This is a genomic window from Rhizobium sp. CBN3 (assembly GCF_030518245.1).
Classification (GTDB): Bacteria; Pseudomonadota; Alphaproteobacteria; order Rhizobiales; family Rhizobiaceae; genus Rhizobium; species Rhizobium aethiopicum_A.
On sequence record NZ_JAULSE010000018.1, the window covers coordinates 1 to 114,329 of the forward strand.

The window sequence follows — 114,329 nt, forward strand, 5'->3', positions numbered from 1 at the left end:
GAAGGGCGTGCTGCACACGACCGGCGGTTACCTCGTCTATGCGGCGATGACGCATGAATATGTCTTCGACTATCATCACGGCGACGTCTACTGGTGCACGGCCGATGTCGGCTGGGTCACCGGCCATTCCTATATCGTCTATGGGCCGCTGGCGAACTGTGCGACGACGCTGATGTTCGAGGGCGTGCCGAATTTCCCGGATCAGGGCCGTTTCTGGGAAGTGATCGACAAGCACAAGGTCAACATCTTCTATACGGCGCCGACGGCAATCCGCTCGCTGATGGGCGCCGGCGACGAATTCGTCACGCGCTCCTCCCGCTCTTCGCTGCGGCTGCTCGGCACGGTCGGCGAACCGATCAACCCGGAAGCCTGGGAATGGTATTACAATGTCGTCGGCGACAAGCGCTGCCCGGTGATCGATACGTGGTGGCAGACGGAAACCGGCGGCCACATGATCACGCCGCTGCCGGGCGCCACCGAACTGAAGCCGGGTTCGGCGACTGTGCCGTTCTTCGGCGTCAAACCGCAGTTGGTCGACAATGAGGGCAAGGTGCTGGAAGGCCCGGCCGACGGCAATCTCTGCATCGCCGACAGCTGGCCGGGCCAGATGCGCACGGTCTACGGCGATCACGAGCGCTTCATCCAGACCTATTTCTCCACCTACAAGGGCAAGTATTTCACCGGTGACGGCTGCCGGCGCGATGCCGACGGCTATTATTGGATCACCGGCCGTGTCGACGACGTGCTCAACGTCTCCGGCCACCGACTGGGAACGGCGGAGGTTGAGTCCGCCCTCGTCTCGCACAATCTGGTCTCGGAAGCGGCCGTCGTTGGCTATCCGCATTCGATCAAGGGTCAGGGCATCTATTGCTACGTGACGCTGATGGCCGGCCACGAAGGCACCGACACGCTTCGCCAGGAACTGGTGAAACATGTGCGCGCCGAAATCGGGCCGATCGCCGCGCCCGACAAGATCCAGTTTGCGCCCGGCCTGCCGAAGACCCGCTCCGGCAAGATCATGCGCCGCATTCTGCGCAAGATTGCCGAGGACGATTTCGGCGCTCTCGGCGATACCTCGACGCTCGCCGATCCCGCCGTCGTCGACGATCTGATCGCCAACCGGCAGAACAAGGCGACCGCCTGATATACAGAGCCGCTCCGACCATCCGAGTCCGGGCGGCTCACTTTGTTTTGGCTGGCTGAATTTGGATGGCCTGCACGAGGCCCGGATTTCGGGCCCGACAATCCGTGCTTAAAAATCGATTGCCCTACCGTTGATCTCATAATCGCCGAAGCGCGCGGGCTCGGCTCCGCCGCGGCCGCCGATCTCGGGTGGCAAATCTAGCGGTTTGTGGTTTTTCCGTCGTTCCTCAGCCTCGGTAAGCGCACCTCGGGCCGCATTACGATCTCCAATATTTCGTGCTGCAAGAACGCGGGCGTCCGTCGTGCTCGAACTAGAGCTTTGGTATTTCGACGCGATCCTCTGGTCTAGCTCAAGGCATGGCCCGCAAGGCCATATACCGCCGGTTCGTTCGCCTTTCGGTTCAGGAACGGGCCGCCTTTGGACATGGTCGTAACGGTCTCGGAGATAGCCAGCCGGCTCTGTTGAAGGAAGTGGGCAAACGGTCCTTTTTCTCGCGTATCGACGCGGGCGAATTGGCCAGTCAGGTCTTTCAGATGCACGGCCGCGAGATGGATCGCGTCACGATCATTGCTTGCGACGACGGGCCCGACGACATGACCGCGCCCGAACTCGCGGCACATCGAATAGCCTACCATTGCACCGTCACGCCGGAGCACACAAATAGATGCGCCTTCTGAAAGGAGTGTAAGCAGTCGACTCCTATCCGTTCCGAAGGCAAACGTGTCCAAGGCGAAGATCTCTTCAATCTTATCAGGCGGCAGTTCACTTAATTCACCGTCCAAAGGTGGCAGTGCGGGAAGCGCCGCAGCGACGTCTCCCTGATGCTGGTAGACCGTTGCTTCCGCTGTGAAACCGAGTGACACATAGAGCTTATGGGCGGCGATAGACGAGTTCAGCGCCAGCCTGCGCTCGCCGCACTGCTCGAACACTTGCTGCATTAACCAGCGGCCGGTTCCCTGCGCCTGTGTGCGGGGTGATGTGATCACCAAACCGATGGTGGCAAAATCGTCTCCGTGGGGAAACCACATTGCACTTCCGAAGACGCGTCCAATTCCATCGACGGCCGCGATACCGCGGCCGGCGCGGCGCAGGAACTCCCAATCCTTGAAGCGGTGCGGCCAGCCGACACCCGTCGACAGGGCATGAAGCAAGCTTAGGTCAACACTATTGATATCCTGCGCGATTAATTCGAACGATTTGAGGCGCACCGACTTTTGCATTTTCGCTTATTCCGCTCCCTTCTCCCCATCGTCTACGTCAGCTCAACGCGGCACCGCGGCTGCTTCCGATCCTTGGATCAGCCTGTCATCCTACTGCAATATTTACATGCGGAGAGCGGCAGGTTCGGCTTACTCTTAGCGATTTTTCGAAATTTTCAGCCAAAACGGACGGCCGTTCAACAGGAACGACTTACCTCTCCCCTGATGTCATCCAGATCAGCCCAAGGTATATTGTGATCCCACAGGAACCGCTTAGGCCGCAAGCGTGGCTTTCGAAGCAGCCCGTGCCGGGGCAGAACGGACTGTCAATGGTAACTTGGGGCCCTGGGCAAAAGACCCGTGGAGACGAGAAGTCCGCAGCGGCCCGGAAGCGATGACGAGCACCATTGAGGAGTACGCCAAAGTTCGGCGATTTCAACTCGACGTCATTCAGATCGACGAAGAGACAAGGAACCCCGCCGATGACACAGCGTCGTGATGGATCGGCGTCTCGCCCAAGATCCGCGTGAGTGACCGCTGGCGATGAGCGACGGCGGCACACCACTGGAACATCGCTTCTATGATCTTACGGGCGCAACGCTGGAGGCCGAAAAATTCTGAAGCGCTGCGTAGCTTTAGCGTTAACAGAATATCCTTTGGTTTGCGGCTTACAATACAGGCGATCATTGTGAAACGCGTTCACTTGTGCCGCACTCCTCCGGCACAAGCAGGCATATACTCGATGAATTCCGATCGGATGAGCATAAGGGCTTGCTGCGATGAAATTTGCTTCCTATTGGCATGATACTTCCACTCCATTTGCAGGAGGCATCGCGGGTCCGGTTTCTGGGGATTTCGAGGTTGCGGTGATCGGTGCGGGCTTCACGGGCCTGAATGCTGCGCGCAAATTGGCGCAATCCGGCAAGAAAGTTGCTCTGCTGGAAGCCGAGCACGTTGGGTATGGTGCGTCCGGGCGCAATGGCGGGCACCTGAACAGCGGTCATTTCGCAAGCTTCGGCGCCGCCAGGCAGCATCTCGGGGAAGACCGGGCGCGCCGCTTGTGGCGGGCCTATGACGACTCGATCGACATGATCGAATGTATCATCGAGGAAGAAAAGATCGCCTGCGACTTCCGCAGGGGCGGCAAGCTCAAGTTAGCTTCGAAGCCGTCTCACGTCAGTAAGCTGCAGGCGATGTCGGAAGAAATCCGTCGCGAAGTCGACCCATCAGTCGAGTGGCTGACACGCGAGGACCTCCGCAGGGAAGTTATATCGGACGCCTTTCATGGTGGAGTTCTCTACCCGAAATCCGCAATGATGCACATGGGACGCTACGCCAACGGCGTGGCGGAGGCGGCCTGCCGCCACGGTGCGGCGATCTGGGAGCGGAACCCGGTCACCGCCCGGGAGCGCGCGGCGAATGGTTGGCGGCTGACCACACCGACCGGCTCACTCACAGCCCGCCAGATCATCCTGGCGACCGACGCCTATACGCCAGGCGTGTTTAATTATTTCCGCCGAAGACTGATGCCAATCGCTTCCTTCATCATTACGACACGCCGGCTCACCCCACAGGAGGTCGCCGCGACAGTTCCGGGTAACCGCAATTTCACCAATTCTCTCAACATCTCCAACTATTTCCGCCTCACGCCGGACAACCGCATGCTGTTCGGAGGGAGAGCGAGATTTTCGGCCGTGTCCAATCAGAAAACCGACGTCAGCTCGGGCCAGCTTCTGCGCCAACAGATGGTGAGCATCTTTCCGCAGCTCGCTGACGTCGAGATCGACTATTGCTGGGGCGGCCTCGTCGGGTGCACCCAAGACCGTTTTCCTCGGGCGGGCAGTGCCGACGGGGTGTTTTACAGCATGGGTTATTCCGGTCATGGAGCCCAGTTGTCGACTTACATGGGTAGTGTGCTAGCGGATTTAGTCATGGGCCGTAAAGATGGCAACCCGCTAGAGGGTTTCGATTGGCCCGCCGTTCCGTTTCATAGCGGAAATCCGTGGTTCCTGCCTATCGTGGGCACCTACTACCGCGCAAAGGACCTGCTGTTTTGATCGATCTCCGCGATTCTATCATCGCCCTGAAAACGACTACTGTCTGGGATCGTGTCGTGGCCGGCGATCACTCCACTCGAGAGCCAATTACCACAGTGATCGCTTCAAGTTTGTCGAGGATGGCTTGAGCTTCTTTGTGGGTTGAAGGCAATCATCAATGGCGCCTCGGCATCCGCGGCCGGCGCAGTTATCCTGCGTTATGAGTTGGTCAAGGCGTGACCTTCACCGGCCGCAGCAATGCCGCGGCCATCAGGTGCCGTGGCTGGAAGGATTTGCGAGAAGTAGACCGGTCAGGATTGGCGATCTCGAACAGAAGATCTTTTGCGGCTTGACGCCAAATCAAAGTTACTTAATCTAAGCGTCGACAGGATCCCGCTGGGAGGAGGGGCCGGCATTCGCGATACCTATCGCATCATCTTCATCTCCCAAAGCCATGATTCCCGATCGCGCGCCGCCGATTTTCAACAGGATAAGCCATGCCGCTCACCATTGCCCAACGCCTCGACAGTCTGAAGGTCCGTATCGCCGAGCTCGCGCATTGGCGGGACCGGCATAGCAGCCGGATCGATGGCTGGACCTTCGAGGGCGAGCCGATCGCCCATCAGCAGGACTGGCCGCATCGTCAGGGCGTGGTGCATTTTGCTGCGAGTGCTGAAGCGCCGCAGAGCTGGCCGCTCGAAGATATTCGCTTGCAGCTCGATCTCGGCGGTGAGAGCCTGATTACGCTCAGCTATCCCGACACTGAAAACGAAACATTCGGCCTCGATCCCTATCACCAGGAATTCCCGGTGAAGGGCCGACGCTTTTCGATCGCGGCGGAAAGCGTCGCCCGCTTTCCTTTCGGCGAGCCGAACCGGGCGCCGCGGCTCAACAAAGCCCGTCTGATCTGGCTCGACGGTCCCGTTCACCGCCTGCATCTTCTCCTGAAGCAGATCGCCGAGGCGATCGGCGTGCTCGGCGAGCATGAGGTCGTGCCGCATCTGGTCGGCGCCGCGGAGCAGGCCTTGCGCAGCCTCGACTGGCCGTCGGATACAGCGGCCTACATCTCCCGCACGTCGGGCGCCGTCATGCAGCAGAAGATCTGGGAACTGCCGGAGCTTGTTTCCGATCCGGCCGGCCTCACCGACGAGCAGAGCGCTTCGGCCGCCGCTGCCTTCGAGGTCCTGACGGTGCGGTTGACGGAGCTGCAGCAGCGCTTCCCCCCGAATGGGGAACTGGTGCTGACCGGCCACGCGCACATCGATCTCGCCTGGCTCTGGCCCTATCGCGAGACGCGGCGGAAAATGCGGCGCACCTTCAACACAGCGCTCTCTCTAATGGAGCGCTCCGCCGAATTCCGCTTCAACCAGTCGACCGCCCATTATTACGCGCAGATGGAAGAGGAGGATCCCGAGCTTCTAGAGCGCATCAAGACGAAGGTCGCGGAGGGGAAATGGGAAACCGTCGGCGGCATGTGGGTCGAGCCCGATACCAACATGCCGACCGGCGAAAGCCTTGTGCGCCAGGTGCTCTACGGTCAGCGTTATTTCGAAAAAACCTTCGGCGCCCGCCACACGGTCTGCTGGCTGCCGGATTGCTTCGGCTTCTCCGGCGCGCTGCCGCAGATCTTGAGGCAGGGCGGCATCGACAGCTTCTTCACCATCAAGGTCAATTGGAGCGAGACCAACCACATCCCCTCCGATCTCTTCTGGTGGAAGGGACTCGACGGCAGCCAGGTGCTGACCCACACCTTCGACAATCCGATGCAGGGCTACAACGGCTTCGTGCAGCCCGATTGCTACCTGCCGACCTGGAAGAATTTCCGCGGCAAGGCGCAGCATCACGCCTCGCTTCTCGCCGTAGGCTATGGCGACGGCGGCGGCGGCGTGACGCCTGAAATGGTTGAGCGCGAAGTGCAGCTGCGCGATTTTCCCGCCATTCCGCAAGCGCGCTGGGGCACGGTCAAGGGCTTCTACGAGCAGGCGCATCGCAGCGCATCGGAGAAGAAGCTCCCCGTCTGGGACGGCGAAATCTATCTCGAACTGCATCGCGCGACGCTGACGACGCAAAGCGGCGTCAAGCGCAAGCACCGCCAGGCCGAACGCGCGCTGATCACCGCCGAGACCCTCGCTTCGCTCGCCCATATGCTCGGGGCAGAAAAGCCGAAAAGCCTAGAGGCGGATTGGCGCGTGGTGCTGAAGAACGAGTTCCACGACATCCTGCCGGGTTCGAGCGTCCGCGAAGTCTATCAGGATGCGGAGCAGGAACTCGGCGGCGTCATCGACCACGCCAAGGCCGAGCAGTCCAAGGCTTTGCAGGCCCTTTCGGCCAATTTGCCGAAGGGCGGGGTCGCTGATGCCCTCATTGTCGTCAATCCCTCGCTTGCGCCGCGGCCGGTGAGCGCCACGCTTGCTGACGGCACGGTACTTTCGGCCGCCGATATCGTCGCTCCCTTATCGGTCGCAGTCTTCGACAGGCAGGCGCTGAAGCCGGCGGGCGGGCTGAAGGCCGGCTCCGATCGCCTGGAAAACGATCATCTCTCGGTGGTCATCGGCAACGATGGATCCGTTGCCAGCCTCATCCACAAGGCGAGCGGCCGCGAAGTGGTCGATGGCTCCGCCAACCAGCTCTGGGTCTACCCGGCCGATAAGCCGCGCAACTGGGATGCCTGGGATGTCGACGCCGATTATGCCGAAAAGGGCGTCCGGCTCGAAGCGCCCGAAAGCATCGGCCTCGTCGAAAGCGGCCCGCACCGCGCGGCGATCCGCGTCGTCCACCGCTACCGCAATTCCAGCGTCACGCAAACCTATGTGCTGACGGCCAATTCGAAGCGCCTCGATATCGAGACGACCATCGACTGGCACGACCGCCGCACCCTGCTGCGCACGCTGAACCCGGTCGACGTGCAGGCCCGCAAGGCGACCTTCGAATGCGCCTTCGGCGTGGTCGAGCGGGCGACACACACGAATACCTCCTGGGAGCAGGCGATGTTCGAGGCCGCCGCCCATCGCTTCGTCGATCTCAGCGAGCCCGGCTTCGGCGTCGCGCTCCTGAACAATGCCAAATACGGCCACAGCGCCCGCGGCAATGTGATCGGCATGAGCCTGGTGCGTGGCCCGATCTATCCCGATCCGCTGGCCGACGAAGGCGAGCAGAGCTTCACCTATGCCCTGATGCCGCATGAGGGCGCGTGGCATGAAGGCGGCGTCCTCGACGAGGCGCTCGATCTCAACCAGCCGCTGGTGACGGCCGAGGCAAAAGGCCTTTCCGCCGGCATTTTCGCGCCGCTTGGCGTCGAGGGCACTCCGGTCGCACTTTCGGGCCTGAAGCCGGCGGAGGAGGGCGAAGGCCTGATCCTGCGCCTTTATGAACCGGCCGGCCGGCGTGGCCGACTTTCCCTCGCCCTGCCTTCCGGATGGGCGGCGTCGCAGCCGCTCAACATTCTCGAAGAGCCGATGGAGCGTAAAGGCCCCGCCGACATCATGCCCTTCGAAATCAGGACTTGGAGGCTGCGAAAGGGCTGATCAACCATCCGCGACGCGCTGTATGTGCGGGACAAACGTCATTTGATACTATTTCCGTTCATCTAAGAATGGAGATAGTCTCATGGCTGGTTCTGAGGTCCGGCTGCATCGTGCCCGTCAGGCAAGGGTCGCCGACCGCGTCGCCGCCAAAGTTGCCGACGCGCTGAAAGCCGACGCCGCATTCGAGTCCGGCTCGGTGGCCCTGTCTGCCAGTATTGCGGGCGCGGCGGCTGCAGCCATCGTCGATCTTCCCGTCGGCGTAAAGCGCGAGCTTAGCAAGCGCCAGGGCGAACTTGCCCGCCGAATTCGTGGCCTGGTGGAGACGTTCGGCGATGCGCCTGCCGGCGGCAAGATCGTGCTCGAGATTCCGAAAACCGTGGAGCCTTCCGCCGGCGAAGGACTGGGGAAGATCGTTACGGCCGAGGAGGGCGCGCGGTTGCTGGGCGAGCTTGCGGTCGCCCGCAGGCTTGAGGATTGGGCCGGGCCGGTTGCCGGTGCCAGCGAACTCCAGCGCGATTTTCGAATTGCGCGCTCCACGCTCAATCGCTGGCAGCATGCCGGCGAGGTGATCGCACTGTTGAAGGGAACGAGAAAGCACGTCTATCCGATCGAACAATTCATCGACGGGCGTCCCGCAAGGGGCATAGCAACGGTCGCCGCTCTCGTGTCCAATCAGCGGGTGGCATGGCTGTGGCTTTGCCAGCCGAACCCCATGTTGGGCCGGCGCAGGCCCATCGACCTCCTGAAACAGGATCGCGCTGACGAGGTCATCGACGCGGCTCAGACCTATTTCGCCGTGCAATGAGACTCGACAAAACTATCCTTCAGCGCCTCGCCGTCCGGGCTGATGTCACCGACTATGTCAGGATCATCGCGCGCGCCCATGCCGGAACGCCGCTCGGCATGGGTTTCGTCAAGTCGCGGTTTTCGAGCCCCAAGGACAAGTTCCGGCTGCTCTACCTCGCTCAGGACCCCATGACCGCGGTCGCGGAAACGATTGTTCGCGACCGCTTGAGCCAGCTGTCATATCCACATCCTGCGCTAGCTATCCCATCGAAGGTGCGGACTCGGCCAAGGCGAGGGCGACGAAGGCTGAGGAAGAGGCCGATGCCTCCGCTGCCCTCGTCTTATACGTCACTCGGTGTCGGTCTGTTGACCATTATCACGGTTATCGGCGCCGCTGTTTTTGGCGCCCGCGTGATCGTAAAGCCGATCGGCGAGATCACCGCAAGCATGAGCGGTCTAGCAGAAGGCAATCTCGATGCCGACATCCCATTCGCCAACCGGCGTGACGAAATCGGCCGGATGGCCCGCGCCGTCTAAGTCTTCAAGCAGAACGACGCCGCCGCGCGAAGGTCATTGAAATGCAGAGGAACGTCGATGTGGTCATCACCGCAGCGGTCGCCGGCGACTTCACGCGACGCGCCGCCGCGGAATACGGCTACGAGGATCTCGATCAGTTCGCATTGGGCGTTAATGAACTCGCCGCCGCCGAATCTGGCATTCACCGGCTTACGGTCTTTGGGCGCCGGTCGTTGCAACGTAGACCGAATAAAGCGAGCGCGTTGCGGCTATGAACAGACGGTTGCGTCCGGGGCCGCCGAAGGTGAGGTTGGCGACGGTCTGAGGGATGCGGATCTTGCCGATCAGTTTGCCTGCCGGATCGAAGCAGTGCACGCCGTCACCGGCGCTCGACCAGAGATTCCCATTGACGTCGGTCCGGATGCCGTCCGGAATGCCGTTGTCGATGTGGCAGAAGACGCGGCCGTTTTCGAGCCGGCTGCCATCGATCACATCGAAGGCGCGGATGTGACGTGGCAGGCTTTCGTCGTGGCTTGCTGCCGAATCCGCGATGTAGAGGATCGTCTCGTCAGGCGAGAAAGCGAGACCGTTCGGCTGGATGAAATCCGTGATGACGGCGGTTAGCTGGCCGGTCGCCGGGTCGAGCCGGTAGACGTTGCGCGTCGCCTGCTCGGGCTCAGCCTGATAGCCTTCATAGTTCGACATGATGCCGTAGGTTGGATCGGTGAACCAGATCGTGCCGTCAGATTTCACCACCACGTCGTTCGGCGAGTTGAGCAGCGCGCCCTCGAAACGGTCGGCGAGCACGGTGATCGAGCCGTCGATCTCGGTGCGCGTGACGCGGCGCCCGCCATGTTCGCAGGAGACGAGCCGGCCCTGGCGATCGCGCGTGTGGCCGTTGGTGAAGTTGGATGGCTGCCGGTAGATGGACACGCCGCCCTCGGGCGTCCATCGCAGCATGCGATGGTTTGGAATGTCGCTCCACAGAAGCTGGTTCGCATCGTTGAACCAGACAGGACCCTCCGCCCAGCGGCAGCCTGAATAGAGTTCGTCGAGGCCGGCGCTCGCCACGATCAACTGCCGGAAGCGCGGGTCATGGATTTCGTAGATGCTGGCCTCGGCCATGGTGATCTTCCTGATTATCGCATGCCGGCCCGGCGACCGCCGGCGAGCATGATCACGCTGATGATGATGAGGCCGGTCATGATGAGGCGGATGCCCGCGCCGAGCCCATAGGTGTTGAGCATGGAGACGACCAGGAACATGAAGAGCGACGCGCCCCAGATGCCTGGCACGTTGGAATCGCCGCCGGCAACCGCTGTGCCGCCGATCACGACGACGGCGATCGAGGTCAGCAGATATTCCGAGCCCATATTGAGTGCTGCGCCGCCGGAGAAGCAGGCGAGCAGATAGCCCGCGACGGATGCGAGCACGGCGCAAAAGAGGTAGGTGACGAAGCGCGTGCCGTCGACCGGAATGCCGGCCATGCGTGAGGCGGGCATGCTCTGGCCGATCGCCGAGATCCAGCGCCCGTAGATCGTCTTCTCGAGCAGGAACCAGGCGAGCAGCGAGATGAGTAACGCGACGATCGCCACGTTCGGTACGCCAAGCGTGTTCGTGGTGGTGAATTCGGCAAGCACGCTGGGCGGCTTGATGCGCAAGCCACGGTTCGTCCAGATCGCCGCGGACTGCACGATGAAGCTCATGGAAAGCGTGGCGATGATCGGCGGAATGCGCAGCGCCTTGATGAGCGCGTAATTGCCGAGGCCGACGACGAGGCCGATGAGGATGGCGACAAGAAGCCCGGGCAGGATCAAGCCGTTTTCGACATTCATCAGTTTCAGCGCCACCGTACCGGCAAGTGTCATGGTGGCCGGAACCGACAGATCGATATTGCCGGGGCCGAGCGTGATGACGAACATCTGGCCGATGCCGACGATCACCGAGAAGGCGGCGAAGGTGAGTGCTGCCTGCGACAGGCCGAGCGCGCTGGCGCCGAGGGTCACCATGATCGTCAGGAGCCAGACCACGAAGGCGGCAAGCCATGACCAGATCCAGGGTTTGCCGAAAAGGCTGAGGAGGGGCGTCATCGGCGGCGTTTCTCCCGTTTTTCCAGCCGGTTCAGCATGAGGCGAAGCGCGAGCACGATGATCAGGATCGCGCCCTGGGCTCCGATCTGCCAATCGGGCGAGATGCGCAGGAAGGAGAGGAACGAGCCGGCGAGCGTAAGCGTCAGCGCGCCGATGACGGCGCCGACAGGGGAGACGCGGCCGCCGATGAACTCGCCGCCGCCGAGGATCACGCCGGCGATCGACAGCAGCGTATAACGCAGCGCGATATTGGCATCGGCCGAGGTGGTGAGGCCGACGAGGGCGATGCCGGCAAGCACCGCGAAGAAGCCGGCAAGTCCATAGGCGATGGCCCGCGCCCCGACAATCGACCAGCCGGCCCGCTCGACCGAGCGCTGGTTGCCGCCGATGCCGCGGATCAGCACGCCGAGCGAAGACCGCATGACCAGAAGATGGGCGACGGCGGCTATGATGATGCTGGCGACGATCGCCATCGGCGCCAGCGGCGGCTTGACAGTCATCAGAAAGCGCACCCAATCCGGCGCCTGCCCGCCCGGCGCCGGCAGCAGCAATACGGCAAGTCCGCCCCAGACGAAGCTCATGCCGAGCGTGACGACAATGGACGGCAGGTCGCGCAGGTATATGACGACGCCGAGGGTCGCATAGGCCGCGATCGCTCCCGCAAGGATCAGGATGCCGGTCGCCGGGTCGTCGCGCAGAAAGGTCGCGCTCACACAGGCGACGAAGCTGACGAAGGTGCCCATCGACAGATCGAGATCGTTCACCGTCATCACAAGCATCTGAGCGATCGTCGCAAGCGCGATCGGCACAGCGAGATTGAACAGCAGGTTGAGGCCGACATAGCTCATGGCGCGCGGCTGCAGCCAGAATACGGCGGCGAGCAGCAGGGTCAGCGAAAGGGCGGGAATGGCAAGACGCAAGGCGTCGGATGACAGCCGGACCATCATGCGGCGACCCCCTCGAAGGATGCGGCGATGATGTTCGTCTCGTTGACGGCGTCGCCGGCAAGTTCGGCAGTGATGCGGCCTTCGCGAAAGACGTAGACGCGGTCGCAGAGACGCACTTCGTCCATTTCAGTCGAATACCAGATGAAGGTGCGGCCGCGCGAAGCTTCGTCGCGGATGATGGCGTAGACCTCCTGCTTAGTTCCGACATCGACGCCACGCATCGGATCATCCATGAGGACGACCGGCGCGTGCGTAGCAAGGGCGCGGGCAAAGAGCACCTTCTGCTGATTGCCGCCGGAAAGCGACAAAATGCGGTTGGCCATGTCGGGCGTACGGATTTCGATCCGCCGCCTCCAGTCGGCGCCCTTGGCATCCTCTTTATCAGCGGCAATGAGGCCACGCCGCGACAGGTCACTGAGCGAGGCGACGGAAAAGTTGCGCAGGATGCTCCAGAGTTCGAAGATGCCGTTGAGGCGTCGGTCGCCGGCGACGAAGGTGACGAGCGGATCGCGCTCGGGCAGCCAGTTGCCGGACTTGGCGGCGTGCAGGGCAAGCAGAAGCTCGGTCTGCCCGTGGCCGGCAAGACCTGCCAATCCGATGATCTCGCCCTTGCGGGCCGAAAAGGGACGGCCCGCCGTCTGATGGGAGAGAACGAGCGGAGCGGCGGATTGCTGGTGCGCCGGGCGCTGCCCCGTCTCCTCCTTCGCAACGCTGCCCATGGCCTCCACCAGACCATGATGGTCGAAGCCGTGGGCGGGGCGTTCGGCAACGACGCGGCCGTCCTTCATGACAACGATGCGGTCGGAGGTTTCGAGGACCTCGTGGAGGATATGCGAGATAAAAATGACGGAGCCACCGGCCGCGACGAAGCGGCGGACATGGTCGAGCATCTGGCGGGCGAGGCTCGCGTCGAGCGAGGAGGTCGGTTCATCGAGGATCACCAGCCGCGGCGGGGTGCCGGCGTCGGAAAAGGCCATCGCGATCTCGACCATCTGTCGCTCGGCGATCGAAAGGTCTCCCACTGCCCGGCCGCTGTCGATGCCGTGGCCGGGGAAGACCGCATCGAGGCTCTTTTCGATGATTTCTGCGGCGCGCCTGCGCCAGCCGAAGCCGCCGAGATCGCGGTGCATGATGCGCGTGTTCTCGACGACGGAGAGGTTGGGGCAGAGCGAAAGCTCCTGGAAAACGCAGCGCACGCCGCGGGCTCGTGCCGCGTTGATGCCGTAACGCTCCAGCCGCTCGCCATCGCTGGACACACTTCCTTCATGGGGGGCGAGGCCGCCATTGATCACGCTGACGATGGTGGACTTGCCGGCTCCATTGTGCCCGACCAGCCCGACGCACTCGCCCGACATGACGCGGAGCGTGACGCCGTCAAGCGCCCTGACCGCGCCGAAACTCACCTTGGCGCCATCGACGGCGATCACCGCCTTCAAAACCTCATCCATGCTGCCCGCCACATCTGCTCGGAAGGACTGCCGCGCGGCCATTTTCGGCGCGCGCGGCAATCGCCGGGAGAGTTACTTTGCCGACTCGATGACCTTGATCGCGTCTGCCTGCGTGTATTCCACATTGGCGACGCCGCCGGCCTGGGTATTGGCGAGGTTCGTTTCGAGATTGTCCTGGTCGATGCGCAGGAACGGCACGACGAGATCCTTCTTGACCTGCTTGCCGTCGAGGATCTGCTGGGCAACCCAGAAGGCGAGGGTGGAGACGCCAGGCGCGATGGACACCGACATCGTCTCGTAGCCCTTGGCGTCCTTCTGTTCCTTCCACCACTTCAGCTCGTCTTCGCGGTTGCCCATGATGATGATCGGCATCTTCCGGTCGGTCGCGGCGATCGCTTGTGCGGCCCCATAACCGTCGCCGCCCTGCGTCACAACGCCGACGATGTCAGGCAGGCTCGGCAGGATGCCGGCGACGGCCTTCTGCGCCACGTCCTGCGCCCAGTCGCCGTGAACGGAGCCGACGATCTTGAACTGCGGGAACTGCTTGACGCCTTCGTGGATGCCGGCCGAGATCTCGTCATCGACGAAAACGCCGGCAAGGCCGCGGATCTCGAGCAGATTGCCGCCCTGCGGGAGTTTCTTCGACAGATATTCCACCTCGCTGCGGCCCATTTCCTTGAAATTGACAGCGATGCGCCAGGCGCACGGTTCGGTCACGATGCCGTCGAAGGAAACGACGGTGATGCCTGCGTCGCAGGCTTCCTTGACCGCGCCGTTCAGCGCCGTCGGCGAGGCGGCGTTCAGCACGATCGCGTCATAGCCCTGCAGGATCATGTTTTGGATCTGCGCCGCCTGTTCCGTCGCCTGGTTCTCGGCAGTGGTGAAAGGATCGGCCGCGGCAACGACGCCTGATTTTACGGCTTCGCCCGTCACCTTGCTCCAGCTCGTCAGCATGGCCTGGCGCCAGGAGTTCCCGGCATAATTGTCGGCAAAGGCGGATACGGGCATGGCGGCGCAAGCAATAGCGGCCGATGCCAGAAGCATCTTACGGATTGTCATGTCTTCCTCCCTCATGATCGCGCCGGTCGGCGGATCGCTTCACTCCTGCCGGCTCAAAGCGGGCCCCGAGTGAAAATTGTTCTTGCACTGAGCTTCCTCCTCTCAGTAAGGGCAGGATGCGGGAGATCGGCCTGCCTGTACAGGGGCAAGGCGGCAACTCGTTTGCGGGTTTTGCGCAACAAGCTGCGGGTTTACGCAAGACGGCGGCCCATTTGCGGGCGCTTACTGGGAAACGATCACGCCGGGTTGAGGAGCCTGTCGTGACGGGGGAGGAACTGACAATGCTGCATCTCGCACCGGCAGCCCTGTTCGACCACTATCTCGGCATTTCCCGGCTGCTCGCGGGCCAGCTCGACTTCCGCTCGGCGATCCGATCGGTCGCTGCCGAGGTCGCCCACATCATCCCCCACGACCATCTCGACGTCTGCGTGCTGCTCGAAGGCGGCAACTATCACACGGCCTATGAGACGGGCATCGAGACCGCCTGGGGCGAAATTGCCGGCGCGCCCGTCGTCAACAGCCCCATCCGCTCGCTCCTGCGGGGTGAGGTCGATTTTCTGCTCTCGGACGACGCCATGAAAGATCCGCGCTTCCACTTCGAGGGGGCGTTCAAGCGGCCGATCGTCGAACAATCGCTGAGGAGCCGGCTGCATGTGCCGATGAAGGTGCAGGGCACGATTATAGCAGCACTTTCCTGTTCGTCTCACACGGCGGGCGCCTATACGATGGAAGACGTCGAACGCGCCCGCATCATCGCCGATCTGCTGACGCCCTACTTCTTTGCGCTGCAGGCGGCCGAGCAGGCGCAACGCTCGGCGATCGTGGAGGCGGAGGCACGCGCCCGCGAGGAGGGGCTGCGTCAGGGCGCGCTGAAGCTGACCGAAGCTCTGGAGCAGGAACGCCAGCGAATCGGCATGGACCTTCACGACCAGACGCTTGCCGACCTGACGCGGCTTGCCCGGCGAATCGACCGGCTGTCGCGCAACGGCGAGGTGACGCCCGAGGCGCTCGAGCCTGTTTCGCGGTCCCTGCAGCATTGCATGCAGGATCTGCGGCAGATCATCGAGCAGGCAAAACCCTCCGTGCTCCAGCTCTTCGGCCTCGCCCAGGCGATCGAGCATCACCTCGACCGATCGACCCGCGACACCGGATCGGGCATCGAATGGGGCCTTGTCGACGAGACGAACGGCGCGCTGGAAAGGCTGGAACCGACCGTCAGCGTCGCCTTGTTCCGCATCGCGCAGGAGGCGATCAACAATGCCGTGCGCCATGCCGCGCCGTTGGCGATCATGGTGCGGCTCGAAGCCGACGACGAACAGCTTTCGATCGAAATCTCCGACGACGGGACCGGCCTTGCCAAGACGCGGGGACGGATCGGCGGCGGCATCGACAATATGAAGACCCGCGCGCGGCTGATCTCGGCGCGCTTCACGACGGGCCCCGGCCATAATAACCGCGGGACCGCGGTGCGCGTCGTGCTGCCGCTGGCACCGAACGGCCCGGCGGGCGAGCCAGACTGAGGAGAAAGACACGATGAAGGTTCTGATCGTCGAGGACGACCCGCTGCACCGGTCCTATCTACACGAGGCTGTTAACGCCGCCCTGCCGGAATGCGACACGGTGATCGAGGCGGAGAACGGAACCGCCGGCGAGAAACTCGCCCGCGACCACAAGTCGGCGCATATCGTCATGGACCTGCAGATGGCGAACCGCAACGGCATCGAGGCGGCGCGGACGATCTGGAAGGAGCGGCCGGAGACCCGCATCCTGTTCTGGTCGAATTATTCGGACGAGGCTTACGTGCGCGGCGTCTCGCGCATCGTGCCGGATGGCGCCGCCTATGGCTATGTGCTGAAATCCGCCTCTGACGAGCGGTTGAAGCTTGCGTTGCGCTCGATCTTCATCGAGAGCCAGTGTGTCATCGACCGCGAGGTGCGTGGTCTGCAGCAGAAGAGCCTCGGCCAGACCAACGGCTTCACCGATTCCGAATACGAGATCCTCGTCGACATAGCCCTCGGTCTAACCGACCGGGCCATCGCCAAACGCCGGAGCCTGTCGCTGCGCAGCGTGCAGAACCGCCTGCAGCAGCTCTACGACAAGCTCGACGTCTATCAGACGGCTGGCGACGACCACGATGACGGCCGCTTTAATCTCCGCGCCCGCGCCGTCACGATTGCTTTCCTGCGTAAACTTCTGAATTACAGCGCTCTGGAACGCGCTGAGGCGGAGCTGCAGGAATGGCTTGATGGAAAGTAATTTCCCGAAGAGATCGGCGACATAGGCGAGCTTTTCTTTTGAGGCGCAGCCGTTTCAAGGCTCCTGCTTGACGCTGAATACACTCGACATCAAAATCGCGGTATCGAAGGTGAGCCGGCTGTAGCGCTTTCACATCGTTGCTTGCCTCAAAGGATTGGCACGGGATTGACCAGGCGCCGACCCACACCGCTGGTCGCAAGCTCGCGAGGCAACGCAGTGAATAAATTGTTCTCAGCAGCCGGTTCTTCTAGCGACAGCCCATACCAGGGCTGGAAGTTCCCGTTGCTGAGCAACCGCCGCTCGTTACGTGGGCCAGCGCTATCGGTACTCGCCCTGCTTGTTGCAACTATCGCAGTTTCTTACCTTGACATCCGCCGAGCCGAAGCTCCGACCGAAGATTTTGAAAAGCGAGCGCCCAACAAGGCTGCCCCTTCCTCACGCCTAATCGTCCGCCCTGATCCGGCTGCGTCGTCTCCTCGTCCGACGATATCGATATCGCGGCATCTGATCGAGCTGCCGAAGCTCGACTTGGCAAGTCAGTTTCTGCGGACGTGGCTGGTCTCAGGCGCCAATATATGCGGCGCGCTTCGGGAGGCGGGCATCGAGGTCAGTGAATGGAAAGCCGCATCGATGCGCAATCGCGATTATGAATGTTATTTTCAGCGCATCTATGAACGGGACGAGGCGCGGCCGCTCAGCTCGACCTTCCTCAGGGTTCGTGGAGATGAGACGGGTAATATTGTTGAGATCCGTGCCAAGATCGTCGGACCGAAGATTGATCCTGAGGGACTTCTTGCCCCTGAAGTGCTGCGCATTTTCGAGATCATTGTGAAGCAGGCGTGCTGGCGAGATTTTGAAGATGCGCTTGCGTCGATCCGAAACCTTCGCCATGTCGAAACCGAACGATTCGGCTCTTACCTCAGCTTCACGCGCGAAGCCGGCCGCGAAAACAGCTATAATTTCGCTCTTGGCCTCAAGGCGGCTCCAGGTTCGCAGGCAAAAACCAGGGCGTATTTTTCGGCAGACCGCTGGCTGGAGACGGCAGATTCACGCATCCCGCAAACGTCATCATCATCGACCGCATCGGCAGGTCCAAGATCAAGCTGGAACTGTGGCTGAGCATCAAAGCCTCCAGCGTGATGAGCAAGATCAGCGCGCCAGGCTGGCCGCCGGCCGAAAAGCGTCGGGTCGGGCGGCACAGTTTTCGACGACGAAATCCACGAAAGCGCGGACCTTCCGCGAAAGCTGGCGGTTCGACGGCCAGACGAGCGAGAGTGAGCCGAAGGGCACCATGAAGGAGGTGAGGGCGGGGGTGAGCGTCCCCGCCCGAAGGGCTGACTGCGCGACATAGACGGGCACATGCGCGAGGCCCAAACCATCCTGTGCTGCCCGCAGCCCTGCATCCGTGTTGTTGAATGTCAGGCTTTTCGGCAGAAGCAGCCGCTCGTACGGCGTGCTGAATGCCCAGGGCGCGACGCGGCCGCTGGACGGGTATTTGAAGTGAATGCAGGCATGCCTGAAAAGATCGCCCGGCGTCTCAGGCCGTCCATGGCGCTCGAAATAATCGGGGCTGCCGCACACGACGAAGTGCTGATCGCCGAGAGGGCGGGCGATCAGCCGCGCATCGGCAAGCTCGCCGCTGCGCACCACGACATCAAGACCCTCCGTAATCAGGTCTACGACCCTGTCTTCGAAATCCACATCCAGCTCGATCTCCGGGAAGCGCTCGGCAAAGGCCGTCAGCATCGGCATCAGCAGATGATGCCCGACGATATGCGGGACGCTGACGCGCAGGCGCCCCCTCGGGCTTTCCCGGCTTTTCGACAGGGTTGCCTCCGCGTCCTGCATATCGTCGATGATGCGCTTGTAGCGCTCGTAAAGGACAGACCCTTCCTCGGTCAGGCTGGTGCTGCGGGTCGTCCGGTTGAAGAGCCGCACGCCGAGCCGGCTTTCCAGACGCGCCACCGCCTTTCCAATCGCGGACGGCGAGACGCCGGCAATGCGCGCGGCTGCGACATAACTCTGCTGTTCGGCCGCATGAACGAAGGCGAAGACGCTCGCGAAACTATCCATAGCAAAATCCGATTGGAGACATTTTGTCCTTTATGTAAGTCCACGCGCGGGAATTGATCAACATTGCGTAACAAATATCCTTTGTCTCGATAGCCGGAAGGATGGGTCGGGATGAAGGAGTGGATGGCATGCGGGACTATGCAAGAGAATTGCCGGAGCACATGGGCAGATATGTCGGAGAGAACGACCTGTTTCTGGAAATCTTTCCTGGGAACTGTCGCCCGGATGAGACCGGGCGACCGCCCCTGCTCTTTGTCCATGGCGCCTTCACCGGCAGCTGGATGTGGAGCAAATATATTCCGCACTTCATGGCGGCGGGATGGGACTCCTACTGCATCAATCTGCGCGGCCACTACAAAAGCAGATCGGTGGATTTTACGACGGTCGAATTCGAGCACTATCTGGACGACATTCGTGAGGCTATTTCCGCAATCGCTGGGGAATGTGCCGCCGCTCCTATTGTGATCGGATTCAGCATGGGCGGAATCCTCAGCCAGAAGCTAGCCGAAAACGTCGGGATTGCGGGGCTGGTGCTGATCGATTCCAGCATCTCCAGGCAGGTGCATGACGAGGTGCCATATCAGGATCTTGCGCCCGAGATACCCGGCCTCGTCGTTCCCGCGCCGGTGCGCGACGAGCAATCCAGCGCCGATGAAACACCCGAGGATATCGCCTTTCAGCGGAAGTACCTCTCCATGGAATCCGGCAGAGCCTTCGGCGCCTTTTCCTTTCATTTCGGTGCAGAGGGGATTTCCATCGACGGCGGCAAGATCGCCTGCCCCAGCCTTGTCATCTCGGCCGTCAGTGATGAAACCGGCGACCGGCGAGGCCGAGCAACGGCCCGGCATATCGGCGGCGAGTATCTCGGTCTCTGGGGCACAACGCATACGGGCTTGCTGGTCGGGCAACGATACCACGAAGCTGTCAGCCGCATCATGATCTGGCTGACGCGCTTCGATTAAGAGCGAGTTCAGTCCTCCAGGCCGAGGCTTGCCAGCAACCGACCGACATAGGCTTCCAGACCGCCAACCATATCGAAGCGATCGGGATCGCGCAGCCAGAGCATCTGCAGGCCGTCCATCACGGCGATCAGCTCGGCCGCCATGGCCTTGCTGTCGATCCCTTTGTCGATCGCGCAATCGGCGATCGCCCGCTCGAAGGTGGCAGCGATATCCTTCTGCATCTCCGTGGCGCGATCCAGAAACCACGCCTTGGCGGGGTGGTCCTTCATCAGGCTTTCGGCATTTAAGATTGCGAAGGCCCTGACAACCTCGATCATTCCGGCGTTGCGGCGGAAGATTTCGACCATGCCTTTCAGCAGGCCGCTAAGATCGGAGCGATAGTGTCCGACGAAATCGGCGCTATCGAGATCGCGCTTGGCGAGGATCGCGAGCAGCAAATCGACCTTGGTCGGAAAATGGTGCAACAGGCCGGGCAGCGACAGGCCGACATCCTGAGCGATATCGCCGATTGCGGCATTCTGATAGCCGTCTTCGGCAAAGCGCCGCATCGCCGCCGCCAGGATCTCTGCGCGGCGCTCTTCTCCCTTGCGCGAACGGCGCCGTCGCTTCTCGTCCTGTTCCACCTTCTGCTCTGCCATCGTTTCTCCCATCGGCCTCTTTTAAATACAATGCGCCGATCCGCAATGCTCCGGCCGATATCTCCTCTGCTTCCTTCTTACATCAGGTCCGTCAGCTTGACATCTTAAAAATACCGAGTAATCGGTAGGTTTAACAGGTGCGATGCTCGCGGTCTTTTTGGGAGGTTTGCATGATCGATTCCATTCTCGACAGGATGACGCTCGAAGAGCAGGTCTCCCTGCTGTCAGGCGCCGATTTCTGGACGACCGTGCCCGTCGAGCGACTTGGCGTGCCGAAGATCAAGGTGACGGATGGGCCGAATGGCGCGCGCGGCGCGGGCTCGCTGGTCGCCGGTGTCAAGGCGACCTGCTTTCCCGTCGCTATCGCGCTCGGCGCCAGCTGGAATCCCGATCTCGTCAGGCAGATGGGGGTTGCTCTTGCGCGCCAGGCCAAGAGCAAGGGAGCGGCCGTGCTGCTCGCGCCGACGGTCAATATCCACCGCTCCGGCCTCAACGGCCGCAATTTCGAATGTTATTCCGAAGATCCGATGCTGACATCGGAACTCGCCGTCGCCTATATCGAGGGCGTTCAGGGCGAGGGGATCGCGGCCACCATAAAACACTTCGCCGGCAATGAATCCGAGATCGAGCGGCAGACCATGTCGTCCGATATTGACGAGCGGACGCTGCGCGAAATCTATCTCCCGCCCTTCGAGCAGGCGGTGCGCCGCGCCGGCGTCATGGCCGTCATGTCCTCCTATAACCGGCTCAACGGCACCTATACGAGCGAACATCACTGGCTGCTGACCAAGGTCCTGCGCGAGGAATGGGGCTTCGACGGCATCGTCATGTCTGACTGGTTCGGTTCGCATTCGACGGCCGAGACGATCAATGCCGGCCTCGATCTCGAAATGCCAGGCCCGGCGCGCGATCGCGGCGAGAAATTGCTTGCGGCCGTGCGCGAGGGCAAGGTGGAAGCAGCGACCGTGCGGGCGGCGGCACGGCGCATGTTGCTGCTGCTCGAGCGGGTCGGGGCATTTAAGAGCAAACCCGATCTTACGGAGCGGGCGGTTGACTTGCCGGAAGACCGGGCGTTGATCCGCCGTCTCGGCGCCGAAGGCGCGGTGCTCCTCAAGAATGACGGCATCCTGCCACTCGCCAAGACCTCGCTCGACCGGATCGCCGTCATCGGACCGAATGCGGCGAGCGCCCGCGTCATGGGCGGAGGCAGCGCGCAGATCGCCGCGCATTACACGGTGAGCCCGCTCGAAGGCATTCGCGCCGCCCTTTCCAATGCCAACAGCATCAGCCACGCCGTCGGCTGCCGCCACAACCGGTTGATCGACGTGTTCAAGGGGAAGATCACCGTCGAATATTTCAAGGGACGCGGCTGCAAGGGCGATCCGCTTCATGTCGAGACCGTCGACAAGGGCGAATTCTTCTGGTTCGAGCTGCCGTCGGGCGAACTCGATCCCGCCGATTTTTCGGCCCGGATGGTGATGCAGTATGCGCCGGAGGAGAGCGGCGAACATGTCTTCGGCATGACCAATGCCGGGCTGGCGCGGCTCTTCGTCGATGGTGAGCTCACGGTCGATGGCCATGACGGCTGGACGCGCGGCGAGAATTATTTCGGCACAGCCAATGACGAACAGCGCGGCACCGTGACGCTCGAAGCGGGCCGGTCTTACGAAATCACCGTCGAATACGAGCCGTCCAAGGCGAGCGAGGAGGGCATCAACCTCATCGCCGTCCGCTTCGGCGTCGAAAAGCCGCTCGGCGCGGCCGATATCGAAGTCGCCGTCGAAACGGCCCGCAATGCCGATGTCGCGCTGCTCTTCGTCGGTCGCGACGGCGAGTGGGACACGGAAGGGCTGGATCTGCCCGACATGCGGCTGCCGGGGCGGCAGGAGGAGCTGATCGAGAAGGTTGCCGCCGCCAACGCCAACACCGTCGTCGTGCTGCAGACCGGCGGTCCCATTGAGATGCCCTGGCTCGGCAAGGTCCGCGCCGTGCTGCAGATGTGGTATCCCGGACAGGAACTCGGCAATGCCGTCGCCGACGTGTTGTTCGGCGAAGCCGAGCCGGGCGGCCGCCTGCCGCAGACCTTCCCGAAGGCGCTTGCCGACAATTCCGCCATCACAGGCGATCCTGCCGTTTATCCCGGCAAGAATGGGCATGTGCACTATGCCGAAGGCGTCTTCGTCGGCTACCGCCATCACGATATTAGCGCCGTCGAACCGCTCTTCCCCTTCGGCTTCGGCCTTAGCTATAGCCGCTTCCGTTGGGGCGAACCGCGACTCTCCGCAGGAGAAATGGATCCTGAAGGCATAACCGTCAGCATTGACGTCACCAATACAGGCGACCGGCCAGGCTCGGAACTGGTCCAGCTCTATGTACGCTCGCCGTTAGCCAAAGTGGAACGGCCGGACAAGGAACTGCGCGCCTTCACAAAGCTCTCGCTGCAACCCGGCGAAACAGGCACAGCCGTTATGAAGGTTCTGCCGCGCGATCTGGCCTATTTCGATATCGAGGCCGGCGCCTTCCGCGCCGAACCGGGTGGTTATCAGCTGGTCCTGGCAGCGAATGCCGCGGACACAAGATCCGTGATCGACCTGCCGTCGCCAGCCGGCTACGTGCTGCCGCCGTCGAGCGCATGATCCCGATGTCGAACGGCCAGGCACCTATCGATTTAGTTGAATGAAAACAGTGCTCAGGAGGCGTTCGGGCCTGCCGGATAAAGCAGGCTGAAAATTTTTAGATTCTCCTCTTGAATCGAAAATCGTGCGAAACCAGATCACCGTAGTCGGCAGCGCAAAAGCGGGCCGATGATCAGAGCGGAGACGCAGGTTTCCGACGCGTCTCCAACCCATGTTGCTTTACGGAGGATATGGCTATGAGAAACGAACTTGACTTCGCCCCCCTTTATCGGTCCAGCATCGGCTTCGACCGTGTCTTCAATCTCCTGAACAATGCGCAGCGCCTGCAGGCGATTGATGCCTGGCCGCCCTATGACATCGTCAAGACGGGCGAAGACGATTATCGCATCGAGATGGCAGTGGCAGGCTTCGCCGAAGGCGATCTTGACATCACGCAGGAGCGGAATCTCCTTCTGGTGAAGGGGCAAAAGACCGAAGCGAAGGACGGCGAATATCTGCATCGCGGCATCGCCGGGCGCGCATTTGAACGCCGCTTCGAACTCGCCGATCACGTCAGGGTCGAGAATGCCTCGCTGACGAATGGTATTCTCTCGATTGCGCTGAAGCGTGAAGTGCCCGAAGCCATGAAACCGCGCAAGATCGCCATCGGGGACGGCTCCTTTCAGCAGGCGCCTCTTCAGATCGAATCCGAGCGTCAGGTGGCTTAAGGAGAGCTTCTCGATGACGTCCCAGATAAAACCATTTATCGTGCAGATCAGGAAACGTCGCAGAAGCAGCGCGAAATACGCGGCGAAGCCTCTATTTTCAAAGTCGTCAGGCAAGCTCCGCGACGAAGCCGCGGTTTCTGAGGCGCGATCCTGAACAGGGCTTCCATGTCAACCGGGGCCGGCGCCATGTGGCCGGCCCTTGTGTACGAATGATGCGGACCGAGTTTGCTCTTCCTCGAACTCTCACCCGCGACGAGATCGTTGCGTTTCGCGCCCGCTCTATCCATCAGCATTCGCCACTCACGGTCCGTCTCCGCAGTGACTTGTGAAGACCTTCGGAAGCCCCGTGCTTCGACCGAGATTGCCCGACATGCATCGGACACCCAGCGACTACAATTTCGTGTTCCTCGCAAAGGCCAGGAATCATGGCTCCGAAGTGCCGTTACATACTACAGTTGATGAACTGCCCCTGATCCCCCGGCGCTGTTCGATCGCAGCTCACATTGTCCATAGAAGTGATAGCGGGGCGGCTTGTAGCTTTTCTCCGAATGGGGTCACTCGGTCGTGGTCGTGTAAGACGAGCCCTCGCACGAAACGATCGCCGACCGCGTCTTGTAACTGGCGCAACCCGCGAAAATCGTCAGACTTCACCGTTGCCGACGCCTTTACTTCTATCCCAACAACCCGGCCGCGCCGATCCTCTATGATGACATCGATTTCATCTTGGTCTCTCGTCCGGTAGTGGGAGAAGGACACGCGCCGGTCTGACCATGACGCCAGCTTCAGCAGTTCTGAAACCACGAAGCTTTCAAGCAGAGCGCCAAAGCGACCTTTGTTGTCGCGTAACGTATCCGCTTCATCCTCTCGCAAAGTGGCAAGCAGGCCCGTGTCCAGAAAGTGAAGCTTTGGTGTCTTGATGAGCCGGCTCAAGCGGTTGTTGGACCACGGAACAAGTGTCCTGATCAGAAAGAGGCGCTCAAGGATAGCAACATATTTCTGTGCGGTGATGCTCGACAATCCGAGCGCTGCACCGAAACTGCTGTGATTGACCAATTGTCCGGCGTGCTCCGCCAGGACCTCGAGCAGCCGCGGAAGCCGGTCCAACTGATCGATGTTGGCGATATCACGCACGTCGCGATCGAGGATCAATTTCACATAATCTTCCAGCCAAGCAGTCCGTCGGCCGGCCGTCGGCCGACGCAAGGCTTCGGGATAGCCGCCCCGTAGCACCGTCAACAACAGATCGTCACCAATGACGGTGTCCTCCCCGGCGGAAGGCTCCTCGCCGGCGAACAGCCTATCCAGCAGACGACCCGGGGTGGATCGGATTTCAGATTGGGCAAATGGCAATAATGGGACGACGGCCATTCGGCCGGCGAGCGAATCTGCAATCGCCGGAACGGTGGCCAGATTGGCTGAACCCGTGAGCAAGAAACGCCCGGGCTCGTCATCGCGATCGACGCTTTCCTTGATCGCAAGTATCAGTTCGGGCGCCCGTTGCACCTCGTCGATAACGGCCCGTTTGATGCCTCGGATAAAGCCGATCGGATCAGTCCTTGCTGCATTCAGCGTACCGACATCGTCGAGGGTGATAAACGGGCGATCGGAGCCAGAGACCTGTCGCGCAAGGGTCGTCTTTCCGGCTTGTCGCGGACCGGCAATGAGCACGACTCGTGTGTCAGCCAGCGCGGTTTCGACGATCGGTCGGGCTTTGCGTTCAATCAGCTTTTTCGGCGGCGAATCTGTCATCGGCTATCATTAACCGAGTTCTCGGCTAAGTTAAAGTCTATGCCCGACGGCTTTTAATTGCTGTCACGGCTATTTTAAAGCTGAGCCGGTCTCATTCCAATCGCACGACCGTCAAATTACAGGTGTTTCCGGCGCGGATGAAGATCGAGATACGCCGGGTGTTCAATGAGAACTTCCAGGTCTCTGGCATGCGCAAGGTCTGGCGGCAGTTTGGCAAGCCGGACCGCCCATGCGGGTTTCGTCCTCGATGCCTCGGACTACGCGCTTCGTGCGGCCCGTCCATCGCGGCCTCATCCACCATTCCGACGGGCGCGTGCAATACATGTACTAATCAGCCTTTGTTCGGCCCCTCCCGGAAAGTTCATCTGCGATCAGACGGCATCCGGCTGGGTGCGCAGATTGGTGACGACGCGCCGGTTCTGCACCTTGCAGGAGCGCTCTGTGCAGTCGCGGACTTCGCGGTCGTTGCCGTAGCCCTTTGCCCACATGCGCTTGGGGTCTACGCCCTTCGATACCAGATAGGCCATCGCCGCATCGGCGCGTTTCTGCGAGAGCGTCTGCATTTTGGAAGCGGAGCCGGAATCATCGGCAAATCCCTGCAGCTTGAGCAGCCAGGTCGGATTCCTGTTGAGCCAGGCGGCCTGGTTGTCCAAGGTGGCCATGGCGACGGAATCGAGCGCGGCGGAGTCCTGCTTGAAATAGATGCGTCGGCCGACATTGAGAATAAAATCCTCTTCGCTGCCCAGCGCGACGTTCTCGAAACCGGGGGCGGGGTCGTTGGTCTGGCCGGTCATTGGCGCCGCCGTCGGTTCTTCCAGGGAGGCGACCTCGGTGGTGGAGCAGGCGGCGAGCGCCAAGAGCATGGCTGCGCCAGCGAGGCGCTTGATGTATCCGATCATCGCAGACATAGGGGTGATATTCCTCATTCGACCGGAGTTGTTTCGCTAACCTGAGTGGCGCCCTCAGCCTGGTCGGCAATATGCGGCAGAACCTGTACAGCAGTGCCAATGGGGCAGCGCTGATAAAGATCGATGGCGTCTTCATTGAACATGCGGATACAGCCGCTGGAGGCGTCCTTGCCGATGCTCCATGGCTCCAGCGTGCCGTGGAACCGATAGCCGGTATCGACGCCGTCGCGATGCAGATACATGGCGCGGGGGCCAAGCGGGTTCTTCGGTGAGCCACCCGAGACGAATTGCGGCAGTTCGGGATGGCGCTTGCGCATCTCCGGCGGCGGCGTCCAGCGCGGCCAGAGCGATTTAGCGTCGATGGTGGCGCGACCGAACCATTTGAAGCCCTCGCGGCCGACCCCGACGCCATAGCGGATGGCGGTCTTGTTCTCCATGATCACGTAAAGAAAATGGTGCCTGGTATCGACGACAACGGTGCCGATCGGCTCGCTGCTGAAATATTTAACGACCTGGCGATGCCAGCGCTTGTCGATTTTGGCGAAATTGGTGCTGCGAAAGGTCACGCCGTTGTCGACGGCTGTGCCGTCGAAATAAGAAGCTGCCGCGGCGCCTGCCGGTTTGCCGACGGCGCCGGTCCCCCACAACGCCAATCCACCGATCATAATACTCCTGCGGGTCCACACCATCGGCTAAATCCCCCCTGAAAGCCAACAAGCGAAGTGGCAGTAAACCAGATTTTTTATTTGTCTCAATAGGAAACTCCTCTCCCTATCAGGATCGCTAGAGAATCTAGGGTCGCCTGATGCTGTATTGCTTCGGTCGTTACTCCGGGCGGGAGAATGTTATGCCGACTGAGTACGGATCCGGAAATGGACAGGAGGCGCGGCCGGAGCCTGCATCGAAGATGTTTCGTGTGAGCATTTCCAACTCGATGCTGCGTGCAACCTCTTCGCGAATGGCCGTGATAGGCAGATCATCGAATAAAAGGTGACTAAAATAATCATCTTATGTTGACAAGCTCCACTTCGCTCCATAGGTTCCGCCCGCATCCGTGACGTAGGGACCAAGCAATGGCGCGTGTTTTTTTGAATGTTTCTAATAATGTATCGCGAATTTACAGAGATAGCCTTTGTGCGACGACTGCAATCATCCTGATCGGCATTGCAGCATCGCCGGCTGCTGCCCAGAGCGCCTCCGCAGGTGACACCGCGACGACACTGGAGCCAATCGTCATTCAAGGTGCAGCCTCTGATAGCAAGACCGACCGGACGTCGGTCACCGCCAAGAACAGCGCGGGCGCGACCAAGATCTACACGCCGCTTGTCGAGACGCCGCGTTCGATCTCGGTGACGACGGAGAAGGAAATCGAGCAGCGCGGTGCCCAGTCGGTCATCGAGGCGGTGCGTTATACGGCCGGCGTGACCACCGGGCCGAACGGCTTCGATCCGCGTTTCGACCAGATCTACATTCGCGGCTACAATGCCACGACAGTCGGCGATTATCGTGACGGATTGCGCCAGCCCTATATCAATTACGGGATGTTCCGCACCGATCCCTATCAGCTGCAGCGCGTCGAGGTGATCAAGGGGCCGGTATCCGTTCTCTACGGCTCCGGATCGCCAGGCGGCCTCGTCAACAAGATCTCGAAGCTTCCGACCGAAGAGCCGATCCGTGAAGTCGGCATTACCTACGGCACCAAAGACCGGGTGCAGGGGATGTTCGATTTCGGCGGGCCGATCAGCGAAGGCAGGGACGATTTCCTCTATCGTATCGTCGGCGTCGCCCGCCGCGGCGACACCAATTTCGATATTGCCGACGACCGCTATTTCCTGGCGCCGTCGTTTACCTGGAAGCCTGACGAGGGCACGACCTTCACGCTATACGGCCTGGCGCAGTCTGACGAAACCGACGCCAATGTCGGCGCGATCACCACTATGGACGGCAGGATTCTGGATCTGAGGGCGAGCGATCCCGACTATGACCACCAGAAAATCAAGCAGCAGCAGGTCGGCTACCAGTTCGAGCATGAATTCGACAACGGCCTGACCTTCCGGCAGAACCTGCGTTATTCGCATCTCGATCTGGAGGCCCGTTACCTCGGCGTTACCAGCTGGACCGGGACCGTCGCGCATCGCGGCACGAACGCGATCCGCGACGAAATGAACGTCTTTCAGGTCGACAATCAACTCGAGGCGAAGTTCGATACAGGCTCGCTTGCGCATACAATGCTGTTTGGGTTCGACTACACCAATCTCCAGTCGAGCTTTGGCTATGGCTTCGGAGCCGCCGATCCGGCATTCGACTTCGATGTCGCCAATCCGACTTATGGAGTCTCAGGCACCACGCCGGACTATAATTTCTTGGCTTCCGATGCCGACATGCGGCAGCTTGGCATATACGTCATGGACCAGATCGAGGTCGGAAACTGGCGCTTTAACCTCGGCGGCCGACAGACCTGGGTGAACCAGACGCGAGATTCGACCTTGCCCTCGGTTAGCTCGGAGGATGTCGACAAGAACGCCTTCTCGGTACAGGCCGGCGCGCTTTACCTCTTCGACAACGGCATCGCGCCGTTCGTTTCCTACGCGACCTCCTTCGATCCGGTCACCAACCGATCGGCAACCAACACGATTCTTCCGCCGACGAAGGGCGAGCAATACGAGGTCGGCGTTAAGTACCAGCCTCCCGGCTCCGATATCCTGCTCTCGGCCGTCGCCTATCACATCGTCGAGCAGAATAAGCCGAGGCTCGCCGACCCGCTGACCTTCGCCTATGACTCCCAGGGCGAGGTGACCGGAAAGGGTATCGAGCTTGAAGCCCGCGCGGCGATCGCCGACGGTCTCGATATCATTGCTGCCTACACCTACAACGACTCCGAAGTGACCGGGGGCAACAACGTCGGAAACACTCCGGCCATCACCCCGACCCATGTTGCGAGCCTGTGGGCGAACTACACTTTCCAGGAAAGCAATCCGTTCAACGGTCTGTCGGTTGGCGCCGGCGTGCGCTACATCAGTGAGACATGGACGGATGTCGCCAATACCTCGAAGAATCCCGCAACTTTCTATGTCGATGCATCCGCCTCCTATGATTTTGGCGCGGTCGACAAGAAATATGAGGGCCTGACAGCCGCCTTCAACATCCGCAACATCGTCGATGAGCGCGAGACGGTTTGCGAAGAGGGTTTTTGCTATCTCGGCCAAGGCCGCAACATGACCGGCACCCTGAAGTATCGGTGGTAGGCATGGCGGTGAAGATGAACGGGGCGTCAGAGCGTCCTTTGATCGCCGATCATTCTATCGCCCGCCAGGCCATTGACCTCGATGGCCTGGTCGGCGATGGCCCGTTCTCCTATTGCCGCGGCAAGCTGCTCAGTGCTCACTCACGGCCGGGCCTGTTCGTTCCCTGCAGCGATCTCGGTGAGCGCGACGTCTTTGACGAGATCATCGCCCGCTATGGCCAGAAGTTCCCCGGCAGTGATCGCCGCGCGATCGTGTCCATGTGGACGCTCTATTATTTCAGCATGCTGACGATCGCGCCGAGCGTCCATATGTTCGTCAACCGCATCGCGCTGCCGATGGAGATCGGCCGGCTCTCGCTCGTCTGCAACGAACTGACAGGCGAGCCGGAAGCGTTCGTGATGTTCGGCAGTCCCGAGCCGACGACCGATCCGGCCGGCGAGCTTCATCGGCTGATGCTCGGCCACGCCGAGCCCGTCATCGCCGCGATCGCCGCCAATGCAGGTGTCGCGCCGAAGCTTCTCTGGAACAATGTCGCGACCTATCTCTCTTGGATTCTGAAAGAGATCGCCCATCGCCAGGAGCCCGCACTCGTCGAAGGCGGCATGGCGCTGCTCGAAGAGCCGAACTGGCCGGGCGGCGCGCGCAATCCGATGTTCGGCATGATCCGCATTGCGCGTCAGCAATGCGGACTCGAATTCGCCCGCCGCAAAGTCTGTTGCCTGCGCTATAATCTGCCCGGCGTCGGCGGTTGCGGTGAAGCCTGCCCGTTGCCGGACGGGCGGCATTGAATCAGACGGTTCTTGCCTGCTCGGCATATCGAGACGGCGGCAATCCGACAAAGCGGGTAAATGCCGTGCTAAACGCACTTGCGGAGCCATAGCCGACGCGCTCGGCGATTTCCTGAATTCCGATCTCGTCGTGCCTCAGCAGATTTTTGGCCAGCGCCATGCGCCACGATATCAGATATTCCATCGGCGCCAGGCCCACAGCACGGCGGAAGCGATTGAAAAACGCAGACCGCGATAGCGCCGCCTCGCCGGCAAGCTGCTCCACCGTCCATTCCCGGGCGGGGTTTTCATGCAGCCGACGAATGGCGAGCGAGAGGCGTGCATCGCTCAAGCCCCGCAGGATTCCGAGCGGCGCTTTGTCCCCCGCATTCGAGCGCAGCGCCTCGACAAGCAGCACTTCCAACAATCGAGCCAGGATCATGTTCTTTCCCGGCCGCTCGGCGCGGGCTTCGTCCGTGACGAGCTGAACGATCGCCGAAAGTCTGCTGTCGCCGCGGATATGGATGATCCGCGGCAGCAGAGAGACCAGCAAGGCCGCATCGGGCGAGCCGAAGGCGAAATGGCCGACAAGCAATCGTGCACTGGGGACGCTTTCGGGGTCGCCGTGCCGGGTTTCGTCGGCGAGCATCGTGACGGTGAGAGGATCGATGCCGGGCGATAATCCGTCGTCGAGGCTCGACATCGTGAAGGAATGGGCCGCCGGGATCAGGATGAAGTCACCTTCGCGCAGAATGATCTGAACGTCCTCGGCGCTCAGCCGCGAAGAACCCTCCACGACGACGCAGTAGAAAGGCTGGCCTGTCTCCTGGCGCTTAACGCGCCACGTCCCTGCTCCGCTGACGAGTTTTGAATGGCGCGCAACTGGCTGAAGCAGCGTGACCATATCCGCCAAAGGGTCGCTCATCGATACTCCTGATAATGAAACAAGGACTACGCATGATATTCAGTAGCGGTATCGCCGTCTACATCTATAGCCGTCAGCATAGATAGGAGACAGATATGAAGACCGTTCTCGTTACAGGATGCTCATCAGGCTTTGGATTGGAAATTGCCAGGTTCTTTCTCGCGCAGGGCTGGAAGGTGATCGCCACCATGCGCACGCCGCGCCAAGACCTTCTGCCGCCTTCGGACAATCTTGCGATCGTTGCTTTGGATGTCACCAGTCCTGGAAGCATCCGCGCTGCGGTTGACGCCGCAGGTCCTGTCGATGTGCTGGTAAACAACGCCGGCATCGGCTGGCTCAACGCGGTTGAGGGAACGCCGATGGAGATCGCTCGCGATATTTTTGAGACGAACACGCTTGGAACGATCGCGATGACGCAGGCGGTTCTGCCGCAGATGCGGGAGCGCCAGGAAGGGGTCGTCGTCAACGTCACGTCAACCGTGACGCTCAAGCCGCTTCCGCTCCTCTCGGTCTATACGGCCAGCAAAGCCGCGGTGAACGCTTTTACCGAATCTGCCGCGCTCGAGCTCGAGCCCTTCAATGTGCGTGTGAGAATCGTTCTCCCGGGGCGGGCGCCGGAGACGCGGTTCGGCGATACGGCGCGCTCACGGATTCAACAACAGGGCGGTTTCCCGGAAGCCTATTCGTCGGTCGTCGCTGACGTGTTCGCGTCCTGGGAGCAGCAGTCGGAAACTGCCTTGACACAGGTCGTCGACGTGGCCGAGGCGGTATGGCGTGCGGCGACCGACCCTTCCTCTCCGTTGCGCATCCCGGCAGGAGCAGATGCCGTGGCATTGGCGGGATAGGAGGCGGCGGCTTCTTAAGGCCGCCGGCGCAGAACGATCAGCAGCATCGGGGCTCCGACCAGAGCCGAGATCAAGCCGGCTGGCACCTGATAGGGGAAGGCGACCATGCGGCCGGCCCAGTCGGCGATGACGAGCAGGGCCGCGCCGATGAGGGTGGCGGCGAGGAGCTGGGTGGAGGGGCGGCGAAGGCCGAGGCCTTGGGCGAGGTGCGGCGCCATCAGGCCGATGAAGCTCAAGGGGCCGACGACCAGTGTCGCGGCTGCCGTCATGATCGCAGAGAGCCCGAACAGCGCCGCGCGGGTGGGGACGATCCTGAGGCCGAGTTCGCTCGCTGCCTCCGGCCCGAGTTGCAGCAGCGCAAGCCACCGGCTGGCGAGAAAGGCCGCGATGAGGCACGCAAGCGCAATCGAGAGGGCGCTTGCGGCAACGGCATTGTCGACGAGATAGGTCGAGCCCGCCATCCAGCGGATGAGCGCGAGGCCACGGGGATCGCCGCTTGCGGCAAGGACGCCGATCCCGGCATCGAGCATCGCGCCGAAGGCGATGCCGGCGAGCAGCACGCGGTTCGGGCCGAAGCCGGAACGGACGCTCAACAGGAAGATCAGCAGCAGCACGGCAAGCGCTCCGCCGCCGGCAAAGGCAAGCTGGACGGTGAGTCCCGGCGCCGCAAAGGCGAACATGGCAGCCGCGACACCGAGCGTTGCTCCGGCCGATACGCCGAGCACCTCGGGGCTTGCCATTTCGTTTCCGGTCAGTCGCTGCAGGATCAGCCCTGTCACGCCGAGCACGGTTCCGGCGCCGAACGCCGCGGCGACCCGCGGCAGGCGAAGGGGGAGGATGTCGTCCCATGAGGCGGCCGGCAGCCAGGCCCAGGCGCCGTCGGGTGCGCGGCCGAAGAAGATCGCGGTTATTGCCAATGCGACGACCGAGGCGAGCAGCAGGACAAGCGATGCCGTTTTGCTGCTGACCGCGAGCCCTGGCGAGGCCATGGCGGGCAACGTGCGCGAGGCTGTCGCAAGGCGTGGCAGAAGCGCAATCAGAATCGGCCCGCCGAGCAGTGCCGTCACCGCGCCCGTCGGCACGAAATCGCCGGGAGCAAGAAGCTTGATGGCCTCGTCCGTCAGGAGGAGAAGGCCGGCGCCGGCGATGGGCGACCAGATCAATTGGCTGAGGATGCGCCTGGCGCCGGCCAGCCGGACGATCTGCGGGGCGACCAGCCCGATGAAGCCGATGACGCCGACGGCGCTGGTGACGAGGGCGCTCAGCGCAATCGCGATCGCCAGGATGAAGCCCCGCGCCCATTTGATCGGCAGGCCGAGGCTGGTTGCGCCGGCATCGCCGAGCTGGCTCAGCGCCAGCGGCCGCGTGGCGAGAAGGGCAAGGGCGGCGAGCAGCGCCACCTTCGGCAGCAGCGACAGCGGGATCGCCCAGCTTTGCTGCGAGAGCGAGCCGGCGCCCCAGATGAAGATCCCTGAGAGATATTGATCGTTCATCAGAATGAGGATCGCCGCCGCCGCGCCGCACCAGAGGCCGATGATCATGCCCGACAGGATGAGGGAAAAGGGCGAAAAGCCGTGCCGGGCGCTGATCGAAAAGATGGCGAAGGCAGCAGCGGCACTTCCCGTCAGCGCGACCGCGTCTCGGCCCCATCCCGCCAGTGAGGGAAAGGTGAGCATGGCGGAAACCAGCGCCAGATTGGCGCCCGCCGAGACGCCGAGCGTCGTCGGCGACACCAGCGGATTGCGTAACACCTGCTGCAGGATAGTTCCCGACAGCGCGAGGGCGGCACCCGTGATCAGCGCCGTCGCCATGCGCGGCAGCGTGGAATAGAGAAGCAGAAGGTGCTGAGCGTCGTAACCGCCGGTCGCCTCCAGATGCGGCAGCGCCGGCAGGAGATCGAGGACGGCGAGGCTCAGGCCTGAAAACAGCAGCAGCGCCGCAAGTGCCGGCGCGCCGAAGCGGGAATATTGAGGCTTCATCAGGCCGCAGTCTCCAGAACATCGACCATCAGGGTCGAAAAGCGTAGCGCCTCCTGGACCATTCCGAACATCAGGACGCCTGGAACGACCGAGATTCGCTGCCGCCGGACGAAGGGGAGGCTGGTCCAGAGCGGGCTTTCTGAAAGCCGGGTCAGGACATCGGGCGGAAGCAGCGGCGACACGACGACGAGGTGCGCCTCTTCGTCGAGTTCGGCGAGCTGCTCCAGGCCGATCGTCTGAAATCCCCAGTAGCTGGCCTCGCCCTTCCAGGCATTCTCCAGGCCGATGCGTCTCATCGCGCCGCCGTAAAGTCCGGGGCCGCCATAGATGCGCGCATGCCTCTGGTCGATGAAGTTGATGACGGCGACAGGCGGTGCGGACAGGATTTTCACCCGCTCGCGCAACCGGTCGAACGTCTCATTGGCGCGGGCGAAAAATGCTTCCGCTTGCCGCTGTCGCCCGATCATGGCGCCGAGACGCCGCGTTTCGGCATAGGAGCGGTCGAGCGCATCGCCGTTCTCGGCATAGACGGTGAAGGTCGCGACAGGCGCGATGCGGGACAGCTTTTCATCCAGCGCGGCCAGGAAAGGCGTGCTGAGGATGAGCGATGGCCGGAGGCTGGTGAGGACCTCGAGATTGATCTCCGACGTGGTGCCGACATCGACGACGCCTGGCGGCATGGACGGCTCGACAACCCATTCCGGCCAGTTCCGCAGCGAGGCGATCGCACGCGGCACGCTGCCGAGAGCCAGCATCGTCGATGCCAATCCATAATCGAGCGAAACGACACCGCTGTCGCCCGCGCGCGCAATTGTGGGCGCGCCCGCCATCGCCAGCGCGCCCAGAAGAAAGTCCCGTCGTCTCAAAGCGCGGTCTCGCTCGGCTGTTGCCCGGCGAGCGGCTTGACCATGAAGAGGCACGGATGATCCTCATGCCAGAGCTTGGCAAACACCTCCGCTCTGACGAAGCCGTTCCGGTCATAGAAGCGCCGCGTCGCCTCGAATTGCGGTTCGTCGCGGCCGCGCGGCGCGAGCGTCTTGACCGTCAGCAGCCGGGCGCCCGATTGATGGGCGAAACGTTCGGCCGCATCAACGAGATGCCGTCCGGCGCCGTGGCCGTGATATTCGGGGCGGGTCGCGATCAGCGCGATCTCGACGGCGCCGGGCAAATGTGGCTTCAGCGCGATCATGGCGGTGACGACATCCGCTTCGACGTAGCCGAACACCGGCAGATCTTCGACCGCCTCTGCGCTCGCCTCGATGACCTCGGGTTCCGAAAACCAGTCAGGCAAGGCCCCCATGATCGATCGGCAGAGCTCCGCCTTGCCCGTCAGGATCTCAACTGTCCGTCCCATTTTTTTCTCGTCTCCGGTCGGCCGATTTAAACTTGACTCTTGTTATCACCTTAAATTAGACACTGCAATCACATCGTGTACCTTTGTTCAAAAAGGAGCACCGAGGCCGAACCGACCAGCAACGACAGAGCCTGATTTTCCATTTGTAAAAAAGGTACAGGGCAATGCGAGCATCGCATCGTGATGTGAACGGAAATGCGGTTGTCAACGCGATGATCGAAAACAAGGACAAACTCCTGAAAACGATCGAAAGCGTTGTCAAATCAAGGTCATATTCTGAGGATATATTTCAGGATGGTGTCATCAAGGCTTACGGGGTGAACGTCGAAGGCATTCGTTGCCCGATCGGTTACGCCTTCCGGATGGTTTATAACCTCGCGCTTGACGAGAGCCGCCGGAGGCGTCAGCAGATGAACAACTATAGGTCGATAGATCAGGTGCAGGAGATCACGGCGCCGATCCCCACGGTGCTCGATCAGCTCGTAGCGGCCGAGACGCTGCGCGACGTACTTGCCTCGCTCGAGAGGTTACCGAAGCGGACCAATGACGCCTTCATCCGCCACCGCCTGAACGGCGTGCCGCAGAAGGATATTGCGGCCGAACTCGGCGTCTCGAGGACGCTCGTCAATTTCATGATCAAGGCGGCGGAGCAGCATTGCCATTCGGCGGTCACCGAACCCGCCAGCCCCGATCATGAATCTCGTCGGGATCCTACCGTCTCGCGGCGTGCAGCGCCTGCTGCAAATCGTTCCACAGCAGTTCCGGTTCTTCCAGCCCAACGGCGAAACGTATCGTCTGTTCGCTCACGCCGAACCGGATGAAGGTGGTCATCCGGTCGGGGATCTGCAGCGCGACCTTGGCGGGAACCACAAGGGTTTCCGGGCCTCCCCAGCTGACGCCGAGGCGGATCTCGCGCAGCGCGTTGACGAACCGCGCGACATCGATGTCGGGCGTGAGGTCGAAGGCGAAGAGCCCGGCATAACCCGACAGCGTCGCCCGGCCCGGATGGTCCTGAAAGGCCGGGTGGCGAACGCGGGCGATGTCGGGATGCTGTTTCAGCCGGTCGGCGAGCAGAAGCCCGCTGCGCTCGTGCTCCTTCAGCCGGACGCGCAGCGTGCGCATGCCGCGGAGCAGGAGCCACGCCTCGAACGGCGAGAGCTTGGCGCCGACATAGGGATAGGAGGTCGCGTTGATCTTGGCGATCGCCTCCTTCGTACCGACGACGACGCCGGCGACCGTATCGCTGTGGCCGCCAAGATATTTCGAGGCGGCGTGAATGACGATATCGACGCCGTGCTGGATCGGCTTCTGGAAGAGCGGTGTCGCCCAGCTATTGTCGATGATCGTCATGACACCGGCCTCTTTCGCCATGGCCGCGAGCGCCACGATGTCCTGAAGCTCGAAGATGAAGGACGACGGGTTTTCGAGATAGAGCAGCTTGGCGCCCGGCAGCGCCTTGCGCACCTCGTCATGATCGGAGGGATCGACGAAATCCACGGTGACGCCGAGCCTGCCGAGCAGCTTCACGAGAAGGCGGTAGACGTCATTATAGAGGTGGCGGACGGCGACGACACGGTCGCCCGCTTCCACGAGGCTGAGAATGGTCGAGGTAATGGCGGCCGTTCCGCTCGAAAAGGCGCGTCCATCTTCGGCCCCCTCAAGACGGGCGACCAGCAGCTCGAATTCGCGGACGGTGGGATTGTCGCCGCGTGAATAGATGAAGTTGCGCGTCCGGCCGGCGAAGACATCCTCCATTGCCTCGTAGCTGTCATAGGTGAAGAGCGAGGTCTGGAAGATCGGCGGCGAGACGGCGTTGAAGGCCGTGGGATCGACGGGCGTGAAGAGATCGTCGGCGGCCGCATGGGCGCCAAGGTCGCGGGGGCTGAACGACTGGTTCATGATAATCCTCTCATGGGCAAAAGCTGGGATGGGGACGGAGGGCGGTCAGATCGCTAACCGAGCGCTGCCGGAGCGCGGCGAGCGATCTTGCCAGGCAGACGCATGACAGCAGGCCGGTGAGCGCCGAGGCCAGGAACATGGCGGCGAGCAGGCCGGAGAATCCGAAGAAGGGCGGCAGCAGCGCAAGCAGCGGAAACAGAAGATACCCGTTCTGCGCCAGGCCGACGGCAAGCGCGGCTTTCGGCTTGCCCTGCGCCTGGAAGAGGATCAGCACGGTTTGCCGGAGGCCGAACAGCAGGAAGGGAAGATGGGTTGCGACGATCGCCTGGCCGGCGATCGTAAGCACGGCGGCTTCGTCGGTGAAGAACGCGGCGAGGCGCTCGGAAAAAACGATCGCTGCCAGCCCGTAGACGCCGCCGACCGCGCTCGTGACCACGGAAAGCATGCGGGCTGCCGCCAGCACTCGCGATATATCCCCGCGGCCCCAGGCAAAGCTCAGGATGGACTGCGCCCCGAGCGAAATGCCGATGACCGGCAATGCACTGACCGCAAGCAGCCGCAAGGCGATGCCGACGCCGGCGATGCCGTCCTCACCGTGATAGGTGCCGGCGACCGACAGCATTGCTGCAATCGCGCCCGCCGTCGCAAGGCTCGTCAGCGTCGTCGGGGCGCCCACAGCAAGCACCGACTTGAGATGCCTGATATCGGCGAACCGCCAGGAGAATGTCAGCCGGATCGTCCCGAGCCGTCTTGCGTGATAGGCGCCGTAGATCGAGAGCGCCACGAGCTGCGAGAGGATGGTTGCCATGGCCACGCCCTGCAGGCCGAGACCGAAGCCGAAGATCATGATCGGGTCGAGGATGATGTTCAGCGCGAAGCAGGCGACCAGCGTCCACATGCTGAAGCGGGCATTGCCCTCGGCGATCGCCAGGAAATCGAAAATGATCTGCGCCATCGTCAGCGGTATCGAGACCGCGATGATGAGGAGATAATGCTGCGCGAGCGGCTCGATCGCTGATGTGGCGCCAAACAGCAGCACCGAGGGAAAGGCGACGATCGCAGCCGCGCTCGCCGCGCCGAAGACGATGCCGGCGGCAAGGCTGACCGAGGCAAGGATGCTCGCTCTCGACCGGTTGCCGGCGCCGAGCGCGCGCCCGACCTCCGTCGCGACACCGACGCCGATGCCTTCGCCGAAAGCGGCGACGAGCATGAGGACCGGCAGCACGATCATGATCGCGGCGATCTGATCTTCGCCGATCATGCCGACGAAGATCATGTTGATCGTGTGATGCGCGGCGTTGATCGACAGGCCGAACATGGCGGGCAGGCCGAGCCGCAGCAGCAGCCGGAACAGCTGCGGGCTGGCAAGATCCTCCGGTGCGAGCCGCCGCTTCCGCAGGCTGCCGCTGATCTCGCTCATGTCGTTCATGATGCGGGCACCCAGAGATGATCGCCGAAGAAGCGCTCGCGGCTCAGCATGACGAGCAGCGCCCGCTTATGCGGAAAATCGAAATGCTTGACCTTGGCGAAGCCCGAGCGGTCGAGATTGCGGATCTGCTGCTCGTGGCTGGCGCGCGGCTCGCCGACGATGCGCTGCGTGCGGGGATCGTCGAGGAAGATGAAATGCATCAGCGAGGGAAGCCAGGCGCTGATCCATTTCTTGCCGCGATAATCCGGCTCGCCGATCGCCACATGCCAGCCGCGATCGTAATCGTCGGCATCGTAGAACGGACCGAGCCGGTTCTCCTTGGCCCAGTAGACCTCGAAATAGCCGAAGGGGATATCGGCGAAACTGCCGATCAGCGGCAGCACATGCGGATCGGCGATCCTCTCCTCCAGGATCTGCCGGTGCTTGTCGATCGAGCCCGCATCCTCCCAGATCGTGTTGACCTGCTCGTCGTTCATCCAGCGGTGAAAGGCCGCAAGATCGGTCTCGGGATCGGCCATCCTGAAGCTGATGTCCCGCTCCAGCCAGGGGATGAAGCGCTGGTAGACCGTGCCCTTCGGCTTTGCCGGCCGGCGCGGATGATAACTGCCCGCAGTCATCTGCTGCACCGGCGGGAGCGGATAGGTTAGCTGCGGCAGCCACAGCGACGGCCATTGCCACAGAATCGCGGAATCGAGCTTTCCTGCGCTTAAAATATGTCTTGGAAGACTTGCCTGATGGCCTTCGAAAGCGACCGATTTGATCGAACGATCCTGCGCCGTCACCGCTTCGGCGGCCGCCATGAGAAGCTCTGCCGATTGCACGGGATTTCCCTCGTAGAAGGTCAGCGAAGCGATGCCGGCTTCGACTTCGAGGGCGACTTCGTGATTCCCGTGCACGGTGTTGAGATGGACGATATTGGGAGCAAGCCTGACATAGCTGCGCGCCTGCAGAACCCGCCTTTGTTTGGCGGCGTCGAAATCCATGATGTTCTCCTTGATCGGCAGGGCTTGATGCTGCGAGCATGAAGTCTGCTCCTGCGCTGATTTGGTAGAATGACGATCCATCCCTGGGCGGATTTAGGGGTAAACGAAGAAAAAAATTCTCAGCAATTTTCTAAACTCCAGCAGGGGGGATCCGTCATTTGCGCATGACGTCAATCTCTGCAGGAGCTTCGAATGGACAATCTTGAGCCCCGCGACGATCTCTGGATCGTCGTCCACGACACCGAGCATCACTACTCGGTCTGGCCGCAGGACAAGCGGATTCCGGTGAGCTGGCAGGCGGCGGGCTTTGCCGGTTCGCGCCAGGAATGCCTCGCCCATATCCGCGCCGTCTGGGCCGATCCGCGCCCGCTCTCCCTACGCTTGGCCATGTCAGCCGATGCGCGTCTCTGAAAACGTCTGGATGGCAAGATGAACAAGCAGATTACCAATTTCGCCGATGCCCGCCCGACCGATGCGGCTATGGATACCGTGTTCGAGAGTTTTCCGCTGACGATCGCGCAGAAGCGCATCTGGTCGCTGGAGCAGATCGGCAATTACACCGTCTTTCCCGATCAGGTTATCGGGCTGCGGTTGAGTGCCGCGATCGACGTCGAGACGATTGCCGGCGCCTGCCGGGCGCTCGTGGCGCAGAATCCCTCACTCGCCTCCCGTTTCCGCCGGCTGGCGGGCGGCCGGATCGAGCAATATCGCGGCGCATCGAACGCGGTGCCGATCGAGATTCTCGGCAAGGACGGCGCGGCCGTTTTCGAGCCGGATGCCTTGGCCGCACGGAAAGCCTTCCGCGACAAGCGCTTCGATCTCCTGCAAGGCCCCGGTGCGCGCTTCCAGATCATCCGGCTTGCCGACGGGCAATCGCTGCTGACGCTCGTGCTGCATCCGATCATCTGCGACGACCGCGAAAAATCCGTTCTCGCCGGCTCGCTGGCCCGCATTCTCGATGGTGAACCCGCCGGCGACATGCAGCCAGTGGAAATCGCCGCCGGAACACGGGAGGCCGATTGGCTGGAGACGGATGAGGCGCGCGAAGCACTTGCCTATTGGCGCGACGCGATCGGCCTCGACTATGTGGCCACGACCTTCCCCACCCGCTTCAACAGCGGCGGGCTGGCAGGCGTGGCGCGCGCCGAGCATCGGTTTTCGATCGAGCCCGATCTCTGGGGCAGAATCGAACGGCATGCGAGGGGGAAGGGCGTTCAGATCGAGCGCGTGCTTCATGCCGCCTTCTGCGCTCTGCTGGCACGCTACAGCGGCAACTATGCCCTGCTGACCGGCCTTCTCGTCGCGCGGCCGCGCAGCGAACATCTCGCCGGCCGCGGCCGCGCCGAACAGGTTCTTCCCCTCGTGCTTTCGCTGACATCCAGGCATTCTCTCGATGATGTCGTCGCGGCGATCTCGTCGATGACGCAGGAGGGGCTTGCCCGCCTCGTGCCGCTGGAGCGCATCACGCAGGAACTGGTCGTCGACGAGGCCGCCGCCCAGGAGGCCGTGGTCAAGGCCTTGTTCGAATTCCGCGAGCCTTATCCGGTCCCGAGGCAGGCGGCGAACCAGGAGCCGTCAGGCGCACGTGCCGACAGCGAGCTTTCCCTGGTGATCGAGGCGCGTGCCGATGGTGCCGCATACGGGCTGATCGACTATGTCGGGGATCTCTATGATGGCGCCTTGATCGCGCGTGTCTCCAGGCATTTTTGCCTGGTGCTTGAGCAGATCGTCGCGAAGCCGGATCTCAGGATCAAGGATATCGAGCTCATGGGCAGCGACGAGCTCGACTGGCTGTCGGCGCCCTATGAGGATGACGTCGTCAACGACGACAGGCCGGTGCATGAGCTGATCTCGGCCCATTCGCGCCGCACGCCCGACAAAACAGCGATCGTTTATGGCGACGAGGAGTGGAGCCATGGCTGGCTGGAGGCGAGCACCAACCGCCTCGGCCATCGGCTGCGGCAGCTCGGCGTTCGCGCCGAAGTGACGGTCGCGATCTTCATCAAGCGCTCGCCGGAGGCGATCGTCGGCATCCTCGCGACCCTGAAGGCCGGCGGCGCCTATATTCCGGTTGAGCCCGACCATCCTCCAGTGCGCAACCATCACATCCTGCGCGATGGCGGCGTCAAGATCGTGCTCACCCATAGCTGGCTGCGCCACCGCCTGCCGGAAGAGCTCGACGCGACCGTCCTCGAACTCGACAAGCTCGATCTCGACGGCGAGCCGGATACGCCGCTCTATGTTCCCACGCACAAGGACCAGCTCGCCTATGTCATGTACACCTCGGGCTCGACGGGATTGCCGAAGGGTGTCGCCGTCGAGCACGGGCCGCTGACGCACCATCTGCAGAATACCTCGCGCGTCTATGGCATGAGCTCGGAATCCCGCGAGCTGCCCTTCCTGCCCTTCAGTTCGGATGGCGGCCATGAGCGCTGGATGAACCCGTTGATGGAAGGCGGCAGCATCATCCTTCCCGACCAGCCGCTGTGGACGCCGGAGGAGACGCTGACGGCGATGCGCAAGCATGGCGCCAACAATGCGAGCATTCCCACAACCTATCTGCAGCAGCTGGCGGAATGGGCCGATATCACCGACGGCGCACCGCCGATGCGCCTCTATTCCTTCGGCGGCGAAGGGTTGGCGCAATCGACCTTCGATCTTCTGTCGCGGGCGCTGAAATCGGAGTGGCTCATCAACGGCTATGGTCCCACGGAAACGATCATGACGCCGATGGTCTGGAAGGTGAGGGCCGGCACCAAGTTCCAGGGCGTCTATGCGCCGCTCGGCCGCGCTGTCGGGCTCAGGCGCGTCTATGTGCTCGATCCCGACCTCAATCTGTGCCCGATCGGCGTAACCGGCGAGCTCTATATCGGCGGCGAGGGCATTGCGCGCGGCTATCTCCGCAAAGCAGATACGACCGCCGACCGTTTCATTCCCGACCCGTTCTCGAAGAACGGCGGCCGGCTCTATCGCTCCGGCGACCTGACGCGTTGGCGCGAGGACGGCACCGTCGAATTCGTCGGCCGCGTCGACCATCAGGTCAAGCTGCGCGGATACCGCATCGAGCTCGGCGAGATCGAGGCAGCGCTGCTCCAGCAGCCCTGTGTCGGCGAAGCCCTGGTCGTGCTGCGCGATGACGATGCCGGCGGCGAAAAGGCGCTGGTCGCCTATGTCGTGCCGAAGAAGGACGAGAGGCTTGATGTCGAGACGGTGCGCGCCGGCCTCGAACGCAGCCTGCCATCCTACATGGTGCCGGCCGCTGTCGTCGAACTCGAGAAGATGCCGACCAATCCGAACAGCAAGCTCGACCGCTTCGCGCTGCCCGCACCTCAGCCGGTCAAACGCGCCATCGTCGAGCCGGCGACCGCGCTGGAAGAAGAAGTGCTGGATGTCTGGCGCCAGGTTCTCAAGCTGGAAGCGATCAGCGTCGAGGATAATTTCTTCGCCATCGGCGGCAATTCGCTGGGCGCGATCCGCATCCTCACGCAGCTCAGGCAGCGCCGGCCGAAGGTTCCGCTGACTGTCGCCGATATCTTCAACAACCCGACCATCCGCGCCTTTGCCGGCGTGATGGAGCAGGGGGAGGAGCGCGATCTCTCCGAGGTGATCGTGCTGCGCGCCTCCGGCGCCAAGCCGCGGCTCTATTGCTTCCCGGGGCTTCTCGTCAGCACCCGCGAATATGTGAAGCTCGTCGATTATCTCGGCGCCGACCAGCCGGCGACCGGCTTCATTTGCCACTCGCTGTCCGAGAAGAAGGAGGTCGGCGCGCTGGTCGAAGAGATCATCGAGAGCTATGTCGATTATATCAGGAAACACAGCAGCGGCGCGCCCTGCACTTTCCTCGGCTGGTCCTGGGGCGGGCTTCTGGCTTACGAGGCTGCCCGCACGCTTGCCAACGAGGTCGACGTCCGGATGATGGCGATGGTCGATGTCTGCGACCTCGGATCGGAATTCGCGATCGGCGCCGCGCCGCGCTTCCGGCCGGGCGAGCGCGACGCGCTTCACCGGGACGTGCAGGCATGGCTGCAAAAGACGGCGATGCGCCCCGAATGGGACCGGCTGCTGTCGACGATGGACGCCGATACCTATGAGCAGTTCCTGCGCTTCGTCGGCGACGAGAAGGATCCGCTTCCGACCGATGGGCCCGATATTAGCAGCCGCGAACATACGTTCTGGGTGCTGATCGACAATGCCCTGATCTTCCGCAAGCATCGGCTTGTTCCCCACGATGTGCCGATCTATCCCTGGGCGGCCGACGACAGCCTCAACCGCGGCCTCAACCTGATCGATTGGCGCCGCCTGTCGCCGCGGGCGCATGCGGCCGAAATCATCACCGGCACCAACCATCTGCACATGATCGGGTCTCCCGCCTTCCATTCAAGGCTTGCCCTGCGTCTCAAGGAAACAGAGAAGGATAACGCATGACCGTCGCTTTTACCCGCAGGGATGCCTTCGACGAGCCGCTCGATCTTGCCGGCATCGGCATCGGTCCCTCCAATCTGAGCCTTGCCTGCCTGCTGGAATCCGTGCCCGAGGTCCGCAGCCGCTTCTTCGAGCGGCGCGGCGCGTTCGACTGGCATCCCGGCATGATGATGCCCGGCGTCGAGCTGCAATCATCCTTCCTGAAGGACCTCGTCACGCCGGTTCTGCCGACGAGCCGCTGGTCCTTCGTCTCCTATCTGGTGGCGCACAAGAGGCTCTACGCCTTCCTGAACGCGAACTACGACGCCGTTCCCCGCAAGGAATTCGCGCGCTATCTCGCCTGGGTCGCCAACGGCGTCGACGGCTTGCGCTACGCAACTGACATCCGCGACGTGGAGCACCGCGACGACCATTTCGTCCTGCGCTTCGACAACGGCCAGGAAGAAGCGAAGAACCTGGTGATCGGCACGGGGTCTTCGCCCTTCGTGCCGGATTGGGCGAAACCCTTCCTTGGGCCAGATTGCTTCCACAACAGCGAGGCCAAGTCGCGCCTCAACGATCTTCGCGCCGCCCGCATCGTCGTGGTCGGCGGCGGCCAGAGCGGCGGCGAGGTGGTCGAAGCGCTGCTTGGGGATGCCAGCTCGATGAAGGAGCTGACCTGGATCAGCCGGCGCCACAATTTCGAGCCGATCAACGACACGCCGTTTTCGAACCAGGTCTTCTCGCCGGAATATGTGCAGGCCTATCTGAAGCTCAGCGGCGAGCAGAAGCAGGCGGCGCTGAAGAACTCGATCCTGACCAGCGACGGCCTGTCGATCTCGACGATCCACTCGATCTACCGCCGCCTCTACGCGCTGCGCTACCTCGATCAGAGCACGCTGAACGCATCCCTGTCGCCGAACCGCGATGTGATCCAGATGGAGCGGAACGGCAATGCCTATCGGCTGATCGTCCGCAACCATTTCGACGGCGGGATCGAGGTGCTGCATGCCGATGCGGTGGTGCTGGCAACCGGCTACAGGTTCCGTTTGCCGGATGCGCTCGGCTCGCTCAGCGAAAGGATCAGCCTCGACAGAAACGGCTATCCCACCCTGAACGACGACTACACGATGCAGTGGACAGGGCCGAGGACCAACCGGCTGTTTGCCCAGAATGCCGGCCGATACTCGCACGGCATCGCCGATTCTCAGCTCAGCCTCATGGCCTGGCGCAGCGCCGCCATCGTCAACACGCTTCTTGGCCGGCAGCATTTCGATGCCGAGCCCGACAATGCGCAACTGGTCTGGGCGACGGAGGCCGCTTCCGCCATGCCGCATCAGCTCCGGGCCGGCTATGGGGACGGCATGCTCTCGTCCTGAAACGTCAGGACACGAATGCCGGGCGCGACGGATCGGCAGCGGACGGCCAGCGCGACGACGTGCTGGCTGCCGCTTTCGAGCAGACGGTGATGCCATTGCCGCTCGGGTTCCCCGCTCTGAACCAGGACCGGGATGCCGTCCTGCCAGGAAAAGGCGACGCTGCGGGGATCCCGGCGCAAGCCCACCCCGAGCGCCTTGAGATGGCTCTCCTTGACCGTCCAAAGGGCAACGGCCGCACGCGGCCGTTCGCCCGCAGGCATTTGATCGAGCCAGCGCCGTTCGTCCAGACTGCAATAGCTCTCCAGCGCCGCCGCTTCGATTTCGGCATCGGCGCGTTCGCAGTCGGTCCCGAGGCGCTCGCATTCTGAAGTGATCGCGACCGCCACCAGCCCGTCGGCATTGGAAAGGTTGAACTGCAGCCTGTCGCGGCCCTCGACCGTCAGCTTGCCGTACGCATCCGCCAGCAATACGATCTTGTCAGGCTGCGTTTCGGTATGCGCACTCAGCAGTTGCCGCAGCAGATAGCGGCCGGCAATGAACGAGGTCCGGTCGCGTTCGAAGCGATAGGTCGCGGCGCGCTCCCGCTCATTCGGTGAAAGCGCCCGCAGCCAGCGCTCCCCATCGCTCCCGTTCTTCGGATATTGCCAGAGCACGACATCGATGGCGGCCGGCTGGTTGTCTGATTGCTGCATGCGGCCAGTATGCGTACCGCTGCCCGATTGGCAATCGGGCAGCGGGTTATGTCCGCAATCGCCGCGGGTCTATTCCGCGGCTTCGATGAAGCGGTGGCGTTCGTAGAGGAACTTCAGCACGGCTTCGCGGCATTTGAGATATGTCCTGTCGGAGGCGAGTTCGATGCGGTTGCGGGGGCGCGGCATGGTCACATCGAGCACTTCGCCGATGCGGGCCGCCGGGCCGTTGGTCATCATCACGATGCGGTCGGAGAGCAGCACCGCTTCATCGACATCATGGGTAATCATCACCATCGTGTTGCCGAGCCGGGCGTGGATTTCCATCACCGCATCCTGAAGATGGGCGCGCGTCAGCGCGTCGAGCGCGCCGAAGGGCTCATCGAGCAGCAGGATCTTCGGCTCCATGGCAAGCGCGCGGGCAATGCCGACGCGCTGCTTCATGCCGCCCGATATTTCCGCGGGCCGCTTGTCCCTGGCATGCGCCATCTGCACGAGGTCGAGATTGGCCATGACCCAGTCGTCCCGCTCGGCCTTGGTCTTCGTTCGGCCGAAAACCTTGGAGACGGCGAGGTTCACATTCTCATAGACCGTCAGCCAGGGCAGAAGCGAATGGTTCTGAAAGACGACGGCGCGTTCCGGACCCGGTTCGTTGACCTCGCGATTTTCCAGGAGCACGGCGCCTGAAGACACCGGGGTCAGGCCGGCGATGAGATTGAGCAATGTGGACTTGCCGCAGCCGGAATGGCCGATGATCGAGACGAATTCGCCCTCGGATATCGTCAGGTTGATATCCTTCAGGACTTCGGCGCGCACGCCGCCGCGATCGAAATGCTTGTCGATATGATCGAGCTTGAGATAGGCGTTCATCAGGATGGTCCTCAATTGGCCATGGCGCCGCGGGTGACGAGTTTGCCGAGCGCGGCCACCAGCTTGTCGAGAACGAAACCGACGATGCCGATATAGGCGAGCGCGACGATGATGTCGGGAAGGCGCGAGGAGTTCCATGCGTCCCAGATGAAGAAGCCGATGCCGACGCCGCCGGTCAGCATTTCGGCCGCGACGATGGCGAGCCAGGACAGGCCGACGCCGATCCTGAGGCCGGTGAAGATGTAAGGGGCTGCCGACGGCAGCATGATCTTCCAGAAAAATTCGAGCTGGTTGAGCCGCAGCACCTCGGCGACGTTGCGATAATCCTGCGGAATATTGCGGACGCCGACGGCAGTATTGATGATCACAGGCCAGATCGAGGTGATGAAGATGACGAAGATCGCCGAAGGATTGGAATCCTGGAAGGCAGCCAGCGACAGCGGCAGCCAGGCGAGCGGCGGCACCGTGCGCAGCACCTGGAAGATCGGATCGAGGCCGCGCATCGCCCAGACCGACTGGCCGATGATCGCTCCGATAATGATGCCGGCGACGGCGGCAAGGCCGAAGCCGTAAGCGACGCGCTGCAGCGAGACCAGCACCCGCCAGCCGAGCCCGATATCCTGGGAGCCGTAGTTGAAGAACGGGTAGGCGATGAGATCGTAGCTATCCTGCCAGACCTGGTGCGGCGAAGGCAGAGAAGCGTCCGCCGATGAACAGAGCGCCTGCCAGAGGAGGAGGACGAGCGCCAGCACGACGGCCGGTGGAACGACATTTTGGAGTGCGGTCAGCGCCGCACGGCGAAGATCGATCCGCGAGCCTTGCTTGCCGGAGAATGACAGAACCTTCGCCGCCGGCTTGGCGGAGGCCACGATCGAGGGAGTTTCTTTATTTGCCAGGGCGGACATCAGCGCGCTCCTCACGGGAATGGAAGGCCGGCGCGCCGCGCGCGCCGGAGGCGGGATCAGGAGACGGCCTTGATCGACAGGCTGTCGAGATAGGCGGAGGGATTTTCAGGATCGAAGACCTTGCCGTCGAAGAAGGTCTCCTTGCCGCGCGACGAGGAAGCGGGAATGTCGGCTGCGGCGACACCCAGATCCTTGGCGGCCTCGCGCCAGATGTCCTCGCGGTTCACCTGGTTGACCAGCGCCTTGATGTCGGTTGTACCGGGCAGATTTCCCCAGCGGACATTTTCCGTCATGAACCAGGTGTCGTGGCTCTTGAACGGGTAGGAGGCGCCGTCCTTCCAGAATTTCATATAGAGGTCGGTGGCCTTGGCCTCGCGGCCGTTGCCGTAGTTGATGTCGCCCCTGAGGCGGCCGAGCACGTCCTTGGTCGGAACGTTGAACCATTGGCGCTTGCCGAGGATCTCGGCCATCTCGGCCTTGTTATCCATGCTTTCGCACCATTGCTGCGCCTCCATGACGGCCATCAGCAGGGCCTTGGCGGCATTCGGGTTCTTTTCGATCCAGTCGGCGCGCATCCCAAGCGCCTTTTCGGGATGCCCCTTCCAGAGCTCGCCGGTGGTCGCCGCGGTGAAGCCGATGCCCTGGTTGACGAGCTGCTCGTTCCACGGCTCGCCGACACAGAAGACGTCCATATTGCCGACCTTCATGTTGGCGACCATCTGCGGCGGCGGCACGACGATGGTCGAAACGTCCTTGTTCGGATCGATACCGCCGGCGGCGAGCCAGTAGCGGATCCAGAGGTCGTGGGTGCCGCCCGGGAAGGTCATGGCGGCCTTGACCTCCTTGCCCTCCGCCTTCTTTCTCTCGAAGGCGGCTTTCAGTTTGGAAGCATCGAGCTGCACGCCGGTTTCGGCATATTCCTTGGCGACCGAGATGCCCTGGCTGTCGAGATTGAGCCGGGCAAGGATCGCCATCGGCACCGGCTTGTTGTTCTGCGTCACCTTGCCTGTCTGCATGAGGTAGGGAAGCGGCGAGAGGATGTGGGCACCATCGATGCCGTTGGCTGCGCCGCCGAGCACCAGATTGTCGCGCGTCGCGCCCCAGGAGGCCTGCTTGGCGACATCGGTTTCCGGCAGGCCATGCTTGTCGAAAAGGCCTTTTTCCTTGGCGATGATCAACGGCGCGGAGTCTGTCAGGGCAATAAAGCCGAGCTTGACGCCCTTCACTTCAGGACCCGTCCCGGCTGCAAAGGCGCCGGAGGGAAAGGCAGTCTTGACGGCGCCGATCAGGGCGGCTGCCGCAGTCGTCTTGAGCATGCTGCGGCGGGTGATGCCGGTTGTCGAAATGCCAGTCGTCGAAATCTTTTTCATCTGCAGGTTCCCCTCTGCTTGCTGAGTTCGGACGCAAAAAAACGCCGCCGGCATCTGCGTTCGGAATGGGAGATCCCGCACAGCAGAAACCTTGCGACGTCGGTGTCGAAGTCGGCGCCTATGCCGCGCCTCTCTGCTCAGTCGCCGTTGACTGGGCGTTTGGGGACTTGCAACCAGCGTGCCAATTCTAAGGAAGGCGAGTAACTGCAGGCAGCAAAACAAGAAAATCGGAAATTTGGGAGATGATGATTTATTGGGCACTTGTAGAATATGGTCATGATTTGTGCGAGTGCGAATGCGGAGCGCACGTGCGAAGCGCCATATTTGTGCAGTGCACATAACTTGGCCACACCTAATTAGGTGGTTCGACCCCATGGGAGGCTGCACGCTCACTTTTATCGGCCGAAGGCATCAAACGGGGCGGTTGCGTTCCAATGCTCTCAATCTGACGAATCGCGACGCAGTGGGAGCCTGAAGGCGTCCCATTGCGCTGATTTTCGCGCCCGGAAAAGTCGTAATTCTTGTTATTTTCCAGTAACTTTTAGTGGAGCTGGCTTGAGATTGATCGCGGAAGTAATTGCCGTCACCGGAGATTTCGAAACCCGAACGAATCTCTTGGTTTAGTTAACACTAAATTGTCGAATCCGATGGGAGATTTTGCCTTAACCGGCAGCGACCGTCCCAAGAGGAGACCCGCATGAAACGCCCGAGCATCAAGCAAGCACTCATCCTAAAGCTATCCATCATCAGCATGTTCATACTTGGTCTGTCCTACGTCTCGCTGGACACCATTTCCTCGCTTCGCGCAAATGCTGAGCAGGTCGGTACCTTCTGGGTGCATCGGCTGGTGACAGCGCGTGAAATCAAAGCCAACTTTCTCGATCTGAAACTTGCCCACGCCCGGTATTTGCTCGAAGACGCCGCGGGGAACGACCAAACCGAAAAGCAGGCGATCGCCGCGGCCGCCGCTGGGCTGGAGACGGTTGTCGGCGAATACGAGAAGGGCGTGCGCACAGAGCGCGGGCGCCAGCTGATCAATCAGATAAAGCCCGAACTCGACAAATATCGCGCGTTGGCGGAGCAAATGATCACGCTCGAAGACAGCGGCAAGACAGCTGAGGCAGTCCGGCTTTTCAAGGAGAAGATGGAGCCGCAGGCCGAGCTGGTGAACAACGGGGTAGCGGATCTGGTGGCATTCATTCTTAGCCAGACCGAAGGCTTCGTGGCGGCAAGTGATGCTTCCGCGAAGTCCGCTTTCATGCTGACCGCTGCGATCGCCTCGCTGGCCTTGCTTGTGGCCATCGCGGGTATCGTCTTTGCGATTTCCGGCATTGCCAATCCGATCCGCGATACGGCGTCCGCCATGAAGCGGTTGTCGGCTGGCGATCTCGACAGCGATATTCCTTATGCCGGCCGTGCCGACGAAATCGGCGAAATGGCCGGCGCAGTTGAAGTGTTTCGTCAGAATGCTCTCAACGTTGTCAGGCTCGAGAAGGAGGCTGCCGAATCCCGCAGCGAGAGCGAGGTGGCGCGCGCCGCAGCCCAGCAGCGTGCCGAACGCGAAGCCGAGCAGTTGCGCTTTGCGACCACGACCTTGGGCGAAGGTCTCCGGCGCCTTGCCGCGGGCGATATATCCTTCCAACTCTCGGAACGATTTGCCGCTGAATACGAAGCATTGCGCGACGATTTCAATACTTCGCTGCGGCAATTGGGCACGACGATCGGCGCGGTACTTCAGACGGTGCACAGCATAGACAACGGCACCGGTGAAATAGCATCCGGGGCCCAGGACCTGTCGAAGCGCACGGAACAACAGGCCGCTTCGCTCGAGGAGACAGCAGCCGCGCTGGACGAGATTACCTCGAATGTCGCGATGGCGACGAAACGCACCGAGGAGGCGCGCAACATCTCCGTGGAAGCGAATGTCAGCGCCCAGCGCTCGGCAAGCATTGTGTCGGAGGCAGAGCAGGCTATGCGACGCATCGAGGACAGTTCGCAGCAGATTTCCAACATCATTGGCGTCATCGACGAAATTGCTTTCCAGACGAACCTGCTGGCGCTCAACGCCGGCGTCGAGGCGGCGCGCGCAGGTGAGGCAGGAAAGGGTTTTGCGGTCGTCGCACAGGAAGTCCGCGAGCTCGCCCAGCGTGCCGCGCAGGCGGCCAAGGAAATCAAAGGTCTCATTCAGAAGTCATCGACCGAAGTCGAGCACGGGGTCAAACTTGTTCTCGAAACCGGGACGTCACTGAAATCGATCGGCGAACGCGTTGCCGAGATTAACCGAGCCATGGAGGCGATCGCCACCTCGGCGCGCGAGCAGGCGACCGGGCTTTCCGAAATCAACACCGCCATCAATCACATGGATCAGGCAACTCAGCAGAATGCGGCGATGGTCGAGCAGTCCACGGCCGCCGCCTCTTCACTAGCCTCAGAAGCAAGCCGCCTGCGCGAACTGGTCAATCAGTTCCAGTTGGATGGTGACAGAGGTCCAGTGAATGCCCAGTCCAATACTCGCTCGTTGGAAAGCCGCATGCCGTCGCAAGTGGTCGCTCTGCGGCCCGCGATGCGAAGGTAAACTTGCCGCCGTGGTCAGTCTTGTCAGTTTGAAGGGAAGACTCCCTGATGAGAATAACGGGGCCGCAGCTTCAGGCTGTGCTGCTGTGGACAAAGAGGTTCCGGAGGAAGCTCTTTGACCGCAGCCTGCCCTGGTCCGACGCCGGACATTGCCCGGCATTCGGCGAATTTGGGATCTGCAGCGGTCGGATCACGCCGGCGGGTTGCTCTCGATTAGCACTCTTTAAAATGTTCGATGCGACATTCGGGCGAACGAAACAGCGAGATCGCCTTGAGCAACAAACGATCCAGGACAAATGTCGAGCTTGAGAACCTGCTTCGCCAGCTTGGACTGGCCCTTGAAGCCTCCGGGATTGGGATTTGGCAGCACAACATCCCCAAAAACCAGACGCGATGGGATGAACAGCTCAAATTGATCTATGGCGTTCCGAAAGCGCCGCTCGATGTCATCTGGCTCGACAGTATCCACCCCGACGACCTGGTGCCGACAAACGAGATATTTCTGCGCGCGATCGAAAGCAAATCGGATTATGCGTCCGAGTTTCGCATCATTCGGCCGGATGGAGCGACCCGCTATCTGCGTTCGCGTGCTCGTTATTTCGTCGATGCCGCCGGCGACCCATGCTTTGTGGGCGCCGAATGGGATGTGACGGACGACGTACTTCTCAACAAGGAGCTGGAGAGGAGCCGGGCGGAGGCGCGGTTCGCGGCCGATCACGATCACCTCACCGGTCTGTTGAACCGGCGCAGCTTCGATTTCGCCCTGTCCGAACTTGCCGGGCAGGAGAGCGTCAAGGTTGCGCTTCTTCATATCGACGTGGACCATTTCAAGGAGATCAACGACCGCTTCGGGCATGCGGTCGGCGACCTCGTTCTCTGTCACGTCAGTAAAATTCTGCTGGAGGCCATTTCAGCCGGTGACGTCGCGGCACGGCTCGGCGGCGACGAATTCGCTGTCGTCATCACCGAGGACGAGTGCGACAAGACGATCGCTGTGCTCGATCATATTCAGAGACGTCTGGAAAGCCCACTTCCTGTCGGCGATCAGACGCTCATCGTGCAGTGCTCGATTGGCGTTGCCAGCGCCATGAGCGCCGATTTCGCCAAGCTGCTCTCCCAATCCGATCTGGCGCTGTACCATGCCAAACGCAACGGCCGGAATCGGGCCGAGATTTTTTCCGACGAAATGGCGTCGACGCTGGCGAACGAAAGGCAGCTGGCCCAGGATCTGCGGTCCGGGCTGGCGCTCGGCCAGATCCGTCCATTCTACCAGGTGCAGGTCGATGCCAAATCTTGCCGCGTGAATGGTGTCGAAGCGCTGGCGCGGTGGCATCATCCCACTCGAGGAATTCTCGCCCCGGCGCATTTCCTGTCCATCGCCTCGTCTAATGGACTGGTTGCAGAGCTTGACGACGTCGTTCTGAAGGCTGTCCTGTCGGACATGAAATCATCCGCGCTGCTCGAAGGCATCCGCGTGTCCGTCAATCTGTCTGCCGATCGTCTCGACGATCCCGAGCTGGCGGCGAAGCTCGACGGCTATGACATCCCGTCCGGCCGATTGAGCTTCGAACTGATAGAGACGATATTCCTGGACAGCCTGAGTGATCAGGTGCGGCAGAACATCGAGGCGATCAAGTCTTTCGGTATCGACATCGAAATCGACGATCTCGGGTCCGGGCATGCTTCCTTGCTGGGTTTGCTCGAGCTGCGGCCGGATCGGGTCAAGATCGATCGCCAGCTGGTGACGCCGATCCTGCAATCGGTGCCCAGCCGTCGGCTGGTCGGCTCATTGGTCGACATAGCGCGGGCGCTGGATATGGAAGTGATCGCCGAAGGCGTGGAAACGCTCGAGCATGCCAACGTGCTTGCCGCGCTCGGCGTCCACACCCTCCAGGGTTATGCGTTCGGACGACCGCAGTCGTTTGCCGACCTGTCGGCGCGATTGGAGCAGGAGACATTCGATTGCCAGCGGGCCGACATTGTTGGGGCCAGTCGATAACGAGTGGTTCTGCACTTTGCTTAAAAGCGGAGCCGCTCTAGCTTGCTTTCCAGTTCGCATTATTGGGAATTGACCGCTGAGGCACGACGACCTGGATGATGGACGGACTGTTCAGGTTTTCTTTTGCGGCGTTTATGGCGTCCTGCAGTTCGCCATAGGTGTCCACTTTCCAGCCCCGGCAGCCAAAGACCTCTGCCAACTTGCTGTAATTCCATCGGTGCAGGATGCAGGAATTGTAGAACGGCTTGTTATCATGGAAAACCGATGCATCGGCAAGCCATTGCTCCACGCCGTAGATGCCGTTGTCCATCACGAAGATGATCGGGTTGAGATTGAAGCGGGTTTGTGTCGAGAGGCATTGAGCGGTCATCTGAAACCCGCCATCTCCGGCAAAGACCAGCAGCCTCTGTTTAGCTTGCTTCGCCAGCGAAACCCCGGTCGCGGCCGGGCCGATATAACCGATCGCCGAATAGGATGATTGGACGATGAAACCGCGGCGAGCCCCCACTTCAAGAAGCAGGCTCCCGAAATAATTCAAACTGGCGTCGGCACCAACGATGGTATTTCCGTCGATCTGCTGCTGAATGAAATCGTAGAAGCCCTGATAGGTTATTTCGCCCGCCGGATTCACAATCGGCGCTTGTCGGGCCGTTTTCGCCGGAAGGCTTTGGGCTTTGCATGTCAGCCTTTTGTCGATCAAGCCGTTGACGAGATCCGCCAGCGAAACCTGTGAGTTGAAGATCGTGCCGTATTTCACCGCATCCCAGGAGGCGAATGCGGTTTTGTCGAGATCGATGGGCCAGCCCAAATCGTTGATATCAGTCAACCAGACGCCCAGCGCCAATACGAAGTCGGAGTCTTTGACCAGAGACTGGACATAAGGTGACGACGATTTCCCATCGAACACGCCGGCAAATTGGACATCGTCTTCCGACAGGATGGCCTTGCTCAAAAGTTCGGTCACGTAGGGAATTTTGAGGTCCCGGATAAGCCGCTCCGCCTGTTCGTGAAGGCCGAACCGGTCGATTTCGACCCCGATCCAGATCAGCGGTTTGGTGGCATTTTGCAATCTTTCGCTGATTTGCGCGATCGACTGATTGAGACTGTCCTCGTCGGATATGTCAGGGGACGCTTTTAATGCAGTCGATGGGCGCGTGCATTCCAGGTCGACCATATCCTCGAGCAACTCGATATAAACAGGACGTCTTTCCGTGATGCACTGTGTCAGCGCATAATCTATCAGCATTGGCGCAAGATGAGGACTGTCGATGCGAACAGTAGCGGCCGTGATATATTCGAACACCTGACGATCCGTTTCCCGTCCGCTGATGAAGTGATGCGAACTATAGCCGGTTTGTTCGAATCTCAGCGTTTTCTGGATGCTTGGCGCACCGTTGATCAGAACGACCGGCACTTTCTCGACGTAAGATCCGGCGATCGCATTTGTCGCGCAAAGCGAGCCTGCGGAATAGGTGACGCACAGCGCGCCAATTCCTTTCAGTCTCGCATAACCGTCGGCCGCATAACCGGCATTCAGTTCATTCACCTCTTCGATGACCTGAATATCGCTTTTCTCGACATAGCTGTTCACCCATTCGATCGAATAATCGCCCGCCACGGAAAAAAGGTGTCCCAGGCCCAGTTCGCGAAGTCTGTCGACCAGATATTGTCCAACCGTGTATGTATCGCCCATGTTCCAGCGGCTCCCCTGTTGACGAGAATTGACGCATATTAGAATTCGCTCGCGTTATCGAATAAGCGCGGTATGTATATGTCGAATATTCCGGGGCATTTTCGTTCGGGAAATCTTTCCAGCAGGAAGCGCTTGAAAGCATCATTGGTGAGTCCGTTGCCGGCGGCCTCCATGGCGACGGACAAATACTCTATATTTTTGGCAACCTCGTTTTTGTCCGCCGGAAAGCCGTGACCGGGAAGAAACAGCTCATAGTCGGACAGCAGCATGCCCTGCAAAATCCCAATCCAATGCTCCATGTATTTCGTCAGATAGAGGTGGGTTCCGCTGTAAATCAGGTCTTGCGCGATAAAAACGCCGACATCAGGAAGACCTATGGTGAGGAGAAAATCGATCTCCGTATCAACGACTTCATCAAATACGTATTTGACTCCGTCGATGATCTCGTGGCCGGCGCGAACGGTTTTTTCGGGAATGACCAAGGTCTTCGGAGCGAGGTTGCCCAATTTCCAATGGTCATTCAGGGAATCCTGGCCATGCTGCCTCAGGAACTCCTTCGTTTCCGACAGTGCATGAATCGGAATGTCGCTGAATGCGGCTCCCAGGCCGAACCAATGGTCGGGGTGCCTGTGCGACAGGTAAATCCGGTCGATCTCCTTGCCGATACTGTCGGCATACGCCCTGAATTGCAGCGCATAGGGAACGAGGAATTGCCCATCGACAAGAACAAGCTTGTTCCTGCTTTCGATGATGTGCGTTGCATTGGCGATATTGTCATCCGTGAAAGCCGAAATGAACGTGTGAATACGAACATCGCCTGCTCGCCTGACGATTTTAATGGGCTCCGGCAATTGCGTCACCATCGGTATCTCCCTGTTTGAAGGTCGTTTTCTGAGGTTTGACGTTCACCCGGGGATGGCGGAGATGTGGTTCCGCAGCATTCCCGGGCTGTTTCCAACACGTGCGCGGCGGAGCGCCATCACGGATGAGATCGACGGCCGTGGGACGCGATCTTTTCCTCCAATGTCCTCAGGGCGGCGCGCGCAACGTCGTAGGCGCTGTCGACGCCCGCCTCCGGCGCGTCCTCGCCGGGCCGCCAGAAGCGTCTGCGCGTCATTCGCATCGCGCTCTCGAAGGGGGGAATCGCGTTAAACACTTCGACGAGATAAGGGCCGGAATAGACCGGCTCGATTTCGTCCAGCATGATCTCCCAGGGAATCCAGCTGTCTCTGACAGCGCCCCGGTCCGGCGCTGAGATATGAACGTAATTCAGCCGGCTCTGCTGTGCTGCCCGGGCGACATTTTTCCTGAAGATCGCCGGCCCCTGGCTTTCCATCACGACCTGAGCCGTATCGATCGTGACGCCACAGACCGGGATGTCGGCGCTTTCGAGAAAATCCAGCACTTCCGAGACCATGGTCGCCCCGGGCGTTTCCCAATTCTTGACGGGTTCGATGGCGAGCTTCACCCTCTTCTCGGCAGAATATTGCGCCAATTCCCGGAAGATGGAGGCTGCCGCCGCATATCGTGGCTTCATCCAATCCTGAAGCGCGTCGCTCCAGATCCCTTCACCGTCATCCGTCAGCGGAAAGATACCATAGGGGTACAGGAACGGCCCCGACATGATCGTATTCTCTCCGCCCAGCACCGAGGTAATGTCGACGCGGGATTTGAGATAGGACAAAGCCTGCTTGCGCTGTTCTTCGTAGGGCGAGGTCGGATCGAAGGTTCGCGTGGTCCCCACATTGGTTGTGAATTTCACGTCCCGGAAGCCGGCCTGATCGAACGCCCTTTTGAGGCTGATATAGCTTTCGATCTCAGCATGATGACCGATATGGGCCGGTCCTGGGGCGATATGCACATCGAAGCCGGTGTAGCCGATCTCGGTAAGAGCTTTCAGATGTCTGACGAGAACCTGGGTGTAGCCCGCGTCATTCGGCCTCAAATCGGCTGTAAACATAAAGAAGCTGAAATATATATCTCGCCTGCGTGCCTCTTCCATCTTCATCGCTCCAGCTGTGGCTATCCAGGAATGCGTGGTTCAGGATGACGTCTCGCCCGGCATTGCGATGAGGCGAGATCCGTCCCGCCTCCCTCACATTGCGAGGTGAAACAAACGGTCCGCGCCGGGCTACCATCCAAGCAGCTTGCGCAGGTATTCGCGGCCCATTTTCGCGTATTGCAGCGGATTGGCCTTGGCCGGGTCCTGCTCTGCCTCGACGCAGATCCACCCGGCGAAATCCGCCTCGGCCAACGCATCGAGAATTTCCGGAAAGGTCTCTATCGAGCCGTCACCCGGCACGGTGAAGATCCCCGCCTCGATCCCTTGTTGGAAGGACAATTCCCTGTGGTGAATCCTCGTAACCACCTCGGCGCGAATGTCTTTCAGGTGAACATGCTTGATGCGGTGGGCGTATTTTCTGGCCAGCGCCAGCGGATCGACACCGGCAGCCGCCTGGTGTGCGGTGTCGAGAAGCATGTTGACCAGGCGAGGATCCGTCTCGTCCATGAGCCGGTGGATCGCTTCCGTCTTCATCACCCCTGTTCCGAGATGCGGGTGATAGCAGAGCCGGCGGTTACGGGCCCTGGCTTTCTCTCCCGCTGCGTGAAGGCCTTCGATCAGCTGTTTCCACTGGTCCTCGGAGAATTCGGGGCAATTGGGAAACAGGGCGACCGGAAGCGGATTGACCGCTCCGCCAAACTCGGCGACGACGAGATCGGCCCTGCGCGGATCGTCGCTGCCGCCTTCCATGGCTTCGAGGAAGTCGAGCTGAGCATCGACGCTTTCAAGCGTGTGACGATTCATCGCCTTGATGGTGAAGTAAGTGCTCACCCAAGGCTCGGAAATCCGCAATCCCCTGAGTTCGAGGACGGGGCGCAAGATTTTCGGATCCGTCGGATATTTATGGCCGACGCCGCACCCGACATAGCCGGCGAGCGCCATTTCACTCAGAGCCTGCTCGTAGGGGATGCCGATGTCGATGTTGATGAAATCGTCATTCCACCAGAGCGTGGGGATGACGCCGAGCCAGACCTTAGCGGGCGTCAGTCGATGCAGATATTTCGTCATGGCGTTGATCCAGTTCTTTGAAGACAAGCGGAAGTGGCGTCAGGTCAGGTTTTGGAACGGGGGCCGGAGCCGGAATTTTCGGTGGAAAGGCCCAGGAGCCGAAACCCTGCCCCTTGGCGCCCGCAGGGTGAGCTCCGATTGCCTTCCAGAGCAGACCCTCGATATAGGCATCGGGAGAAACGACGAAGGTGGTATTCGCAGGCCTGGGGCCAAAGCGCTCCGTCCAGGCGGAGGGCAGCTCGAACCAGGTGCCGGAATACCAGAGCTTGATCAGCCCGCGGGCCACGTCTCCGAGCAATTCATTGCCGAGGATGGTCGTGCGCACGGCGTGGATACGGACCTCGCTTTCCGGCGGTGGCAAGGCCGTGAAAGCGGCCAGCAGCGCGTCGGTGATCTCGCTGCCGACCACCGTATCGAGCGTGGCGAGATAGCGTTCTGCCAGGCCGGTTCCTAGAAGATCGAAGTAGGAGAAGGCCGTCAATTCGACGGAAAGACCCAGAAAGGGCTCGAAACGGCTGGTCATGCGTTCACCTCCGCCTGCCGGGTGACGGCTGGCTGTTTGATACCGCCGGGGATCTCATAGGTGGGGCTGCCGTTCTTACCGGGATGCTTCGGCAGGGGATTGCGGATGAGTTCGAGGATCATGTTGCGGAATTCGAACATCATCGGAACGGCTTCCAGCAGCAGGCTGGGCTGGCCGTTATAGGCACGCGTCAAAAGCTGGAGAAATTCGCCATAGCGCGTGTTGAAGGCGATCGCCGCCTCACGCAGTTCCGAACCTTCGAGTATGTCCCCCACTTTCAGGTTCTCTTTTATGGGATAGGCGCCCTCCCAATCGACCTGCAGGTGCGGACCTGTGGGTTGGCCGGGCTGGTCGCCCTTCTGGTAGTAGCGGCCTTTGACCAGTTCCTCGAAACGATAGTAATGGGCCAGTTCGTGGTCGTCATCGTCGTAGATACCGCCACCGTCGCCCTCGCCCTGTTCGATGATGAGGTCGATGGCTTCCAAGGCACTTTTCAGATCGGTCACCGGAAACAGCTCGCCGCCGCCGGAGTAATAATATTCCGAGGTGATCTGGCGCGACCTGTCGCCGGTAAAGATGGTTGTGCCCGCCTCATGCGCTTCGGCTTCCAGGTATTTGATGCCTTCCGCGATGGCCGAGTAGAACTCGCCGATACTGTAGAAATGGAAGTCCTCATGCCTCGGATGGCTGGCAAGCGCGGTGATGTCAGGCGGGGTTTTGCGGTATATCAGACCCTTGCCGACGAGATGTTCAGGACGCTGGGCCGGCCGCTCGATTTTCAGGAAGGTCGCTAGCGCCTCACGGCCGAAAGCCTGGATGCCGACCTTGAAATCGGTCTCACCGTCCGGCAGGGCAGCGGGATAGCTGGCTACGAAGTCCGGCCTGACAAGATCCGGCTTGCCGCCGATGGCATTGAGAATATTGGCCGCGATCGTCAGATGCAGCATTTCTTCCACGACGATCACGCGCAGAACCTGGGTTGCATCCTGGTTGACGCCGGGCTTGATCGAGTAAAGCGCCGTCAGATACGGCGGAATCGTCGCATGCTCGAGCTGCATCGCCCGGTAGAGAAACTCTTTCAGCTCATCGAGCGTCTTGATACTAGAGGAATCCATGCTCATGCTCCATGAAAGATAAATTGGGTGCACCGGCCGGCTTCGTGTCGCTTGCATCGAACCCATCGGTTCGTTCCCGCAATGGATGCCGGCCTTCGTTCAATGCAGAGACTTCAGAATGTTGCGACCGCTTCGGAAGCACATGGCAGCCAGCGTCAAGGTGACATTGGCCGTGCCGATCGTCGGCATGCTGCCGCCGCCCACGAGATAGAGATTTTCGTGGTCCCAGCTGCGCTGGTTCTTGTCCACGACGGAATTGGTCCTCGTCGTTCCCATGATATGGGTGCCGGCCAGATGATTGCCGCCGCGGATCGCATAGCCTTGTCCCTCATAGGCCACATAGCCGTAGTCGCTGCGGTCGTAATGGGTATGGTCCTGCGCGCCCAGGCGCGTAAAGACGGTGCGCGCAAACTGGCGGCCATAGGCGGCACCCTTCATGGTATATTCCGGAACCGTGAAGGAAAGGATGGGCCGCATGTTGCCCAGAGCATCGGTATATTGCGGATCCACCGTGATGCGGTTGCTTTCGACGGGCATCACCTCGATCATGAACGCCAGCAGCAACTGCCGCGAAACCTGGTCGACCATGCCGCGCCGAAGATCCGCGCCGTAGAGGTTGCGATCATCCACCAGTTCCAGAAGGTCGGAGGTCGGCGCACCTGTGGCCCAACCCCAGCCGTCGTTATGGATATCGATGGCGAAGGCGGCCTGCTTTTCCCGGAAAGGGCCGTCCCGCAGGTCGACGATACCGCCCGTCGAACTGGTTCCGCGCATCGTGCCGCAGATCTCAGGCATCAGCGCCCAGTTCAGCAGATAGGCGTGGTCCATCAGATTGCGTCCGACAAGACCGCTGGTGCTGCGCAGGCCGGAGGCCAGCATAAGACGCGCCGTTTCGATGGCGCCTGCCGCAAGCACGAAAATCTTGCCCTTCACGGTGATGGTCTCGTGGGCCGGTGAGGCCGGGTCCTTGTAAATCTTAACCTCGAGAGAGCGGACTTTCCCGCTATCCGGATCGATGTTGACCTTCGATGCGACCGCCTGCGGCAGCAGTTCGACAAGCCGCTCGCCGCCTTTCCCATTTACCGCGAACGCCTTGGCAAGCGTTTTGCCAGAGTGGTAGCGCGCTTGCACGGGACAGAGCGGTACGCAGTTGGTGTTGCCCTGGCAGCGACCGCCCTCTTCGACCTGATGCGTATCGACGGCGCCGATTGGACGGTAGCCCTTCCCACCGTCATAGGCCGGGTTGGGTATGCCATTGCGCCCCTGCGGATAGGGCCTGACCTTCAGAGGATAGGTCTTGTCGTAAAGTTCGACACTGGTGCCCTCGATGCCTTTATTGACCTGCTGATCCAGATAGGAGAGCGGCAGGCCGCGCATAGGAAAGACATAGTCGTCCGGGAAGGTCTGCCCGAGATATTGCTGATCCTCGACATTCGCCGATACGCCGATTTCCCGCTCGGCCAGGCGGTAATCCTCCTCGACTTCCTCAAAGCTCAGCGGCCAGTCCAGCCCCTGGCCGAAGAGCGTGCGCGTCTTGAAGTCGGAGCGAAGCAGGCGGGGCGTTTTCGCCTCCCAGTGCATGGTCGTTCCGCCGAAAATACGGGTATATACCGTATCACTGACATAAGGGCCGGATTGAACGATATAGTTCGAGCTATCGGTTTCCCCCGCCTGCAGCTTGCGAAGCTGCGGGCTGCGGGGTATGGCCGCGTTCGCATTTAGCGGAAAGGGCGACTGGTTGTCCTTGGAGGCTGCCGAATAAAAAGTCGTCAGCAGATTGTCATAGCCTGCCAGAGTGACATTGGAACCGGTTCCGGCTTCAAGGATAAGGACACGTTTGCCCGCTTCCGCAGCCTGCTTGGCAATGATTGCTCCGGAAATTCCGCTGCCGACGATCACGATATCGTAGTCGCCAGACTCTGCGACGGTCTTGGCATCGGCTCTTATTGCCGATTCGAGGGGAAAAAGCACTTTGGTCCTCCATTATTCCCGGAAGCCGCATCAGGCTTTGCGGATCATGCGTTCTGGAACTCAATCGAGATTTCAGGCTGGGCGGCCTGAAATCGTCATGATCTCGGGCCGCGGGAGTTTCGGGGTTTGGACTTGGCGGCCGCGGCGCCGGCAGAGCGGGCTCTGACTGCGGAGAGAAAGGAAGCATAGCTCCAGGTCAGATTCCGGACGCTTTTCTCGTAGCCGACGGTACCATCGAACTGTTCGCTCAGCTCGTAGTGATCGCTGTGATAGACGATGGCGCGCAGCATGACGTCAGACGAAGCCCGCAGGGCAGCCGACGCTTCGGCGGCGCTGCTGGATGCGCCAAGTCCCAGTTCCGCGAAGAAGGGTTCGGAGAACTGATCGAGGGGGATGGCGCCGCTGGCATCGATGGCATTGGCAAGCCGATATTGAAACTCGGCGAAGTTGGCGGTGCACAGGGCCCAGGGATGCCCGCCGACCACTGGAGCCGCCACATCGCCATCGTAATGGTCGCCTGGATAGCGCCCGAAGAGTGGTCCGAGCCCTTTGGCGGCGTCGGCGCCATTGATCGGGTAATAGTTCGAAGACGAAGGATCGGCCCACTGGCGCCGCAAGATGGCCGCCGTTGCCAGAAGCTTGGTATCGGTCGGCTCGATCCCGCCATAGCAGACCGAAGAGACGATATCGATGTTCGCGTCATAACCGGCTTGCTCCGCAGCATCCAGAATGCTCACATAGAGCTGCCCGTTCCAATGGGTGGCCAGCTGGCTTTCCAGCCAGGAGATGGCATCGGCCACCCCGGCAGGCACCGCAATGCCGATCGTGTTTGTGGAAATTTCCCGGAAAAAGCGGAGCTGTACGGCTCTTGCGAAAAACGAATAGCCCTCATATTCCTCCCAGAGATTTGTGGTCTTGTTCTGGTAGACTTCGAGAAGATAAGCGAGGTTGGTCTCGATCAATTGTTTGGCGATCGTCTGCGTGGCGCCATCCAGCTGATCGAACAGGGTCAGGATCGCAATCGACTGAATGGCCGGCCCGTCATTCTGCTCCGACCACGGACGAACCTCGCCGGTGATGGTGAAGCAGGCGTGGCCAAGTGTGACGGCGTCGGAATTCTTCGCATTCGCCTGGCAGAGCGCGGCGAAGTTCACATAGTCGACCAGGCTCGGCAAAACTCCGCCCGGAACGGGCAGCAAGCCGGCAAGCGCGATTTCGATGGCCGTAATGGCCCCGTCGCGGACCCAGTTGAAAACGTAGTCCTGGTCGACCCCCGGCGTATTCGCTGGGTAGGAGGGGGCGGCAATGATGCAGCCGGGGGCCGAAAAGACGCCGGGCGATGTGGGATCCTCAATGACATATCCATCGCTTGTGATGTTGCGCATCATCAGAAGAGCAAAATAGCGCGACAATGCGACCAGATCGGTCTGCGCGAAGGCAGGCCGCGGTTTGACGGCAGGCGCATTGGCGCCGATATGGGCCGGGTTCGCACCCGTCATTGACTGACTCCAAAGCGCAACTGTCATTGACTGACTCCAAATCGTTGAGACCTGCCGTGATCAGATCGAGGAAATATTGCGGCCAAATGGGCGTTGAGAGTGAATACAAGGTCTCTGCGGAGGGCAGGGTGGCTGGCCGTCTGCCCTCGGTGCAACTGAACCTTTAACGTGAAAGATCGTCGACGATCTTCTTTTTATCAACCTAAACGTGTTGAGCTCAGGTCAAAAAATCTCAGAGAATTGCGCTTGGCTTTACGGGTGCTCCGGCGGGATGGATTCGACCAGCCCAACGAGATTGGACCGTGTTGCCGCAGACCGGTTGCGCAACGCCAGAACCATTTGCAATTCCGTGGGAGAGATCGCGCTGTTCCTATGCCAGTCCATCGTGCCGCGCCCGAGCAGCAGCCAGTCGAGGGAGACATCCAGCAGATCGGCGAGCGCGCAGGCGCTTTCCAGCGAGGTATGACCGCCATTCTGCCAGCGTGAGACGGCGGCGACGGACACGTCTAGTTCGGCCGCCAGGGCGTGAACTTTCCGGAACTTGCCCCGGGATATCGCCTCTCGAATACGTCTGCCGCGTGCCATGTCGTAGGTCATCAAGAATCCCCCCTTTGGTTGCTTTAAACTTGGCAATAACCAAGAGCTTCCGATCGGCGAACATCAGGAACTTCTTATGGAAGGGGAAGACAAAACCAAGCACTGGTCAACCTGGTGAAATATCCAGATTGATCCCGCTCGGCCTCCTGTTGTGAAACGTCAGCACATCAGGAGGGACCGATATGTTGCGGATACTCACCAAAGACATGCTCGATACCGATCGACGTGCTTTCGATGAAATGTTTCGGGCTCGCGCCGCCGTCTTTCGCGATCGGCTGGGATGGCAGGTCGATGTCAGGGATGGGTGGGAAAGGGACCGATACGACGAGGCTGAGGATCCCGTCTATCTCGTCACGCACCAACCTTCCGGCACGCTGACAGGTTCGCTGCGCCTGCTGCCGACCACCGGAGCGACGATGCTCAAAAGCGAGTTCCGGCATTTCTTCGACCAGCCCATCGACGTCGATAGCCCGACGACCTGGGAATGTACCCGCTTTTGCCTTCATCCGCATGCCGGGCAAATGGAGCAATCGCGGGCAGTCGCCACGGAGCTGCTCTCAGGGCTTTGCGATCTTGCGCTCGAGACCGGGATCGAGAGCATTGTCGGCGTCTATGACGCCGCGATGATTGCTGTGTACCGCAGGATCGGCTGGAGACCGACGGCGCTTGCCCGATCCCGGCCGGAGATCGGCAAGCTGTATGTTGGCCTATGGGATGTGACGGCGGAGAATTGTCGGACACTTAGGGCCAATCTGTCCCAACTTCAGGAGCAAGCCTCTCCCAATCCTGCCGGAGCCCTTGTCGATGCCGGCATGCGGTAATCGGAGTCGCTGTCCCGCCGCTTTGTAGTGGGATCGTCAGTTTTTAACCTGTTCTTCATGTCGCGCCACGGCTGTTGAAAAATATGCTGTTCTCGGCACTCGCGAGATGTTACTAATGCGAGCAGTTAGGAAATTTCACAACCACGAGTCCACTCATGCTGAGCAGTTCTCGTTTTTTCTACTGTCTGGAGCGGATCTCCGCATCGCCGACACTGCAGGATCTGGAAACAGCGCTGGACGAAGTCCGCCATATCTATGCGATCTCGCACATGGTTCTGCATGTGACCCGTTTCGCAGGGGCGGCGGCGGGCAATCCATTGCTGATGCTGACCTATCCGCCCGAATGGGTGAAACAATATCTTGAGCGGGACTACTTCAGCATCGATCCCGTCGTGCGTCTCGGCCGGCGCGGCTTCCTGCCGGTGGAGTGGTCGGCGTCGAAATGGGATACAGGCCGGGCGCACGGCTTCTTCAAGGAGGCGATGGCCTTCGGCGTCGGCCGGCAGGGCGTGACCCTGCCGGTGCGGGGACCTCAGGGCGAGCGATCGCTGTTTACGGTCACCTCCAATCATCCCGATGCCTACTGGCGGCAGTTCCGCGTGGACAGCATGCGCGACCTCCAGTTTCTCGCCCATCATCTTCACGACCGGGCAATGGTCTTGTCGGGCATGCGCGCGGTTGCGGATTTTGCACAACTGTCGCGCCGCGAGGTGCAATGCCTTGAGATGACGGCCAATGGCCTTCTGGCAAAGCAGATCGGCGCCCGATTGTCCATTTCGGTCAGCGCGGTGCAGCTCTATCTCGCCTCGGCGCGCCGGAAACTGACCGTCGCGACGACGAGCGAAGCGGTCGCCAAGGCGACGGCGCTCGAACTGATATAAGTCTGCCCGGTTCCTGCTCAGCGTTTGCCCCTGCTGCGCGTCGCCAGAACGTTTCGGATCGAGAAGCTGGAGTGAATCCTGAGGACGCCTGGCAAGGCCGACAATATCTCCTTATGGATCCGTTCGAACTCGCCGGCATTGGCGACTTCCACGCGCAGCAGGTAGTCGGATCCACCTGTCATCAGGAAACATTCGCGGATTTCCGGATGGCGGCGGACAGCCGCCTCGAAACGGTCGAGATAGTCTTCCGTCTGCCGTTCGAGGGTGATGTTGATGATGACGGCAATCATCGCATCCGCATTGCCCGTATCGAGAAGCGCGGTATAGCCGCGGATCACGCCCGTCTTTTCCATGATTTTGATGCGTCTGAGGCAGGCCGATGGCGAGAGGCCGACCTCGGCGGCCAGCTTGGCATTGCTCATGCGGGCGTCGAGGCGCAGCAGCCTCAGGATGTTGCGATCTGTCGTGTCAAGAGCGGGCATGATCGATTGTTCCGAACTTTCGCGGATCATGCGCATAATATGCAAATCATGCAATAATAGACGACAAAATAACCGGTAATATCGCTCATTCTTTCATATATTGCCTGGAATAAGAGGGTGAACATGGACAGCGATATTTTGGTTTCCCATGCCGGTACCGCCACGATCGCGCAGGGAGCCACAGGCTATCTCAGAATCGATCTTGCTGCACTCGGCCGCAATTATCGCAAGCTGGTGTCGATGCTGGCGCCGGTTCGAGCGGGCGCCGTCGTCAAGGCCGATGCCTATGGCCTCGGCGCGGAACAGGTGGCGAAAACGCTCTACGGCCAAGACTGCCGGCATTTCTTCGTTGCTCAATTCGTCGAGGCGGCGAGGCTCCGGCCGGTGCTTCCGCAGGACGCGCAGATTTTCGTGCTGAACGGCCTGCAGCCGGGCAATGAAATTGCCTGCGTCGAAATGAATATTGTTCCGGTTCTGAATTCGCTCGCCCAATGGCAGCAATGGTCGGCGGCGGCGCGCGCGCTGAAGCGCTGCCTGCCGGCTGTCCTGCAATTCGACACCGGCATGTCGCGGCTGGGCTTTCCCCCGGAGGAAAGGGCGGATCTGGCAACATCCTTTCGCAATGGCACCAATATCGAAGTCCTGTTCATCATGAGCCATTTGGCTTCGGCCGATGAGACCGATGGCGAGCAGAATAGCGACCAGCTGGCAGAAATGTCCTGCATCGCCGACGAATTTCCAGGGCTCGACGTTTCCTTCGCCAATTCCGGCGGCGTCTTCCTCGGCGAGGCCTATCACGGCGTGCTCGCCCGGCCGGGCATCGCGCTTTATGGCGGCGCTCCGTGCGCCGGCACGACGAACCCAATGGAGCCGGTCGTCAGCCTCGATGTCGCCGTCGTACAGACGCGGACCGTATCACAGGGCACGAAGGTTGGTTACGGCGGCGCGCATATCGCGCAACGGGAAATGCGTCTCGCCACCATTGCCGCCGGCTATGCCGACGGTCTGCCGCGCTGCCTCAGCGACCGCGGCGCCGTCTATTACAGGGGCACGCGCCTGCCGATCGTCGGCCGCGTTTCAATGGACAGCATCACGGTCGATATGTCGGCGCTGCCCGAAGGCGCGCTGACGCTCGGCAGTCTCGTCGAAGTGCTCGGTCCGCATCAGACGCTTGAGGATATTGCGCGCGATGCCGACACCATATCTTATGAAATCCTGACCGGTCTCGGCGATCGGTATCACAGGCAATATCGTTGAGAGCCGGCTGGCTGCATTCTTGGGGACATCATGAAAGTCATCGTTCTGGGTGCCGGCATCGTCGGTGTCACTTCCGCTTATCAGCTGGCCAAGGCAGGCCATGAGGTTACCGTCGTCGAGCGGCAATCGGGGCCGGCGCTGGAGACGAGCTTTGCCAATGCCGGCGAAGTCTCCTTCGGCTATTGCTCGCCATGGGCGGCACCCGGCATTCCGATGAAAGCCATGAAATGGCTGTTCATGAAACATGCGCCGCTCATCCTGCGCCCGAAATTGGACATGGCCATGCTCTCCTGGATGGCGAGGATGCTGTCGAACTGCACCTCCGAGCGCTACGCGATCAACAAAAGCCGCATGCTGCGCCTTGCCGATTACAGCCGCATCGCGCTCGCCGAGCTTCGCGCCGAAACCGGCATCGCCTATGACGAACGCATGCAGGGAACTCTGCAGCTGTTCCGCACGCAGCAGCAGCTTGATGCTTCGGCCAAGGACGTCAAGGCGCTCGCCGCCGACGGCATTCCCTATGATGTGCTGGACCGGGATGGCTGCATCCGCGTCGAGCCGGCGCTGAAGCATGTGCGCGAGAAGATCGTCGGCGGCCTGCTGACGCCGAAGGACGAAACCGGCGACTGCTTCAAGTTCACCAATGCGCTGGCCGCCAAAGCCGAGGCTCTCGGCGTCCGCTTCGCCTACGGCACGACGATCAAGGGGCTCGATGTCGAGGCCGGCCTTGTGCGCGGGGTCGTCACCGCTCGCGATCCCGATCGCGACCACGAGCGGATGAGCGCGGAGGCTGTGGTGGTCGCGCTCGGCAGCTACTCGCCGCTGCTGCTGAAGCCGCTCGGCATCCGCCTGCCGGTCTATCCGGTCAAGGGCTATTCGCTCACCATCCCGATTACCGATGCGTCACGCGCGCCGGAATCGACCGTCATGGACGAGACTTTCAAGATTGCGATTACCCGGCTCGGCAATCGGATCCGCGTCGGCGGCATGGCCGAAATTTCTGGCTATACCAACGATCTCGGCCTGGCGCGCCGCAGCACGCTCGAACATTCCGTCACCGATCTCTTCCCCGGCGGCGATGTTTCCAAGGCTTCCTTCTGGTCCGGCCTGCGCCCGATGACGCCCGATGGCACGCCGGTCATCGGTCCGACGAAGATCAAGGGCCTCTTTCTCAATACCGGTCACGGCACGCTCGGCTGGACCATGAGCACCGGTTCGGCCCGGCTGATCGGCGACCTCGTCGGCGGCCGTACGCCCGATATCGACGCCAGGGATCTTGCCGTTAGCCGATACGGCTGACGCGAAATGGACGACAGGCGGATAAACGATATGGTACAAATCGCTTTTTATTCGCGGGCATCACTGTAGGAGGTCACGAATGTCCGTTAGCCCCGATCGGCATGCCCCAGGCAGCGTGGTCCAATCATCGGCCGTGGCGAATATGTCGTTTCGGGCAACGGTGCATAACGGAACCGACGCGGATCAACTCGCGGAAGCACTGTCGACGCCGAGATCCACCATAAGGGTTTCGACCGAAGGCACGATGCCGATTGCATACCGCTGCAATTTCATCTCGATGGAAGATGTCAGCGTTGCCGATTGCTCTTATGAAGGCAGGATTTTCTGCAAGCGGGAAGGGGTCGCCGATAAACTGGCTATGTTTCTGCCAAAGCAGGGGATGATGTGGTTCGGCGGCAAGCAAGAGCCGACATATTCGGTGCCCGGTCGCGGCGTGATCCTGGAACAGGGCAGCGTCAGTGGAACGGGTATTGTTGGCCCCCGCAGTCATTTCTGTCTTTTCATCGACCGTGCCAAGATCGCCGCGCAGCTCTCCCATATGTGCGAGCGGACGATCAGCGGCGATGTCGGCTTCCATACCGACATTGATCTGACGGTCGGTCCGGGATTCCTCCTGCAACAACTCGTCTCAAACCTCCACAGCGGCCTCAGCGGCAACGGCTTGCTACAACGCTCACCTCTGGCCGTCAGATCGCTCTGCGACGCGGCGGTGTACCTGCTTCTGGAGACATGTCCGCATCACTATTCAGAGGAGCTGGCGCGTGCCGCTCCGCTCCCGGCCCCCCGCCATGTGAAATGGGCCATGGATTTCATGCAGGAGCACATCGCCGATCCGATCTCGCTCAGCGAGATCGCCATGGCGGCCAAGGTAAGCGTTCGGACTTTGCAGCAGGGTTTCCGGCAGTTCAGGAACACCACTCCGATCGCCTACCTGCATGAAATCCGGATGGTTGCCGCCCATCGCGAGCTGCTGCAATTAGACGGAACGCAGCCCATCGGTGATATCGCGCTGAGATGGGGCTTCACCCATCTCGGACGCTTTGCCGCCGAATACAAGAAGCGCTTCGGTCAGCTGCCCTCACAGACCGTGAAGCGCTAGAGCTCCGACGCGGTTCCCGCTCTAGAATTCAGCTTGGCCGGAGCCGCCGGCGTGCAATTCCCGCATAGAATTCTGCGCCGTGCAGGAGGCCATCGTCGTTGAAGCCATAGGTCGGGTTATGCAGCGGCGGCGAGTGTTCGCCATTACCCAGGAAGACGAAGCAGCCCGGCACCTTTGACAGGAACTGCGCGAAATCTTCCGATCCCGTCATCGGCTTGCTTTCGATGGCGACATTCGGCTCGCCGTAGAGATCGCGCGCGACGGCAAGCGCTTCCTCCGTCAAGGCAGGGTCGTTCAGCAGAGGGACGAATTCCCTAGTATAGACGACATCGGCCTTGACGTTATAGGTCGCGGCCGTGCCTTCGGCGATCACCCGCATCTGCTTTTCGATCGTCTCGCTGATCTCGGAGCTGAAGCTGCGGGCATCGCCGAGAATGCGGGCGAGGCCGGGAAGCGCATTGCGCGTGCCGTCGGTGATCAGTTCGGTGACCGAGACGACGCCGATATCGGCCGGATCGAGCCGCCTGGAGACAATGGTCTGCAGGTTGGTGACCAGCGCGCAGGCGGCGACGAGCACCTCATTGCCCCAGTGCGGCCGCGCGGCATGGCCGCCGATGCCGGTCAAGGTGATCTCGAAATTGTCCTCGGCCGACATGATCGCTTCCGGGCGCGTGCGGAAATTGCCGACGCCGAGCCCCGGCATGTTATGGATTCCGTAGATCTCGTCGAAGGGGAACCGTTCGAAGAGCCCGTCGGCCATCATCGCGAGCGCCCCTTTGCCCCATTCTTCGGCCGGCTGGAAGATGAAGCGCACGGCGCCATCGAAGCCGCCTTCCTCAGCCAGTATTTTTGCCGCGCCGAGCAGCATCGTGGTGTGGCCGTCGTGGCCGCAGGCATGCATGACGCCGGGGTTTTTCGAGCGGTGCGGCAGGTCCGACTGTTCGTTGATCCTCAGCGCGTCCATGTCGGCGCGCAGAGCAATGGCGCGGTTGCCGCTGCCGCGCTTCAGTGTTCCCACGACACCGGTGCCGCCGACGCCTTCGGCGATCTCGTCGAAGCCGAATTCCCGCAGCTTGGCCGCCACGAAGGAGGATGTCCGCCGTTCCTCGAAGCCGAATTCGGGATGTTCGTGGAGATCGTGTCGCCACGCCGTCATCTCGGCATGAAGCGTGTTCCTGTCGATGCTCATTTCGGCGTTCCTTCCGTAGCGAGACGACGAACGACGTCGAGCAGGACGTTGGCGCCTGCGACGAGATCCTCGTCGGCCGTAAATTCCTTCGGATTATGGCTGATGCCGCCGGCGCTCGGGACGAAGATCATCGCCGACGGGGCAATCCTTGCGATCATCTGCGCATCGTGGCCGGCGCCCGATGTCATTCGCCGGCAGGCAAGACCCCGTTCCCGCGCAGCCTTTTCTACGAGCCGCACGATGCTCTGGTCGAATTTCACGGGCTCGAAGCGCGCAAGCCTTTCCACGGATATGCCGACCTGCTCCTCGGTCGATAGGCTTTCCAGGAAATTAGCGAGCGCGGCCTCTTCTTCCCTGAGGCGATCCTCGTCGGGATCGCGCAGATCGACCGTGAAGATCGCCCGCGACGGGATCACATTGATCGCGTTCGGTTCGAAACTCATGCAGCCGACCGTGGCGACGGTCGGCGTGTTGGACGCTTTCGCTCGCTCCCGCAGGAAGGTGACGACCCGAGCTGCGGCATGGCCCGCATCGCGGCGCATGGAGATCGGTGTCGTCCCCGCGTGGTTGGCGTCGCCGGTGATGGTCACCCGCTGCCAGGAAATGCCTTGAAGATCTTCGACGACGCCGACCGGAATGCCCTCGCGTTCGAGGACTGGTCCCTGCTCGATATGCAGCTCGATATAGGCATGCGGCTTGAGGAAACCCGGTCGATGCTCGCCGGCATAGCCGATCCGCTCGAGTTCGCGGCCAAGCACCGTTCCATCGGTGCCAATGGTGGCAAGCGCCGCATCGATATCGAGGCCGCCCGCATAGACCAGCGATCCCATCATATCGGGCGCGTAGCGCACGCCTTCCTCATTGGTGAAGGCCGCGACGGCGATCGGCCGGGATGGCGTCAGGCCCTCCGCCTTCAGTGTCTCGATGACTTCGAGCCCCGAAAGCGTGCCGTAGCAGCCGTCATAGATGCCGGCGCCGATGACGGTGTCGATGTGCGAGCCGATGAGAATAGGGGCTTCGTCTGCCGCCCTATCCGGTTTCCATATGCCGAAGATGTTGCCGATGCGATCGACGGCGACTTCGAGCCCCGCCTCCCTGACCCATGCCACGAACTGGTCGCGGCCGAGCTTTTCCGTATCGGAAGCTGCCAGTCGGACGAGCCGGCCGTCGTTATCCCGGCCGATCCCGCCGAGCGCCCTGATGCGGCCGAGGAGACGCGCCGCGTTGATGGATGGACTGGTCATGTCAAGGCTCCTTTCCGGTTCTTCGCGGTGACTGCGGCGGGCGGCAGCCCGGTGATCTCTTCATATTTGCCGGGGTCCGTCGCGCCTTCCGTGTTGACGACGAAGATGCGGGAGCGGCCGTCGATCGAGAGCGCTGCCTTGATCGACGGGTCGGCGACGGCCTTGATGGCGGCTGCGAGGCCGACGCCGCCGCTTTCGCCGGCGACGATGGCGGGATCACCGGCAGCGGGACCGGCAAGGCGGTTCATGATCCCAGTCGCATCCGTCTCTTCCACCGTCATGAAGGCGTCGGCGGTGCGGGAAAGAATTCGCCACGCGACGAGGGAGGGCTCGTAGCATTCGAGCATCGCCATGACGGTCGGCTCGCCATGGGCGATCGTCACGGGATGTCCGGCATGGGCCGTCTCGAAGAGGCATGCCGCGCGCGCGGGATCGACGACGGTGAAGACGGGACGCCGCTCGCTGAGCGCGATCGACAGATGGCCGGCGACCGCCGCGGCAATGCCGCCGACGCCGGATTGAATGAACACATGCGTCGGCGGCTCCGGCATCTGCCTGAGCGCTTCCCGGACGAGCGCGGTATAACCCTGCATTACCATGCCGGGGATGCGCTCATAGCCCGGCCAGGAGGTGTCCGAGACGATGGTCCAGCCTTTCGCCTCGGCCACGCGAGCCGCCTCGCGCACCGAGTCGTCATAGGTGCCCGCAACCCGGATCATCTCGGCTCCAAAGCGGGCGATGGCGGCGACGCGCTCGTCACTGACGCCGGAGTGGACGAAAATAGCGGCGCGCGCCCCGACGAGCTGCGCTCCCTGCGCAACGGAGCGGCCATGATTGCCATCGGTGGCGCAGGCAACGGTCATTCCGCGCGCAATGGCTCGGACTTCTTCCGAGTGCAGCTCGGCCATATGGACTGCGCGCCCAAGCCGCCGCTCCGCCTCTTCGAGAACGAGGCGGATCACCGCATAGGCGCCGCCGAGCGCCTTGAAGCTTCCGAGACCGAGACGATGGCCTTCATCCTTGACGTGGATGGCGGCAACGCCGATGTCGCGCGCCAACCCCGGCAGGGCGACGAGCGGTGTTATCGCATGGTCTTCACGGAAGCCGAGGTAGTACTCCACGTCCTCGGCGGCGGCAATGCCGAGCGTGTTCTCATCGCGCGGATCAAGCGGCAGACGATAGTCGGCGGCTGTGTTCAACAGAAACATGGCAAACCTCAATTTCGTAAAGTTGCTGAACTCTATTGCATCGCCCACGGAAAAAGCGCTGATATCTGGGCGTCTGTTTGCAATTTTGTTTCGTCGGGGTCCCCATTTGAGCAAGCGCGTTCAGCCATCGCCGCTCGATGCCTTTGATCGCAAGATCCTCGCCATTCTCCAGCGGGACAATATGACCCCGCAGCGCACGATCGGCGATGCAGTGAACCTGTCCGCGCCGGCCGTTCAGCGGCGGATCAAGCGGATGCGGGAGGAAGGGGTGATCCGGGCGGACGTCTCGGTCGTCGCGCCGGAGGCAGTCGGGCAGTCCATCACGATCTTCGTCGAGGTGGAGGTGATCAGCGAAACCGCCGATCAGATCGAGCGGGCGAAGACGGAGTTCGCAGCCGCGCCGGAAATCCAGCAATGTTATTACGTCACCGGCGAAGCCGATTTCATTCTTGTGATCGTCGTGCCGTCGATGGCTGATTACGAGGCACTCACCCGGCGGCTCTTCTTCGGCAACAACAACGTCAAGCGCTTCCGCACCTTTGTTGCGATGGACCGGGTCAAAGTCGGGCTTGGCGTGCCTCTGGAGTAAGCCGATGCGGCGGCCGGGTCGCCACCGCATCGGCAGGAAGCGGTGGGATTATGCCGCGCGCTTCAGTGCATCGCCGATCGTCGAGACGATCGTGTCGATCTGGTCTTTCTCGACGATCAGCGGCGGAGAAAGCGCGATGATATCGCCGGTCACGCGGATCAGCAGGCCCTTCTTGAAGCAATCGACGAAGACGTCGTATGCACGGGTTCCCGGTGCCCCGTCACGCGGAGCGAGTTCGATTGCGCCGACCAGCCCGAGATTGCGGATGTCGACCACACCAGGCAGGCCCTTCAGCGAATGGAGGGCGTCCTGCCAATACTCGGCCAGCTCGGATGCACGCGTCAGCAGCCCTTCTTCCTCGTAGATTTCGAGGGTCGCGAGCCCCGCGGCGCAGGCGACCGGATGGCCGGAATAGGTATAGCCGTGGAAGAGTTCGATCGCATTGTCAGGTCCGACCATAAGTCCGTCATGGACCTTACGGCTGGCAAAGACCGCGCCCATGGGGATAGCGCCGTTGGTCAGGCCCTTCGCCGTTGTGACCAGATCAGGCACGACGCCAAAATAATCCACTGCGAAAGGCGTGCCGAGACGGCCGAAGCCGGTGATGACTTCATCGAAGATTAGCAGGATGCCGTGCTTGTCGGCCGTCGCGCGCAGCTTCTCCAAATATCCCTTCGGCGGCAGGATAACGCCCGCCGATCCCGCCATCGGCTCGACGATGACGGCGGCGATGGTTTCGGCGCCGTGCAACTGCACCAGGCGTTCGAGATCATCGGCCAGTTCCACGCCATGGGCGGGAAGGCCCTTGGAGAAGGCGTTGCGCTCGACGTCGAGCGTGTGGCGCATGTGGTCGGCCGGGATTTGCGGGAAGACTCGCCGATTATTGACGAGACCGCCAACGGAAATGCCGCCGAAGCCGACGCCGTGATATCCCTTCTCGCGGCCGATGATGCGGGTGCGGGTGCCCTGACCGATGGCGCGCTGATAGGCGATGGCGATTTTCAGCGCTGTATCGACCGATTCCGAACCGGAGCCGGTGAAGAAGACCCGGTCGAGCTTGGCGTCAGCACCGCCCGGCGCATTCGCAGCCAGCTTCGCGGCGAAGTCGAAGGCGATCGGATGCCCCATCTGGAAGGTCGGGGCATAATCGAGGGTGGCAAGCTGCCGCTCGACCGCCTGGGCGATCTTCTTGCGGCCGTGGCCGGCGTTGCAGCACCAGAGTCCGGCCGTGCCGTCCAGCACCCGGTTTCCATCGACGTCGGTGTAGTACATTCCTTCCGCAGCGGCCAAAAGCCGCGGCGTGGCCTTGAACTGCCGGTTCGCCGTGAATGGCATCCAGAAATTTTCGAGTACGGGCGCGTTCGTCTTGTTCAACTGATCCATTCTGGCCTCCTTAGGGATGGGTCGAGAATGGTGATTTCTCTTTTGCAAACAAGTCCTTTTCTTCGCCAGCGCAAGCTGTTGAAATATATCGGTTCAGCTGACATGTTTTAGATATTCTGAACAACGCAAACGGACCGCATCATGTCAATCGACATCGGCAGCCGCCTTCGCCATCTTCGCCTCGCCCACAAGCTTTCCCAGCGTGAACTCGCCAAACGCACCGGCGTGCCGAACTCGACGATCTCGCTGATCGAATCGAACGCCTCCAATCCCTCGGTTGGAGCCTTGAAGCGAATTCTCGACGGCATTCCGATCGGGCTGGCGGAATTCTTCGCCTTCGAACCCGAACGTCCGAAAAAGGCTTTCTACGCGGCCGAGGAACTGGTGGAGATCGGCAAGGGTGCCATTTCCTACAAGCAGGTTGGCGAAACCCTGTTCGGGCGCAGCCTGCAGATGCTCAAGGAGTGCTACCAACCGGGCGCCGACACCGGAAAAATTCCTCTTGTCCACGAGGGAGAGGAGGGCGGGATCGTGCTCTCGGGAAGGCTCGAGGTCACGGTCGACGACGAACGGCGCGTGCTGGGGCCTGGTGACGCTTATTATTTCGAAAGCAGGCGCCCGCACCGGTTCCGCTGCGTCGGGCCGGTGGCCTGCGAGGTCATCAGCGCCTGCACGCCGCCTACCTTTTAGTTCCTGCCCTCTATGCGGGCAAGCACGCCGTCGAGCGCTCCGGTCAGCGCCGCGATGCCGCCCTTTTTCTCGAAGTCGGACAGAACCTGCTCGTTCAGCCCGCCCCTGGTCGCGAATTCGCGGCTCAGCGTGCTGAAGGGCTCAGCGCCCGGGCCGCTCGCCTTCTGCGCCAGGCTTGCGAAGAGCGGGGCAATGTAGGCATGGCCTTTCGCCCTTTCTAGGCCGCTCCTTTCCAGCCAGCCGGCAACCGTTTCCATGATCCCGAAATAGGTCGACATCATCGAACTCGCGGCCGCGAGTAGATCGTATTCCTTCCTCGACTGGCATTGGACGGCGGCACCGAGCGTGTCGAACAGCACTGCGACCGTATCGTCAGGCGGGTAGATGGCGGTGACGCCTTGGCGAGCTGCGACGAAGGGCAGGGGGATCGCCTGCACGAGATGCACGTCGGCGCCGATCCAGTCGATGAGGGCCTGGCGTTCCGTCGCCGCGACGACGCTGACGACCGTCTGCCGGCCGCTGAACGACAGTTCCCGCACGACCTCCTCGGCAATCTGCGGCCGTATAGCCAGGAACACGATGTCGCTGCGCGCGACGACATCCTGGTTATCCTCGGCAATTCTCACGGCTGCGAATTCGGCTGCCAGCGTTTCCGCAATGTGGGCGCTTCGCGGGGAGACATGAATCTCGGTGGCATAGGCCGGCTCAGCGAGAAGCCCGCGAACCATCGCCTCGGTGATCACGCCGGTTCCGACGAATCCGATGCTTTTGTCGTTCACTTGATCACTCCGCGGCTCTGAGCGGCCCTAGCGCGACATCCGTCGTGTAGTTCTCGCGCATGAAGTTGATGAAATTGTCCTGGAACTGGCGCGTATGGGCGTGGGCGAGTTCGTCGGCCAGATCCACGTTCTTGTCCCGGATGGCATTGAGCATCAGTGCATGTTCGTCGGTTAGGAGATACCCCTCATGGGTCCGCTCCAGATATTCGAAATGCAGGTGGAGCATGCGCTGGCCCTGCGACAGCAGCTTCTCGTAGAACGAGGCGAGATACTGGTTTTTTCCGGCATGGGCGATCGCCATGTGGAAATTCTTGTTGGCTTCCGACATGGCGAGGTGATTGCCTGTCTTCACCGCCGCTTCGAAGATTTTCAGCCGCTTGGCGATGATCTTCAGGTCGGCTTCGGTTCTGAGCGCGGCGGCAAGCCGCGTATTCATGCGCTGCGCGATGTCGAGCGCTTCGACATATTTGGGAAAGGTCGCAACCTCGATGGGGGCGACGATGGTGCTTCGGTTCGACAGCGTCACGACCAGTTCGTCGGCGCCGAGGCGGATCAGCGCTTCGCGCACCGGCGAACGCGACATGTCGAAACGTTCGGCCAGCGTCGTCTCGTCGAGAAGCTGACCGGGCGGCAAAGCGAGCGACAGGATCTCGTTGCGGAGTGTTTCATAGACGTTCTTCCAGCCGGTGCCGCGGATCCGTTTCACTTCCGATTCTTCAGACACTTAAGTCCCTTTCTCCAGACGCCGATCCATTGGGCCAGAAAAACAGCGTGTCGGCAATGTAATTTTTCCGCTTGACTTTGTCGACACGCTGTTGACATATTTTCGTCAGTCGACACGCAGCCGACACAAAATAATAGAAACGGCCAGAGCCGACGAGTGGAACCGCGCCTTTCTGCGCACAACAAAAAGAGGAATGCCCGATGCTTTCTTTGATAACGTCCGCCTTGCGGACGCTGCCTGCGCTCGCCTTGATGGGAGCTCTTTCCGCAACCGCCGCTGAGGCTCAGACTGCCGAGGGATATTGGCAGGGCGTGCAGAAGGCGGGTGTCCTGCGTTGCGGCGCGGCCGTCGCGCCGCCCTATGTCATGCGCGACCCGGCGACAGGCGAATATTCCGGCTTCTTTGCCGATCTCTGCAAGGAATTCGCCGACGTGCTGAAGGTGAAACCCGAATTCGTCGATACCACCTGGGACAACATCGTCGCCGGCCTGCAGGCGGGCAAATGGGACATGTCGCTGGCGCTGAACCGCACGCCGGCGCGCGCCATGGCCGTGCAGTTCTCGGTTCCAGCGATGGAGTACCAGATATCGCTCGCCTACAACAAAAACAACCCAAAGATTGCGCCGGGCGCCGCTTCGGTGGCCGATATCGACAAGGCGGGCGTGACGCTTGCCGTCATGTCCGGCACGGCGCAGGACAAGGCGATTTCCGCAGCGGTGAAGAACGCCACGATCATGCGTCTTCCCGGCAATGACGAGACCCGCCTGGCGGTCACCTCGAAGCGTGCCGACATCCTGGTCGACGCCTCCGACACCAATCAGCTCTTCACCCAGTCGAACCCGGACTGGGCGGTGGCGCTCAACCCGACGCCGGCGCTTGCCAAGCAGGGCGTCGCCTTCGGCCTGCCGCATCAGCTTTCGGCGGCCGATGTCGAAGTCGTCGACATCTTCCTCGAAGAGAAGGTCGCGACCGGCCATGTCGATGAGCTGATCCGCAAGGCCGTCGACGAAGTGCTCAAGGGCGCGAAGTAACCTCGCCGGGCCGGTGCGAGGAGCGCCGGCCCTCCCAGCTTCGATCAGCGGAGATTGGCATGACCACGTCCTTCAGCCTTCCCCTCGTGAAAATGCAGGCGCTCCACAAAAGCTACGGCAACGGGGCAATCCAGGTGCTGAAAGGCATCGACATCGAAATGAAGCCCGGCGAACGCGTCGTCGTCATCGGCCCCAGCGGTGGCGGCAAGAGCACGCTGCTGAGGGTGATGATGGGCCTGGAGCAAATCGACAGCGGGTCGATCAATTTCGACGGGAAGCCCTATATTTCTTCCGCCGGTGCGGCCAAGAAGACTGAGATCGACACCAATGTCCGCCGCTCGATCGGCATGGTCTTTCAGCATTACACGCTGTTTCCGCATCTGAACGTAACCCAGAATCTGATCCTCGCCCCCTGCAAGGTGCGCGGAGAAGCCAAGACAAAGGCGACGGATCGCGCCCAGGCGCTGCTCGAGCGCTTCGGGCTCGGCGCCAAGTCCAAGGCCTATCCGGCGCAGCTTTCCGGCGGCCAAAAGCAGCGCGTGGCCATTGCCCGCGCATTGATGCTCGACCCGAAGCTGATGCTGTTCGACGAAGTCACCTCGGCTCTCGACCCCGAGCTCGTCAGCGAGGTGGAGCAGGTCATCCTGCAACTCGCCGCCCAGGACATGCCGATGATGATCGTGACCCATGACATGTGGTTCGCCAAGAACATCGCCTCGCGTGTGATCTTCTGTGCCGGTGGCGTGGTGGTCGAGGACGGGCCTCCCGAACAGGTGCTCGCCGCGCCGCGCGAGGAGCGCACCAAGGAATTCATCGACCGCGTCTTCCACATCAAGCAGTAGGGAGGGCATGCCGTGAACTACACGTTCGACTTCAACGCAGTCACCCTTGCTCCGCTTCTTCAGGGCCTGTGGGTTTCACTGCAGCTGACGGCGGCGGCGAATGTCATCGGCATCGTCTTCGGCTTCGCGCTCGCTCTGCTGATCATGAGTCCCTATCGGGTCCTGCGGCTACCCTTCATGCTGTTCGTCGAATTCTTCCGCTGCACGCCTGCCATCGTCCAGATCGTCTGGATCTTCTACTGCGTGCCGATGCTGTTCGACGTCTTCCTCGATCCGATGACGATGGGCATCATGGCGCTCGGGCTCAATCTCATGGCGTTCAACGCCGAGGCCTACCGCGCCTCGATCCAGGCGGTGCCGCGCGAACAGCTCGATGCCGGCATCGCGCTCGGCCTCAACCCGCTCCAGCGCGTGCTCTACATCATCTTCCCGACGGCCTTCCGCGCCTCGATCCCGGTGCTCCTGACCAACGGCATCGTCATCTTCCAGCAGAGCGCGCTCGTTGCGATCGTGGCGATCCAGGACTTGATGTATCAGGGCAAGACGCTCGCCACCGAGACCTACAGGCCGATCGAGACCTTTACGGTCGTGGCTCTCATCTATTTCGCCGTGTCCTTCCCGATAACCCAGATCGTCGGCCTGCTCGAACGCCGCCGCCAGATCCTCGTCAGCTAGGAGGCCAGGATGATGACGCTCGACTTCTCGATCCTGCTGCGTTTCGAAAATGCGCTTCTGCTCGGCCTCTGGATGACGATCAAGCTGACGGTCATCTGCATCGTGCTCGGATGTTCCCTCGGCTTCCTCGTCGGCCTGGCCAAAACGTCGCGCAACCCAGCGCTTCGCGCGATCTCCGGCATCTATGTCGAATTCTTCCGCGGCACGCCGGTTCTCATCCAGCTCTTCTGGATCTTCTTCTGCCTGCCGCTGCTGCTCGGCGTCGAGCTCTCGAATCTTGCGTCCGGCGTGATCGCGCTGACGCTTTACATGGGCGCGATCACCAGCGAGACCTTCCGGGCAAGCCTCAAGTCGATCGGCCGGGAGCAGCTGGACGCCTGCGTTGCGCTTGGCCTGCCGAACAGGGTCCAGGTCGTCAACGTCGTGCTGCCGCAGGCGGTGCTGCGGGCCATTCCGACGCTCTTGTCGAACTGCGTCAGCCTCTTCAAGGAGAGTGCCCTGGTCTCGGCCGTCGGCATGGCGGACCTGATGTTCGTCGGCCAGAACATCTCCAACAACACGGCCCGTCCCGTCGAAGTGCTGACGGTCGTCGCCCTCATCTACTTCATCATCGCTTTCCCCCTCACGCGGGCCGTTTCCCTCATCGAGGGACGTATCCTCAAGAAGCTTGCAATCTAGAAACAGCCGTTCCCAGGACAGGAGACATCCCATGAAACTTTCCGGCGTTATGCCCGCGCTCATCACTCCCTTCGATGTCAACAATAGGATCGACTTCAAGGCGTTCGAAAGACTTCTGATCCATCTGCGCGAGGCAGGCGTGACCGGCTGGGTTCCGAACGGATCGACCGGAGAATATTTCAGCCAATCCAGGGAAGAGCGCCGTGATGTGCTGCAGTTCGTCAAGGACTTTGCCAGGCCGGGCGAGATTCTGATCGCAGGCACCAATGCGCCCGCCACCCGCGAGGTGATCGAGCAGACGGCGCTGGCGAGAGACATCGGCTATGACACTGTCCTGCTGGCGCCGCCATTCTACACCCGCCCGACACAAGCCGAGCTCATCAAGCACTATGAAGCCGTCCTCGGCGCCGTCGATGTGAACCTCGTCCTCTATTCCTATCCGGCCAAGGATGGTGCCGACATCAGCTTCGAGCTTTTGGATCACTTTGCCGACAATCGGCGCGTCATCGGGATCAAGGAAAGCTCGGGCGTGTTGCAGCGGGCGATCGAAATCGCCAGCCGTTATGAGGGCAAGATTCAGCTCGTCAGCGGTTCCGACGACATCGCGCTCGACTTCATGTTCTGGGGCGCTGCAAGCTGGATCTGCGGGCCGTCGAACTGCATGGCCAAGGCCTGCTGTGATCTCGACCGCACATTCAAGGCAGGCGATCTGAACAAGGCGCGCGAACAGATGAAAACGCTCTACCGGGCGATGAACATCCTCGAAAGCGGTAAGTTCGTGCAGAAGATCAAGTATGGCTGCGAACTTCAGGGCCTGCCGGTCGGGCAGTGCCGTGCGCCGCTCGGCGAGTTGACGGCCGAGGAAAAGGCCGAGTTCCGGGCGGCTATGGAGCCGATCCTCAACTGGTAACGAATAACCGGTCCGGGGCGAGCAAACCGCCTCGGCCCCACCTGAAATTGCGAGGTTCTTCGTGTCATCCATCGTGGTCGTCGGCGCCGGCATCATCGGCGTCACCATCGCTTATGAACTCCAGCGCCGCGGCCTTGCCGTGACGCTCGTCGACCGCGATGCGCCGGGCAAGGGCGCCTCCTACGGCAATATGGCAAGCATCGCCGTCACCGAATTCATGCCGGCTTCGCGTCCGGGCATCTGGGCGCAGATGCCGAAATGGCTGCTCGATCCGGAGGGACCGGTGCGTGTCCGGCCCGGTTACATGCCGAAACTGGTGCCGTGGTTTCTGAGGTTCCTGGCGGCGAGCCGCCCCTCGAAGCTGCGGGAGCTGGAGGCCGCCGGCGCCGTTCTCTGCCGGCGCGTCTGTGAAGACTTCGATGCGCTGCTGAAGCAGACCGGGTTGACTCAGATGCTGACGGCCGAGGGCTGCCTCAGTCTCTATGCCGACGAGGCCGAGTTCAAGGCGGATCGGGAGCATATCGAAATCCTGGAGCGCTTCGGCTTCCGGCACGAAATCCTCGGCGGCAATGCCATCCGCGACCTCGAGCCGGCCCTGACGACGAAGATCGGCAAGGCGGTGCTCTTTCCTGACAACCGGTCGATCACTGATCCCTACAAGCTCGTGATTGCTCTCTCCGAAAGGTTCGAGGCACTCGGCGGCAGGATCGTGCGGGGTGACGTCGTCGGCTTCGAGCAAAGCGAGGCCGGTATCTCCGCCCTTCGCCTGGCGGACGGGCGAAGGGTAGCGGCGGGGAAGGTCGTGCTCGCGGCCGGTGCCTTCACCGCCCGGCTTTCCGCCCTGCTGCGCGAGCATATTCCGCTCGAAACCGAGCGCGGTTACCACACGCAGATCATGGAGCCCGGCATTTCGATGCGCCATTCGATCATCTGGCCGGCGCGCGCCTTCATGGTGACGCCGACCGCGGGCGGCATCCGCGTCGGCGGCACGGTCGAGATGGCCGGCCTCGATGAGCCTGCGGATTATCGGCGCGCGAAGATCCTGGTGAAGCGAGCGCGGGAGGCATTGCCGGAGCTGAAGACCGGAGGAGCGACGGAGTGGATGGGGCATCGCCCGGCGCTGCCCGACACCGTGCCAGTCATGGGGCCGTCCGCCAAGCGCCGCAACGTCTGGTACGCGACGGGCCATGGACATCTCGGCCTCACCTATGCGGCCACAACAGGCCGGCTGATGGCCGATCTCATCACGGGCGTAGAGCCGCCCGTGGCCATGAAACCCTATCGCGTCGACCGCTTCTGAGCGCATCGGCGCAAGGCGAAAGGAAGTGAACATGCGAAGCGAACTTTATATCGACGGACAATGGGTGAAGCCGGTCAAGGGCGGCACCTGCACGGTGACCAATCCGGCGACGGAAGAAGTGATCCAGACGATCGGCGCAGCGACCGCTGAAGATGTTGATCTCGCCGTCAAGGCGGCACGCCGCGCCTTCGACAAGGACGGCTGGCCGAAATTGCCCGGCGCCCAGCGCGCCCGATATCTCCGCGCCATCGCCGACGGCATCCGTGCCCGCCAGGCTGAGATCGCCCGGCTGGAAGTTCTCGACAACGGCAAGCCCTTCCCCGAGGCCGACTGGGATGTCGCCGACGCGGCGGGCTGCTTCGATTTTTATGCGGGCCTTGCCGAACAGCTCGACAACAATCCCGAGGAGACGATCGCGCTTCCCGACACGCGCTTCACCTCCAAAGCGGTACGCGAGCCGCTTGGCGTCGCCGGCGCGATCATTCCCTGGAATTATCCGCTGCTGATGGCTGCCTGGAAGGTTGCCCCGGCGCTCGCCGCCGGCTGCACCGTCGTGCTGAAGCCTGCCGAACTGACATCGCTGACGGCGCTCGAACTTGCGGCGATTGCCGACGAGGCTAGGCTCCCACCCGGCGTGCTCAACATTCTGACGGGCGCCGGATCGGTCGCCGGGCAGGCAATCATAGATCATAAAGAAGTCGACAAGCTCGCCTTTACCGGCTCCGGACCGGTCGGTTCTAAAATTATGGCTGCCGCCGCTCGCGACATCAAGCGTGTCAGCCTGGAACTCGGCGGCAAGTCGCCCTTCGTCGTCTTCGAGGACGCCGATGTCGACGCGGCGGTCGAATGGATCATGTTCGGCATCTTCTGGAACCAGGGCCAAGTCTGCTCGGCGACGTCAAGGGTCCTCGTGCAGGACAGCATCTACGAACGGCTGCTTGCGCGCCTTGTCGAGGAAACGAAAAAGATCAAGATCGGCAACGGTCTGGACGAGGGCGTGCTCCTCGGGCCGCTGGTTTCAAAACGTCAGCATGAGCAGGTCGTTGCAGCAATCGAAGCGGCAAGGCAGGCAGGTGCCACAATTGCTTGCGGCGGAGCGCGCCCTGAAGGGTTCGTGAAGGGCTATTACCTCCAGCCGACCATTCTGACTGACGTTCCGCTCGACAGCGCCGCCTGGGTGGAGGAGATTTTTGGGCCTGTCGTCTGCATCCGAGCGTTCAAGACCGAAGAGGAGGCGATCGAGCTCGCCAATGATTCCCGCTTCGGCCTTGCTGCCGCCGTCATGTCGAAGGATGACGTCAAGGCCGAGCGCGTTGCGGCCGCCTTCCGCGCCGGCATCGTCTGGATCAACTGCTCGCAGCCGACTTTCACCGAAGCGCCCTGGGGCGGCTACAAGGAATCCGGTATCGGCCGCGAACTCGGCCGCTGGGGCCTCGACAATTATCTCGAGACGAAGCAGATCACCCGCTTCGTCGGCGAAGATCCGTGGGGCTGGTACATCAAACCGGAGGTGGCCGAATGAATTGGGACCGCAGCCTCGAACTGCTACAGGTCCACTGCCAAGGCGAGATCGGCAAGGTCATCCTGTCGGGGGCGCCCGAAATACCCGGCGCGACCATGCTCGACAAGATGAACCACATTAACAGGGTCGACGACAGCCTGCGCCGCTTCGTGACCTTCGAGCCGCGCGCCAATGTCGCCATGTCGGTGAACCTGCTGGTGGTGCCGACGCGCGTCGATGCCGATGCCGGCTTCATCGTCCTTCAGGCCGACCGCGCTCATCCGATGTCCGGCAGCAACTGCATCTGCGTCGTCACCGCGCTTCTCGAAAGCGGCCGGGTGGCGATGTCGGAGCCGGAAACGTTGGTGCGTCTCGACACACCCGCCGGCCTCATCGTCGCGCGCGCCGCCTGTCGCGATGGGCGCTGCCTGTCCGTCAGCCTCGACAACGTGCCGAGTTTTGCCGAAGTGCTGGACCGGGAGGTGGAGACGCCGAAATGGGGGCGCATCAAGATCGACGTCGCCTTCGGTGGCGTCTATTATGCGCTCGTCGACATCGATCAGCTCGGCCTCGACATAACGCCGGCCAATGCCCGGCAGCTGGCGGAAGCCGGGATCGAGCTCAAGTCGCTGCTCGCAGGTCAGGTTTCGGTTGCCCATCCGGTGCTGAGCGGCGTCGATGAGATCGCTTACGTGATGTTCCGCAGTCGCGAAGCCGATGGCGCGGTAAGGACCTGCACGACGCTGCAGCCCGGCCGCGTCGACCGCTCGCCCTGCGGGACCGGCAGTTCGGCCAACCTTGCGACGCTCTACGCCCGCGGCGAGGTCGTGGTCGGCGACCGCAGAACGTCGCGGTCGATCATCGGCGGCGAGTTTCTCGCCGAGGCGATCGGCGAGGCCGAGGTCGGCGGTCGCCGCGCCGTGATGCCGAGAATATCAGGCCGGGCCTTCGTCTATGGCCGTGAACAGCTTCGCATCTCCGACGACGACCCCTTCGCCTCGGGATTCGCCCTGTCCGACACCTGGGGTCCCCAGGTCAGTTTACTCGGTTAGGAGCCGGCATGTCTCATGCTCAACCACTCGCCGGCCAAACAGTGCTCGTGACGGGCTCATCGGGCGGGATCGGCGCCGCCATCGCCGAGCGCCTGTCTGCCGAAGGGGCACGGCCGATCATCCATTACGGGCGCGATGGCCGAGGGGCGGAAGCCCTGTTGGGCAAGCTCGGTGGGAACGGCTTGATCGTTCAGTCCGACCTTTCCAGTCCCGACGGCGCCTTCACGCTGTGGCGCGATGCGCTCGCGGCGGCGGGGCGCATTGATGCCGTTGTCAACAATGCCGGCATCCGCACAGAAATTTCGGTTGACGCCGATCCCGCCGATTGGCGGGCCGCCTGGCAGAAGGAGTTTCAGGTGAATTTCTTCGCCGCGGCCGATCTCTGCAAGGAAGCCCTCGTGCATTTCCGGCAGAATGGCGGCGGGCGGATTATCAACATGGCCAGCCGAGCCGGCCAGCGCGGTTATACCGCCGACGCCATGCCCTATGGCGCGACCAAGGCGGCGCTAATCAATCTGACCAAGTCGATCGCGAGGAGCTTCGGGCGCGACGGCGTCATCGCCGTCGCCATCGCGCCAGGATGGGTGCGCACTGACATGGCCGAGGATTTCGTGGCCAAGTACGGAAAGGAAGCGGCGGTCGGTGACATCCCGATCGGCGAAATGGCCGAGACGGAGGAGATCGCCGAGCTGGTGGCCTTCCTGCTTCGCCCGTCGCAGGCCTCGGTCAACGGGGCGACATTCGACGTCAATGGCGGCAGCTACATTAGATAGGAGATCTGGTATGAAAAGATTCCATGGCAAGGTCGCGGTCGTCACGGGCGGAGGCGGGGGCATAGGCTCGGCCATATCGAGAAGGCTCGCCGATGAGGGCGCCTTGGTGGTGGTGACGGATGCCAACGCGCAAGCAGCGGCCGAAGTCGCCTCGCTGATCGAGGACGCAGGCGGATCGGCGGCCGCCATCTTGGCCGACATCTCCCGGAAGTCCGACTGCTTCGAGCTGATCGAGAAGACCTTTGCGATCAAGGGACGGCTTGATGTGCTGGTCAACAATGCCGGCATCAACCGGCGCGGAAACCTGCTGTCGCTCTCGGACGAGGATTGGCAGGCGAGCTTCGCCGTCAATCTCGATTCGATGTTCCATCTCTGCCGGGCGGCGTTGCCGCATATGATTGAGGCAGGCGGCGGCGCGATCGTCAACACGGCCTCGCAATGGGGTCTCTATCCCGCGCCGAACCATATCGCCTACAATACGACGAAGGCGGCCGTCGCCGCCTTCACTCAGAACCTCGCCCGCGACTATGCGCCCGACAAGATCCGCGTCAATGCCGTCTGCCCAGGCGAAATCCACACGCCGATGCTGGAGGCCGGCGTCAAGCGCTCCGGCCGGACGATTGCCGATCTCGACAAGCTCGTCCCCTTCGGCCGCATCGGCAAGCCGGAGGAGGTGGCCGCACTCGTCGCCTTTCTGGCATCGGATGAAGCGGCATTTATGTGCGGATCGCTCGTGGAAATCACCGGCGCACAAGCGGTGGCATAAAATCGGCGGCCTTGAGGAAAGAGATCGTCTACGATATCCCAAGCAGAATCTCCGTCTCGGAAACAAGGAGCTGGGAAATGCCTTTCAGTACCGAACAGGTGACCGATCTCGGGAAGGCGCCCACGGCCTCGGATGTGATCCTGAAATTCCTCCGCGATTCGATCGCGGATGGCTCGCTTGATGAAGGCGAACCGATCCGGCAGGACGATGTCGCCCGGCTGTTCAATGTCAGCAAGATCCCCGTCCGCGAGGCGCTCAAACGGCTCGAAGCCGAAGGCCTGGTAGAGTTCCATCGCAACAAGGGCGCGGTCGTCACCAGCCTTTCCGAACCCGAGATTGCTCAAATCTTCGAGGTGCGCGCGATCCTGGAAACGAATGCCATCAAGCTCTCGGTTCCACACATGACGCAGGAGACTTTCAGCGAGGCGCTTGCCTATTGCGATGCTTTCGCTGGGGAAACCGACGTCGCCCGCTGGTCGGAACTGAACTGGCGGTTTCATAGCCGCCTTTACGAGGATGCTCGCCGGCCCTTCCTCGTCAGCACGATCCGTTCGGTGAACGACCGGCTGGAACGATATCTCCGGGTGCAATTGACCCTATCGCACGGCCAGCAGACGGCGGACCGCGAACATCGGCAAATCGTCGAAGCCTGCCGGGAGCGGGATGAGGACAAGGCAGCAGAGCTGGTCTATGGTCACATCATGAGCGCGTGCCAATCGCTGCTCGAACATCTGCCCGGGAAAAGGTCCGTTTAGCCGTCAGCCTCCGCTATCTTCGTGATGGCTTCAAACACGGCGCGGGATATTTTCAGCCCTTCCGATGCAGGCCTCGGATATTCGATGCCGCTGACGCCGGGTACGAAGACGCCGTGGCGTTGCAGGCGGTCGGCCTGCTGGTGCGCGCGTTCGACAAGGCCGTCGCGACCCGGCATTATCGCGACAATCGTCAACCCGACAGCGGGGCTGGCGCTCCCCGATCGGAAAGACGGCGTATCCAATGACCAGGGGCCGCCGGACAGGCCAGCCGACAGCATTTCCACCATCAGCGCCACATTGGCGCCCTTGCGCCCGCCGAAGGGAAGGAGGGCTCCGCCGAGCGCCCTTGCGGCATCTTGGGTTTCCTGTCCCGCTTCATCGACGGCCCATCCCGCCGGGATGCTGCGTCCCTCGGCCGCCGCCGCGACGACGTTGACATAGGCGGTCGCACTCGACGCCTGGTCGATGAGGAGCGGCGGCGATCCTTCGCCGAGCGGAAAGCCGAAGGCCATCGGGTTGGTGCTGTAGACGGCCGGGCCGCCCGCTTTGGCGACCACCATGGCATTGGCATTGGTCGCGGCGATGCCGACGATCCCTTCGCCGGCAAGACGGCGAACGTAATAGCCGAGTTCTCCTGTGGTATAGCTGTTCGTTTGCGTGAAGACCGCGGCCCCGAGCGACCGCACCGCTTCGACCAGATCCTCGAAGGCAAGATCGAAACCGAGCTGTGCTATCCCCCGATCGGCGTCCGCGGCGAAGAAGGCGGGATAAGGACGCTCGCAGGTAGGAGCGGGATCGCGATTGATGCGGCCCTCACGGAAGCTGTCGAGGTAATCGACGAAATGCGGGAACCCGACGGCCGGAGGTCCATAAAGCGCGGCGGACAAGGTGGCGTCCACGAGGGAACGGGCGGTGGCTTGGCTGGCGCCTGCCGCGAGGCAAGCGCGCATCGCCAAGCTCTCGGCTTCCGCCAGATCGAATACGACCTCATCCGACATTTTGTATCTTCTCCTGTGTCTCTCCTGGCCGAGCGGCCGTTCTGAGGCTTCTTTAGCAAACGTGGTGGCGCGCTGACAGACAAAATGTACAGCTATGTCTATTTTTCGCCTTTCCCGGTTGACGGGCCTGTGTTTTCAGATATCGTATACGATATTACAAAGCAATACCGTATCCGGCGCGTTACAGAAAAAGCGGAAGGCCACGCATTGCTCCCATGAAAACGAACACGCAACTCACCAGAGGAGGAAGCAGAAATGGGATTCAAGAGAACGATTCATGCGGTCGAAACCCACGCCGGCACGCCGATGCGCGTGATAACGGGAGGCGTTCCGCACATTCCCGGAAACTCCGTCTATGAGAAGATGAAATGGCTGGAGAGCAATGACGATCAGCTGCGCAAGCTAATGCTGCGCGAACCGCGCGGCTATCCTGCCCATTGCTGCAACATCATCGTGCCACCCTCTCATCCCGAAGCCGATGCCGGCTATGTCATCATGGAGCAGGTCGAATATCCGATGATGTCCGGCGGCAACACCATCTCCGTGGTGACGGTCCTCTTGGAAATGGGCATGCTTCCGATGAAGGAGCCCGCCACCGAACTGGTCCTCGAGGCGCCTGCCGGCCTTATTCGCATCAAGGCCGAATGCAAGGACGGCAAGGTCAAAAGCGTGACCTTCAAGAACGTGCAGGCATTCGCCGCCCATCTCGATGCCGTCATCGACGTGCCGCATCTTGGAAAGGTTACGGTCGATGTCGGCTGGGGCGGCATGTTCTATGTCATCGCTGATGTCAGGCAGTTCAAGGGGCTTGAACTGATCCCGGCGCACGGGCGGGAGATCGCGCGTGTTTCCGCGATGATCCGGCAGGCGGCCATCGAACAGTTGCCGGTTGCCCATCCGCATTATCCCGGTGTCGGCATCACGATCTCGCAGCTGTCGGGACCAACGGATGATCCGAACGCCGACTGGAAGAACACGGTGACGATGGCGACGGGTGATCTTTCCTGGGACGATCCCGCCACCTGGACGGGAGCGCTCGATCGCTGCCCCTGCGGCACCGGCACATGCGCGAAGATGGCCGTTCTGCATGCGAAGGGTGAGTTGCCGCTCAATCAGGATTTCCGGCATCAGGGGATCCTCGGCAATATCTACACCGGCAGGCTGGTCGAAGAAGCAAGGATCGGTGATAGATCCGCCGTCGTCCCGACACTGACCGGCACCAGCTGGATCTCCGGCCTGAACACCCTCGTTCTCGACAATGAGGATCCCTTCACCGAAGGGTTCACGCCCGGAGACATCTGGGCCTGAGGAAAGGGCGCGACGCATCGCCTGGGCGATGATCCCGCTTTCGTTTCGGATGCCATATGTTTACAAGCGAAAGCTGTAAAGATTCGACCGAACGGAGGCATCGCTCTTGCATATCCTGCGTCGCGCGCTGTTGGGGTCCCTATGGGCCGTGATCGGCTGGAAACCGTCTTTCGCTGCGCAAGCCAGCCCGGAAACGATCATCCAGGAGGAGGCGTCGTCGGTGACACCCCGGCATGTCCTCTGTTTTCTCGGGAGGGATCGCGACCTCAGCCGCTTGTCCGAAGCGGCAGCCCAAGCGACCCGTGATTTCGCCACCGGGTTCAGCGTCGATGAGGATTATTCGCAGGCAGAGCCGGATGACCGCATGAGCCGGTCATTCGATGTCTGCTGGGATCTGGTCGAACCCAATGCCTGGAACGAGACGGACGAGAAAGCCGTCGCCGATCATCAATCCGTCCTCTATGTCCTGGGGCCGAGCATGACGCAGGCAGACACCATCAAGGTGTCGATGACGGCGCTTCGTCTCGTCGAGCGGCTGATCCAGGCGGGAGCGGTTGCCGTCAAGGGCGAAAGCGCCGGTATCGCACATGGGCTCGATCGATGGAGAACGCTGATCGGCCAAGGCGCTGAAGCGCAGAAGGCCGGCGATCGGCTCGCCCAGCAACGCGTCGGCCGGCTGGCCTTCGCGAAGCGGCCGCTCTCGGCGCGCGGTTACCTGGAAAGCGTCGGCTTCCATCTCGTGGGGCTGCCGGAGGTCTATGTGCCGGAGACATCAGGCAGCGAAAGGCAGGTCGTTGCCATCATGGATGCAGTTGCCGACGAGATCGGCAAGAGGGGTCTCGATCCGACGCTCAAGGCGCGGGGGGCAAGCCTCTCCTTCGATTCCACCTATGGAGTGGATGAGTTCAAGTTCAATCCCTATGGCATCGTCAAGCTCGCGGGGTGAGCCGGCTCGATCTCGCGGTTATCGGCCTGCGACAGGGCGAAGCGCTGAATCGCCGTTGCAGCGCCGCGCTCATATGCATTAGTTGTAACTGATCGTGTCGCTCACGCGTGGGCGATTGAAAAAATGGTGGTCGAAGCTGTAGCCGCTCTGTCCGGTGAAGTTCGAGAAAAACGCCGACACCGGTGTCGTCAACGTGTATTGCACCCGCGTCAGCACCACCTGGACGCCAGTCTCCTGGATCTTCGCCGGTATATCGATCGCGCTTGCCGTGCCGGAAGCAAGGGACGAGGTCTTGAACGCGGCGGACCAGTTTACGGTCGCTTTGCCGCTGTTGTCGACATCATTGACTGTGACCACAATGGTCAACCCGGTGGTCTCATAGGGCTGCAGGATGAAGCTCGCGCCGGAAAGAAGCTTGGTGACGTCAGTCTTCGCCCAGGTGCTCTGCTGCGCGATCATATCGCCTGTACTGGAAGCGATCTCGTCTATTTTGCGGCTGACGGTGAGCGCATGGCCGAGATCGACGGTGCCGAACAGCAGCACGATCAGGATCGGTAGCACCAGTGCGAATTCCACGCCCGAAGCGGCCGTGCGGTCGCATGCGAGGCGGCCGATGAAGGATCGGGCGAGGCTGAGAAGGGCGAGGTTCCGTTTCATGATCATCTCAGAAGGGCTCATTGCGAAACAGAGCGGAGGACCCAAGGAGATAGCGGCCGTCCGAAAGCTTGGCGCTCGACAGGTTGAAGAAGTTGACGGTGGCCACCCAGGGCAGGAATGCCTGCACCAGAATGTAGTCGCTGCCCTTTCCGATATCATAAGTCTCGGTGACGGCAAGATTGCCGCTGTCGTCGATCGGATCGGCGCTGGTGGCAGACGACAGGTCGGAAAGCACGCTGACCTTGACGATGAGGCCGCTCGAGCAACTGAACGACAGAAGCATGTCGTCGCAAATTTTGCTCTTGAATGTGGCCAGTGTGATCTTCGATGACGCCACCTCGCCGGTACGGATCATCCGGGAGATTTTATGAACGGAAGCGTCCAGCGAGGAGTTGACGAAGAACATCAGCGACACTTCGATGATGCCGAAGATCATCACGAAGAGCGGCAGGGCCAGGATCGCAAATTCGATCGCAGCCACCCCCTTGCGATCGCCGAGCAGGCGGCGAAGCAGTGCAAAGCGGATTTTTGCGGTCATTGGGTCAGCCGGACGGAAGAGAGATATTGGGTGAAGAGCGCCGACAGGCCCGCAGTGATCTCCGTCGACGACGAGGCCGATATGAACAGGCTCTTCGACGATGCGCAGTCGGCAAGCGCATAGGGAATATAATCGCGTCTCGTAATGCTGGTCGAGACGCCGCTGTCCATGGTGCCGCCCCAGGTGTTCTTCCAGTTGGCGCTCGCCATGGTCGAGCCGACGGTTGCATTATAGCCCCAGTCCGAAGTGAGCGGCAGGTATTCGGTATAGAGCACGGCCATCGTATTGGATTGGTTCTTCAGATAACCGCACCAGTCGGGATTAAGAGGCGCCACCTTGTTCCAGTAGGATCCGGAGATCGCCTTCCCGCTCTTCCAGACCACTCCGTTGGTCACCCATTCGCGTTTGGACTGAACGCCGTCCGTTAGCAACAGAACCAGCTTGAGCGGCGAGCTCGAGGAGGTTCCGTCCCCTCCGGCGCCGACTTTTTGTTTGAGCGTCGATAGCGAAACGTCGAAATAAGTGGCGGCCTTCGAGGTCGCGCTGGTGAGGCCGTAGCTGGCGTCCGCGAGGCGGGTCCGCGCCGTATCCGTGCTCAGCGTCGGGGCGAGAACTTCTGAAAGCGTATCCCCGAGGCTGTATAGCCCCACTTTGATGCGCTCGTGATTCTCGTCGGATTCGTCGATCATGTCGAGCACTTCGCGCACGGCGTCGCCGGCGACGTCGGCGCGCAGCTTTATTCCCTTTTCCTTGCTGTAGTCATAGTTGGTGGCGTATGTCTTCTTGCCGATGGTGTGCGCATCACCCGTGTGGCAGGCAAACTGGCATCCGATACCGGAATACATCGTCGACTGACCTGAGGTCGTTGCCGCCAGCAGCATCGACGGCGATGTGTCGATGACGATATAGACGTTGAGATAGGACGTGGCAGGCCCCTTGACGGCGCTTGCCACGCTGACGGGAACAGTCTCGATATTGGCGATCTTCATGAATGTCGTCGGAACGGTGCCATTCGCCGTCGCCGTGATGTTGTGGTTCACGGTATCGATGTCGATATCGCCAAGCGTGTAGCTATTGTCCACCTGTGCATGGAACCAGTCGGAAACCTTCTCCTTGAGAGCGTCGCTATCCTCGGTGTTGTTGATCTGCTTGACCGCTGCGATCAGGGCCGCGTCAAGATCGCTCTGCATCCTCTGCCGGACATTGTAGCTGCGAATATAGTCGAAGCTCGCACCGACGGCGACGAGCATCGGCACGAGGCTGAGGGCGACGACGATCGCGACGTTGCCGCCTCTGGCCCTTCCGAGACTGCGGAGAGCTCTCGTAGTCCGAGCAAGTGAGGATGAAAGAGTCGACTTCAAAACACACCGTGAGCCAATAAAAAAATGAACAAAAAAAGGATGGATCTGAAAAACCTGAGGGTTTGTTAATTAACCCAATTTCCAGCAGAAAATGCGCTGTCGGCACACTGTTTGTTGCGCTTATTGGACATGTTTGCGAATTATGGATATTCGCTGTGCTGTCGGCGCGTGCGGGGTGAGCCTTCTCGGCGCCGCTTCAGCAGGTCGTGCAAGCGTCTTTTGACCTTCTGCGATGACATATTCCTGTTACAGCAGAGCCGTGCCCAAGGCGGAAATCATCGTGCTTCGGCGACGCCCTTCAGTTGGCGGCTCCAGCCCCAACGATGTGGCGTCGCGGGTGATCGCGCGTCACCTGTTACGCTGTTGTCGGAACTCACGATGTCTGACGAAGAACTGCGACGACGCGGTCGCCCATTGAGGCGCAACGGGCGCCGTCGAAGGGGAACAGGGCCGCAAATGCGCCGGAGAGCTGTTTCTCGATTGACTGGCGCATCGCCTTGCGCGCACGATGCAGCCTGGTCTTGGCGGTTTCGGGTTTGATGCCGAGATAGGATGCGGCCTCCTCGGTGCTCATGCCCTCGACCTCGCGAAGCACGAAGATGGCGCGAAATTCGTCCGGAAGGTCGTCGACGGCCTGTTCGAGAAGATGCCGCGCCTGGCTTCGCGACAGCTCGCTTTCCGGATCGGTTGCTGAGAGCGAGGAGGGGAACTGGAGGACTTCGCCGCCCCGCGATGTCGTCTGCATGTCGATTTCCTCAAGCCCGGTGGTGTTCTTTCGTGCGCGAACGCGGCCCAGCGCCTCGTTAAGCGTTATCCGGGTCAGCCATGTCGAGAGCTCGGCCTCGCCCCGGAATGTCGCCAGATTAGTGAAGGCCTTGACATAGGCGGCCTGCACGACGTCTTCCGCTTCCCAATCATTGCGGATGATGGCGCGCGCGGTGCGGAACAGGCGCTGGTTGTGACGCTGGACAATGGCGCGGATGGCAGGCTCGTCACCCTGCTTTGCAAGGGATACGAGCTCGGCATCGGGGAGTGCTGATATATTCTGCCGGCGTCGCGCGACCGGAACCGCAATGGCTGTCATGCAAATCTCCGCATTGCTTTGGATCGGAGCCCGGCCTTACGGCCGAACGTCCAGTTTGCCCGTCATGGCGGGATGAAAGCGGCAATAGAAATCAACCGCTCCCGCCCGGCCGACCGTCATCCGCGCCTCCGATTTCGGCGGCAGGTCGACATCGAAGCTCTTGTCGCGAGCCGTCGCCGTATGCCGGAATATATCATCGTTTCGCCAGACGATCACATCGCCGACATGCAGCTCGGCAGGCGGTGCGCCGAATTTCATGCCCGTGATGGTGACCTGATATTCCGCCGCTGAGGCGACTCCACTGCTTGCCCAGAGCAGCGCCAACAACAGCGGCGGCAATTTCGTCAGCGATCTCATCGCAGGCCTATTTGATCATCGAAGCGAGATGCTCGGCATGTGTCTGGTGTTGCTTGAACAGGGTGAGGCCCGTTTCCAGCAGCGATTTCAGCTCCTTGTTCTGAGCCGAAGGGATCAGCACCTTGGCGAGGGCATCGTTGACCGACCTGTGATAAGTGACTTCGTTTTCGACATAGGCCTTGTCGAAGGCTGCACCGTCGAGGGCGTCAAGCGTCCTCAGTTCCTTGCTCGCCTGGGTCGAGAGCGACTGGCTGATCTTGTTGTCCTCAGGCGTCACCTTCAGCTTCTTGACGAGCGCCACCGCCTGGTCGTTGACGGCCTTGTGGTCGCGCTCCATGGTTTTGGCGAATTCGATGACCTCTGCATTCTTGCTCTTCTTCAACGCCTGCTCCGCGGCGGTGACATCGATCTGCCCCGCCGTATAGGCGATGTGGGCGATCTGAGGGTCAGTAGGCTTGGCGTCGGCGGCGATCGAGGCCGAGCCGAGCGATGCCGCGATGAAGGTTGCGCCGAGAATTCGTTTGAACATGATCTGTCTCCTTATGTCGGATGGAAGCGAGCATTGGATGCAGATCAATCGAAAAGGTTCCCGGAAAATTTCGAAGCGCTTCAGTCGTCGCCGATGAAGCGCTGAAGCACGATCGCGTGGTTGTGGGCCTGGTCTTTCGCCGCATAGAGAAGCGTGGCATCCGACCGCCCGATCCGGCGTTCGAGCTCCTCGACAACAGATGAATTCTCTTTGAGCTCGTCGCGGTAGCGGCGCTGGAACTCGCTCCATTTGGCGGGATCGTGGCCGAACCATCGGCGCAGCGCCGGACTCGGCGCGATGTCCTTCAACCAGACATCGACGGCCGCCTCCTGCTTCTTCAAGCCGCGCGGCCACAGCCTATCGACCAGAATACGCGTGCCGTCCTTGTCTTCTTTCGGCTCGTAAATTCGTTTGATGTGCAAGGCCATTTGTTTATCCGCATGAAATATGTAAGTCAGCGCGAGAGGGGCGCATCACCTCGCATCAAGCCAAGCGATTTCAACTCCTCCCACAGCTCGCGAGGGATATGTCTGTTCCGCGCGCGGTCGTTTGACGCCACTTGATCGATCGATTGGCCACCCGGGATGACCGAAACGACAGCCGGATGGAAGAACGGAAAGTTGAGAGCTGCGTCTGAGAGAGCGACATTGTATTTCAGGCAGACGTGCTCGATGCGCCGGACTTTATTGAGGATGTGTGACGGGGCGTCAGAGTAATTATACTGCGCGCCGGCAATCGGGCCTGTCGCCAGTATGCCGGAATTATATGGCCCACCGAGCACGATACCGATATTTCGGGCTACGCACATGGGAAGAAAGGATTCCAACGCCTCCTGCTCGAGCAGAGTATAGCGTCCGGCGAGCAGAAACAGGTCGAAGTCGCCACGCTCAGCAAGCGTCTGACACATCTCCCATTCGTTTATTCCGCCGCCGATAGCCTTCACCACTCCCTCGTCGCGAAGCGAGATCATCGCCTGATACCCGCCGTTCATGAATTGCTCGACATAGTGGTCGCAGGCCGCTTGAGTGCCGTGATTGAAGACATCCAGATCGTGCACAAACAGGATATCGAAGCTGTCGAGTCCGGTGCGCTCGAAGGAGGCTTCGAAAGATCGCATGATGCCATCGTAGCTGTAGTCAAAAACCTCTCGGCGACTAGGCGTGTTGAAGAATTTGCCGATGCCGGTCCGCTCTTCGGGTCGGCAGACCTTGAGGATCCGGCCAACTTTTGTCGACACAACGAAGTCTTTACGCTGTTTCGCCGCAAGGAAGCGGCCAACCCGCCTCTCTGCGAGGCCGAGCCCGTAGAGCGGCGCGGTGTCGAAGTAGCGGATGCCGTGTTGCCAGGCTGCATCCAAGACTGCTGCCGCCTGCTCATCGCTTATCGCCCGATAAAGATTGCCGAGCGGCGCGGTGCCGAACCCGAGTTCCGTAAAGGTAAGCCCGCCGTCTCCCCTGCGGTCCCAATGTCGCGTCCTCATGTCAGCTATCCGCATCTCAATTCGTTTGCTGCTCGTGCTCGACACTACATTCTAATTAATAACGTTCGGGTGGAATCCAAGCTAAAACGAGAAACCTCGGCCTGCGATGGCCCCGGGCAAGGGCGTCCCATTTAGCCGCGATCCTGTACACGAGCGCGATATCCGGTGCATTAGCCGGTGAATGGCGCATCCAGCCATCCGATTTAACGAAGCCCAAACCAGTGTTGGCGTATGACAGGGTTGTTACATGGTTTGGAAGGTGGAACCAACGCGGTGAATGGCATTTGGACGCAATTTGGTGGCAACCTTTCCTTCGTGTCTCTGGCGATGTCGCTCTGGGCTCTCTTTTCGATCCAGTTTCAGCGCCGTTCCTTCACGCAGGAGAAGATCGCGTTCGGAATGATCGCCGGCGGCGCCTCCATCGGATCCATGCTGCTCGCGATCGAATTCCATCCCGGTATCTTTATCGACCTGCGATTTTCGCCGCTTGCATTGGCCGGCATGTTCGGGGGGCCGATTGCGGCGGCGTTTGCCGCATCGCTGGCGATTGCCTTTCGTTTTGCGGTCGGCGGCACGGCGATGGTCGACGGGATCATCACCATTGCATTCGCGGCCGGCATCGGCGTGGCCGGCCATTTCTGGACCCGCAAGAGATCTCCTCGTTTCACCGACGTTGTTCTGCTCGGCCTTGCCCTTGGCGGCACACTGGTTGCAGTGATGGCCTTGCTTCCCACTCTCGTGACTGCCCATGTGCTGACTGAAGTGGGTTTTCCCCTGACGGCCTTGAATTGTCTGGCGACCGTTCTGGGTGGCTTTGTTCTCCTGAAAACGCAGCAATGGGAACTCGAACGCAGCATTCTGGTGACGGCATTTTCGCAATCGCCGGACTATCTCTATGTGAAGGACCGAAACAGCCGCTTCATCACCGTCAATGAAAACATGACGCGCCTCTTCCGTTTCAGAACGACGGCGGAGATGACCGGATTGTCGGATTTCAATCTGATGTCGCAGCCGCTCGCCGAAGAATTGTATCATCTCGAGCAGCAGGTGATGGAGACAGGGACGCCGCTGATCGACTCCAACGAGCGGATCGAAGGTCGTTTCCTGCTTGCTTCCAAGGTGCCGGTGCGGGACAAGCAGGGACGAATCATTGGTCTTGCGGGCGTAACGCGTGACGTGACCGAGCGCACAGCGCTGGAGCGGGAGCTGCGCGAAAGCAAGAACCTGCTGTCGCATGCGATGGCGAACATGTCCGACGGCATCGCCATGTACGACAGCAAAGGATTTCTTCTCTTCTGCAACGATCAGTACCGCGACGCCTTTCCGCTGTCCGGCGACGCCCGTGTGGTCGGCGCCCATATTAGCGACATCCTGCGCCGCGTCGTCGAAACCGGCGAGCGGCCCGGCGCCGCCCAGGGTGACGCAGAAGAGTGGATCAAGACCGTCAGCGCGACTTTGCACAGCAATAAGGATGAGGAGGTTCAGCTTCACAACGGCGATTGGCGCAGCATCCGCACAAGGATTGCCGGAGACGGCACGGCGATGGCCGTTGTCTCGGACATCACGGCGACCAAACAGGCGGAGATCGCGCTGAGGATGTCGGCGGAGCAATTGAAGAATCTTGCCGAGACCGACGGGCTCACCGGCATCGTCAATCGTCGCGCTTTCGACGAGACTTTTGCGCGTGAGACGGCGGGCAGCGCCAGGAAAAACACGCCTTTCAGCCTGTTGATGGTCGATATCGACCGCTTCAAAGCCTATAACGATACCTACGGTCATCCCGCCGGCGACCAATGCCTGCGCGTCGTCAGCAAGTGTCTGCGCCAGTCCGTCAGTCGGCCGGCGGACATCGTTGCGCGCTACGGCGGAGAGGAATTCGCCGTCTTCCTTCCCGACACCAGCGCCAAGGGGGCGATGATCGTCGCCGAACAATTCGCGCGTCGTCTGGCCCAGGAGAATATCACTCATTCCGGCAGCGAATTCGGGCGGGTCACCGCCAGCATCGGCATATCCTGCGCGACAGGCGCGACCCTGCGGACCAGCCCGAACCGGCTGCTGGCCGAGGCCGACGCCGCGCTCTATGAGGCCAAGACGCAAGGCCGAAACCGTATTCTGGCGCATTCCCGCGAGAACGGGCATGGCCTGAAAGAAACCGGTTAGGGTCCGAACAAGCTACCGCGCTTCAGTTCTCTCGATAGGATTCTTCTATCGAGCCATCATTCGTACGCCCTTGATGTTTAGCGCCCTTCAACAATACAGGGCGCATGGACACAAAATTTATCGGGAAGAAATCGGCGGCAGCCGGCGGCTGGGGCGCTTTGAAAAGCTGCGGCAAACAATTGCTGCAAAGCGGCATGCCCGTCTCGGGGGCGCGGACGATGCTGAAGGCGAACCAGCCGGACGGCTTCGATTGCCCGGGCTGCGCCTGGGGCGATCCGGAACACGGATCCTCGTTCGAATTTTGTGAGAACGGCGTGAAGGCCGTCGCATGGGAGGCCACAGATAAGCGGGTGACCCCCGCTTTCTTTGCGGCGAATACGGTCTCTGAGCTTCGCCAGTTGTCGGACTACGAACTGGAACGCAACGGCCGCCTCACGCATCCGATGCGCTACGATACTGCGAGCGACCGTTACCTGCCGGTGGCGTGGGAGGATGCTTTTGCCGAGATCGGCAGCATTCTGAAGGGCCTCGATAATCCCAATCGGGCGGAGTTCTATACGTCCGGCCGCGCCAGCAACGAGGCTGCCTTCCTCTATCAGCTGTTCGTGCGCATCTACGGCACCAACAACTTTCCCGATTGTTCCAACATGTGTCACGAGGCAAGTGGAATCGCCCTGAACCAGGCGGTAGGCGTCGGCAAGGGCACCGTGCTTCTGGAGGACTTCGAGGAGGCCGATGCGATCTTCGTGATCGGCCAGAACCCCGGCACCAATCATCCCCGAATGCTCGGTGACCTGCGCCGGGCGGCGATGCGCGGCACGCGGATCGTCGTCTTCAATCCGATCCGCGAGCGTGGGCTGGAGCGTTTCTCCGATCCGCAGGACAAGATCGAGATGCTGCGCGGCGGCGCAACCGATATCGCCGGCCTTTATCTGCAGCCGCAGCTCGGTGGTGACATGGCCGCTATGCGTGGAATGGCAAAGGCGGTGCTGGCCGCGGAAGACGCTGCGATTGCCGCCGGTCTGCCGCCGGTTCTCGATCAGGCGTTCCTGGCCGACCATTGCGCCGGGTTTGCGCAATACCGGGCCGCGGTCGAGGCGACGGCCTGGGCAGATATCGAGGACCAGTCAGGACTGAGCCGTAAGGAGATCGAACGGGCGGCCGAGGTCTATATCAGGGCTGAGCGGGTCATCTGCACCTGGGCGATGGGTGTGACCCAGCATCTGCATTCGGTGGCGACGATCCGCGAGATCGCCAACTTCATGTTCCTGCGCGGCAATATTGGCAAGCCCGGCGCCGGCCTCTGCCCGGTTCGCGGCCATTCCAATGTGCAGGGCGACCGCACCGTCGGCATCAACGAAAAGCCGTCGGACGATTTCCTCGATGCGCTGGAGAAACATTTCCGCTTCACCGTCCCGCGCGAGCATGGTCACAATGTCCTTGCCGCGATCGGGGCGATGCTCGACGGCTCGGCCGAGGCCTTCATCGGGCTTGGCGGCAATTTTGCCCGTGCGACGCCCGACAGCGCACTGGTCGAAAAAGCGCTTCAGCGGCTGAAGCTGACGGTGCACATCGCCACCAAACCCAATCATTCGCATCTGCTGCCCGGTGAGGCGTCCTTCATTCTGCCCTGCCTCGGGCGTACCGAGATGGATCTGAACGCTGCCGGCCATTCCCAACTCGTCAGTGTCGAAGATTCGATGAGCATGGTGCATGGTTCCGCCGGCATCAATCGCCCGGCCTCGCCGCATCTGCTCTCGGAAGTCGCCATCATTGCCGGCATTGCGCAGGCGACGGTCGGCTCCTCCGTGGCCGGCTGGGCAGAGCTTGCCGACGACTACGACCGCATCCGCGATCATATCGAGGCGACCATTCCCGGCTTTGAAAATTACAATGCCCGCCTGCGCAAGCCGCGCGGTTTCCATCTGCGCAACCCGGCCGCCCACCGGGAGTGGCAGACGCCGGCAGGCAGGGCATCATTCTCTTGCCCGGCCCTTCCAGGGGAGACCGTGCACCAGCGTGCGCGAAGAGGCGAGGGGCGTTTCGCTCTGCAGACGTTCCGGTCGCACGACCAATACAATACGACGGTCTATGGTCTCGATGACCGATATCGCGGCGTCTACGGAGAGCGGCAGGTCATCTTCATTCATCCGGCGGATCTGAAGGCGATGAATGCCGAGGCCGGTGACCCTGTCGACGTGATCGGCGATTACGATGACGGCATCGAGCGGATCGCGCGGGATTTCCGCTTCGTGCCCTATGATATTCCGCGGGGCAGCATTGCCGGCTATTACCCGGAACTGAACGCGCTCGTGCCGCTTGGCAGCGCCGGCGAGGAAAGCGATACGCCGACCTCGAAATCGATCATGGTTTCCTTGCGCAAGCGAGACGCCGCGTGAGCAAAGAGGCTATCGGCGCCGACCGTTTTCTTGCCCTTGTCGCTGCGGCGCAAGCAAGGGACGCCGCACTGACCTCCATACAAGCCGGTCTGCTCGTCGCTGCCGAGCTCGGGATCGCGTCCGACAGCCGCTCCTTTGCGCGCATGCTGGGGATCGCGCATGCCCTTGTGTTGCGGAACCTCAGCGCACTGGCGGAGCGTGATGATATGCTTCAAATCGTCAAGCGGGATCCGAGGACGATGCGAGTGCACTACAGGTTGGCCGTGCTTTAAAACACAGAGGGCGCAAAGAGCGAAGTTGAAAGATCGCGGTGTGCTTCAGATGCAAATTAGCGGCGGCCCATGCGCTTTCTCGTTTCGGAGGGGTATTCGCCATATGTCGCCTTGTAGACCGCGGAAAAGCGGCCGAAATGAAAGAAGCCCCATTTCAGGCAGATGGCCTTCATCGTCTCGGTGCACTCGGGATCGAGCAGATCCCGGCGCGCCGCGCGCAGACGAAGCGTCAGCAGGTAAGCAGCGGGGGACGTTCCCTTGAAGGCGCGGAAACCGGTTTCGAGCGCTCTGCTGGAGACGCCGGCCGCTTCCGCCACCTTTGGCATGGTGATCGGCTGATCGATATTGGCCTGCATGAACTCGATCGCCCTGCGCACATGCTTCGGAGCAATCAGAGCGGGTCCCTTTTCCAGGAAATGCGACAGCCGGTGCGGCACCATGCGTACGACGAGATCGGCGAGCGCCTGCGTCATGTGCGCCATGGCGATCGGCGACTGCAGCAGCGGGCCGTCGTCGCGCATCCCTGATATGATCGTTTCGGTGAGGTTGCCGATCGTCCGGCCGGCCGGCGTCGACAGATCCAGTTCGGGCAGAAGGTCGAGCGAGCCGCTGAACGGCATTTCGAACGTCTGGCCGATCGTCTGGAGGATGACGGGCCAGTTGATCAGCAATTCGTCGATGACGTTGCCTTGCCCGTGCATGAGAACGCTGTCGGGTTCAAAATTATTGTAGAGAAGCAGTTTGCCTTGCCCGGCCTCGGCCTTGCGCGCCCCATAGGTAACTCCCATGCCGCCGCGACGCGGCACGACGAGCGACAGATACTCCGCCGTGCTGACAGTCGGCTCGACGTTGAATTGGAACTCCGCCTCATGATAGCCCGTCAGCAGGACGGCGCTCGCGGCCACGGAAAAATCCAAGCCCCAATGAAAATCCTTGGCGCGGCCGACAGGCTCGGCATCAAACGCGCCGAAAGCGCCGCCGAGGGTTTCCACCATGTTGTCGAAAGACGAACCGTGGAATCGGAAGGAGAATGGCTGGGGGCTGTTTTCCGTCATGCTGTCCCCGTTATTTCATCTGGCGTCGCGCACGGCGTGACACCTCGGCCACTGACATCAGAATGAAGTACGTCCTTCTTTTTGTTCGCACGTCACCGAGCGTCATCTTCTCCTCACGCTTGCCAGGGCATGACGAACAAGGCTTGGCCATATATTAGCCGATAAGAAGCCAGAACGCAGTAAGCGGCAGCCAGGCGGGCAAGTTTCAACGTGATCCGGGCGTCGGTATTGCTGGCCGCGGCAAGCCGATCCAGGCAGAACTCGCGCGTGGCGTGCGTCGGAAACGCAAGCCTTTTAAAGGATTTATCGATAATTCCCATCCGTCGGATTTTCCTGGCCAGGCGGCAGGAACTGACAGAATCGGCTGCACTTGGCAAGGCCTTGGAACTGCTGCTTTGATGGTGATCCGGTGATGAAACGATTAGCCAGCGTGCGCATAGAGCACATTCAAGGCGCCATCCAAAAGTCGCCTGCCGAAGGTTCTTAAGTGGACCGCTCGAGATAGCCTTCGGCAGGCTGACAGGCAGTTGGCATACGCACGGGATGGAGTGCGTATGGGTGTAATCCCCGTCCATCATATGGGGTGATCGATGGAGCGGTGGCTTGGAGACCGTAGACCATCATGGCCCCGGTCGGGTTTAGTTTAGTGTTCGCGAGCGATGGAGCAATTGGCGCGTGCCGATATTGTCGGTCAATCGGCTTTTCGTGACGCAGTCTGGACTGGTCCTGCGCAAAATGTATAGGCTGACGCTTCCCGCACCGTCTTTTCGGTGCGCGCCCCGAATCAGATCGCTAGTCCGGCTCGCCGGCCCTCGTAGAAGGCATAGGGGGCCTGGCGCGGCGCGGCGCAGTCGCCGATCTCGACGGCGTCGATACCTAACGAGCGCAATTCCTCGCCCAGCGCGCCGGCCGCCGCATTGGTCGTGGCGAGCACCAGGCTGTCGCCCTCCTCGAAGGTGCGTTCACCGGTATTGAGATCCAGCAACGTGGCGCCATTGCCGTGCCATTCCAGCACGCTGACCTCCAGGAGCCATTTGACGCCCAGCCTCTTCAACGTCCGGCGCAGCGGTACGTCGGCGGTCGTGCGCTGAAGCTCTTTGCCGATGAAGGGATCGGGCGAGAGCATTGTCACCGAATGCCCGTCTTCGGCAAGTTTCCAGGCGGTTCCGCAGCCGCGCCAGCCGCCGCCTTCGTCCAGCAGGAGGACTTTCCGGCCCGGCCTTGCCTGTCGCGCCATGACCGCCTCGATTGTAAAGACATTTCCCTTTTCGATGCCGGGCAGCGTCTCGACGGATGGCAGGGCCTTCTGAAAGCCGGTTTCGGGGGAATAGGAGCCTGTCGCCAGGATCACCGCATCGGCGCCAACGGCCTCGACATCCGATGCCTCGACATAGGCGTTGAACCTGATATCGACCCCGAGCTTTGTCAGTTGCCGCTCGTACCAGGCAATGAGGTCGAGGATCTGCCCCCGGCGAGGCTGCATTCCGGCAAGCAGGAAATTGCCGCCGAGCCGGTTGGATGCTTCGGCGAGGATGACCCTGTGGCCCCGCTCGGCCGCTGCGCGGGCGGCTTCCAGGCCAGCGGGCCCGGCGCCGACGACCAGCACCATCTTCGGCTTGGCCGCTGGCGTGAAGCGGTCGCCGCCCCATTGATATTCGCGCCCGGCCGAAGGGTTGATGAGACAGCTTATCCAATAATCACGCGAACGCCGGCCCCAGCACATCTGGTTGCAGGAAATGCAGCCGCGAACATCTTCGGGGCGGTCCTCTCCCGCTTTTCGCGCGAGGTGAGGATCGGCAATCTGGCCGCGCACGATCGACACGAGGTCGGCCGATCCTTCTCCAAGAACGCTTTCACCATTTTCCGGGGTTCTGATATGGCTTTCGGCAATGACGAGCGCGTGTTTGACCGACCGTTTGATCGTTGCCGCCAGATCGGCGCCGAGCTTTTCCTGGTAAAGGAAGGTCGGCATCAGCTTTTCGAAGTCGAGATAGCCGCCCGAACCGCAGGTCACATAGTCGACGAGGCCGAGATCGTCATGCAGTGCGACGATGTCGGCAAGCTCGTCCCGTCCGAGCGCCACGCTGTGGTCAGCGTCATCGCTGATCGCAAGCCCGATGATGAAGTCTTGACCACAGGTCGAGCGGATGCGGCTCATGATTTCCCTGGAAAAACGTGTCCGATTTTCGAGGGCGCCGCCCCATAGATCCTCCCGCCGGTTCGACCATGGTGTCCAGAATTGCTCGATAAGACCGAGATAGGCCCCCCAGACTTCCACGCCATCGAAGCCAGCCTCGCGACAGCGACGCGCCGCCTGCACGAAGCCGTCGATGGTTTCCCAGATCTCGCCTTCGCTCATCGAATGCGAGCCATCGCTGTCGTGATAGCTGGCCATGCCGGAGGGAGACCAATGCGCGTGATATGAATTATCGGAGTCTCCATGCGCGCCGACATGGTAGAGCTGCTGGATCGCGACCGCACCATTTTGCTTGATTGCGCTCGTGACCTTTCTGAAATGAGGAATCACGCCATCGTCACCGGCACGAAAGTTTCCGCGCGTCAGTATGGCGGCGGGATGGACCGGCATCGGCTCGACCACGATCATCCCGGCGCCGCCGATGGCGCGTTCGGCATAATAGGCGACGTGCTGGTCGCCCGGCACGCCGTCCTTGGCCATATTTGCCGTGTGCGCCCCGAAGACGATCCTGTTGCGCAAGATGTGCCCGCGCAGACCGACGGGCGAAAGCAGACGCGGAAAAAGCTTCGACATCGTGATCCCTCAGGGCCGATTTGCCGGTTGCAGTGTGTGGCGACGCGCCGCACGTCGCTGCCCCCGGCCAAACCGAGAGAGGCCGCAGGCGAAGATTTCAGAGTGCGACCGACAGGGTGCTGTCGCGTCGGGCGGCTACCTCCTGCGAGTTCACCATTGCGCCGGCGAGCTGGCGGAAGGTGACAAGCCCCAATGTTTCTCCCGACGGGGAAACCACCCTGGCATCATCGTCCGGGGTCGAAGCCAGCATTCGGACGGCCTCTTCGACCGTCGTGCCCGATGCGATCGTCAAGCCGCCCGCCATCGTGGCGGAATGCAGCGGCGTCATGACGGCTTCGACGTGAACGACTCGGCCGCGGTTTACCTCCTTGACGAAGTTGGCGATATAGTCGTCCGCGGGACGCAGCACGATGTCCTGGCTGGTGCCCTGTTGAATGACTTCGCCGTCGCGCAGGATGGCGATCTGATCGCCCAGGCGAAGCGCTTCATCAAGGTCGTGAGTGATGAAGACGATGGTCTTCTTGATCTCCTTCTGGATGTCGAGAAGGACTGTCTGCATATCCGTGCGGATCAAAGGATCGAGCGCCGAATAGGCTTCGTCCATCAGAAGCACCGGCGCATCGTTGGAAAGGGCCCGCGCCAGGCCGACGCGCTGCTGCATGCCGCCGGAAAGCTGGTTCGGATATTTTTGCTCGAAGCCTTTCAGCCCGACGCGCTCGATCCAGCGCATGGCGATGTCAACGGCTTTCGCACGCTCCATGCCCTGCACTTCGAGACCGAAGATGGTGTTGTCGAGGACATTGCGGTGCGGCAGAAGTGCGAACTTCTGAAACACCATGGCCGTCTGTTGCCGACGAAACGTCCGCAATTCGGCTTCGTTCATCTTCACGACATCGACGCCGTCGACCAGCACTTCGCCGGATGTCGGATCGATCAGCCGATTGATGTGGCGAATGAGCGTCGACTTGCCCGAACCGGAAAGGCCCATGATGACCTGAATGCAGCCGGAGGGAATCTCGATATTAATATCTCTGAGGCCCAGGACGTGACCGTGTTTTGTGTTGAGTTCGACCTTCGTCAGGCCCTTCTGGACCGCTTCGACATAAGAGGCGGGATTGGGGCCGAAGATCTTGTAGAGGTGACGGATCTTGATGCCGCCGAAACGATGCTCAGCCATGGACGGTCTCCTGATGCTTCTGGAGCCTTTTGCCATAAGCCTGGCTGACCCGGTCGAAGATGATGGCGATGCCGACGATGGCAAGGCCGTTGAAAATGCCCAGCGTGAAGTATTGGTTCGCGATCGCCTTGAGCACCGGCTGGCCGAGGCCCTGGACGCCGATCATGGAGGCGATGACCACCATGGCAAGCGCCATCATGATCGTCTGGTTGATGCCGGCCATGATGGTGGGAAGCGCCAGCGGCAGCTGCACCTTGAAGAGCTTCTGTGATCTCGACGTCCCGAAGGCATCGGCAGCTTCAAGCACGTCCTTGTCGACCAGCCGAATGCCGAGGTCGGTGAGCCGGATCATCGGCGGGATGGCGTAGATGACGACGGCGATCAGGCCAGGCACCTTGCCGATACCCAAGAGCATGACGACGGGGATGAGGTAGACGAAGCTCGGCATGGTCTGCATGACGTCGAGGATCGGATTGACGACGCGCTGCAGCCGGTCGGAGCGGGCCATCAGGATGCCGATCGGGATGCCGATGGCGATGGAAAGAACCGTGCAGACGAAGATCATCGAGACTGTCCGCATCGTGTCGTCCCACATGTCGAAATAGCCGATCAGCATCAGCGTCACCAGACAGCCGAGGACGATCTTCAAGCTGCGGCTTGCAAACCAGGCAATAACGAGGATGATCAGGGTGATGATCGGCCACGGCGTTTGGGTCATGAAGCGCTCGGCGGCGATGAGGAAATGCTGCAGCGGGACGAAGAGGCTTTCGATGGCGTCGCCATAGCTGCGGGTAAATCCGCGAAAACCGTCGTCGATCGCCTTCTTCAGATTTCGAAGCGCGTCGTCGTTCATGTGCGGGAATTTATAAAACCATTCCATCTCGGTTCCCCTTTTTTCTTCAAAGAGCCGTGGCAGTCTTTTTGTTTTTGTCGGCGCGTGAGAAGCGGTGCGCTTTTCGCGCACCGCAATTTTGGCTTAGAGAGCAGCTTCGATCTTCTTGGCTGCCTCAGGCGAGACCCACTTGGTCCAGACGTCCTTGTTTTCTTTCAGGAAGTGCTTGGCACCGTCTTCGCCGGTCGCCTGGTTATCGGTCATCCATGACATCAGCTGGTTGACCGTGTCGTTGCTCCAGGAGCGCTTTTTCAGGTAGTCCATGACCTCAGGGCCGACCTTTTCGGAGAAAGGCTTGGCAACGAGAGTCACGACGTGATCGACCGGCCATGCTGCCGGCTTCGGATCGGGGCAGTCGGCAACGGTGATGCAGCGCTTCCACTCGGCGGCATCCTCCGGCACGCCGGCTTCGAGCTTGACCATCTGATACTTGCCGAGCAGCGCGGTCGGCGCCCAGTAATAACCGACCCAGCCTTCCTTGCGCTCGTAAGCCTTGGCGATCGAACCGTCGAGGCCGGCGGCAGAGCCGGTATCGACGAGGGTGAATCCCGCCTTCTCGGCGTCAAACGCCTTGTAGAGCTGTGAGGTGACGACCGTGCCACCCCAGCCCTGCGGGCCGTTGACGACGGCGCCCTTCTTCGGATCTTCGGGATCGGGGAAGAGTTCCGGATGCTTCAGCGCATCGCCGATCGTTTTGATATCGGGATGGGCGTCGGCGAGATATTTCGGAATCCACCAGCCCTGTACGCCGCCATCCGGCAGCGGCGAGCCGACCTGAACGATGCGGCCTTCTTCAGTGCCCTTCTTGACGACGTCAGGCAGCAGGTCGATCCAGGCTTCGGGCGCGATATCGGGCTGGCCCTTTTCGGCCATGGAGGTGATCGTCGGGACAGTGTCGCCAACGGTGATGTCGGCGCTGCAGCCGTAACCTTCGTTCAGGATGAACTTGTCCAGGTTGGAGAGAACTTCGGCGCTCTGCCAGTTCATGCTGGCGATGGTGACGCTGCCGCATTCGGCAGCGCTGGCGAAGGACGCGCCGCCGATCAGGCCGAACGTCAAACATGTCGATGCAAGTAGTTTCTTCATTCTCGTTCCCTCTATTTAGCGGCTGATCTGGCCAGGCGGGGTGCCGCAGTACCCGCCCTCAACGGTCGTCAGGAAGCAGCTCCCATACTCACCGATTTCTTGAATGCTGCCGATAGGCCTTCCGCCACCGCAGCGTCGAACCCGGCGGCGCGCATGCCTTCGATGGCTGCCGCGGTGGTGCCGCGATAGTCGAGAAAGGTTTGAACGACGTCGTCGGGGCATTCGTTACCGCGCTCCAGCAGCCGGCCGGCGCCTGACATCACCGTATTGACGGCGCGGCGCGCAACCTCGGCCGGCAGGCCGCGGGCAACGGCGTCGCGCATCATGGCGGCGGCGAGCAGCGCCGGGAATGCAGGCCCGGAGCCGGAAAGGCCTGTGAGATAATCGATGTCGCTTTCGCTTGCGACCTCGTCCTCAGATCCGCAGGTTTCGAAGATCGCGCGGACGACGGCCCGATCATCTCTGGTGATGTCGTTCGCGCCGATCCAGGGGGTATAGGATTTCCCCACTTCGGCAGCGGCATTCGGCAGGGCGCGGACAACGCGGCCTGTCTTGTGGCGCTCCGAAAGGGCGCCCAGGCGAATACCGGCCATGACGGAAATCACGAGCTTGCCGGAAGCATCGAGGGCGAACGGCCAGTCGTCGGGGCGGACGGAGAGAAGGATCACATCCGAGCGGTCGGCAAGCTCCTGATTGTCCTTGGTCCAGAAGGAATCCGGGAAACGGTCGGGCTGCCGGCTGCGATAGGAGAGGCAGAGATTTCGAGGATCGACCAGATCGGAATCAAGGATCGAGCCGGCGATGGCTCCGCCGAGCCAGCCGCCACCGCCAATAATACCGATCCTCAAGGAAACGCTCATCTCGGTTTCCTCAGCCGGGCCTATAGCCATGCCGCGCGAAGAAGCGGTCGAGCTCCCTCTGCTGTGGCACTTCACCCGTGTAGATCGCGATATATTCGGGAATCCGTTTCATGCGGACGGCGAGTTCCTCCTTCGACTGCATGGAAATGTACCCGATCTGAACGAGATAAGTTGTCCGCGCTCTGACATCCGATGTCGTTTCTGGTACCCCGAACCGCATAAACATGCGTTTGAGCGCCTCCAGCCGGATCTGATCGGCCTTGTGAACCTCGGCCAGAAGCTCGTCCGACTGCAGCGCCCAGCTGCGCACGGCAAATTCGAACCTGGCGTCGAAGAGATCGGTGCTCAGCCAGCAATCGAAGACGTTGAGCATCGCTTCGGCCAACGATTCCGCATAGGCTTCCGATTGCTTGACGATATTGCCGGTGTTTTTCTCACGCCATCGCGCCACCAGCGCGCTCAGGAGCTCCTCCCGATCCTTGAAGAACCAATAGAAGCTAGTTCGCGAAAGATTGAGTTTCTTTGCGAGCGGCAGAATTTTCACTGAATCCACGCCGGATTCCAGCAGTGACTGGTAGGCTGCTTCCAGCCATCCCTCCTGCGATCCGCGCCAACCGGTGTCGTTTAGAGCCTGGTCCATGCATTCTCTCCTACCAAATTCCGCGGCTCCGTACAAGAAAAATGTACAGTTGTGTCGAAAATAACGACCTTATTGTTTTCAAGATTGACACATGTGTACATTGCGCTTAGCGTTTGCTCCGATGTTTTAATCCGGAACCACGGCCCATGTCGAACGATCCTCTTCTTCAGCCCTACCAGCTCAAGCATCTGACGCTGCGTAACCGTATCATCGTAACCTCGCACGAGCCCGCCTATCCCGAGGACGGCATGCCGAAGGAGAAGTATCGGGCCTATACCGTGGAGCGGGCAAAGGGCGGAGTGGCCTTGACGATGACGGCAGGGTCCGCCGCGGTTTCCCGGGACAGCCCGCCCGTCTTCAACAACTTGCTCGCCTATAAGGACGAGATCGTCCCCTGGATCAGGGAAATGACCGACGCCGTGCATGAAGAGGGTGCGGCGATCATGATCCAGCTCACCCATCTTGGCCGGCGCACGCGTTGGGACAAGGGCGACTGGCTGCCGGTCGTCGCCCCGTCGCATCATCGCGAGGCCTCGCATCGCGCTTTCCCGAAGAAGATGGAAGATTGGGACATCGACCGCATCATCAAGGATTTCGCCGATGCGGCCGAACGGATGAAGGCGGGCGGTATGGATGGAATCGAGCTGGAGGCCTATGGCCACCTGATCGACCAGTTCGCGTCGCCGCTCACGAACGAACTCGACGGCCCCTATGGGGGTGCGCTCGAGAACCGCATGCGCTTCTGTCTCGATGTGTTCAGGGCGATCCGCGAGAGGGTCGGGAACGAGTTCATCCTCGGCGTGCGCTATACGGCGGACGAATGTCTGCCCGGCGGTAACGGGCAGGCCGATGGCATAGAGATTTCGAAGCGGCTGCGTGATAGTGGGCTCATCGACTATCTGAACGTCATTCGCGGCCATATCGACACCGACGCCGGTCTGACCGACGTCATCCCGATCCAGGGCATGGCGAATTCACCGCACCTGGATTTTGCCGGTGAAATCCGCGCCGCGACCAACTTCCCGACCTTTCATGCGGCGAAGATTCCCGACGTCGCCACGGCGCGACATGCGATTGCAGCAGGAAAAGTCGACATGGTCGGCATGACCCGCGCCCACATGACCGACCCGCACATCGTCCGCAAGATCATCGAGAAGCGGGAAGAGGATATCCGCCCCTGCGTCGGTGCCAACTATTGTCTCGATCGCATCTATCAGGGCGGGGCGGCCTACTGCATCCACAATGCGGCCACGGGCCGCGAACTGACGATGCCGCATATCGTGGCAAAGGCCGACGTCAGAAAGAAGGTCGTCATTGTCGGCGCCGGCCCGGCCGGTCTGGAAGCGGCGCGCGTCGCGGGGGAGCGCGGCCACCATGTGGTCGTTTTCGAAGCGGCGAACAATCCAGGCGGCCAGATCCGCCTCACCGCCCAAAGCGAACGCCGCAGGGAAATGATCAGCATCATCGACTGGCGCATGAGTCAGTGTGAGAAATACGATGTCACCTTCCACTTCAACACCTGGGCGGAAGCCGACACGATCGGGGCCGAAAATCCTGACGTCGTCATCATCGCCACAGGCGGCTTGCCGCATACCGAGGTGCTCACCAAAGGCAACGAGCTGGTGGTCTCGTCTTGGGACATCATCTCCGGCGATGTGAAACCTGGAACCAATGTGCTTGTTTTCGACGATGCCGGCGACCATGCCGGTCTCCAGGCGGCGGAATTCCTCGCCAAGGCAGGCGCCAAGGTCGAGATCATGACGCCTGACCGATCGTTCGCGCCCGAAGTCATGGCCATGAACCTGGTGCCCTATATGCGCTCACTCCAGAAGCACGACGTGACCTTCACCGTCACCTATCGCCTGGAAGCCGTCGAGAAAAGCGGCAACCAGCTCGTTGCCCATATCGGCAGCGATTATGGCGGGATTGCAAGGCAGAGCAGCTTCGATCAGATCGTCGTCAATCACGGAACAATCCCGCTGGATGAGCTCTATTTCGAGCTGAAGCCGAAATCCAGCAATCTCGGTGAGATGTCGCACGACCAGCTTCTCGCGGGAGAACCCCAGTCGGTCGTTCGCAACCCCGAGGGCAAGTTCCAGCTGTTCCGGATCGGCGACGCTGTCGCTGCCCGCAACACGCATGCCGCTGTCTATGACGGTCTGCGCATCGCGAAGGATATATGATTGTCAGAGCGGCCGCCTGTCGGCCGATCGGGGGGGATGATATGAGTTTGCGCAACAAAAGCCTCCAGCACTTCCTGGAAGCCGCTTCGGTCGCTTTCGGCCAGTTCGCCAGGGCTCCGGAAGCCCGTCGCTCGATCGGGCAGTTCTTCGCGGCGCTGGAGCGTCCGGGGACTGCGCGCGCGGGAGGGGGAAGCCGGTTACCAGTCTGCGCTCACCTCGATATGGCGCTCGCGGTCGATACGTCCTATGCTTCGCTGGCGCGATTGATCGAGGGGTTCAAAGGCATCGAGCCAATGCTTGAATGGCGTCGCCGCACAAAGTATGACCACACCACGGCCAGCGACAATTTCGTTGATGGGCATGCCAATGCCATGATCGTCGGGCCGGGTGGATTGGAGGAGCGAAGTGACCTGTGGTTCGGCGTGACGTTGATGGCGCCTCATGTGCGCTATCCCGATCACGACCATGCGCCGGAGGAAGTCTATCTCGTGCTGTCCAAGGGAGAGTTCCAGCAGGGGGAGGGGAATTGGTTTTCGCCTGGTATCGGCGGATCGTTCTATAATATTCCCGGGATCAAACATGCCATGAGATCGGTGGAGATGCCGCTCTTCGCCTTCTGGGCGTTGCTCGCTGAGCGGTCGCATTGACGGCCGGCTGTCTAAAGCATGTCGCGCAAAGCTGTGCGGCGGTTGCGACAACGGCTTACGTAAAAACAAAGAGTTAAAGCGCGAGCCAAGCGAATCTGAAAGATCGCGACGCGCTTTGGATAAAGGGGTTCGCCATGAAGATTCTCGTGCCCGTCAAGCGGGTAGTCGACTACAACGTGAAGATCCGGGTTAAGCCGGATGGCACGGGTGTCGAGCTTGCCAATGTGAAGATGTCGATGAACC

At 61.3% G+C, this 114,329-nt stretch carries 101 protein-coding genes and 4 pseudogenes; 48 read left to right on the forward strand and 57 right to left on the reverse strand.

What is annotated here, in order from left to right; genetic code table 11:
• Positions 1-1,144, forward strand: a 1,144-nt coding sequence (locus QWJ46_RS23250) for an acetate--CoA ligase (protein WP_302754132.1), incomplete at its 5' end; no start/stop codon positions are given.
• 108 nt (positions 1,145-1,252) lie between these two features.
• Here QWJ46_RS23250 and QWJ46_RS23255 read toward each other — a convergent pair.
• Both QWJ46_RS23255 and QWJ46_RS23260 read right to left on the reverse strand, forming a co-directional pair.
• Positions 1,253-1,399, reverse strand: a pseudogene (locus tag QWJ46_RS23255) (DUF1674 domain-containing protein); the annotation flags it as partial.
• A gap of 89 nt (positions 1,400-1,488) precedes the next feature.
• On the reverse strand, positions 1,489-2,364 hold the full coding sequence (locus QWJ46_RS23260; protein ID WP_302754133.1) for a GNAT family N-acetyltransferase: 876 nt from the start codon (positions 2,362-2,364) through the stop codon (positions 1,489-1,491).
• 758 nt (positions 2,365-3,122) lie between these two features.
• Between QWJ46_RS23260 and QWJ46_RS23265 the strand changes: the two genes are divergently transcribed.
• From QWJ46_RS23265 to QWJ46_RS23285, 5 genes and pseudogenes are all read left to right on the forward strand, one after another.
• Positions 3,123-4,400, forward strand: a complete 1,278-nt coding sequence (locus QWJ46_RS23265; protein WP_302754134.1) for an FAD-binding oxidoreductase — start codon at positions 3,123-3,125, stop codon at positions 4,398-4,400.
• A 476-nt stretch (positions 4,401-4,876) separates the two neighbouring features.
• Positions 4,877-7,903 (forward strand): glycoside hydrolase family 38 C-terminal domain-containing protein, encoded by a 3,027-nt coding sequence (locus tag QWJ46_RS23270; protein WP_302754135.1) that lies wholly within the window; start codon positions 4,877-4,879, stop codon positions 7,901-7,903.
• A gap of 82 nt (positions 7,904-7,985) precedes the next feature.
• Positions 7,986-8,708 (forward strand): antitoxin Xre/MbcA/ParS toxin-binding domain-containing protein, encoded by a 723-nt coding sequence (locus tag QWJ46_RS23275; protein WP_302754136.1) that lies wholly within the window; start codon positions 7,986-7,988, stop codon positions 8,706-8,708.
• Positions 8,705-8,911: pseudogene (locus QWJ46_RS31295) on the forward strand (RES domain-containing protein); the annotation flags it as partial. The gene QWJ46_RS23275 and the pseudogene QWJ46_RS31295, both read left to right, overlap by 4 nt.
• Positions 8,912-9,010: 99 nt before the next feature.
• Complete coding sequence (locus tag QWJ46_RS23285; RefSeq protein ID WP_302754212.1) at positions 9,011-9,226, forward strand: HAMP domain-containing protein; 216 nt, start codon at positions 9,011-9,013, stop codon at positions 9,224-9,226.
• Here QWJ46_RS23285 and QWJ46_RS23290 read toward each other — a convergent pair.
• From QWJ46_RS23290 to QWJ46_RS23315, 6 genes are all read right to left on the reverse strand, one after another.
• Positions 9,223-9,411: a hypothetical protein gene (locus QWJ46_RS23290; RefSeq protein ID WP_302754137.1), complete on the reverse strand. Its 189-nt coding sequence runs from the start codon at positions 9,409-9,411 to the stop codon at positions 9,223-9,225. The genes QWJ46_RS23285 and QWJ46_RS23290 overlap by 4 nt on opposite strands.
• Before the next feature lie 4 nt (positions 9,412-9,415).
• Entirely contained in the window at positions 9,416-10,330 is a 915-nt protein-coding gene (locus tag QWJ46_RS23295) for an SMP-30/gluconolactonase/LRE family protein (RefSeq protein WP_302754138.1), read from the reverse strand.
• A 14-nt stretch (positions 10,331-10,344) separates the two neighbouring features.
• Complete coding sequence (locus tag QWJ46_RS23300) at positions 10,345-11,295, reverse strand: ABC transporter permease (RefSeq protein ID WP_302754139.1); 951 nt, start codon at positions 11,293-11,295, stop codon at positions 10,345-10,347.
• On the reverse strand, positions 11,292-12,242 hold the full coding sequence (locus QWJ46_RS23305) for an ABC transporter permease (protein WP_302754140.1): 951 nt from the start codon (positions 12,240-12,242) through the stop codon (positions 11,292-11,294). The genes QWJ46_RS23300 and QWJ46_RS23305 overlap by 4 nt, the downstream gene beginning before the upstream one ends.
• Positions 12,239-13,690, reverse strand: coding sequence for a sugar ABC transporter ATP-binding protein (locus QWJ46_RS23310; RefSeq protein WP_302754141.1), 1,452 nt, complete (start codon positions 13,688-13,690; stop codon positions 12,239-12,241). The genes QWJ46_RS23305 and QWJ46_RS23310 overlap by 4 nt, the downstream gene beginning before the upstream one ends.
• 72 nt (positions 13,691-13,762) lie before the next feature.
• Entirely contained in the window at positions 13,763-14,749 is a 987-nt protein-coding gene (locus QWJ46_RS23315) for an ABC transporter substrate-binding protein (RefSeq protein ID WP_302754142.1), read from the reverse strand.
• 281 nt (positions 14,750-15,030) lie between these two features.
• Between QWJ46_RS23315 and QWJ46_RS23320 the strand changes: the two genes are divergently transcribed.
• The 3 genes from QWJ46_RS23320 to QWJ46_RS23330 all read left to right on the forward strand — a co-directional run bounded on the left by QWJ46_RS23320 (position 15,031) and on the right by QWJ46_RS23330 (position 18,124).
• Complete coding sequence (locus QWJ46_RS23320) at positions 15,031-16,269, forward strand: sensor histidine kinase (protein WP_302754213.1); 1,239 nt, start codon at positions 15,031-15,033, stop codon at positions 16,267-16,269.
• Between the two features lie 13 nt (positions 16,270-16,282).
• On the forward strand, positions 16,283-17,005 hold the full coding sequence (locus QWJ46_RS23325; RefSeq protein WP_302754143.1) for a response regulator transcription factor: 723 nt from the start codon (positions 16,283-16,285) through the stop codon (positions 17,003-17,005).
• A gap of 225 nt (positions 17,006-17,230) precedes the next feature.
• Positions 17,231-18,124: a DUF6030 family protein gene (locus tag QWJ46_RS23330; protein ID WP_368046099.1), complete on the forward strand. Its 894-nt coding sequence runs from the start codon at positions 17,231-17,233 to the stop codon at positions 18,122-18,124.
• A gap of 30 nt (positions 18,125-18,154) precedes the next feature.
• On the opposite strand, the gene QWJ46_RS23335 is transcribed toward QWJ46_RS23330, so the two are convergent.
• On the reverse strand, positions 18,155-19,078 hold the full coding sequence (locus tag QWJ46_RS23335) for a LysR family transcriptional regulator (protein ID WP_302754144.1): 924 nt from the start codon (positions 19,076-19,078) through the stop codon (positions 18,155-18,157).
• Positions 19,079-19,206: 128 nt separating this feature from the next.
• Here QWJ46_RS23335 and QWJ46_RS23340 point away from each other — a divergent pair, with 128 nt between their 5' ends.
• Positions 19,207-20,040, forward strand: coding sequence for an alpha/beta fold hydrolase (locus tag QWJ46_RS23340; RefSeq protein ID WP_302754145.1), 834 nt, complete (start codon positions 19,207-19,209; stop codon positions 20,038-20,040).
• A gap of 8 nt (positions 20,041-20,048) precedes the next feature.
• On the opposite strand, the gene QWJ46_RS23345 is transcribed toward QWJ46_RS23340, so the two are convergent.
• Positions 20,049-20,678 carry a TetR/AcrR family transcriptional regulator gene (locus tag QWJ46_RS23345; RefSeq protein ID WP_302754146.1) on the reverse strand — a complete coding sequence of 210 codons (630 nt, stop codon included), beginning with the start codon at positions 20,676-20,678 and terminating at the stop codon, positions 20,049-20,051.
• A 170-nt stretch (positions 20,679-20,848) separates the two neighbouring features.
• On the opposite strand from QWJ46_RS23345, the gene QWJ46_RS23350 reads away from it, so the two are divergent.
• Both QWJ46_RS23350 and QWJ46_RS23355 read left to right on the forward strand, forming a co-directional pair.
• Entirely contained in the window at positions 20,849-23,314 is a 2,466-nt protein-coding gene (locus QWJ46_RS23350; RefSeq protein WP_302754147.1) for a beta-glucosidase, read from the forward strand.
• A 236-nt stretch (positions 23,315-23,550) separates the two neighbouring features.
• On the forward strand, positions 23,551-24,021 hold the full coding sequence (locus QWJ46_RS23355) for an Hsp20 family protein (RefSeq protein WP_302754148.1): 471 nt from the start codon (positions 23,551-23,553) through the stop codon (positions 24,019-24,021).
• 498 nt (positions 24,022-24,519) lie between these two features.
• On the opposite strand, the gene QWJ46_RS23360 is transcribed toward QWJ46_RS23355, so the two are convergent.
• Complete coding sequence (locus QWJ46_RS23360) at positions 24,520-25,770, reverse strand: ATP-binding protein (RefSeq protein ID WP_302754149.1); 1,251 nt, start codon at positions 25,768-25,770, stop codon at positions 24,520-24,522.
• A gap of 131 nt (positions 25,771-25,901) precedes the next feature.
• On the opposite strand from QWJ46_RS23360, the pseudogene QWJ46_RS23365 reads away from it, so the two are divergent.
• Positions 25,902-26,095, forward strand: a pseudogene (locus QWJ46_RS23365) (hypothetical protein); the annotation flags it as partial.
• Between the two features lie 46 nt (positions 26,096-26,141).
• On the opposite strand, the gene QWJ46_RS23370 reads toward QWJ46_RS23365, so the two are convergent.
• Both QWJ46_RS23370 and QWJ46_RS23375 read right to left on the reverse strand, forming a co-directional pair.
• Complete coding sequence (locus QWJ46_RS23370) at positions 26,142-26,678, reverse strand: OmpA family protein (protein ID WP_302754150.1); 537 nt, start codon at positions 26,676-26,678, stop codon at positions 26,142-26,144.
• A 14-nt stretch (positions 26,679-26,692) separates the two neighbouring features.
• Positions 26,693-27,367: a L,D-transpeptidase gene (locus QWJ46_RS23375; RefSeq protein WP_184459186.1), complete on the reverse strand. Its 675-nt coding sequence runs from the start codon at positions 27,365-27,367 to the stop codon at positions 26,693-26,695.
• A 384-nt stretch (positions 27,368-27,751) separates the two neighbouring features.
• Between QWJ46_RS23375 and QWJ46_RS23380 the strand changes: the two genes are divergently transcribed.
• Both QWJ46_RS23380 and fhuF read left to right on the forward strand, forming a co-directional pair.
• Positions 27,752-29,923 carry a TonB-dependent siderophore receptor gene (locus tag QWJ46_RS23380; RefSeq protein ID WP_302754151.1) on the forward strand — a complete coding sequence of 724 codons (2,172 nt, stop codon included), beginning with the start codon at positions 27,752-27,754 and terminating at the stop codon, positions 29,921-29,923.
• Between the two features lie 2 nt (positions 29,924-29,925).
• Positions 29,926-30,711, forward strand: a complete 786-nt coding sequence (gene fhuF, locus QWJ46_RS23385; RefSeq protein ID WP_302754152.1) for a siderophore-iron reductase FhuF — start codon at positions 29,926-29,928, stop codon at positions 30,709-30,711.
• A gap of 1 nt (position 30,712) precedes the next feature.
• Here the strand turns inward: fhuF and QWJ46_RS23390 are convergent, their stop codons facing one another.
• Complete coding sequence (locus QWJ46_RS23390) at positions 30,713-31,615, reverse strand: AraC family transcriptional regulator (RefSeq protein WP_302754153.1); 903 nt, start codon at positions 31,613-31,615, stop codon at positions 30,713-30,715.
• 95 nt (positions 31,616-31,710) lie between these two features.
• Here QWJ46_RS23390 and QWJ46_RS23395 point away from each other — a divergent pair, with 95 nt between their 5' ends.
• Positions 31,711-32,460: an SDR family oxidoreductase gene (locus QWJ46_RS23395; protein WP_184459182.1), complete on the forward strand. Its 750-nt coding sequence runs from the start codon at positions 31,711-31,713 to the stop codon at positions 32,458-32,460.
• Between the two features lie 14 nt (positions 32,461-32,474).
• On the opposite strand, the gene fhuB is transcribed toward QWJ46_RS23395, so the two are convergent.
• The 3 genes from fhuB to QWJ46_RS23410 are packed head-to-tail and all read right to left on the reverse strand — an operon-like array spanning position 32,475 to position 35,793.
• Positions 32,475-34,439: a Fe(3+)-hydroxamate ABC transporter permease FhuB gene (gene fhuB / locus QWJ46_RS23400; protein WP_302754154.1), complete on the reverse strand. Its 1,965-nt coding sequence runs from the start codon at positions 34,437-34,439 to the stop codon at positions 32,475-32,477.
• Positions 34,439-35,269, reverse strand: a complete 831-nt coding sequence (locus QWJ46_RS23405; RefSeq protein ID WP_302754215.1) for an iron-siderophore ABC transporter substrate-binding protein — start codon at positions 35,267-35,269, stop codon at positions 34,439-34,441. The genes fhuB and QWJ46_RS23405 overlap by 1 nt, the downstream gene beginning before the upstream one ends.
• A 32-nt stretch (positions 35,270-35,301) precedes the next feature.
• Complete coding sequence (locus QWJ46_RS23410; protein ID WP_302754155.1) at positions 35,302-35,793, reverse strand: GNAT family N-acetyltransferase; 492 nt, start codon at positions 35,791-35,793, stop codon at positions 35,302-35,304.
• A gap of 164 nt (positions 35,794-35,957) precedes the next feature.
• On the opposite strand from QWJ46_RS23410, the gene QWJ46_RS23415 reads away from it, so the two are divergent.
• Complete coding sequence (locus tag QWJ46_RS23415) at positions 35,958-36,614, forward strand: sigma-70 family RNA polymerase sigma factor (protein WP_302754156.1); 657 nt, start codon at positions 35,958-35,960, stop codon at positions 36,612-36,614.
• On the opposite strand, the gene QWJ46_RS23420 is transcribed toward QWJ46_RS23415, so the two are convergent.
• Genes QWJ46_RS23420 through QWJ46_RS23430 form a run of 3 tightly spaced genes read right to left on the reverse strand, consistent with a single transcriptional unit; the run spans position 36,505 to position 40,104 of the window.
• Positions 36,505-37,692, reverse strand: coding sequence for a PLP-dependent transferase (locus tag QWJ46_RS23420; protein ID WP_302754157.1), 1,188 nt, complete (start codon positions 37,690-37,692; stop codon positions 36,505-36,507). The genes QWJ46_RS23415 and QWJ46_RS23420 overlap by 110 nt on opposite strands.
• A gap of 10 nt (positions 37,693-37,702) precedes the next feature.
• Positions 37,703-39,121: an MATE family efflux transporter gene (locus tag QWJ46_RS23425; RefSeq protein ID WP_302754158.1), complete on the reverse strand. Its 1,419-nt coding sequence runs from the start codon at positions 39,119-39,121 to the stop codon at positions 37,703-37,705.
• A complete protein-coding gene (locus tag QWJ46_RS23430; protein ID WP_302754159.1) occupies positions 39,118-40,104 on the reverse strand; it encodes a GNAT family N-acetyltransferase in 987 nt (328 codons plus the stop codon). The genes QWJ46_RS23425 and QWJ46_RS23430 overlap by 4 nt, the downstream gene beginning before the upstream one ends.
• 192 nt (positions 40,105-40,296) lie before the next feature.
• Here QWJ46_RS23430 and QWJ46_RS23435 point away from each other — a divergent pair, with 192 nt between their 5' ends.
• The 3 genes from QWJ46_RS23435 to QWJ46_RS23445 are packed head-to-tail and all read left to right on the forward strand — an operon-like array spanning position 40,297 to position 45,884.
• Positions 40,297-40,515 carry an MbtH family NRPS accessory protein gene (locus QWJ46_RS23435; RefSeq protein WP_302754160.1) on the forward strand — a complete coding sequence of 73 codons (219 nt, stop codon included), beginning with the start codon at positions 40,297-40,299 and terminating at the stop codon, positions 40,513-40,515.
• 18 nt (positions 40,516-40,533) lie between these two features.
• Positions 40,534-44,529, forward strand: a complete 3,996-nt coding sequence (locus tag QWJ46_RS23440) for an amino acid adenylation domain-containing protein (RefSeq protein WP_302754161.1) — start codon at positions 40,534-40,536, stop codon at positions 44,527-44,529.
• Positions 44,526-45,884: a lysine N(6)-hydroxylase/L-ornithine N(5)-oxygenase family protein gene (locus tag QWJ46_RS23445; RefSeq protein ID WP_302754162.1), complete on the forward strand. Its 1,359-nt coding sequence runs from the start codon at positions 44,526-44,528 to the stop codon at positions 45,882-45,884. Before QWJ46_RS23440 ends, QWJ46_RS23445 begins: the two co-directional genes overlap by 4 nt.
• On the opposite strand, the gene QWJ46_RS23450 is transcribed toward QWJ46_RS23445, so the two are convergent.
• The 4 genes from QWJ46_RS23450 to QWJ46_RS23465 all read right to left on the reverse strand — a co-directional run bounded on the left by QWJ46_RS23450 (position 45,857) and on the right by QWJ46_RS23465 (position 49,718).
• A complete protein-coding gene (locus QWJ46_RS23450; protein ID WP_302754163.1) occupies positions 45,857-46,576 on the reverse strand; it encodes a 4'-phosphopantetheinyl transferase superfamily protein in 720 nt (239 codons plus the stop codon). The two genes, QWJ46_RS23445 and QWJ46_RS23450, sit on opposite strands and share 28 nt — an antisense overlap.
• Before the next feature lie 69 nt (positions 46,577-46,645).
• Positions 46,646-47,443 (reverse strand): ABC transporter ATP-binding protein, encoded by a 798-nt coding sequence (locus QWJ46_RS23455; RefSeq protein ID WP_302754164.1) that lies wholly within the window; start codon positions 47,441-47,443, stop codon positions 46,646-46,648.
• A gap of 11 nt (positions 47,444-47,454) precedes the next feature.
• Positions 47,455-48,348 carry a nitrate ABC transporter permease gene (ntrB, locus tag QWJ46_RS23460; protein ID WP_302754165.1) on the reverse strand — a complete coding sequence of 298 codons (894 nt, stop codon included), beginning with the start codon at positions 48,346-48,348 and terminating at the stop codon, positions 47,455-47,457.
• 56 nt (positions 48,349-48,404) lie between these two features.
• Complete coding sequence (locus QWJ46_RS23465; RefSeq protein WP_302754166.1) at positions 48,405-49,718, reverse strand: CmpA/NrtA family ABC transporter substrate-binding protein; 1,314 nt, start codon at positions 49,716-49,718, stop codon at positions 48,405-48,407.
• Positions 49,719-50,415: 697 nt separating this feature from the next.
• On the opposite strand from QWJ46_RS23465, the gene QWJ46_RS23470 reads away from it, so the two are divergent.
• Positions 50,416-52,293: a methyl-accepting chemotaxis protein gene (locus QWJ46_RS23470; RefSeq protein WP_302754167.1), complete on the forward strand. Its 1,878-nt coding sequence runs from the start codon at positions 50,416-50,418 to the stop codon at positions 52,291-52,293.
• 234 nt (positions 52,294-52,527) lie between these two features.
• On the forward strand, positions 52,528-54,291 hold the full coding sequence (locus tag QWJ46_RS23475) for a bifunctional diguanylate cyclase/phosphodiesterase (protein ID WP_302754168.1): 1,764 nt from the start codon (positions 52,528-52,530) through the stop codon (positions 54,289-54,291).
• A 37-nt stretch (positions 54,292-54,328) separates the two neighbouring features.
• On the opposite strand, the gene QWJ46_RS23480 is transcribed toward QWJ46_RS23475, so the two are convergent.
• The 9 genes from QWJ46_RS23480 to QWJ46_RS23520 form a co-directional block, all read right to left on the reverse strand.
• Positions 54,329-55,984 (reverse strand): alpha-keto acid decarboxylase family protein, encoded by a 1,656-nt coding sequence (locus QWJ46_RS23480; protein WP_167862233.1) that lies wholly within the window; start codon positions 55,982-55,984, stop codon positions 54,329-54,331.
• Positions 55,985-56,022: 38 nt separating this feature from the next.
• On the reverse strand, positions 56,023-56,847 hold the full coding sequence (locus QWJ46_RS23485) for an MBL fold metallo-hydrolase (RefSeq protein WP_302754169.1): 825 nt from the start codon (positions 56,845-56,847) through the stop codon (positions 56,023-56,025).
• A gap of 116 nt (positions 56,848-56,963) precedes the next feature.
• A complete protein-coding gene (locus tag QWJ46_RS23490; RefSeq protein ID WP_302754170.1) occupies positions 56,964-57,992 on the reverse strand; it encodes a sugar phosphate isomerase/epimerase in 1,029 nt (342 codons plus the stop codon).
• 123 nt (positions 57,993-58,115) lie between these two features.
• Positions 58,116-59,054, reverse strand: a complete 939-nt coding sequence (iolE, locus tag QWJ46_RS23495; protein WP_184459164.1) for a myo-inosose-2 dehydratase — start codon at positions 59,052-59,054, stop codon at positions 58,116-58,118.
• A complete protein-coding gene (locus QWJ46_RS23500) occupies positions 59,020-59,577 on the reverse strand; it encodes a hypothetical protein (protein ID WP_302754171.1) in 558 nt (185 codons plus the stop codon). Before QWJ46_RS23500 ends, iolE begins: the two co-directional genes overlap by 35 nt.
• Positions 59,574-60,692, reverse strand: coding sequence for a ferritin-like protein (locus tag QWJ46_RS23505; RefSeq protein WP_302754172.1), 1,119 nt, complete (start codon positions 60,690-60,692; stop codon positions 59,574-59,576). The genes QWJ46_RS23500 and QWJ46_RS23505 overlap by 4 nt, the downstream gene beginning before the upstream one ends.
• Before the next feature lie 99 nt (positions 60,693-60,791).
• Positions 60,792-62,663 carry a GMC oxidoreductase gene (locus QWJ46_RS23510; protein WP_302754173.1) on the reverse strand — a complete coding sequence of 624 codons (1,872 nt, stop codon included), beginning with the start codon at positions 62,661-62,663 and terminating at the stop codon, positions 60,792-60,794.
• Between the two features lie 95 nt (positions 62,664-62,758).
• Entirely contained in the window at positions 62,759-64,189 is a 1,431-nt protein-coding gene (locus QWJ46_RS23515) for a glycoside hydrolase family 15 protein (RefSeq protein ID WP_302754174.1), read from the reverse strand.
• 225 nt (positions 64,190-64,414) lie between these two features.
• Positions 64,415-64,759: a helix-turn-helix domain-containing protein gene (locus QWJ46_RS23520; RefSeq protein WP_184459159.1), complete on the reverse strand. Its 345-nt coding sequence runs from the start codon at positions 64,757-64,759 to the stop codon at positions 64,415-64,417.
• Between the two features lie 182 nt (positions 64,760-64,941).
• Between QWJ46_RS23520 and QWJ46_RS23525 the strand changes: the two genes are divergently transcribed.
• Together QWJ46_RS23525 and QWJ46_RS23530 are read left to right on the forward strand one after the other, a co-directional pair.
• Positions 64,942-65,580, forward strand: a complete 639-nt coding sequence (locus QWJ46_RS23525; RefSeq protein WP_302754175.1) for an acyl-homoserine-lactone synthase — start codon at positions 64,942-64,944, stop codon at positions 65,578-65,580.
• Positions 65,581-65,735: 155 nt separating this feature from the next.
• Positions 65,736-66,461, forward strand: coding sequence for a LuxR family transcriptional regulator (locus QWJ46_RS23530; RefSeq protein WP_184459157.1), 726 nt, complete (start codon positions 65,736-65,738; stop codon positions 66,459-66,461).
• Positions 66,462-66,478: 17 nt separating this feature from the next.
• Here QWJ46_RS23530 and QWJ46_RS23535 read toward each other — a convergent pair whose 3' ends face one another.
• Positions 66,479-66,943 carry an Lrp/AsnC family transcriptional regulator gene (locus QWJ46_RS23535; protein WP_302754176.1) on the reverse strand — a complete coding sequence of 155 codons (465 nt, stop codon included), beginning with the start codon at positions 66,941-66,943 and terminating at the stop codon, positions 66,479-66,481.
• Positions 66,944-67,066: 123 nt separating this feature from the next.
• Between QWJ46_RS23535 and alr the strand changes: the two genes are divergently transcribed.
• The 3 genes from alr to QWJ46_RS23550 all read left to right on the forward strand — a co-directional run bounded on the left by alr (position 67,067) and on the right by QWJ46_RS23550 (position 70,598).
• Positions 67,067-68,200 carry an alanine racemase gene (alr, locus tag QWJ46_RS23540; protein ID WP_302754177.1) on the forward strand — a complete coding sequence of 378 codons (1,134 nt, stop codon included), beginning with the start codon at positions 67,067-67,069 and terminating at the stop codon, positions 68,198-68,200.
• Positions 68,201-68,230: 30 nt separating this feature from the next.
• Entirely contained in the window at positions 68,231-69,499 is a 1,269-nt protein-coding gene (locus tag QWJ46_RS23545) for a D-amino acid dehydrogenase (RefSeq protein WP_302754178.1), read from the forward strand.
• Positions 69,500-69,578: 79 nt separating this feature from the next.
• Positions 69,579-70,598 carry an AraC family transcriptional regulator gene (locus QWJ46_RS23550; protein WP_302754179.1) on the forward strand — a complete coding sequence of 340 codons (1,020 nt, stop codon included), beginning with the start codon at positions 69,579-69,581 and terminating at the stop codon, positions 70,596-70,598.
• Positions 70,599-70,626: 28 nt separating this feature from the next.
• On the opposite strand, the gene QWJ46_RS23555 is transcribed toward QWJ46_RS23550, so the two are convergent.
• From QWJ46_RS23555 to QWJ46_RS23565, 3 genes are read right to left on the reverse strand one after another with little or no spacing between them, the layout of a single operon-like run.
• Positions 70,627-71,787: a M20 aminoacylase family protein gene (locus QWJ46_RS23555; protein WP_302754180.1), complete on the reverse strand. Its 1,161-nt coding sequence runs from the start codon at positions 71,785-71,787 to the stop codon at positions 70,627-70,629.
• The gene (locus tag QWJ46_RS23560) at positions 71,784-73,031 is read right to left on the reverse strand and encodes a Zn-dependent hydrolase (RefSeq protein WP_302754181.1); all 1,248 of its coding nucleotides are present in this window, start codon (positions 73,029-73,031) and stop codon (positions 71,784-71,786) included. Before QWJ46_RS23560 ends, QWJ46_RS23555 begins: the two co-directional genes overlap by 4 nt.
• On the reverse strand, positions 73,028-74,239 hold the full coding sequence (locus QWJ46_RS23565; RefSeq protein WP_302754182.1) for a diaminopropionate ammonia-lyase: 1,212 nt from the start codon (positions 74,237-74,239) through the stop codon (positions 73,028-73,030). Before QWJ46_RS23565 ends, QWJ46_RS23560 begins: the two co-directional genes overlap by 4 nt.
• Positions 74,240-74,345: 106 nt before the next feature.
• On the opposite strand from QWJ46_RS23565, the gene QWJ46_RS23570 reads away from it, so the two are divergent.
• Positions 74,346-74,828, forward strand: a complete 483-nt coding sequence (locus tag QWJ46_RS23570; RefSeq protein WP_302754216.1) for an Lrp/AsnC family transcriptional regulator — start codon at positions 74,346-74,348, stop codon at positions 74,826-74,828.
• A gap of 48 nt (positions 74,829-74,876) precedes the next feature.
• Here the strand turns inward: QWJ46_RS23570 and QWJ46_RS23575 are convergent, their stop codons facing one another.
• The gene (locus tag QWJ46_RS23575) at positions 74,877-76,211 is read right to left on the reverse strand and encodes an aspartate aminotransferase family protein (protein WP_302754183.1); all 1,335 of its coding nucleotides are present in this window, start codon (positions 76,209-76,211) and stop codon (positions 74,877-74,879) included.
• A 141-nt stretch (positions 76,212-76,352) separates the two neighbouring features.
• Here QWJ46_RS23575 and QWJ46_RS23580 point away from each other — a divergent pair, with 141 nt between their 5' ends.
• The gene (locus QWJ46_RS23580; RefSeq protein ID WP_302754184.1) at positions 76,353-76,901 is read left to right on the forward strand and encodes a cupin domain-containing protein; all 549 of its coding nucleotides are present in this window, start codon (positions 76,353-76,355) and stop codon (positions 76,899-76,901) included.
• Here the strand turns inward: QWJ46_RS23580 and QWJ46_RS23585 are convergent.
• Positions 76,898-77,680 (reverse strand): pyrroline-5-carboxylate reductase, encoded by a 783-nt coding sequence (locus tag QWJ46_RS23585; protein WP_302754185.1) that lies wholly within the window; start codon positions 77,678-77,680, stop codon positions 76,898-76,900. The two genes, QWJ46_RS23580 and QWJ46_RS23585, sit on opposite strands and share 4 nt — an antisense overlap.
• Before the next feature lie 4 nt (positions 77,681-77,684).
• Positions 77,685-78,404, reverse strand: coding sequence for a GntR family transcriptional regulator (locus QWJ46_RS23590; protein WP_302754186.1), 720 nt, complete (start codon positions 78,402-78,404; stop codon positions 77,685-77,687).
• A 200-nt stretch (positions 78,405-78,604) separates the two neighbouring features.
• On the opposite strand from QWJ46_RS23590, the gene QWJ46_RS23595 reads away from it, so the two are divergent.
• The 11 genes from QWJ46_RS23595 to QWJ46_RS23645 all read left to right on the forward strand — a co-directional run bounded on the left by QWJ46_RS23595 (position 78,605) and on the right by QWJ46_RS23645 (position 88,687).
• On the forward strand, positions 78,605-79,435 hold the full coding sequence (locus QWJ46_RS23595; RefSeq protein ID WP_184459145.1) for an ABC transporter substrate-binding protein: 831 nt from the start codon (positions 78,605-78,607) through the stop codon (positions 79,433-79,435).
• Between the two features lie 59 nt (positions 79,436-79,494).
• Positions 79,495-80,277, forward strand: coding sequence for an amino acid ABC transporter ATP-binding protein (locus QWJ46_RS23600; protein WP_184459144.1), 783 nt, complete (start codon positions 79,495-79,497; stop codon positions 80,275-80,277).
• Positions 80,278-80,289: 12 nt separating this feature from the next.
• Positions 80,290-80,952: an amino acid ABC transporter permease gene (locus QWJ46_RS23605; RefSeq protein ID WP_184459143.1), complete on the forward strand. Its 663-nt coding sequence runs from the start codon at positions 80,290-80,292 to the stop codon at positions 80,950-80,952.
• A 9-nt stretch (positions 80,953-80,961) separates the two neighbouring features.
• Entirely contained in the window at positions 80,962-81,630 is a 669-nt protein-coding gene (locus tag QWJ46_RS23610) for an amino acid ABC transporter permease (protein WP_302754187.1), read from the forward strand.
• A gap of 31 nt (positions 81,631-81,661) precedes the next feature.
• Positions 81,662-82,540: a dihydrodipicolinate synthase family protein gene (locus tag QWJ46_RS23615; RefSeq protein WP_302754188.1), complete on the forward strand. Its 879-nt coding sequence runs from the start codon at positions 81,662-81,664 to the stop codon at positions 82,538-82,540.
• A gap of 61 nt (positions 82,541-82,601) precedes the next feature.
• Entirely contained in the window at positions 82,602-83,840 is a 1,239-nt protein-coding gene (locus QWJ46_RS23620; RefSeq protein ID WP_302754189.1) for an FAD-binding oxidoreductase, read from the forward strand.
• Between the two features lie 31 nt (positions 83,841-83,871).
• Positions 83,872-85,362 (forward strand): aldehyde dehydrogenase family protein, encoded by a 1,491-nt coding sequence (locus QWJ46_RS23625; RefSeq protein ID WP_302754190.1) that lies wholly within the window; start codon positions 83,872-83,874, stop codon positions 85,360-85,362.
• A complete protein-coding gene (locus QWJ46_RS23630; RefSeq protein WP_302754191.1) occupies positions 85,359-86,393 on the forward strand; it encodes a proline racemase family protein in 1,035 nt (344 codons plus the stop codon). The genes QWJ46_RS23625 and QWJ46_RS23630 overlap by 4 nt, the downstream gene beginning before the upstream one ends.
• Positions 86,394-86,401: 8 nt before the next feature.
• Positions 86,402-87,166, forward strand: coding sequence for an SDR family NAD(P)-dependent oxidoreductase (locus QWJ46_RS23635; protein WP_302754192.1), 765 nt, complete (start codon positions 86,402-86,404; stop codon positions 87,164-87,166).
• A gap of 10 nt (positions 87,167-87,176) precedes the next feature.
• Positions 87,177-87,932, forward strand: a complete 756-nt coding sequence (locus QWJ46_RS23640) for an SDR family NAD(P)-dependent oxidoreductase (RefSeq protein ID WP_302754193.1) — start codon at positions 87,177-87,179, stop codon at positions 87,930-87,932.
• 77 nt (positions 87,933-88,009) lie between these two features.
• On the forward strand, positions 88,010-88,687 hold the full coding sequence (locus QWJ46_RS23645; RefSeq protein WP_302754194.1) for a GntR family transcriptional regulator: 678 nt from the start codon (positions 88,010-88,012) through the stop codon (positions 88,685-88,687).
• On the opposite strand, the gene QWJ46_RS23650 is transcribed toward QWJ46_RS23645, so the two are convergent.
• Entirely contained in the window at positions 88,684-89,685 is a 1,002-nt protein-coding gene (locus QWJ46_RS23650; RefSeq protein WP_302754195.1) for an Ldh family oxidoreductase, read from the reverse strand. The genes QWJ46_RS23645 and QWJ46_RS23650 overlap by 4 nt on opposite strands.
• Positions 89,686-89,940: 255 nt before the next feature.
• On the opposite strand from QWJ46_RS23650, the gene QWJ46_RS23655 reads away from it, so the two are divergent.
• Together QWJ46_RS23655 and QWJ46_RS23660 are read left to right on the forward strand one after the other, a co-directional pair.
• Positions 89,941-90,993, forward strand: a complete 1,053-nt coding sequence (locus QWJ46_RS23655; protein WP_302754196.1) for a proline racemase family protein — start codon at positions 89,941-89,943, stop codon at positions 90,991-90,993.
• A 106-nt stretch (positions 90,994-91,099) separates the two neighbouring features.
• Complete coding sequence (locus QWJ46_RS23660; protein ID WP_302754197.1) at positions 91,100-91,939, forward strand: hypothetical protein; 840 nt, start codon at positions 91,100-91,102, stop codon at positions 91,937-91,939.
• A gap of 78 nt (positions 91,940-92,017) precedes the next feature.
• Here the strand turns inward: QWJ46_RS23660 and QWJ46_RS23665 are convergent, their stop codons facing one another.
• The 8 genes from QWJ46_RS23665 to QWJ46_RS23700 all read right to left on the reverse strand — a co-directional run bounded on the left by QWJ46_RS23665 (position 92,018) and on the right by QWJ46_RS23700 (position 97,945).
• The gene (locus QWJ46_RS23665; RefSeq protein WP_302754198.1) at positions 92,018-92,602 is read right to left on the reverse strand and encodes a TadE/TadG family type IV pilus assembly protein; all 585 of its coding nucleotides are present in this window, start codon (positions 92,600-92,602) and stop codon (positions 92,018-92,020) included.
• A gap of 1 nt (position 92,603) precedes the next feature.
• Complete coding sequence (locus tag QWJ46_RS23670) at positions 92,604-93,134, reverse strand: TadE/TadG family type IV pilus assembly protein (protein WP_302754199.1); 531 nt, start codon at positions 93,132-93,134, stop codon at positions 92,604-92,606.
• Positions 93,131-94,495: a TadE/TadG family type IV pilus assembly protein gene (locus QWJ46_RS23675; RefSeq protein WP_302754200.1), complete on the reverse strand. Its 1,365-nt coding sequence runs from the start codon at positions 94,493-94,495 to the stop codon at positions 93,131-93,133. The genes QWJ46_RS23670 and QWJ46_RS23675 overlap by 4 nt, the downstream gene beginning before the upstream one ends.
• A 373-nt stretch (positions 94,496-94,868) precedes the next feature.
• Positions 94,869-95,579, reverse strand: coding sequence for an RNA polymerase sigma factor (locus QWJ46_RS23680; RefSeq protein ID WP_184460556.1), 711 nt, complete (start codon positions 95,577-95,579; stop codon positions 94,869-94,871).
• A 36-nt stretch (positions 95,580-95,615) separates the two neighbouring features.
• Entirely contained in the window at positions 95,616-95,936 is a 321-nt protein-coding gene (locus QWJ46_RS23685) for a cupredoxin family copper-binding protein (RefSeq protein WP_184460555.1), read from the reverse strand.
• A 7-nt stretch (positions 95,937-95,943) separates the two neighbouring features.
• A complete protein-coding gene (locus QWJ46_RS23690) occupies positions 95,944-96,465 on the reverse strand; it encodes a DUF4142 domain-containing protein (RefSeq protein ID WP_302754201.1) in 522 nt (173 codons plus the stop codon).
• 80 nt (positions 96,466-96,545) lie between these two features.
• On the reverse strand, positions 96,546-96,893 hold the full coding sequence (locus tag QWJ46_RS23695; protein WP_184460553.1) for a DUF488 domain-containing protein: 348 nt from the start codon (positions 96,891-96,893) through the stop codon (positions 96,546-96,548).
• A gap of 26 nt (positions 96,894-96,919) precedes the next feature.
• Positions 96,920-97,945 carry an aldo/keto reductase gene (locus tag QWJ46_RS23700; protein WP_184460552.1) on the reverse strand — a complete coding sequence of 342 codons (1,026 nt, stop codon included), beginning with the start codon at positions 97,943-97,945 and terminating at the stop codon, positions 96,920-96,922.
• Between the two features lie 231 nt (positions 97,946-98,176).
• Here QWJ46_RS23700 and QWJ46_RS23705 point away from each other — a divergent pair, with 231 nt between their 5' ends.
• The 3 genes from QWJ46_RS23705 (at position 98,177) to QWJ46_RS23715 (ending at position 102,776) form a co-directional block, all read left to right on the forward strand.
• A complete protein-coding gene (locus QWJ46_RS23705; RefSeq protein WP_302754202.1) occupies positions 98,177-100,105 on the forward strand; it encodes a diguanylate cyclase in 1,929 nt (642 codons plus the stop codon).
• Between the two features lie 104 nt (positions 100,106-100,209).
• Complete coding sequence (locus QWJ46_RS23710) at positions 100,210-102,504, forward strand: FdhF/YdeP family oxidoreductase (protein ID WP_302754203.1); 2,295 nt, start codon at positions 100,210-100,212, stop codon at positions 102,502-102,504.
• Positions 102,501-102,776 (forward strand): hypothetical protein, encoded by a 276-nt coding sequence (locus QWJ46_RS23715; RefSeq protein ID WP_184460549.1) that lies wholly within the window; start codon positions 102,501-102,503, stop codon positions 102,774-102,776. Before QWJ46_RS23710 ends, QWJ46_RS23715 begins: the two co-directional genes overlap by 4 nt.
• A 56-nt stretch (positions 102,777-102,832) precedes the next feature.
• Here QWJ46_RS23715 and QWJ46_RS23720 read toward each other — a convergent pair whose 3' ends face one another.
• From QWJ46_RS23720 to QWJ46_RS23755, 8 genes are all read right to left on the reverse strand, one after another.
• On the reverse strand, positions 102,833-103,831 hold the full coding sequence (locus tag QWJ46_RS23720) for an AraC family transcriptional regulator (protein WP_302754204.1): 999 nt from the start codon (positions 103,829-103,831) through the stop codon (positions 102,833-102,835).
• 113 nt (positions 103,832-103,944) lie between these two features.
• Positions 103,945-104,151 carry a hypothetical protein gene (locus tag QWJ46_RS23725; RefSeq protein ID WP_184460547.1) on the reverse strand — a complete coding sequence of 69 codons (207 nt, stop codon included), beginning with the start codon at positions 104,149-104,151 and terminating at the stop codon, positions 103,945-103,947.
• A gap of 464 nt (positions 104,152-104,615) precedes the next feature.
• Positions 104,616-106,601: an FAD-dependent oxidoreductase gene (locus tag QWJ46_RS23730; RefSeq protein WP_302754205.1), complete on the reverse strand. Its 1,986-nt coding sequence runs from the start codon at positions 106,599-106,601 to the stop codon at positions 104,616-104,618.
• A gap of 97 nt (positions 106,602-106,698) precedes the next feature.
• Positions 106,699-107,778, reverse strand: a complete 1,080-nt coding sequence (locus QWJ46_RS23735) for a glycine betaine/L-proline ABC transporter ATP-binding protein (protein ID WP_302754206.1) — start codon at positions 107,776-107,778, stop codon at positions 106,699-106,701.
• Complete coding sequence (locus QWJ46_RS23740; protein ID WP_302754207.1) at positions 107,771-108,658, reverse strand: proline/glycine betaine ABC transporter permease; 888 nt, start codon at positions 108,656-108,658, stop codon at positions 107,771-107,773. The genes QWJ46_RS23735 and QWJ46_RS23740 overlap by 8 nt, the downstream gene beginning before the upstream one ends.
• 96 nt (positions 108,659-108,754) lie before the next feature.
• A complete protein-coding gene (locus QWJ46_RS23745; protein ID WP_302754208.1) occupies positions 108,755-109,756 on the reverse strand; it encodes an ABC transporter substrate-binding protein in 1,002 nt (333 codons plus the stop codon).
• A 68-nt stretch (positions 109,757-109,824) separates the two neighbouring features.
• Positions 109,825-110,616, reverse strand: coding sequence for a pyrroline-5-carboxylate reductase (locus QWJ46_RS23750; RefSeq protein WP_302754209.1), 792 nt, complete (start codon positions 110,614-110,616; stop codon positions 109,825-109,827).
• Positions 110,617-110,626: 10 nt separating this feature from the next.
• Positions 110,627-111,256, reverse strand: a complete 630-nt coding sequence (locus tag QWJ46_RS23755; protein WP_302754210.1) for a TetR/AcrR family transcriptional regulator — start codon at positions 111,254-111,256, stop codon at positions 110,627-110,629.
• A 146-nt stretch (positions 111,257-111,402) separates the two neighbouring features.
• On the opposite strand from QWJ46_RS23755, the gene QWJ46_RS23760 reads away from it, so the two are divergent.
• The 3 genes and pseudogenes from QWJ46_RS23760 to QWJ46_RS23770 all read left to right on the forward strand — a co-directional run.
• Positions 111,403-113,439, forward strand: coding sequence for an NADH:flavin oxidoreductase (locus tag QWJ46_RS23760; RefSeq protein WP_302754211.1), 2,037 nt, complete (start codon positions 111,403-111,405; stop codon positions 113,437-113,439).
• Positions 113,440-113,480: 41 nt separating this feature from the next.
• Entirely contained in the window at positions 113,481-114,086 is a 606-nt protein-coding gene (locus QWJ46_RS23765) for a dimethylsulfoniopropionate lyase (protein ID WP_184460540.1), read from the forward strand.
• 134 nt (positions 114,087-114,220) lie between these two features.
• Positions 114,221-114,329, forward strand: a pseudogene (locus QWJ46_RS23770) (electron transfer flavoprotein subunit beta/FixA family protein); the annotation flags it as partial.

Bases quoted from the DNA above. Each gene is read 5' to 3' on its own strand.
- QWJ46_RS23260 (WP_302754133.1), bottom strand. From the start codon at position 2,364: ATGCAAAAGTCGGTGCGCCTCAAATCGTTCGAATTAATCGCGCAGGAT.
- QWJ46_RS23265 (WP_302754134.1), top strand. From the start codon at position 3,123: ATGAAATTTGCTTCCTATTGGCATGATACTTCCACTCCATTTGCAGGA.
- QWJ46_RS23270 (WP_302754135.1), top strand. From the start codon at position 4,877: ATGCCGCTCACCATTGCCCAACGCCTCGACAGTCTGAAGGTCCGTATC.
- QWJ46_RS23275 (WP_302754136.1), top strand. From the start codon at position 7,986: ATGGCTGGTTCTGAGGTCCGGCTGCATCGTGCCCGTCAGGCAAGGGTC.
- QWJ46_RS23285 (WP_302754212.1), top strand. From the start codon at position 9,011: ATGCCTCCGCTGCCCTCGTCTTATACGTCACTCGGTGTCGGTCTGTTG.
- QWJ46_RS23295 (WP_302754138.1), bottom strand. From the start codon at position 10,330: ATGGCCGAGGCCAGCATCTACGAAATCCATGACCCGCGCTTCCGGCAG.
- QWJ46_RS23300 (WP_302754139.1), bottom strand. From the start codon at position 11,295: ATGACGCCCCTCCTCAGCCTTTTCGGCAAACCCTGGATCTGGTCATGG.
- QWJ46_RS23305 (WP_302754140.1), bottom strand. From the start codon at position 12,242: ATGATGGTCCGGCTGTCATCCGACGCCTTGCGTCTTGCCATTCCCGCC.
- QWJ46_RS23310 (WP_302754141.1), bottom strand. From the start codon at position 13,690: ATGGATGAGGTTTTGAAGGCGGTGATCGCCGTCGATGGCGCCAAGGTG.
- QWJ46_RS23315 (WP_302754142.1), bottom strand. From the start codon at position 14,749: ATGACAATCCGTAAGATGCTTCTGGCATCGGCCGCTATTGCTTGCGCC.
- QWJ46_RS23320 (WP_302754213.1), top strand. From the start codon at position 15,031: ATGCTGCATCTCGCACCGGCAGCCCTGTTCGACCACTATCTCGGCATT.
- QWJ46_RS23325 (WP_302754143.1), top strand. From the start codon at position 16,283: ATGAAGGTTCTGATCGTCGAGGACGACCCGCTGCACCGGTCCTATCTA.
- QWJ46_RS23335 (WP_302754144.1), bottom strand. From the start codon at position 19,078: ATGGATAGTTTCGCGAGCGTCTTCGCCTTCGTTCATGCGGCCGAACAG.
- QWJ46_RS23340 (WP_302754145.1), top strand. From the start codon at position 19,207: ATGCGGGACTATGCAAGAGAATTGCCGGAGCACATGGGCAGATATGTC.
- QWJ46_RS23345 (WP_302754146.1), bottom strand. From the start codon at position 20,678: ATGGCAGAGCAGAAGGTGGAACAGGACGAGAAGCGACGGCGCCGTTCG.
- QWJ46_RS23350 (WP_302754147.1), top strand. From the start codon at position 20,849: ATGATCGATTCCATTCTCGACAGGATGACGCTCGAAGAGCAGGTCTCC.
- QWJ46_RS23355 (WP_302754148.1), top strand. From the start codon at position 23,551: ATGAGAAACGAACTTGACTTCGCCCCCCTTTATCGGTCCAGCATCGGC.
- QWJ46_RS23360 (WP_302754149.1), bottom strand. From the start codon at position 25,770: ATGACAGATTCGCCGCCGAAAAAGCTGATTGAACGCAAAGCCCGACCG.
- QWJ46_RS23370 (WP_302754150.1), bottom strand. From the start codon at position 26,678: ATGTCTGCGATGATCGGATACATCAAGCGCCTCGCTGGCGCAGCCATG.
- QWJ46_RS23375 (WP_184459186.1), bottom strand. From the start codon at position 27,367: ATGGTGTGGACCCGCAGGAGTATTATGATCGGTGGATTGGCGTTGTGG.
- QWJ46_RS23380 (WP_302754151.1), top strand. From the start codon at position 27,752: ATGGCGCGTGTTTTTTTGAATGTTTCTAATAATGTATCGCGAATTTAC.
- fhuF (WP_302754152.1), top strand. From the start codon at position 29,926: ATGGCGGTGAAGATGAACGGGGCGTCAGAGCGTCCTTTGATCGCCGAT.
- QWJ46_RS23390 (WP_302754153.1), bottom strand. From the start codon at position 31,615: ATGAGCGACCCTTTGGCGGATATGGTCACGCTGCTTCAGCCAGTTGCG.
- QWJ46_RS23395 (WP_184459182.1), top strand. From the start codon at position 31,711: ATGAAGACCGTTCTCGTTACAGGATGCTCATCAGGCTTTGGATTGGAA.
- fhuB (WP_302754154.1), bottom strand. From the start codon at position 34,439: ATGAAGCCTCAATATTCCCGCTTCGGCGCGCCGGCACTTGCGGCGCTG.
- QWJ46_RS23405 (WP_302754215.1), bottom strand. From the start codon at position 35,269: ATGGCGGGCGCGCCCACAATTGCGCGCGCGGGCGACAGCGGTGTCGTT.
- QWJ46_RS23410 (WP_302754155.1), bottom strand. From the start codon at position 35,793: ATGGGACGGACAGTTGAGATCCTGACGGGCAAGGCGGAGCTCTGCCGA.
- QWJ46_RS23415 (WP_302754156.1), top strand. From the start codon at position 35,958: ATGCGAGCATCGCATCGTGATGTGAACGGAAATGCGGTTGTCAACGCG.
- QWJ46_RS23420 (WP_302754157.1), bottom strand. From the start codon at position 37,692: ATGAACCAGTCGTTCAGCCCCCGCGACCTTGGCGCCCATGCGGCCGCC.
- QWJ46_RS23425 (WP_302754158.1), bottom strand. From the start codon at position 39,121: ATGAACGACATGAGCGAGATCAGCGGCAGCCTGCGGAAGCGGCGGCTC.
- QWJ46_RS23430 (WP_302754159.1), bottom strand. From the start codon at position 40,104: ATGGATTTCGACGCCGCCAAACAAAGGCGGGTTCTGCAGGCGCGCAGC.
- QWJ46_RS23435 (WP_302754160.1), top strand. From the start codon at position 40,297: ATGGACAATCTTGAGCCCCGCGACGATCTCTGGATCGTCGTCCACGAC.
- QWJ46_RS23440 (WP_302754161.1), top strand. From the start codon at position 40,534: ATGAACAAGCAGATTACCAATTTCGCCGATGCCCGCCCGACCGATGCG.
- QWJ46_RS23445 (WP_302754162.1), top strand. From the start codon at position 44,526: ATGACCGTCGCTTTTACCCGCAGGGATGCCTTCGACGAGCCGCTCGAT.
- QWJ46_RS23450 (WP_302754163.1), bottom strand. From the start codon at position 46,576: ATGCAGCAATCAGACAACCAGCCGGCCGCCATCGATGTCGTGCTCTGG.
- QWJ46_RS23455 (WP_302754164.1), bottom strand. From the start codon at position 47,443: ATGAACGCCTATCTCAAGCTCGATCATATCGACAAGCATTTCGATCGC.
- ntrB (WP_302754165.1), bottom strand. From the start codon at position 48,348: ATGTCCGCCCTGGCAAATAAAGAAACTCCCTCGATCGTGGCCTCCGCC.
- QWJ46_RS23465 (WP_302754166.1), bottom strand. From the start codon at position 49,718: ATGAAAAAGATTTCGACGACTGGCATTTCGACAACCGGCATCACCCGC.
- QWJ46_RS23470 (WP_302754167.1), top strand. From the start codon at position 50,416: ATGAAACGCCCGAGCATCAAGCAAGCACTCATCCTAAAGCTATCCATC.
- QWJ46_RS23475 (WP_302754168.1), top strand. From the start codon at position 52,528: ATGCGACATTCGGGCGAACGAAACAGCGAGATCGCCTTGAGCAACAAA.
- QWJ46_RS23480 (WP_167862233.1), bottom strand. From the start codon at position 55,984: ATGGGCGATACATACACGGTTGGACAATATCTGGTCGACAGACTTCGC.
- QWJ46_RS23485 (WP_302754169.1), bottom strand. From the start codon at position 56,847: ATGGTGACGCAATTGCCGGAGCCCATTAAAATCGTCAGGCGAGCAGGC.
- QWJ46_RS23490 (WP_302754170.1), bottom strand. From the start codon at position 57,992: ATGAAGATGGAAGAGGCACGCAGGCGAGATATATATTTCAGCTTCTTT.
- iolE (WP_184459164.1), bottom strand. From the start codon at position 59,054: ATGACGAAATATCTGCATCGACTGACGCCCGCTAAGGTCTGGCTCGGC.
- QWJ46_RS23500 (WP_302754171.1), bottom strand. From the start codon at position 59,577: ATGACCAGCCGTTTCGAGCCCTTTCTGGGTCTTTCCGTCGAATTGACG.
- QWJ46_RS23505 (WP_302754172.1), bottom strand. From the start codon at position 60,692: ATGGATTCCTCTAGTATCAAGACGCTCGATGAGCTGAAAGAGTTTCTC.
- QWJ46_RS23515 (WP_302754174.1), bottom strand. From the start codon at position 64,189: ATGACAGTTGCGCTTTGGAGTCAGTCAATGACGGGTGCGAACCCGGCC.
- QWJ46_RS23520 (WP_184459159.1), bottom strand. From the start codon at position 64,759: ATGACCTACGACATGGCACGCGGCAGACGTATTCGAGAGGCGATATCC.
- QWJ46_RS23525 (WP_302754175.1), top strand. From the start codon at position 64,942: ATGTTGCGGATACTCACCAAAGACATGCTCGATACCGATCGACGTGCT.
- QWJ46_RS23530 (WP_184459157.1), top strand. From the start codon at position 65,736: ATGCTGAGCAGTTCTCGTTTTTTCTACTGTCTGGAGCGGATCTCCGCA.
- QWJ46_RS23535 (WP_302754176.1), bottom strand. From the start codon at position 66,943: ATGCCCGCTCTTGACACGACAGATCGCAACATCCTGAGGCTGCTGCGC.
- alr (WP_302754177.1), top strand. From the start codon at position 67,067: ATGGACAGCGATATTTTGGTTTCCCATGCCGGTACCGCCACGATCGCG.
- QWJ46_RS23545 (WP_302754178.1), top strand. From the start codon at position 68,231: ATGAAAGTCATCGTTCTGGGTGCCGGCATCGTCGGTGTCACTTCCGCT.
- QWJ46_RS23550 (WP_302754179.1), top strand. From the start codon at position 69,579: ATGTCCGTTAGCCCCGATCGGCATGCCCCAGGCAGCGTGGTCCAATCA.
- QWJ46_RS23555 (WP_302754180.1), bottom strand. From the start codon at position 71,787: ATGAGCATCGACAGGAACACGCTTCATGCCGAGATGACGGCGTGGCGA.
- QWJ46_RS23560 (WP_302754181.1), bottom strand. From the start codon at position 73,031: ATGACCAGTCCATCCATCAACGCGGCGCGTCTCCTCGGCCGCATCAGG.
- QWJ46_RS23565 (WP_302754182.1), bottom strand. From the start codon at position 74,239: ATGTTTCTGTTGAACACAGCCGCCGACTATCGTCTGCCGCTTGATCCG.
- QWJ46_RS23575 (WP_302754183.1), bottom strand. From the start codon at position 76,211: ATGGATCAGTTGAACAAGACGAACGCGCCCGTACTCGAAAATTTCTGG.
- QWJ46_RS23580 (WP_302754184.1), top strand. From the start codon at position 76,353: ATGTCAATCGACATCGGCAGCCGCCTTCGCCATCTTCGCCTCGCCCAC.
- QWJ46_RS23595 (WP_184459145.1), top strand. From the start codon at position 78,605: ATGCTTTCTTTGATAACGTCCGCCTTGCGGACGCTGCCTGCGCTCGCC.
- QWJ46_RS23600 (WP_184459144.1), top strand. From the start codon at position 79,495: ATGACCACGTCCTTCAGCCTTCCCCTCGTGAAAATGCAGGCGCTCCAC.
- QWJ46_RS23610 (WP_302754187.1), top strand. From the start codon at position 80,962: ATGATGACGCTCGACTTCTCGATCCTGCTGCGTTTCGAAAATGCGCTT.
- QWJ46_RS23615 (WP_302754188.1), top strand. From the start codon at position 81,662: ATGAAACTTTCCGGCGTTATGCCCGCGCTCATCACTCCCTTCGATGTC.
- QWJ46_RS23625 (WP_302754190.1), top strand. From the start codon at position 83,872: ATGCGAAGCGAACTTTATATCGACGGACAATGGGTGAAGCCGGTCAAG.
- QWJ46_RS23630 (WP_302754191.1), top strand. From the start codon at position 85,359: ATGAATTGGGACCGCAGCCTCGAACTGCTACAGGTCCACTGCCAAGGC.
- QWJ46_RS23635 (WP_302754192.1), top strand. From the start codon at position 86,402: ATGTCTCATGCTCAACCACTCGCCGGCCAAACAGTGCTCGTGACGGGC.
- QWJ46_RS23640 (WP_302754193.1), top strand. From the start codon at position 87,177: ATGAAAAGATTCCATGGCAAGGTCGCGGTCGTCACGGGCGGAGGCGGG.
- QWJ46_RS23645 (WP_302754194.1), top strand. From the start codon at position 88,010: ATGCCTTTCAGTACCGAACAGGTGACCGATCTCGGGAAGGCGCCCACG.
- QWJ46_RS23650 (WP_302754195.1), bottom strand. From the start codon at position 89,685: ATGTCGGATGAGGTCGTATTCGATCTGGCGGAAGCCGAGAGCTTGGCG.
- QWJ46_RS23655 (WP_302754196.1), top strand. From the start codon at position 89,941: ATGGGATTCAAGAGAACGATTCATGCGGTCGAAACCCACGCCGGCACG.
- QWJ46_RS23665 (WP_302754198.1), bottom strand. From the start codon at position 92,602: ATGATCATGAAACGGAACCTCGCCCTTCTCAGCCTCGCCCGATCCTTC.
- QWJ46_RS23670 (WP_302754199.1), bottom strand. From the start codon at position 93,134: ATGACCGCAAAAATCCGCTTTGCACTGCTTCGCCGCCTGCTCGGCGAT.
- QWJ46_RS23680 (WP_184460556.1), bottom strand. From the start codon at position 95,579: ATGACAGCCATTGCGGTTCCGGTCGCGCGACGCCGGCAGAATATATCA.
- QWJ46_RS23685 (WP_184460555.1), bottom strand. From the start codon at position 95,936: ATGAGATCGCTGACGAAATTGCCGCCGCTGTTGTTGGCGCTGCTCTGG.
- QWJ46_RS23690 (WP_302754201.1), bottom strand. From the start codon at position 96,465: ATGTTCAAACGAATTCTCGGCGCAACCTTCATCGCGGCATCGCTCGGC.
- QWJ46_RS23695 (WP_184460553.1), bottom strand. From the start codon at position 96,893: ATGGCCTTGCACATCAAACGAATTTACGAGCCGAAAGAAGACAAGGAC.
- QWJ46_RS23700 (WP_184460552.1), bottom strand. From the start codon at position 97,945: ATGAGGACGCGACATTGGGACCGCAGGGGAGACGGCGGGCTTACCTTT.
- QWJ46_RS23705 (WP_302754202.1), top strand. From the start codon at position 98,177: ATGACAGGGTTGTTACATGGTTTGGAAGGTGGAACCAACGCGGTGAAT.
- QWJ46_RS23710 (WP_302754203.1), top strand. From the start codon at position 100,210: ATGGACACAAAATTTATCGGGAAGAAATCGGCGGCAGCCGGCGGCTGG.
- QWJ46_RS23720 (WP_302754204.1), bottom strand. From the start codon at position 103,831: ATGACGGAAAACAGCCCCCAGCCATTCTCCTTCCGATTCCACGGTTCG.
- QWJ46_RS23725 (WP_184460547.1), bottom strand. From the start codon at position 104,151: ATGGGAATTATCGATAAATCCTTTAAAAGGCTTGCGTTTCCGACGCAC.
- QWJ46_RS23730 (WP_302754205.1), bottom strand. From the start codon at position 106,601: ATGTCGAAGCTTTTTCCGCGTCTGCTTTCGCCCGTCGGTCTGCGCGGG.
- QWJ46_RS23735 (WP_302754206.1), bottom strand. From the start codon at position 107,778: ATGGCTGAGCATCGTTTCGGCGGCATCAAGATCCGTCACCTCTACAAG.
- QWJ46_RS23740 (WP_302754207.1), bottom strand. From the start codon at position 108,658: ATGGAATGGTTTTATAAATTCCCGCACATGAACGACGACGCGCTTCGA.
- QWJ46_RS23745 (WP_302754208.1), bottom strand. From the start codon at position 109,756: ATGAAGAAACTACTTGCATCGACATGTTTGACGTTCGGCCTGATCGGC.
- QWJ46_RS23750 (WP_302754209.1), bottom strand. From the start codon at position 110,616: ATGAGCGTTTCCTTGAGGATCGGTATTATTGGCGGTGGCGGCTGGCTC.
- QWJ46_RS23755 (WP_302754210.1), bottom strand. From the start codon at position 111,256: ATGGACCAGGCTCTAAACGACACCGGTTGGCGCGGATCGCAGGAGGGA.
- QWJ46_RS23760 (WP_302754211.1), top strand. From the start codon at position 111,403: ATGTCGAACGATCCTCTTCTTCAGCCCTACCAGCTCAAGCATCTGACG.
- QWJ46_RS23765 (WP_184460540.1), top strand. From the start codon at position 113,481: ATGAGTTTGCGCAACAAAAGCCTCCAGCACTTCCTGGAAGCCGCTTCG.